Consider the following 113,904-nt stretch of genomic DNA (forward strand, 5'->3'; position numbering starts at 1 on the left):
CCAGCGCAGCGCGGTTTCAAAGTCTGAGATGGATATTCAGCGCGCTAACCGTGATGCTGCCGCGACTGCACTGAAGATCGCGCAGGAGGAGTTACAGTTCCTGACCCTGCGCGCGCCGTTCGATGGGGTTATTGCCCGCGTACAGGCGCGTAATCATCAGGTGGTCGCCGCCGGACAGCCGATTGCGCTGCTGACCCGGGCCGATCTGCTCGACGTCATCTTTACGTTGCCGGAAACCCTCTTCACCAGCCTCGACATCCAGAATATTCACTATCAGCCTGAGGTGCAGTTTAACGCCCTGCCCGGTCGCTTTTTTACCGCACAATACAAAGAGCATACCAGCCAGACCGACGCCGCCACGCTGACGTATCAGGTGGTGCTCACCATGCCACGTCCGGCGGATCTCCCTGGCGTTGCCGGTCTCAGCGGCTCGGTGCGCGTTAAGCTGCATAACCTGCCGAATGCCCCAGCCCAGCCGCGTCTGGTGGTCCCTGCGGCTGCAGTATTTAATCCCGATCGCAGCCCGACCAATCAACCGCATGTCTGGCTGGTTGAGCAGGATGGCGAGGCGCTGCGTGTTAAAGATCAGCCGGTTGAAGTGGGTCGTCTTACCGCTCAGGGCATTGAAATCATCAGCGGGCTGAAGCCGGGCGACCGCATTGTCGCTGCCGGTGTCGGTGAGTTGCGTGACGGTGAAGCGGTGCGCATCTGGCAGCGTGAGCGGGGGTTATAATGCGTATTCAGGAGCATTTTATTGATAAACCGATTCGCATCTGGATGGTCATTCTGCTGCTGGGCGTCGGCGGTATCTATGCCCTGCTGAACATCGGCCGCCTTGAAGATCCGCTGTTTACCATCAAGTCGGCGGTGATTGTCACTCAGTATCCTGGCGCGTCAGCCCAGCAGGTTGAAGAGGAGGTCACGCTGCCGCTGGAGAATGCGCTGCAACGCCTGCCGTCGCTGGACAACGTCACCTCCATTTCCGGCAATGGTCTGTCGCAGATTACCGTTAATATTCAAAGCCGCTATCTGGCCGATCAGCTGCCGCAAATCTGGGATGAGTTACGCCGCCGGGTCGGCGACGCGGCGCGGCAGTTTCCGCCTGGCGTGCAGGCGCCGCTGGTGAACGACGACTTCGGCGATGTGTATGGCTACTTCTTCGTTATCCACGGCAAAGACTACACGAACAGCGAACTGCGCAACTATGCCGATCAGCTGCGCCGCGATCTGGTGCTGGTGCCAGGCGTAGCGAAAGTGGCGGTCGCAGGTGTCGAGCAGGAGGAGATCCGCATCGCGCTTTCCTCCAGCAAAATGACCGCCTATGGCATGACGCCGCAGCGCGTCGCCGATCTGCTGAGCCGGAATAACAGCGTTGCCAGTGCCGGCACGCTGCGGGTCGACAGCGAATCGATCCGTTTTCATCCTACCGGCGAGCTACAGACGCTCGACGATCTGGCTAACCTGCCGATTCTGCCGGCGGGCAGCCCGCAGAATGTGCATCTTCGCGATATCGCTACCCTGACGCGTGGCGTCACCGATAATCCCGCCAATATCTACTTTGCAGACGGTGAAGCGGCGCTGGCTATCGGCATCTCGTTTGCGCCCGGCGTCAATGTCATCGATGTCGGCGACGCGCTCACCGCCCGCATGGCGCACTATCAGCAGGATACGCCCGCCGGCATCAGCATGAAGGTGTTTTATAACCAGGCGCATGAGGTGAAACAGTCGGTTGACGGCTTTATCCTCAACTTCCTGATGGCGCTGGCGATTGTGGTGGGAACGCTGCTGCTGTTTATGGGCCTGCGCAGCGGCATGGTGATTGCCGCTTCACTGGCGCTTAACGTGCTCGGCACACTGCTGATCATGTACCTGTTTAAACTTGAGCTGCAGCGGGTGTCGCTGGGTGCGCTGATTATTTCGCTCAGCATGCTGGTGGATAATGCCATCGTGGTGGTTGAAGGGGTGAAGATCGACCACCAGCGCGGGCATCCGTTACAGCAGGCGATTGCCCGCATGGTACGGCGCACCGCACTGCCGCTGCTGGGGGCGACGGTCATTGCGATCCTCGCCTTTGCACCGATTGGTCTGTCGCAGGATTCAACCGGCGAATATTGTAAATCGCTGTTCCAGGTGCTGCTGATTTCACTGATGCTGAGCTGGGTCACGGCGCTGACCTTAACCCCGGTGTTTATCAACTGGAGCGAGAAGCGCCGGGGCGCGGCTAGGCCTGATCAAACCGAACCACCCGCGCCTTATCAGGGCGTGGTCTTCCGGCTTTATCGTCAGGCTCTGGGCGGCCTGTTGCGTTTTCGCATCACCACGCTGACGGTGATGGTGGCGTTGCTGGCCCTGTCGCTGTATGGCTTTACCCTGGTGAAGCAGAACTTCTTCCCCTCCTCCAGCACGCCGGTCTTTTTCACCGATCTCTGGCTGCCCTACGGCACCGATATCCACTATACCGCCAATACGGCGGCGGAAATTGCCCGGTTCATTAATCAGGATCCGGACGTCGCGGCGACGGTCACTACGGTTGGCCAGGGCGCACTGCGCTTTACCCTGACCTATGACGCGGCGCGCCAGTACAGCAACTTCGCTCAGATCATGGTGCGGGTTAAGGATGCCCGACAGCTGGATGCGCTGTCGCTAAAGACCGAGGAGTACATTCAGCAGAACTTCCCGCAGGTGAATCAGCGCATCAAGCGTATTCAGTTTGGCAGCGCCAGCGACAGTGCCATTGCACTGCGGGTGATCGGCCCCGATCCTGAAGTGCTGCGCCATATCGGCAGCCAGCTGGATGCGATTTTCCTGGCGGATGGCTCAACCTTCCCGGTGCGTAACGACTGGCAGGAGCGCAGCAAAGTGATCCGCCCGGATTATTCGGCACTGCGCGGTCAGGAACTGGGCATCGACAAGCGCGATATCGATCAGGCGCTGAGAATGAACTTCAGCGGCGACGCAGTGGGCATCTTCCGTGACGGTACGAGGCTGATGCCGGTGATGCTCTACCCGACGGATGATGAGCGGCAGAGTGTCGATCACATTGAGAACATCCAGCTCTGGAGCGCTGCCCTGCAACACTTTGTGCCGCTGAGCAATGTGGTTTCTGACTTCCGTCTGGAGTGGGAAAATCCGCTGATTATGCGCCGCGACCGCACGCGCGTGCTGACGGTGCAGACCGACCCGGATCCCGCCTCAGGATTAACCTCCGCGCAGGTCATCGCCAGGGTGCAGCCGCAAATTGATCAGCTGAAACTTCCGTCTGGCTATCGGCTTGAATGGGGTGGCGAGCTGGAGAGTTCACGCGAAGCACAGAGCGGCCTGCTCAGTTCGCTGCCGGTGGGCTTCCTGGCAATGTTTATCATTACCGTGCTGATGTTTAATTCGCTGCGCGACGCTGTTGCTATCTGGATCACCGTGCCGCTGGCGCTGATTGGCGTTACCTGTGGCTTTTTAATTACCGGAATACCGTTTGGTTTTATGGCGCTGATTGGGCTGCTGAGCCTGTCGGGCATGTTGATCCGTAACGGAATCGTGCTGATTGAGGAAATCAGGCTGTTCCAGCAGGAGAAGTCGCTGCAGCTGGCGATTATTGATGCGGCGACCTCGCGTCTCCGCCCTATCCTGCTGACCGCTTTCACCACCGTGCTGGGCCTGTTGCCGCTGCTGCGCGACGTCTTTTTCCAGAGCATGGCCGTCGTGATTATTTTTGGTCTGGGATTTGCGACTGTACTTACCCTGCTGGTGCTGCCGGTGATCTATCGCTGCTTCCACGGCCGGGAGGCGCGCGGTGAATAAGACCGGGCTGGCAATGCTGAAGACGCTGGCCTGTATCACCGCCGTGTCGTTTTTTACGCTGTACCAGAGCTACGACAGCTACCATTACGACATCAATCTGACGCTGAACGTGCTGAGTTTTGTCTCGACGATCGCCACGCCGCTCTATTTTCTGCTGAGTGGCTATATCGATGCCGGTGAGCTGCATACATCCGCGTGGCAGCTCGGCAAAATTCGCCGCATTCTGCTGATTTTTATCTTCTGGTTCAGCTTTTTCTGGTTTGCCGGGATGCACCATAAAGGCTATCTGATTCAGCCATGGTTCGTGATTGCGCTGATTGTGATTTACGTCTCGCATCCACTAATCGACTGGCTGATTCAGCGGCCAGGACTGATGGCAACCGGGATTTTGCTGCTGCTGGTATCGGCGTTTGCCTATGACCTGCTCGCCAGCCTCTATCCGGGCCGGCGTGCCTTTTCGCTGCTGCCGCAATACCGGATCTGGACGTGGGTGCTCTACTACCTCACCGGCCGGCTGATGGCCGCGCCGCGGGTGATGCAGTTGCTGACCTCACCCAGAGTGATAAAGATCAGCCTGCTGTTGCTGCCCGCGGTGTATCTCTTCACCTGGCTGTATGAACGTCATTACTTTATCGCGCGCTTTCTGGCGACCCACAATGAGGTGGAGCTAACGGGCTCGCAGGTTTATCTGCTGGTGGTGTTGATCGTCATCGGCATTAACGCGGTCCGCCTGCCGGAAAAAGGTCAGTGGCTGACCTCGTTCCTGACCACGCTCGGGAAAACCATGACCGGCGTTTATATCCTGCACTATCTTGTCTTTGGCCTGCTGGCGGCCGCCATCCACATTCAGACGCTGGGCGATAAATTGCTGGTCATCGCCCTGACGCTGATCTCCTCGATGGCGCTGTCACTCCTGCTGCTGCGTATCCCCGGCGTCCGTAAGCTGATCAGCCTGTAGCCGCCGCGCGGCACGCTCGGTTGCCGCCCGGCGCGTAGCAAGGAACTCTGCCATTTTCGCCCGCGCCTGCTCCACTTCCTGTGGCGGCGCGGTCTGCGGCGAACCGCTGGTGAACGGCGGTTCGGGATCATATTCCATCTGCAATTGGACTGCTTTCGCGACCGCGTCTCCGGCGATTTCAGCCACCAGCGTCAGGGCAAAATCGATACCCGAAGTGACGCCCGCGCCGCTGATACGATTGCGGTCGCGCACCACACGCTGGTTGACCGGCTCCGCGCCCAGCAGGGACAGCTGATCGATAGAGCTCCAGTGCGAGGTCGCACGATATCCCTTCAGCAATCCGGCCGCTCCCAGCACCAGCGACCCGGTGCAGACCGAGGTTATCCACTGCGCCTGAGCGGCCTGCTGTCGAAGGAAATTCAGCGTGACATCGTCTGACATCAGGACAATCTGCCCCGGCCCGCCAGGCACACAGATCACATCCAGCGGCGGACAGGCATCAAACGTGGTGGCAGGCAATATCGACAGGCCGCGATCGGAACGCACCGGCAGAAGATCTTTCCAGATCAGATGACATTCGACGCCAGGCGTGCGCGCAAACACCTCCCACGGGCCGGTGAGATCGAGCTGAGTGACATCAGGGAACAGCAGAAGGCCAATCTGTAGCGGACGATTCATGGGGGAAACTCCGGGCGGGGGATGAACACTCATCATGCCGTGATGCCCGGTGAGATATCAATCCCTGACGCGTCAGGGCACAACAGCGTCAGGGCACAGCAGCGTCAGGGCACAGCAGCGTCAGGGCACGCCGAGGAAACGCAGCAGCGCCGTCATCGCCGCCGCCCCCAGAATAATCACAATCAGCGGTGCCCGACGCCAGGCCAGTAACAGGGCAAAGCCCACGCCTGCCACCCGAGCCACACCGGCAAAATGCTGGCCCTCAAACAGCGTCGTGGTCGCCGCGACCGCCAGCAGCAATATCGTGGCAGCGTCGGAGAGCATCTGCTGGGTGCGTTCGCTGATGGGCAGACGGTTTCCCAGCCTGACGCCGGCAAAGCGCATCAGATAGGTGCCAGCAGCCAGCATAGCGATCCCGGCGATGATCATTCCCTGATGCGTCATTTGCGCGATCTCCATGTCAGCAGGCCCAGCAGCGAGAAGAGCACCGGCATGCCCGCCGGAACCAGCGGCGTCGCCAGCAAGGAAAGCAGCGCGCCGACGGTCGCAGGAATGCGGGTGCGTCGCTGCCGCAGCGCCGGGAAGATCAGGGCGATCAGGATGGCCGGGAACACTGCATCCAGCCCAATAACCGAGACATCCGGAATAAACTGCCCGATCGCCGCTCCGGTCATGACACTCACCGGCCAGATTAAGCCGATACCGATGCCGCACAGCCAGTAGGCGCTGCGACGCTGAGCCAGCTGCGGCTGAGAGATACCAAACACCACACTTTCATCGTTCATGATGTGACAGCCAAACCAGCCGGACGGTCCCTTTCCCACCAGATCTTTAACCGCAATACCAAACGGCAGGTGACGCGCATTCACCAGCAGGCCCGCAGCGGCGGCGGTAAAGGGACTGCCCCCACCCGCCACAATGCCAATAAAAAGGAACTCCGATGCGCCCGCCAGCACCAGCGTTGACAACGCCAGCGGCACCCAGAGCGGAAACCCGTCGGCGGAAGCCAGCGAGCCATAGGATAAACCGACAATTCCATCAGCCAGGCAGACCAGGAAAATCGCTTTGATCACCCCTTTGTCCAGCAACTGCATTTGCGGAAAAAGCATCACTCTGTCTCATAATGAACGTATAATCCGATATAATGAACAGCGCGACGGCGCTTTACAAGTCGAACGTTGTGTTCGATATAAAAAACATTCAGGTTATCAGGAGTGCGTTTGAATACCCCTATCAGCATTATTGCCAATGCCTTAGTGCGTGAACGTCAGCGAGCGGGTCTGTCACTGGCTGAAGTGGCGCGCCGCGCCGGGATCGCCAAATCCACGCTGTCACAGCTGGAAGCGGGTAATGGTAATCCGGGCATTGAGACGTTGTGGTCGCTGTGCGTGACGCTGAATATTCCCTTTTCACGTCTGCTGGAGCCGGATGCGCGACGTCTGCAGGTGATTCGACGCGGAGAAGGTCTGTCGGTGACGGCGGATCTGGCCGACTATCAGGCCGTTTTGCTGGCATCCTGCCCGCCTGGCGTCCGGCGTGATATCTATCTGCTGGAGGTTCAGCCCGGCAGCGAACGTATTTCCCAGCCCCATATTCCCAATACCATCGAACATATTATTATGGCTAAAGGCCGTGCGCTGGTCGGCCCGGTCGACAGTGCGGTGGAGCTGGATGTGGGTGATTACATTACTTATCCGGGCGATGAGCTGCATATCTTTCGGGCGCTGGAACCCGATACGCTGGCGCTGCTGGTGATTGAACACAGCTGATCACTGTTCCATGAGCTTCTGTTGCGTTTCGGCGGGCGTGAGGTGAGTGATCAGCTGCACCTCACTGCTCAGCCTGATGTCCGGATAGTGCTCGCGCATCCCCTCCAGGAGCACCGCATCCGGCCATTCAGCCTCTTTCCCCAGCCGCGCGGCCACCTCATTTAAGCGCAGCATTTCGATCTTCGTCACCCAGATGATGATCTCGTCCGCGGCATCCTGCTCATTCACCAGTTTCAGCAGGCCGGTAACGATCTCGCCTTCCTGCCAGCGTATCGTTGAGGTTTTTGCGCCGCTTCTGACATCAGGCATAAGCCGCGGCACCAGTGTGAGTTGTTGCATCTGTTCTCCTTTTTTCTTCACCATCTTCATTGGCGGACACGTGAATAGAAAACCCGATTGAAAATAGCGTCATTAATGTTATGTTATAACATATATATTAATCACTGCTGACAGGTAACAGTATGCCACTCTCTCTTCGTACATCCGAGGATCCCCGTCTACCGGTTGCGGTTCTCTCCGGCTTTCTCGGTGCCGGTAAAACCACCCTGCTCAATCATATTCTCAACAACCGCGAGGGACGGCGGATCGCGGTCATCGTCAATGATATGTCTGAAATTAACATTGACGCTGCTCTGGTGCGCGATGGCGGCGCACAGCTGTCACGTACTGACGAAAAGCTGGTCGAAATGAGTAACGGCTGCATCTGCTGCACGCTGCGGGAAGACCTGCTGCTGGAGGTGAAACGTCTGGCGCAGGCCGGTCGCTTCGATCATCTGGTGATTGAGTCTACCGGCATCTCTGAACCGCTGCCGGTTGCTGAAACTTTTACGTTTGAAGATGAAGAAGGTGAAAGCCTGTCGGCTTATGCCCGTCTGGATAGCATGATTACCGTGGTTGATGGCTTCAATTTCCTGCGCGATTACCGTTCAGTCGATGATCTTCAGTCTCGCGGCGAGTCGCTGGGCGAGCAGGACGAGCGATCAGTGGTTGATTTGCTGGTGGATCAGATTGAGTTCTGTGATTTGCTGGTACTGAACAAAACGGATCTGCTCAGCCAGTCGCAATTGCATGAACTGCAGGGCATGCTGCGTGCGCTTAATCCAGATGCCCTTATTGTGAACAGTGAGTTTGGCCAGGTTCCGCTGGACTGCCTGCTGAATACCCGTCGGTTTGATTTCGATCGGGCAGCACAGGCTCCGGGCTGGTTGCAGACCCTGCGTGATGAGCATCTGCCGGAATCGGAGGAGTATGGCATTCGCAGTTTTGTCTATCGCGCCCGCCGTCCGTTCCATCCGCAGCGTTTCTGGGAGGTCGTTAATCACCAGCTTGACGGGGTTATCCGTTCTAAAGGCTACTTCTGGCTCGCCAGCCGGCCAGACTATGCCGCGATGTGGTCGCAGGCGGGCGCCGTGGCGCGTCAGGGTTATGCCGGGCGCTGGTGGGTCAGTGTGCCGCGAGTGGACTGGCCACAGGATGCGGATTCCCTCAATTTCATCGCTGAACAATGGCAGGAAGGCATCGGCGATGCGCGTCAGGAGCTGGTATTCATCGGCATTGAAATGGATGAAAAGCGTATTCATTCCGCGCTGGACCACGCACTGCTGACACCCCATGAGATGGCTGCAGGCCCTGAGCACTGGATCAATCTTGCCGATCCGGTGCCTGCCTGGTTTGATGAAACCACTGCCTGAAGCGGCGGTTGACGTCCTTCTCTGACTTCGCAATAGTGAACCGAACCGGCGGGTAGCAGTTTTCCACTCATCCCTGTTCAGGAGAGACCAGATATGCCACAACGTATTGCCGTAATTGGTGCAGGCGTGCTGGGTTTAGCCGTCGCGCAGTCATTGTCGCGACGGGGCGCACAGGTCACCGTTTTCGATAAAAACTATCCTGGCAGCGGAACCAGTGAGATCAGCTATGCCTGGGTCAATGCCAACGGCAAAGAACCCACCAGCTACCATGATCTTAATGCCCATGCGATCGACGAGCATAAGCGCTGGCAGGCCAGTCACCCTGCATCGCCCCGTTGGCTGCTGGAAACCGGCACGCTGGAGTGGGCAGCCGATGAATCCTCCCTGCGCCAGCTGGCGCAGCGTGCAGCAAAGCTCACAACACTCGATTATCCCGTTGAGAAACGTAGCCGCGCCGCGCTACTGGGTTCCCTGCCCGAGTTGCGGCTCGATCCCCGCATTCAGCACGCGTGGTTTTTCCCGTCGGAGTGCCTGCTTTATCCGAGCCTGTTTATCGCCTCTCTGCTGGCGGACCTGCGCGCCAGTGGCGGGCAGCTGGTCTGCAACAATGAAGTGACGACGCTGACGGAAACGGCTCAGGATGTGCATCTTACGCTGGCCAGTGGTGATGAATGGCGCGGCGATCAGCTGGTACTGGCGACCGGCCGCTGGGCACCGGAACTAGTGAGTCAGTGCGGGCTTGAACTGGCGATGACCAATGCGAACCGCGCCGATCCGGTTGCCTGCAGTTTTCTGGCGCAGACGCAGCCTCTGCCGATCTCACTTAAATGCAATCTGATTACCCCGGAACTGAATGTGCGGCCGGATGGCGGCGGCCGCCTGATGCTGCAGGCGCTGGATCTGGATCAGCATGCCGATCCGGCGCGGCCGGTCTCACCCGATGGACTGATTGGCAAAGAGATGCTGCGTCGATTGCGTCGGCTGTTTAAAAACACGGAAGGGGCGAGAATTGAGCGGATTGAAACCGGACAGCGATCGCGTCCGGCTGATGGCTTGCCGGCAGCAGGCTACATCAGCGCGTCAGCACGCGTTTATCTACTCGTCAGCCATAGCGGCATGACCCTTGCCCCATTGCTGGGCAGGCTGGTGGCTGAGGAGATGCTGAGCGGCACAGCGTCACCGATGCTGAGTGCGTTTGCACCGCATCGATTGCTGCGTCCGCTCAGTGCGGTTGCTAAAGCAGGGCCCGCTTATCTTCCGGCTGCGCAGTAAGAATTAACGGCGATTCTTCCATACGGTCTGCACGTTACAGAATTCGTGCACACCGAAGTGCGACAGCTCACGGCCATAGCCGCTTTTCTTCACGCCACCAATGGTAACGCGCGGATCGGACGCGCCGTTGCCATTGATAAACACAGCACCGACTTCAAGCTGCAGCGCCAGTCGATCGGCAAGCTCTTCGTTACCGCTCCAGACGGTGGCGCTGAGGCCGAATTCGCTGTCGTTGGCGATCTCCAGCGCATGCTGTGGATCCCGCGCAACGGCAATGGCGGCGACCGGGCCAAACAGCTCCTGTCTGAACGCCGTCATATTGCTGGTAACATCCGCGAGGATGGTCGGGGCATAGTAGTTACCCTGCCCTGTCACTTTCTCACCACCCAGCACCAGACGCGCACCTTCATTCAGCGTGGCTTTAACCTGTCCATCCAGTTCGTCACGCAGATCGGCGCGAGCCATCGGACCCAGGAAGGTGTTCTCATCCAGCGGATCGCCCATGGTGAGTGCCTGGACGGCTGCCGTGAAGCGCTTCTCAAACTCTTCCGCGATGGGTGCTTCGATAATAAAGCGTTTAGCAGCCATACAGACCTGACCGGTGTTCTGGAAACGTCCGATAACAGCGGATTTCACCGCTTCATCAAGATCGGCGTCCGCCAGTACGATAAAGGGATCGGATCCACCTAGTTCCAGCACGGTTTTCTTCAGTGCTGCACCCGCCTGTGCGGCGATGGCAGCGCCAGCCCGAACGCTGCCGGTCACAGCGACAGCGGCAATACGATCATCTTTGATAGCGACGGAGACACCGTCGTTGTCGACGTTGACCAGATTAAAGCCACCTGCCGGCAGATCGGTTGCGCTGAACAGCTCAGCCATCAGTGTGGCGCTTCCCATGACGTTAGGCGCGTGTTTCAGCAGATAGGTGTTACCTGCCAGCAACATGCTCACTGCGCCCCGCAGAACCTGCCACAGTGGGAAATTCCATGGCATGACAGCCAGGATCACACCAATGGGACGGAATCGCTGCCATGCATCAGCAATCTGAGTCGGCTGATCGGCCAGCATTGCAGGGCCATGTTCCGCATACCAGTCGCATAAGTTCGCGCATTTCAGAACCTCAGCACGGGCCTGAGCAATGGGTTTACCCATTTCCAGGGTGATCATGCGGGAGAGATCGGGTTCCCGTTGACGCAGTTGCTCACCGAGCTGACGCAATACGCGAACCCGATCGGTCATGCTGCTGTGTTGCCATGCCGCAAAAGCGGATGCGCTTGTTGCCAGCGTCTGCTCCAGCTCTGCAGGGTTCTGCAGTGGATAGCGAGCCAGAATTTCACCTGTTGCGGGGTTACGTGATAGGGCATGTTCAGTCATGGTGCCGTTTTCCTCATTCTGTCAGTGATGGAGAGACGATACGCGCTGTAGTTGATGATGAAAAATGAATAATAGTGAGGAAGTTGTTTATTAATTGAGAATCTAAGTTGTCGATACCTGATCGGGCTGACAAATAACCTGCAGATTGCCGGAGATTTTTTCTGACGGAGAATGCATCTGAAGATTAAGTTCTGAAGCAGTTTTCCACTTATACAGTGACCAGATCCTAAAAAACGATCCTTAATAGATCATAGAGAGATCCTAAGAGATCCCCGATCGTCGCAGGCCACGCCCCCCAAGGGCTGAAAGGGTGATCGTGTTCACTATAATCAGTAAAGTGTTCACTGTAATCAGTACTTTATTCACTGTACCAGGTAGAATGTTCACTGTAAACAGTGCTAATGTTCACTGTAGTCAGAAAACGATCCCTTTCATCCACAGAATGAAGATCTTAAGCCATGGCAGATAAAGACAACGAAAACAAAGCGTTACTAGAACCTTTTCTGTCAGTGACCAAAAATAGTGGTGAAGTTATTCAGCTTCATCCCAACAAGAATAATACTGTCCAGCCCGTCGCATTAATGCGTCTCGGACTCTTTGTGCCGACCCTGAAATCGACCGCCCGCGGTAAATCCGGTGCGATGGCCTCAACAGATGCCACAAAAGAGCTGAAGAACCTGACGCTGGTGAAAGCGGAAGGCTACGAAAAGATTACCATTACCGGTGCGCGACTGGATATGGATAACGATTTCAAAACCTGGGCGGGTATTATTCAGTCTTTTTCCCGTTATCCAACAAAAGGCGATACGGTCACCCTGCCGTTTATCGACTTTGTGAAGATGTGTGGCATTCCCTCTGCTAACTCTTCAGCCGCGCTGCGTAAGCGCCTGGATGCCTCTCTGCGCCGCATTGCGACTAACACGCTCTCTTTTGAAGGCAACGGCAAGGCGTATCATACCCACCTTGTTCAGTCTGCTTATTACGATCGCGAAAAAGATATTGTCCGCATTCAGGCCGACCCTAAGCTGTTCGAACTCTACAACTTCGATCACAAGGTGCTGCTTCAGCTCCGGGCAATCTCCCGCCTTAAGCGTAAAGAGTCTGCACAGGCGCTCTACACCTTCCTGGAGAGCCTGCCGACCAATCCCGCCCCTATCTCGCTGGCTCGCCTGCGTATGCGCCTTAATCTTGGCTCCAAGACCACTACACAGAACCATGTGGTACGGCGCGCAATGGAGCAGCTGAAAGAGATCGGTTATCTGGATTATTCAGAAGTGAAGCGTGGCCGTTCGGTCTTTTTCATCATCCACAGCCGGACGCCTAAGCTCGATGGTATCGGTAATCTGGAGAGCATCGATTCGCTGGATGAGATCGAGTTTGAAGATTAATCCCCCACGTTCACTGTAATCAGCAATCCTGCGTGGCAGTGTCACTTTCTCCATTAAGAGTGACATTGCAGTCTCTATGCCCATTCACTGTAATCAGTACTTCTCCAGCATTCACTGCAATCAGTAACGTTCACTGTATTCAGTAACTATGGTGCTGCGTAACTGACTAAGGCATTTCCCTTTTGACCTCCATTCCCTTTCTAGAAGGCTTTACAAGTAAGTGTGTACTTACATATTTATATGTCAGTACTTACTCATTTCCGGTTTGCTGATTACAGTGAATGTAGGGATTGCGCCTGGTGACGGTACCTTCTGCTGATTACAGTGAACGGTACTGACTACAGTGAACGTCAGCAATCTGCCCTCTTACGACGATCATAACTAACAGGCGCGCTATTCATACACTGCTACCTTTACCCGTCAGCAGTGAAATCCGCGTGACACTGTTACTGATTACAGTGAATGTTTGCTGAATGAGATTGCCATCCCCTCTTCGTCCATTCTGCCTAAGGGCCCGTTGCTAAACGGCCAGCCATGTCGATTACTGATTACAGTGAACGGTGCTATGTGAAGCTCCGTCTTAAGCAGGCTGCCAGACTGACGTGGCTTAGGGGTAATGCGTACTGATTACAGTGAACGCTCTGCTGACTACAGTGAATGTTCGCTACGATGTGATGCTACTTTCCGCGGTAGCTACTGATTATAGTGAACGTTACAGGGAAGCCGGTGAGTGGCGATCTGATGTGTATGAGCTAATGCTGATGTGCATATGTCTGGCTGCATGAGGCTCGTCAGATTCGGTTCAGTCAGGACTGATATTGTCGGATACCGACAACACGCTCCCCCTTTGGCGCAGAACAGAGCCCAATCCTTCTACTGACTACAGTGAATGTTTGTGGGGCAACTCATCCTTTACTGACTATAGTGAACGTTCGTGCCTGCTGCATTTACTGATTACAGTGAACGTTTAAGAATGCACTCGTCTGCATTGCCGACCAAAACCAGCAAAGAACTGCGCGTTGTCTATTCTCTCATCTAATCCCGATGCTTTAGTGAGCCGTTCAGGGTTCATCAGTAAATCACTACTGACTATAGTGAACGTTTACACAGCCCCCCTTCCTCATCATGACACCCAAAGAACATTTTTACTGATTACAGTGAACGTTAGCTTTTGCTGTGCTGTTCCTGGAAGCGCTACTGACTACAGTGAATGTTTGGTCATAAAGAGGTAAGACTCAGCCCTGCAACCTGTAGAGCTTGCCTATATACACGCCAATCCCACCCTCAGTAGCGCGGACTTCCTGTCCGGATAAATCATCGGATACCACTCTGACTCTGCTGATTACAGTGAACGTTTAGCCTCATCATCGCGGCATTCTGAGTCCTTCTCCCCTTCTCTCTGTCTGCATTTCATCGGCCTGATCATTTTTAAACCTGTTCGCTGATTACAGTGAATGATCTGCTTATTACAGTGAATGTTCTTCACAAATTAACCGTCTCATTTGTCCGCACACAGTGAATAGTGTGATGAAGCTCACCAGAACCCGTGTGGTTACATAGAAACGCAGATCATGTTGAGAGGATAAATTATTGCCTCACGTGCAGGATTTCTGTATAAAGTCATAAATCCTACATATTTGGAGCAACTATGGCTAACGATGACAAGCAGGTGATGAAGGTTGCACAGCGTTCAGAACGCATGCTTCTGAGCCTCACCGACCAGATTCAGGCGCAAAAGCAGGAGCTGCATGAAAACACCTACTATCAGGTCTATGCCAAAGCGGCGTTAGCTAAGTTGCCGAAACTGACCCGAGCCAGCGTGGATTACGCGGTCAATGAGATGGAAGAGAGCGGTTATCAGTTTGATAAACGTGCCGCCGGTTCATCGGTTAAATATGCCATGTCGATTCAGAATATTATCGATATTTATCATCATCGTGGCGTACCGAAATATCGCGATCGCCACAGCGATGCATACACCATTTTTGTCGGTAATCTTAAGGGCGGCGTCTCCAAAACGGTTTCTACCGTTTCGCTGGCTCATGCACTACGTGCCCATCCTCATCTGCTGTTCGAAGATTTACGTGTTCTGGTTATTGACCTCGATCCGCAGTCTTCTGCAACCATGTTTTTGAACCATGAGCGCTCAGTCGGGCTGGTGGAAGCAACGGCAGCACAAGCCATGCTGCAGAATGTCTCGCGTGATGAGCTGGTAAACGAATTCATCGTTCCGTCAATCATTCCGGGAGTGGATGTATTGCCCGCCTCAATAGATGACGCCTTTATCGCTTCAAGCTGGGATCAGCTTTGCGCTGAGCATCTGCCGCAACAGAACGTTCATGCTGTGCTGTACGACAACGTCATTGCCAAGCTGAAAAAAGATTATGACTTCATCTTTATCGACAGCGGCCCGCATCTGGATGCTTTTCTGAAGAATGCAATTGCCGCTTCAGACCTGCTGATGACGCCGGTGCCACCGGCTCAGGTCGATTTTCACTCGACCCTCAAGTACCTGACACGCCTGCCGGAACTGATTGCAATTATCGAAGACTCCGGCGCAACCTGTCGTCTGCAGGGCAACATCGGCTTCATGTCAAAGCTTTCTAATAAAGCTGACCATAAGCTCTGCCATAGCCTGGCCAAAGAGATTTTTGGTGGCGACATGCTGGATGCTGCCCTTCCCCGCCTTGATGGTTTTGAACGTTGCGGCGAATCCTTTGATACGGTTATCTCCGCTAATCCTTCGACCTACGTCGGCAGCAGCGAAGCGTTGAAGAATGCACGGTCCGCCGCAGAGGACTTTGCAAAAGCCGTCTTCGACCGTATCGAATTTATTCGCCTGAACTGAGGTTTGTATGAGCGCAAAAAGAATCACGATTGGCAGAACCTTCAGCCAGACTCCACTCGAAAATGATACGAATGACAGCCAGCACAACCAGACTTTCGTTCTGGCTACGGGCAAGCGCGCCCTGTTCCGTTTTGAACGTATTGTTGCCAGCGAGGTTGAAAGCAAAACATTTGTCACGATGGAAACCAATGGACGCGACCAGGCAGGACTAACACCTGATTCGCTGCGTGACATTATCCGCACCATCAAGTTGCAGCAGTTCTTCCCGGCCATTGGCGTGATGCGTGATGACCGCATCGAGATCCTCGACGGCTCACGTCGACGTGCCGCCGCGCTGTACTGCAAAACCGGTCTGGACGTGCTGATTACCGACGCCGCCATCACTCCTGATGAAGCCCGCAGACTGGCGCAGGATATTCAGACGGCGCGTGAACACAATCTGCGTGAAGTGGGCATGCGTCTGTTAACGCTGAAAGATGGCGGGTTGTCTCAGAAAGAGATCGCGGAGAACCAGGGGTTATCACAGGCAAAAGTGACGCGAGCCCTGCAGGCCGCCAGCGTTCCGGCAGATTTAATCTCACTCTTCCCTAATCACGCTGAGCTAACCTATCCCGACTACAAAGCGTTGTTGCAGGCTGCTGACAAGTTGAGTGAGTCAGGGCAGAGCGTTGAAGCGTTGATCAAATCCATTTCCCGGGAAATTGATGTGGTCTGCGCCCGCGAAGGTCTGGCAGAGGACGAGCTGAAGAATCATATTCTGCGACTGATCCGACAGGGCAGCCAGACGCTGATGAAGGAACCGGAGAAAGATAAAACGCAGGCGACTGCGCTCTGGTCTTTCGCGGATAAAGATCGTTTTGCCCGTAAAAAGGTGCGCGGTCGTATGTTCAGCTATGAATTCAACCGTCAGTCAAAAGAGCTGCAGGAAGAGCTGGATAAAGTCATTGCTGAGACCCTGAAGAAATATCTCAACCGTTAATCTCTCCGCATTTAATCAGCCAGCGTCTAACGCTGGCTTTTTTTTGTCTTTTTTCAGTCCGGAATAACATAAAGGGTAGCCGGAGGCGGAATTTCAGGCTGAAATCGCCAGCATTTTACCGGTGGGGCCATCATTAATATATTGATTTATAAAAATTAAAATTTTATTCATGCGTAAAAAAAACCATGAAATCGCCGCTACTTTATTCCCTTTCGCCAGATGCTGAAGCAACCCACTCATCGCTCACCTGCTGATGACAAAAAGACGTTCGTCTCACCTGATGTCATCACTCTCATTTCAGTTCGCTATCCGCCACCGCTTAGCAGTCGCAATAATGCAAGGAAAGATTTTTTGCCGCTGGTTCATTAGTGACCAGTCCACTTTCACTAAACTGCAGTTACTACATTCTAAATCTGGATACTCCACTGGCACTCCTGCTTATGAGTCCGGACAAAAATTATCCGCCAGATGATTATAGAATTAATGTATTGTTTATAATGGGAAAAATAGGAATATTTCAGCCTGAAATCGCCATCATTCTGCATGCGGAACCCCTTGCTCTCTGTTTATAACCGAATTGAGGCGATCATAAAAGAAGCGCTACTGGCTGACAAAAAAGTCATGAAAAGAGAGTGTGAAAAGATACCCAGAAAATATCCCTCACTTATCCACAGAAAAAGTGGATAACTTTTTTCTCAGGATAAAAATTATTTTCTAAGGATGGGCATGATAAGCCCTGCATCTGGAGTGAAAGCACTGAAAGCTGAAATGTGCGCTGCTCGTGACAATGTGGAGCCAGAACCTGAAGTGAGTCAGGTAACCAGATTCACTGTATTGAGCAAAGTCGATGACAACGTCTGTTTATACCCCAAATCGTTCAACAGACCCATCAGTCCCCAGATGAAAACTGGATTAATGCTGTTTACAGTGAATCAGGATGATCACGTTCGCCTGGCAATAAACCATTTACACAATGCCGGTTTATCAGTATCCAGATAGTCTGCGAGTATGTAGCGAGGGCTGACCACTGCAATCAGCAGACAGACTTTTCTGTCACATAATGCATTGCTTCTCATGCCCGTGGCAGGATGCTCATGATCTATGAGCATCATTACGGGTGAGTGCACCAGCGCAACTGCCTGTCAGCTATCGCTGACAGGCTAAAACAGCATCCTGTTAATCAGATCGCCGATTGTATTCACCATGAACAGATATTATCTGAGTCTCCCCATATTCAATGGCCGCTTTCTGCCCTTGAGCCAGGAGGAACTCAAAGCAAAATTCTGATGTTTGAATAACTTTCATAGCGTCACTGTTACGCTGGTTTATTTCTTCGATTAATTATCCCCGCCATAAAAATCGCATTGCTAAAGCTAACTTTTAAATACCGTCTACACTTCTCTTCCCAATCGGTAAATATGTTCCATTTCTATTCCGTATGAAATTTAATCAAACGGATGTTTAACTTATTAATGGCAGGAATATTATGAGTACGAATACACCAGACTCTGGTGAAGCGGGCGGTCACGCGCCTGCGGATACGGTACGCCAGCGCATCTTTTTAGTGGTGCTCGTCGCCACCATGGGCGCGCTGGCTTTTGGCTATGACACCGGGATTATCTCGGGTGCGTTACCTTATATGACCTCACCACCCGATCAGGGTGGACTTGGACTGAACTCCTTCACTGAAGGGCTGGTTGCCTCTTCGCTGGTGTTCGGGGCCGCTATTGGTTCCTTCCTGAGTGGTTTCTTCTCCGACCGTTTTGGCCGCCGTATTACACTGCGCACCCTGGCGGTCATTTTTGTGCTGGGTTCTCTGGGAACGGCACTGGCACCCTCCGTTAACGTCATGGTCGCCATGCGCTTCCTGCTGGGGATTGCTGTCGGTGGTGGCTCTTCCACTGTACCGGTGTTCATCGCCGAGATTGCCGGCCCGCGCCTGCGTGCGCCGCTGGTCAGCCGCAATGAGCTGATGATCGTCACCGGACAGCTTATCGCCTATGTCGCCAGTACGCTGCTGAGCTATCTGCTGCATGATCAGCATCTGTGGCGCTACATGCTGGCGATAGCCATGGTGCCGGGATTCCTGCTGTTCATTGGTACGTTCTTTGTTCCCGCCTCACCTCACTGGCTGGTGGCAGAAGGGCGTCTGAAAGAGGCGAAAAAAATCCTGAAGTATCTGCGCGAAACGCCGCGCGAGGTACGTCATGAGATGGCGCAGATGAAGAAGCAGGCGAGGGCCGCAGAGCGCGGGCCGGATGCGAAAACTTTAATCCGGGAGAAGTGGGTTATCCGCCTGATGGTCATCGGTGTCGGACTGGGCTTTGTTGCGCAGTTTACCGGCGTCAACGGCTTCATGTATTACACGCCAATCATCCTGAAGTCGACCGGTCTGGGCACCAGCGCCTCCATTGCTGCCACCATCGGTAACGGTGTGGTTTCAGTACTTGCGACCTTTGTCGGTATCTGGGCCATCAGCCGCTTCCCGCGTCGCACCATGCTGATCACCGGTCTTTGTCTGGTGATCACCGCACAGATCCTGCTGGGCAGCGTGCTGACCTTTATGAGCTCCAGCGTGATGCAGAGCTATCTGGCCCTGGCCTGTATTCTGCTGTTCCTGTTTTGCATGCAGATGTGTATCTCGCCGGTCTACTGGCTGATGATGTCGGAGCTGTTCCCGATGCAACTGCGTGGCGTATTAACCGGTGGCGCTGTCTCACTACAATGGATATTTAATGCTGTAGTAGCGTTCGGCTTCCCGCCGATCATGGAATATGCCGGCAGCACGACCTTCTTCATCTTCGCCGCGATTAACGTCGGCTCGCTGATCTTCGTGATGGCGATGGTGCCAGAAACACGGGGCAAGAGCCTGGAAGAGATTGAGTCATACATGAAAGAGAAGTTTGGCGAAAAGCCGAAAGAGGCTGAAGCCTTATAAGTCCTCACCGGATTCGGCCCAACGGTTGAATCCGGTTTTACTTCGTTGTCACCTCCCGCCTGTCCAGCTCTTCCCTATCCATTACATTTCTCAGTCAGAAAAGCATTCACTGTAATCAGCAAAATACCCTGTTTAATTTCTGTCCAGCTCTGGCGATTTCAGGCTGAAATCGCCAGAGTACCGCATCAAAATCTCGCCTTAATGCCTTATGAACCCCCCGGTTAAGCGAAGCATGACCGCTGACAAAGATTACTCCAGCCCCTGCGCTATACTCATTTTTCATCTGCTCCGCACGCTGATCGGGATGCACCATGAAAATATTAACTACAACGGCAGTTGTTGCTGCACTGCTGACCGCTGCGCCACTGCATGCTGAAACTACACCCGTCTCTTCGTGGTGGAATGGATTCACTGACAATGTGGCGTTGACATGGAACGATCCTCAACACACCGATCTCTATCTGCCGTTTATCAGCTGGCATGCTCGCTTCATGTACGACAAAGAAAAAACCGATCACTATAACGAGAATCCCTGGGGCGGCGGTCTGGGTATTTCCCGCTACAACGACAGTGGCGACTGGAGCGCGCTCTATGCAATGGCTTTTAAAGATTCGCACAACGAGTGGCAGCCGATTGTCGGTTATGGCTGGGAGAAGGGCTGGTATCCGGGTTCTGATCATGACTTTCGCCTGGGGGTGGGATTAACAGCGGGTATCACAGCACGCGAAGATTTTGGTAACTATATTCCGCTCCCTATTATTCTGCCGCTGTTCTCTGCCGGGTATAAAGCGGCGAATGTCCAGTTCACCTATATTCCGGGCACCTACAATAATGGCAATGTCCTGTTCGCGTGGTTTCGCTATGCATTTTAATTTTTCAGGAAAGGATGTATGACCCGGAAGTGGAAAATAGTTAAACGCAGACTCTGGCGGCTGGTGATAGTGATCGGAGTGCTGTTGCTACTGCTACTGATTATCCGAATCTATGAAGCAGAACGTGGGCCGGAATTACATCGCTGGCATACCTGGATCCCCCATGAGCTGACAGCGGAACAACTTGATAACGGGACTTACGCTGATTACCTCAATGCCGAAAATCAGCTGTTTGACGAGATGAAGCAGCAGGTCAGCGACAAACTTGAACCGGAAGATAAAACGCCACTCAACCGATACTACGTCGGCAGCATGATCTACCCTGGCCATTTCGCGCAGGACTGGAACCGTTCCTATATTCTGCGCCCGACAGGGACACCGCGCGGCGCGGTGGTGCTGTTGCATGGGCTGACTGACAGCCCTTACAGCCTCCGTCATGTGGCAGAGGCTTATCGTAAGCAGGGCTATGTGGCGGTAGCGATAAGGTTACCGGGTCACGGTACGGTGCCTGCCGGGCTGACCGATGTTGACTGGCAGGACTGGATGGCCGCTACCCGTCTGGCGGTGCGGGAAGCGACCCGTCTGGCAGGCTCGCAGACGCCGCTGCATCTGGTGGGTTTCTCTAACGGTGGGGCGCTGGCAGTAAAATATGCGCTCGACAGCCTGGGCGATGACTCGCTGCGTCGTCCACAGCAGCTGATTCTGTTATCCCCGATGATCGGTGTGACGAGATTTGCTCGCTTCGCCGGTATTGCCGGGCTGCCCTCTGTTTTTCCGGCCTTCTCAAAAACCGCCTGGCTGAATATCGTGCCGGAGTTTAATCCGTTTAAATATAACTCCTTTCCGGTTCACGCTGCCCGCCAGACCTATTTGCTGACGCAGGCGCTGCAGAAAGAGATCCAGCACTATGCGCGTAATCAGCAGCTGTCCGGCTTCCCGCCGGTACTGACTTTCCAGTCGGTGATGGATTCCACCGTAAGCACACCTTCAGTGATCCGCTCGTTATATAACTTCCTGCCAGAGAATGGCAGTGAGCTGGTATTGTTCGATATCAATCAGGCGGTCAGCGTCAGTCCGCTATTCCGTCACTCCTCTTACACGGCGATAAATCAGCTGTTGCCCGCAGCGCGTCGCAATTATGCCTCAACGGTCATCACTAATACTTCCGCCACCTCGCTGGAAATGGTGACGAAAAGCGTGCCTGCCGGAGAGATTCAGGAACGAATTCAGCCGCTGGCTATCGACTATCCGGCAGGTCTTTACTCGCTGTCACATGTTGCCATTCCGTTCCCGGCTGAGGATGGGTTATATGGCAGTGCGCCCGTGAAGAAGAATGAGTTTGGGATCAGTTTTGGGACGCTGTCACTGCGCGGCGAGAGTGCGGTGCTGATTGTCGGGCTGGACTCGATCATGCGCGCCACCTCCAACCCGTTTTACCCTTACATGATTAACCGAATCGATCACCACATCGGTTGCAGTGACAAGCCGCAGCTGGCGGCTTGCCTCAACAGCTTCTGAAACGCGAAAGACTCAGGCCCGCTTCATGCGGGCCTGATGTCAGATAGCTTTTAGCTTTTCCATCACCTCATCTGACAGGTGCAGATTGCCGCTGGCGAGGTTCTCTTTGAGGTGTTCCGGCGAAGAGGTGCCAGGGATCAACAGAATATTGGGCGAGCGTCGCAGTAACCACGCGAGCGCGACCTGCATCGGCGTAGCATTCAGCGACGCAGCCACTTCATTAAGCCGATCCGATTGCAGTGGAGAGAAACCGCCCAGCGGGAAAAACGGCACGTAAGCGATACCCTGCTGCGCAAGCTGATCCACCCGCTCATCATCCTGCCGATGCGCAAGGTTATACATATTCTGCACGCAAACGATCGGCGTCATCGCCTGCGCTTCTGCAATTTGCGTGGCAGTGACGTTGCTCAGGCCAATGTGCCGAATCAGCCCGCGCGCCTGGAGTTCCAGCAGCGCCTCAAGCTGTGGTGCCAGAGAGCCTTCTTTAGGTTTAGCCGGATGCAACATACTGCGGAGGTTCACCACCTCAATCACGTCCAGCTCCAGGTTGCGCAGGTTATCTTCTACCGCCTGCGTTAGCGACTCAGGTTCCATCGCCGCCTGCCAGCCGCCTTTGGCGTCGCGTCGGGCTCCCACTTTGGTGACAATACAGAGATCCTGCGGATAAGGATGGAGCGCCTTTTTAATTAACCGGTTAGTTACGTGCGGCCCATAAAAGTCGCTGGTGTCGATATGATTGACGCCTGCCGCAATGGCGTCGCGCAAAACCTGTATAGCCCGGGTTTCATCTTTGACCGGGCCGAACACGCCAGGCCCGGCCAGTTGCATAGCGCCATAGCCGAGACGGTTAACTTCACGATCGCCTAACGTAAAAGTCATGGTGGTATCTGACATGAAAACCTCCTGCGTGAATGTAGATTAATTGTAACGCTGATTTAGCTGTGCAACTGTCTGACGTTCTTCGGTCCGTGGCTCTGTTACAACGATCTACGTCTGATTCCGGCGCCGCTTCAGGCCTTTATCGATTCTGTACGCGAAAAAAAATGCGCGCGAAAAAAACTCAGCTGTACCAGCTGAACCCCTGCGGCACCCGTGAAAAACTGGCGTGTCGCAGCGCATTAAGCAAAGGTGACTGCGACACCGGTTCCCCATCCACCGTTTCCAGCGTAAAACTGGCCGACCTCTCCCGTTTCAGCGCTACGCCCAGCGTCGCAACTGCTGCTTCAAGCTTCGCGGGATCGTCGCTGAACGTCAGCAGTTCTTTGCCTGCCGGGGTCAGATAAAGCATCAGTTCGCCGCCTGCGATCACGACCCGCCCACCCTGACGACGGGTCGGGCGAATGCCGCTGGCATGCACCGGCCAGCTCAGCATTGCACCAAACGGATTGGCTGGATCGAGTGCGGCCAGTGCCACCGCCTCTGTCGTGGCTTCAGGGTTATCTGCCAGCATCCGGAGCCGCTCGATGGTCAGATGGTCGGCAAATTGCGCACCGCCCGCACCAGCGACAAACCGGCCGCGCAGCAGCCGACCGGCATCTTCCATGCCACGTAACACCGGTTGCAACGCCGGAAATCCACCGGGGATTTGTTCCGATATCGCACAGCCACGTGTAATCACCCCATAACGGTCGAGCAGGTTTTCTACCAGCGACAGGGCCAGCCGGGCAGGCGCAATCTCCGGTCGGATAACCCGTGACCAGCGGCCAGCCAGCGTATTGACTGCCGGACGACGGGCGGGAAGAGCGCCTGAAGTTAAGCGTTGACCAAAGCGGGTGCGCAGTGTACGCGCCGGACGTGGACGGTTTACGCCTGGTGTGGTCAGTAATCCCCGTACCGCAATCCAGCTGTCGGCGCTGACATAGCCCTGCCAGACCAGCTTCCATAAGGCGTCATAGATTTCAGTGGGCTGCGTCTCAGCGGCTTCCATCTGCGCCATGATCTCGTGAACAAACCACGAGCCACCGCGGCTCAATGCATCGATTGTCGCCTGCTGCACAGGCGTCAGAGGCTGGGTGTTATCAATGATCGGCAGCGTGTCCGCCGCAAATTCAGTGAGGTGCAGCGAGATCAGACCATCATTCTGGCCCAGCGCTTTATGTCCGCACCAGATCACCTCGCCACTGGCTAACAGTTCGTCAAGCATCGCAGGCTGATAGTCGGCTACCCTGGCGCGCAGGATTTGTGACTCCCACAGCGAGGCCGGTAACGGCACGCCTGCCAGTTGCTCGATCACCCGCAGCAGTCCGTTTGCACCCATTAGCTCTTCACGCTGCGGGCTAAGCAGACCGTGACGCTCCAGCAGCAGGCTGACCCAGGCGACAGGAGGCACCGGACGGGTTGCCTCGCATGCTGATTGCAGTGAACGTAAGCGCAGCCGTTTGAAGATTTCAGAGGAGACCCACGCTGTTTCCGATTCGCCCGTTGCCACGCCCATATTCAGCAGGCTGCCCTGCTGATGCAGGGAGAGCAGCACCTCATTCACCACCGCCACACCCAGCCCAAAATACGTGGAGATCTCTCGTGCGGTGAACAGCGTATGTGTACGGGCAAAGCGGTTAACCAGATCGCGCAGTGGATCGGCCTGCGGTTCCAGAAATGTCGCGGGCAGATCGTCTGGCAGCACGATGGCCAGCGCATCGCGCAGACGGGCCGCGTCTTCAATGACCGCCCAGCGATCTTCACCCGCGAGGGTGAGCGGAATGATTCGCCGCGTGGCAGAGAACTGCGCCACGGCTTCTGCGATCTGTGGGTCATTGCCGCTGAACCGTGCCGCAATACCGGCAATGGAGAGCGGGCCGAGGACACGCAGAAGATCGATAATGCCTTCGGCGTGCTGTGCCTGATAGCGAGCGTCGAGACGCTGCAGTTCCTTTCCAACCTGCTCAACGACGTCAGTTGCCAGTAAATCCCGCTTGCTGGTCTGGCCGAGCAGTTCACCCAGCAGATTACTGTCGAGCGCCAGCAGTGAGGCACGCCGTTCTGCCTGAGGTGCATCGCTGGCGTAGATAAACTCGGCGACGTAACCAAACAGTAGCGGCGCGGCGAAAGGGGAGGGCTGTTCGGTCGTCACCTCAACCATTTTTACGCTGCCCTGTGTCACCTGTTGCATCAGCTGGTGAAGCGCGGGCAAATCGTAGACATCCTGCAGGCATTCGCGTGCGGTTTCGATCAGGACAGGGAAATCGTCAAACTGACGGGCGACTTCCAGCAACTGACCAGCCCGCAGCCGCTGCTGCCAGAGTGGCGAACGTTTGCCCGGATTACGCCTCGGCAGCAGCAAGGCGCGTGAGGCACATTCCCGAAAGCGGGCGGCAAACAGCGCCGACTGGCCGACACATTCAGTGACTTCCTGGGTGAGCTGGTCCGCGTCAAACATGAACAGCTCAGCGCCGGGTAACAGCCCCTCGCTGGCAGGAAAGCGGGCCACGATACCGTCATCGCTGGCCGCCACAGAAGCATCGATACCCATGCGTTGCTGGATGCGGGCGGCAATCGCCAGCGCCCAGGGTGCATTGACCCGCTTGCCCCATGGCGAATGCAGAATTACCCGCCAGTCGCCAATTTCGTCACGGCAGCGTTCTATCAGTAACGTGCGATCGTCCGGAAGCACGCCAGTTGCGACGCGCTGTTCAGCCAGCAAAGCCAGCAGATTCGTGACCGCACGGCTGTCCAGTCCCAGCGCGCGCAACTGCTGTTGCGCATCGTCCGGTGAAGCCGCGTTGAGCTGATGCAGAAACAGTCCGAGGCTGGCACCCGAGTCCGCCGAGCGGCCAATGCCTTCTCCACGCCAGAACGGCAGGCGAGCCGGACGGCCCGGTGCAGGCACCACCAGCACCTGATCGTGGGTGATCTGCTGAATACGCCACGACGTTGCGCCCAGCGTAATGATGTCGTTGACCCGCGACTCATAAACCATCTCTTCGTCCAGTTCACCGACCCGACGTGATCCTGCCTGCTCTTCGCCTTCCGGCAGAATGACGCTGAACATCCCACGATCCGGAATGGTGCCGCCGCTGGTTACGGCCAGATGCTGCGCGCCAGGTCGCGCCGTCAGCAGTCCGCTCTCACGGTCCCATACCAGCTGCGGTTTCAACTGAGCAAAGGCGTCTGATGGAAACTTGCCCGCCAGCATATCGAGTGTGGCATTAAACAGACGACGCGACAGGCTGCGGAACGGATCGGCCCGACAGACCTGCGCGTACCACACATCGGCCTGCAGGGGATCCATTGCCACGGCGGCCAGCGTCTGCTGCGCCAGAATATCGAGCGGGTTACGCGGTGGCGCCAGCGCATCGAGCTGACCCGCGCGCATCGACTGTACTATCACGGCAGAATCCAGCAAATCGCGTCGGGTGCGGGGAAACAGGATGCCGGTAGAGATTCCGCCAACCTGATGTCCGGCGCGTCCCACCCGCTGCAATGCGCTGGCGACTGACAGCGGTGCGCCAACCTGGATCACCAAATCCACCGGACCCATATCAATGCCCAGTTCCAGGCTTGAGGTCGCCACTACACAGCGCAGCTTGCCCTGCTTCAGGGCGGCTTCAATCTCGCCGCGCTGTTCTTTCGAGACGGAACCGTGATGCGAGCGGGCAATAAGATCGTCACCGTCAGCGCGCTCTGCATCCTGATCCTCAGCGGTTGTCTGCTGGGCCAGAAAACGGGCATTGAGTCGCGCAGTCAGTTTCTCCGCCAGTCCACGCGAATTTACAAACACCAGCGTGGCGCGATGGGCCATAACCTGCTGCAGAATGCGGGCCTCAATATGCGGCCAGATCGATCCGCTGGTAGTCGTTGTTTCACCGGTCAGGTCATCGGCACTGACAATATCGGTCATATCCTCAACCGGCACCTCAATCGTCAGGTGCAGCGTGCGACTGGCGGCCGGATTAACCACCTGTACCGGCCGACAGCCGCCGAGGAAGGCCGCTATCCGCTCAACCGGCCGCACCGTGGCGGACAGACCGATGCGCTGGGCTGGTTGCGGCAGCAGTGCATCCAGCCGCTCCAGGCTTAGCGTCAGCTGAGAACCGCGCTTTGACCTCGCAACCGCATGCACCTCATCGACAATCACCGTGGTCACGCCCTGCAGTGTCGTGCGAGCTTTTGAAGTCAGCATCAGAAACAGCGATTCGGGGGTGGTGATCAGGATATCTGGCGGGCGACGCAACAATCTGGCGCGCTCCGCGCTGGGAGTATCGCCGGATCGCATCCCGATATTCAGGGTGATTTCTGGCTCATTCAGCGCCTGCCGCTCGGCGTAAACGCCTGCCAGCGGTAGATTCAGGTTGCGCTGCACGTCGGCGGCCAGCGCTTTAACCGGTGAAATATAGAGAATGCGGGTGGTGGTTTCACGCGTGGGAGCGGGCTGGTCGGTTCTGACCTGAAACAGCGTGTCGATGGCGGTGAGAAAAGCCGCCAGCGTTTTCCCGGAGCCGGTAGGGGCGATCACCAGCGCATGCTTTCCGCTGGCAATGGCGTTCCAGGCCGCCCTTTGCACCGGCGTCGGCATAGCAAAAGCGCCAGAAAACCAGCGTCGGGTAGCCGGTGAAAAACGGGCTAAAACCGCATCAGATTGGGATTTTGACATCATACTCACGGCAACGCGCAGCAACTGCGCCTGAAATTTATCCGTTGAGTGTATGTGAAAATCACCGTTTGTGGATGACGCGGCCCGATTCTAACCGCGCCCCGGATTCAGGAACTGGCCGCTCCGGCTAAAGCGCGACCCCGCACCGCCAGTAGCGACACCAGCGCCAGCACGATAATCGTCATACCATAGCACCAGGCCGTCTGGTTCAGACCGATATGGGGTGCGGCGATGCCAGCCGCGATGGCGGGCAGGGCAAAGGCGAGATAGCTTTTGATCAGAAACGCGGAGAACAGCCCTGCGCGCTCATGACTTTCGGCTAACTGCATAATGATCTTCAGCACACTGGAGAAAATCGATCCAAACCCCTGACCCGCAATGGCGGTGCCGAGGTAGAGCAAGGCCACGCTGTGCAGAGAAAGGCCCGCCAGGGTGACGCTGACGCCCGCCATCAGCATCAGCGTACCGATAACCAATGCCCTCGCGGGCGGTAAGGGACGAAAGAGGAATACTGCTGCCGTGGCGCTCAGCATCAGTGTTGCCACAATCGAACCGCCGATAAACGGCGAGGTGAGGCCGGTTGCGTTTGCCACCATCGTGGGCATCAGTGACAGATAAAATCCGCCCAGCATCCAGGTGGCGATGTTTACCGGCGTCACCTTCAACAGTGGCCCCAGCGCGCGTCGCGGGATGCAGACCTGAGGTCGCAGCGCGGCAAGAATACCCGGCTGAGGCGCAATAGTTTCTGGTATCAGCGGTAACAGCGCCATCGCTACCAGCATCAGGACCAGCAGCAACGCGTAGATCGTCACCGTGGGAAAGGGTGCAAAGCTGACCAGAATGCCGCCCGTCAGCGTGCCCAGCGTCATCCCCAGAAACGCGGTGAACGAGTTCAGCAGTGGCCCACGGGTTTTACTGGCATCAATCAGGCTGGCACCAAAGGTCGGCAAGGCAATACCGGTAGCAAAGCCCTGCACCAGCCGGGCGGCGATTAAGGTAGTAGAAGAACTGGCAGTCATAAAGATCACCAGCGCGATCGCATTGATCGCAAGCGCCAGCAGCATCAGCGGACGGCGGCCGGTAAAGTCTGACACTTTACCCACCGTCAGCAGCGCAGCCAGCAACGCGAAAGCATAGGCGCCAAAGATCAGCGTCAGCATGGTCGGCGTCAGGTGAAACAGGCTGCGATAAAGCGGGTAGAGTGGCGTCGGCGCACTGCTGGTGGCGGAGATCAGCGCCGCACCGGTGAAGCTGAAAAGCGTGGTGCGACTCGCGGCCTGTGGCGTCAGTGTGGGGTTCATGCAATGACCTTAATGCAAAGGATTAGCTTTTAATAAGGTATACGGCGGATAGCGCGTTAATGCAACTTATTTGCTTTAACGTTTATTGCGGTGGAGATTCAGGGTGTCTGCGAGCTGGTAACGGTGGTGAGGAGTTCAGGGCGCAACGTTTGCTCTGTGCCATAAAAACAACGCGTCATATCTCTGTTCTTCTGGCAGGATTTATGTGCGGGCAGAGTCTCGTAAACTTTGGCCCACCGTAACTTTAAAGGTAAGCTCGAGCCGTTATAAAATTAATATGAGGAAATGAGCGCATGTTACTGAATGAAAGCCTTAAACAGGAAGTTACTTTAGCGGTTAAAAAATCACTCACATTCGATATTATGTATCAGAGAATAAGACCCGACATATCACCCTTCGTGGTGGCAACGTCGACATTGCCATTAAAAAGTCTTAAGGAGTGGGAACGATTAATACGCAGGGAAATTGACCTTTTAGTTTATCGTTCGGATAATAAACAGGCAGGCATTAAAACTATTCAGATTGGTTCTCTCAGCTGGCTGGACTTATGTCATGCCGATGGTTTCCGCCGGGAGCGCGCATTACGGACATTAACCGTTGGGGCACCTAACAGTTTTTTATTTGCCATAGCTATCAGAAAACTGAATGACTGGGTTCCTCAGGTCAGAGAAGCCGCCCGTGAAGCACTTCCCTCAATTGCTTTAGCCTCTGACCCGGAAGTTATCGCGAATGTCTTGTTTATAACGCTGCCCTATTGGAACTCATGGGGAAGAGCGGGTGAGAAGGAACGTAGGGTCCTTACGGACATTATTTCAATCGAGAATGTCACAACATCTCTGAAAAAAAAACTGATCTGTGCTTCTTCGGGGCCTGCTGCGACTGTCTTTACCCAGGCAGGGCGCACATCAGTATTAGATAATTTTCTATCTGAGATTGCTGAATCCTGTGTTCAGCCTTCACTACGTGCAAGGGTATACCGCTGCCTGTTCGAGGGCAAAATTGTCTGGTCCGAGGGACTGGAATGGCAGTGGATTGATAAAGCCTTTGGCGTAAGACGCCGTTTACCTGTCTTAAAAGAAAGAACACTAACCGTATCTAGGCCATTTATTGAGACTTTAAGGCTGGCAATAGTCGACCGTTCCCCCATGGTCAGGCGTATAGCCGGAGAAATGCTGATTAAAGAACTTGAAAATATGAATGATGAAGCCTTTACCATGGCGACTCAACTGGCGGCCGATATATCAGAATCTGTAGCAGAACGAGGAAGATTTGCACTGGCCTGCCTGGAAAAGGCTCAGTGAGGATTTTATTCAACAGGCTCAGAAATTTAATTGTCGGAGGAGCCTTTAGGGTAATCATTTTGCCAAAAGAATTATGGTAAATGTTGTGATGTCATGTGCTCTGCGGGTTGTCTGTCAACACTGTTTCGGCCAGTATCTCTGTTATTAAGAGTCAGGGAGCCAGATGATGAAGATAGCTGAGATCGATCATATCCATCTCTACGTTGAAAATATTGAGCAGGCAGAAAAGTGGTATAACGAGGTCCTGGGCTTTTCCCGGGACAACGCGCTGTACTTATGGTTTGAACAGGGTGGACCGCTGGTCATCAGAAACAACCGGGCATCACTTTCTCTTTTTCTCAGAAAATCCCAGCCTCCAGGTCACACGGTAGCTTTCGGGGTAGCAGCATCATCTTTTAACGAACTTATTCCGATCCTCAGTAAGCATGAAATCACTTTCAGCGTCAGTGACCACGACGTGTCGATGTCTGTCTATTTCAACGACCTCAGTAACAATAAAATTGAAGTAACCTCTTACGACTACCTTCAGGCAAAGCAGATACTGGAGAGCATTGCGTAACGCCATAGCAGTTCCTGCAGGTGCATGATGATCCGCGACCTGCAGGTCACGAACGGCGATCAATAAAGCGAGTTCTTTAATCGCTCTGGCAGCGCCTTGTCGTAGGCTTCGCCATCAATTTCCGCAATCTGTTTAAGTATCGAGCCGGTGCTGGGCAGCGACTGCCGCGAAATCTGCGTTGTGGCATCCCATAATCCCGAACGGATAATCGCCCGGCTGCACTGAAAGAAAACGCTCTCCACGTGGATGCGCAGCACGGTTTTGGGTAACTGATTGTTGACCGCGAAGCGCTCAAGCAGCGCCGGGTCAGTGCTGATCGCCGCCGTGCCGTTGATGCGTAACGTCTCACCAATGCCGGGAATGAGAAAAAGCAGTGCGACCCGATTGTCATGCAGAATATTGCGCAGGCTGTCGATGCGGTTATTGCCGCGCCTGTCAGGTAACAGCAGGGTTTTGTCATCTTCGATTTCGATAAATCCGGCCGGGTCGCCGCGGGGTGAAACATCCAGTCCCTCCGGCCCTGACGTGGCCAGCGCCACAAACGGTGAGGCGGCGATAAAAGGACGATAGGCAGGATGAATATGGTCGGTCACCTTAGCGATAGAGGGCCGGGCAACCGTGCCGTAAAGACGTTCAAGTTCAGTCAGTTCAGTAATTATGCTGCTCTGTTCAGCCATATTTGCACTTTCCTTTCATTGAAGATCCCGGGACGCTGATACACCCCGCGTATTATCAAAACTCTACCATCATAAGCTGCAGGTTCAGAACCTGAACGCCACCCTTTGTGATTAAGACCTCGCGTTAATGGCCCAATGTACAGCCGAAACAGTTTCTTACCGGACGTGACTACATCTTTTCCCGTTTATGCCGATAGCAGGAGCACATTACAACCTGATGACAACCAATGAGACTCGCCAGTGAAAATTTCAACTCGACTGTATGCCGGCTTTGGCCTGCTCATTCTGCTGTTTATTCTTTGCAGCGGTATTGCATTTCACGCCCTGAATAGTGCCCGTGACGGCATGAACGATGTGGTTAATGTGAAAATGAAACGCTATCAGCTGGTGCTCGATATGCGTGGCAGCCTGCGTGATATGGCTATTGCCGTGCGCAATATGGCGCTGCTGACCGATACCAAAGCCATGGAGCCGGAGTGGAAACGGTTGCAGACCCAGAAGGCGCTTTTTATCACTACCCGTAAGAAGCTGGCCCGCATGATGGATGATGCCACACCCGCCGCACGTGAGGCATTCAACAAAGGTTTGTCGGTGGAAAAAGCCACGCTCGACTCACTGGAACAGGCTGGCCGTCTGGCTCTCGATCACCGCCCGCAGGAAGCCACGACCTATCTGCTGACCGTAACGCGACCGGCGCAGCGCAGTCTGCTGGAGGCGATTAATACCCTTGCAGATGTTCAGAGTGCGGAAAGCCAGAAAGCCGTGGCGATGAACAGTGAGTCATCGGCGCGTACCGGTTTCATGCTGATGACCCTGGTATGCATTTCGATACTTATGGCTCTGGCGACCTGCCTGTTTACCGTGCGCACGCTGATGCGTCAGCTGGGAGGCGAACCGGCGCAGGCGCAGGCACTGGCTGCGGCTATCGCCTCGGGGGACCTGACAACGGCAATCGCATTGCGACGTGGTGATAGCCACAGTTTGCTGGCCTCACTCGATGGAATGCAGGCTAACCTGCGTGTACTGGTATCTGGCATTAAAGAGGCGGCGGGTTCCGTGACGCTGGCGGCGGATGAAATTTCGCGTGGAAACACCGAATTGTCTTCGCGCACAGAAGAGCAGGCGTCCGCGCTACAGGAAACGGCAGCCAGTATGGAGCAGCTTACCGCCACCGTGAAGAGCAATACGCTGGGCGCGCAGCAGACGGCGGGTTCAGCCCGCGAAACCGCCTCGCTGGCGCGCAGCGGCGAAAATGATGTCCATCGCATGTCCGAGACCATGAATGGCATCTCACTCAGTGCCGCAAAAATCCGCGATATCACCAGCGTGATCGAGGGGATCGCCTTCCAGACCAATATTCTGGCGCTTAACGCGGCCGTTGAAGCGGCAAGAGCCGGGGAAGAGGGCCGTGGATTTGCCGTTGTCGCGGGTGAAGTCCGCTCGCTGGCGCAGCGAAGCGCAACCGCGGCTCGGGATATTAAATCGCTGATTGAGCAGACTGTCGGACAGGTAGAGCAGGGCGTCTCAGTGGCGGCCGGAACGGGTCAGAGCATCCTGAAGATTGTGGGTATGGTCAGTGAGCTGGCCGAAGCGATGGACAATATTTCTCTCTCTTCGTCCGAACAGATGCAGGGCATTTCGCAGGTCAGCATCGCCGTCAGTCAGATGGATGGTGTGACGCAAAACAACGCCGCGCTGGTAGAAGAGTCTTCATCGGCTTCTCAGTCGCTGTCTGAGCAGGCACATGCACTGCGTGGCATGGTTGATTCGTTTAAGGTGCAAAGCGCAGCTTAATCGGCAGGTGTAACAGACGTGAACGGACGCGGGCCACAGGCGCGTCCGTTTTTTTGCTGGCAAGTTAATCTCAGCGATTCAGGGGTTAGCCGAAGCGCCGGAGGAGTTGGAGTCAGAAGAGGCTGCTGCTATAAAGGAGTATTGGATAAGTGCCCTACAGGAGGACTGGATTATTTGGGAATCAGAGCGGTTGCTCTACAGATATACCGTTCGTGAGGATCTCGACGACCTCTTCAGAATCTACAGCGACCCCGAAACGCATAAATTCAACCCACGAGGCCCATGGCCGGACAGGGAACATGCTGTTCAGTCTATGGAGCGCACGCTGCATCTCTACAAAGATCAGGGCTTTGGCGACTGGACGATATTTGAGAAAGCCCATCCGGATAAAATCATCGGCTTTGGGGGCGTCTTCCGAAGCCAGTTCGATGGCCGTCAGACCAACAATCTCGGTTACCGTTTTGAGCCAGCGGCCTGGGGAAAAGGGTATGCGACCGAGCTTTCCCGCAGAGCTATTCGCTATGGATTTGAGGAGGCCGGACTCAGTGTTATCACAGGTGTGACGCGCGAAAACCACCTGGCTTCGCGCCGTGTCCTGGAGAAAGCGGGCTTAACCTTTTTGAAAAAGATCGATGATGCCGAAGGTGGACCTCCTCACCTGATGTTTACCCTTAGCCGGCGCGAATGGCTTGCGGCTGGCAACACGGTGAATACATCCCTCTGATCTTTTCATTGGTAATTCAGGCGTGGCTAAATCTGCGCCACTTTTTCGCGTTTAACCCCGTTAAAGCATCTCTTATCCCGCGATTAACTCCCGGCTGCCTGAATTACTTTAACCTTCTTATTCCGGGGGAGGATTTATGGATATTCGTACAATTTTTATTTCAGCGGTAATGGCAGTCAGTCTTTTATGGATCGGTGCATCAGATAACCGTTCGTCTCAACTCACCGCAGAACCGGTTAAGTCGGTCCTGAGTAAACTGCAGCCTTAATGTCATTTGCCCGATAGCACTCTTTAACGCCTGTTCAGCGAGAGATGCGGTACACTGCCGCAATCTGTTAAAGCAACAAAGTTGCATTAACTATGACGCGGATAAAAGCAGGAGTGAGAGATGGCAAAGGAGATGATTCGTCAGGGTGGGCGCAGCGCACGGATTCAGGCGGAAGTGCATAACACCGTTAACCGGTTGCTGGAGACGCTCGACCGTTCCGCCATTACCGTCCCGATGATCGCCGAACAGGCGGGTGTCACACCCTCCACGATCTATCGACGCTGGGGCGATCTGGCCCAGTTGCTGGCAGATGTGGCCGTGGCGCGGATGCGGCCGATTGCGGACCCGGAAGATACCGGATCGATGACGGGCGATCTGACGTTGTTTATCCAGCAGTACGCTGAAGAGATGTCGTCGAAAGTGGGCCGCGAAATGCTGGCCGATGTGATTGGCAGTCATGCTGAAGAAGCCAGCCAGAAATGCTGCAGGTTCACTTATCAGCATCTTGAGACTCTCAACAATCGGGCCATCGCACGCGGCGAACCGGGCTTTGACGTTGATCGCATTGTCGATGGGGTTGTGGCGCCCGTCATGTTCCATATTCTGTTCAGTGACCGCGACGTCTCAGCGGAATACTGTTCTTCGCTGATTCAGCGGGAATTTTAAATCAGCGCTGAACAAAGGGCAGGGCGGCTTCGGTGATCAGATGCTGCAACAGCGCACGTGCCGGATCGTCGCCGTGATCTGAGCGGGCCAGCGCGATACCCAGATAACCGGGTTGTGGCAGCCGTTGTGATTCAGCGACCAGTGTCTCCGGCAACCCCGCACGCGTGCGCAGGGTCATCCCTAGTCCAGCCTGTAAGGCTGCCCAGATCCCGCTAAGGCTGTGGCTGGTAAAGACAATACGCCACGGAATGCCTGCCTGATCCAGCGCCTCAGTGGCGCGCGATCGCATCACACAGGGCGTATCAAACGCCACCAGCGGCAGCGGTTCGCCGCGCTGTAAAATTCCCGCCAGATCAAACGCCGGATGCTGAATCCAGGCTAACGGACACTGACCAATCAATTGTATGCCCGACTGCTGTTCTGCCTGCCACAGCAGCGCCAAATCCAGTTCATGACGGGCCAGCGCCGTGAGCAGCGGCAGGTTTCTGTCGACGCGCGCGGTCAGCATCACATCCGGATGCTGGCGGTTAAACGTGCCGATAATGGCCGGCATCAACGCCTCGCCAAAATCCTCCTGCATCCCGATGCGTATTTCACCCTGCAACGCCTCGCCTTTCACTGCCCGCAACGTCTCATCATTCAGCGATAACAAACGTCTGGCGTAACTCATCAGCTGTTCACCGCTGCGGGTTAGTTGCAGATGCCGCCCTTTTTTCATCACCAGCGCCGTTCCACACTGCTGCTCAAGTTTTTTAAGCTGCGCACTGACGGCCGAGGTCGACCGGCACAGATGCTGTGCTGCCAGTGCAAAACTGCCCGCGTCAATACCCGCCACGAAACTGCGTAGCGCATCCATATCGAGTGACTCCGGTACCTTATTCATAATGGTCCTGTAAAGGCGGATGGTGCGTGCTGATTAATTTGATTTTCAGGATTGAAGCTCTGGGTGACACTCTCGCTGACTACTGAGGAGTGTGCAATGAAAAATTCACTGGATCGGGAAACACTGGCGCAACGTGCGCCAAAACTGGCCGAACTAACGCAGCAGGTGCTGTTTGGCGATATCTGGCAGCGCGATGGGCTGTCACCGCGCGAACGCAGCCTGCTGACGCTGGCAACCTTAACCGCGCTGGGGCGCGTCCAGCAGCTGCCGTGGCACATCGAATTCGCCCGTCAGAATGGGCTGACGCAGGATGAGCTGGTGGAGAGCTTCACCCATCTGGCGTTTTACGCAGGCTGGCCCGCCGCCGTCACCGCGCTGGGCTATCTGGAGGAGAACCACTGATGCCGTTCACCCGAATCACGTTGCGTCAGGGTTACAGCGAGGCGGCCCTGCATCAGATCTCGACACTGCTTCAGCAGGCGCTGGTGGCTGAGTTTGACGTGCCTGAGCACGATTGCTTTCAGGTAATTGAGATGCTGCCCGCCGGACAGCGGGTGTTTGATCGTCACTATCTCAGCGGCGGGCGCAGTGATAATTTTGTGCTGTTTCAGATGACGGCAGGCCGACCGCGATCCAGGCATCAGAAGCAACGGTTTTATCATTCACTCTGCGCGGCGCTTCAGACTGAAATGGCGATCGGTCCTGACGATGTGATGATCATTATTCAGTTCAACAGCACGGAAGAGTGGAGCTTTAGCGGCGGCCGGATGCTGGCACAGGAGGCGTTATGATTATCATGCACTACCGTTTTACTCTGCCCGCTGACTACGACATGGGCATCATTGAACAGCGCATCCGACTGAACGGCGCGCGGCTTGATGGCTTTCCGGGGCTGGTGGCTAAGGCCTATCTTTACGGCTGCCGTGAAGATGGCGGACCGAATGAAAACCGTTATGCGCCGCTCTATTTCTGGCGGGAGGCGAGTGGCATGCAGCGATTCCTGCAAAGTCCTGGTTTCGCGACGCTGGTCAGGGATTTTGGCTGGCCGATCATCGAAAGCTGGCTGGCGCTGGAAGGGCAGACCCACATTCCAAATCTGGCCGAAGCCCGCTTTATGACGCTGAACCGCTGGACGATTCCACCGCATTCGGACCTGGCGGCGCTGCCAGTAACTGCGGGTTTCAGCGCCTGGGATCTGACCCGCTGGCAGGGTGTAAACATTGGCGCCTCGCAGCAGCAATCCTCCGGGGAGCAGGAGCTTTATCGCATCGGTTATCTGGCGCGGGGTTCAGCTGCTGCAGATCTCCAGCTGTAGCTTTGGAGAGAACACGGTCTGCCAATCAAAGGGCAAAAATTGCCTCAATTTCAATGCGCAGGTCAGCGGAGAAAAGTCCGCTGACCTGAACCAGCGAGCTGGCGGGCAGATGTTCGCCATAATTGCGATAAAGTACTTCCCGCAGCGCGGTGATCTCTGTGAAAGAGGTAATAAATATCGTGACCTTAAGCAGCGCTGCGAGTGACGTATGTTCAGCTGCGGCAACAGACTTGAGTTGTTCAAAGATGGTTTCTGCCTGTTCAGCGATATCGCCCTGCTGAGCTGCTGTCCCGAAGGCCGTCAGCCCGGAGACATACAGCGTCGCGCCATGTTTAACGGCATGGACATACGGCGCTTTGACTTCGCCCAGTTGAGGATAATTTTTGCGTTCTGGCAGGGTCATATTTTCTCTTTTGATAGCCATACATCTCCTTAAATTCTCTAATTACCTGGTTTTAATGGCGATTCAAAGAGGCTACTATCTGGTAAAAATCACCAGACATAAAACGAATGGATTCATTTATGCGTAGCTACAGTGAGATTGCGAGGCGTATTGCAAAAATCATCATATCACCTGAATCGGCGATAGGTTTCGTTCATGGAATCCTTTCTGTGCCTAAAGACATAGGCTATTTAGCTTATGGCTTCCTTGATACAGACAACCGCTATCAACGCGAGACAGAGAAAATTAGGATGGTCCGGGCTGTCCGGTACGGCATTCTTGAAAATCATAATTTCATGAAGACTATTGAGACTGTGCTTAATATCTTTAATAAGAAGCTGCCCGAATCCAGACTGAACGCTATTTATAGCAAAACAATGGCTTCAGTTGCCGGACGTACGCTTACCAATTCACTGATAGCAGGAAGACTAGCAACTACGATTGCACAACGTAGCTCGTTCCTAGTAGCTGTCAGAGGTGGCTTGGTCGGTAATGCTTTGTTGATTGGTGGCATGGCAGAGAGATGTATCTACACATCTGAAAAATTGCTAAAGAACAATCCTGAAGTCTATAACACCTTACGACCACAAAACTATGACTTACTTTATTTTTTAGTAGAGCCAGCGCTAAATCCGTTTGTTGAAGCTTTAAATGTGAGGCGCACGCAGGGTCAACCCGCGTTTGATAAAATTTTAGAACTGGTAGAAAAAGAGATAAATACTAATGCGAGATAATAAGCATCACAGGTTGAGCATAGGGAAACGCATCATCTATAACCTCATAGAAGCTTCAGGAGCAATTATAGGCGGTCTATTGCTTTTACTGTGCTGCTACTGGTTCTTTCACTATGAAACGTGGCATGAGCGTTTTATAGCTATTGGACTGTCCGTGTTGGTTGTCTATTTAATTGGCAGGATATTACCTGAACGGCCAAATTAATAATCCCCTTGCGGGGATTTTAGACTTCCAGGACTTATTTCGTACCTTCACACCCTGATTGGCCTGAAAGGTTACGGTGGTGTACTGGCCACAATTGGTTTTTTATCTTCAACAAGCCGGACAATTATACCTCGATTTTTCACGTCCATCAGTGCGGCCGCAACTGGCTTACTGGTGAAACTGTATGCCGTCATAATGAGACTGCTTTCAGCACCATCAATAGCTTCTGACACTATTTTTAATGCATCTCTTTCAGCCGTAAACGGTAAACCCACGCTGATTTCAGGTGCTGAGGAATAAGGCAAGACGAGCGCAGCAATAATGATGGCCAGCGCGAAATCATTCGCAGGAGCAGGTCAGGATGCCCGGTTCCCCTCAGCGCTTCAGCAATTGCTGGCAGGCATGGTCATCCTGCGCGGCGCGCTGCTGCTCATCAGTCGTCAGTTGCTGCCAGCGGCTAATCACGCTGCGGCCCAGTCCCGGTTTATAAGCTATTTTCTGCAGCGCATAGTCAGAATTGCCGCCTTCAATAACGTTTTGCATCTGCTGGTCGAGCGGCTGCGAACTGTTTTGGTCAATCGCGCAGAATACCGCGACGTAATACGCTTTATCTTCATCACTGTCGCTTGGGATCCACCACCAGCCAGCCAGGGCAAGGATGAGCAGCAGCAGAGGGAGGAGGTATTTGACTTTAGCCATGGGATTCACCGGTTGTGTGTGGTTAAGTCAGCCGGGGATGGCCGGACGCAGGGCGCGTATCCTGCCACAGATTACGTTCACCGTTAACCCCGTCCAGCCGCTGTTGAGGCAATGTTCAGACTGCGGGCGCTTCAATCAGCGTCGCAGTGATCTGCGCATCCGGCATCATCTGCTGTAATCCAGAGACCAGATCGTCGCTGGCCTGTTGCAGCGCGGTGAGCGGCATCGCCGGCAGGCTTTCCAGAATGAACCACATCTGACGCGCACTGGCATCCAGGCGGGTTCGCACGCCCTGACGCCAGTTCCAGCGGCGGCAGGTCACGCCCTCATCATCACGCCAGATCACTTCGCCCGGTTCAGGTGACTCGTAAACCACCTCGCCCTCTTTGACGGTATCGAAATGTTCACTGCCGTCAGCAATCACCAGACGCGGCGTGCCAGCGTAAGCCGCGATATTCTCACCACCGACCGGCAGGGCGTAACGAATGCTGATGGCGTTATAGAGATCGACAACCGGATCGATAGCAGGCAATGCGCCATCCCGTAGCACGCGCTTGCGCAATGCTTCTGCAGAACAGGGCGTGCGTTTCGCTTTGGCACCAAAGGCTTTGAACACCTCAGCCCAGCCGGCAAGATGCGCATCTGCCCAGGCCGCATCATCATTTACCACCTGCTGGCAGGCGCTTTTCAGCGCTTCGCTGGCGATCTCTGGTCGGGTAATCGGTGTCGCCTCCACCACAATGCTCATGGCACGAAAGCCGGGGGCAAGCGCGAAAACGGCAGGATCGATTGACGGATGAACAGATAACATCAGATACTCTCTCAGTGACTAATTTATTTCATAGTAATGACCGATGACCAATAAAGTCAATATAACGACCGATGCAGGTGCCGATGTCGCCAGCGTCAATCAGGCTGTTTCAGACAGCATCAAAAGCTGGCGTAAAAGTCAGAAACTCTCGCTGGACGAGTTATCCCGCCGCGCAGGTGTCAGTAAAGGGATGCTGGTCGAGATCGAAAAGGGCGCGGCCAATCCCAGCATTGCCATTCTCTGTAAAGTGGCTGCGGCACTGGGTGTTTCGGTGGCGGATATTGTTAATGTTTCACATGCGCCAGACGCCTGGCTGATTAAGACAAGTGAAATGCCGGTGTTGTGGCAGGGCGAACAGGGCGGAAGTGCGCAGCTGCTGGCGGGTACACGCGGGCCGGATATGATCGAGCTATGGCGCTGGCAGATGTTTGCGGGCGAAGTGTTCGGTTCAACCGGGCATTCTTCGGGCACGCTGGAACTGCTGCACGTCGAACAGGGCACGCTGGCATTAACCGTGGGTGAGCAGACCCTGGTGGTACAGCAGGGCTGTGCGGCGGTGGCGCGCACCGATATGCCGCATGCGTATGCCAGTGCCGATGATCAGCCGGTAATCTTCACCATGACGGTGGCCGAACTTCAGCGCTGACGGTGCTGGTCTGCTGCTGCCGCTTCACCAGGAAACGCCAGCAGCAGGGTTTTCAGCAGTCTCTCAAGTTCGGTACGCTCTGACGCGGCCAGCGGGGCCAGTGCCGCCTCCTGCGTTGCGGTATGAACACGAAGTGCATCCTCAATCTGCTGCTGCCCGTGCGGCGTCAGCCCCACCAGCATGCTGCGCTTATCATCCGGCGCGGCAACACGCTCAATCAGATGCTGCTGCTCCAGCCGGTTCAGGCGATTTGTCATCGCGCCGGAAGTCACCAGCAGCGCCTGATAGAGCTGAGTGGGCGACAGGCGATAGGGCGCTCCCGCCCGTCGCAGTGTCGCCAGCACATCAAATTCCCCCTCCTGAAAACCAAACGGTTCCAGGGCCTGACTGCGTGCTTTCGCCAGGTGTTTCATCAGACGCAGCACTCTGCCGAAGATACGCATGGATGAGGCATCAAGATCGGGCATCGCGTTATCCCACTGGCTGACAACGAAATCAATATGGTCATGCATAAATCACCTGTAAATGCTGGGGTTATGTTGTCGGGTTGTGCTCAGCCTCTTAACAGCGGACGAAATTTATCTTAACGTTAAGATAAATAGTGACAGCCCGGTGCTGTCATCGTCAATCCTCTGTCAGGGCGTCGATGATGAAAGATAAAGTTTTATTCCCCATTCTGTTTGCCGCAATCGTTTTTCTTATCGGGCTGAATCTGCGCCCGATGCTGGCTATTATCGGGCCGCTGTTTCCGGTGTTGCAACAGCAGGCCGGGCTGTCCGCCACCTCATTCAGCCTGCTGACCACGCTGCCGGTAGCGATGATGGGCCTGGCGGCGCTCTCCGGCCCATGGCTCATCACCCGCATCGGGCCGGTAACGGGCATCGCCGCCGGGTTGCTCTGTCTGACGGCTGCCTGCCTGTGGCGCGGTGTTAACCTGACCTCCACTCAGCTGATGCTCACCGCGCTGGCGGGAGGCGCGGGCATTGGTGTGATACAGGCGCTGATGCCCGCCCTGATCCGGCAACGTTTCGCTGAAGCCGCGGCGACGCTGATGGCGCTGTTCAGCACCGGCATTATGGCGGGCGCGGCACTGACCGCTGCCAGTGCCGAACCGCTGTTCTCATGGCTGGGGCTGCAACCCGCGCTGGCGATCTCCGGCGCACTAGCGCTGGTGACGCTGCTGATCTGGCTGACCTCAGTCAGGCGATCAACGCAGGTGAGTCTGGCTTCGGATGTGGCGACGCTGCCTGTACAGCGGACTTTGCTGCTGACACTCTTTTTCGGCATTGGCACCGGGGCCTACACGCTGGTGCTGGCCTGGCTGCCGCCATTCTATATTCAGCTGGGCTGGAGTGCGCGCCACAGCGGCTATCTGCTGGCTGCGCTGACCTTAACCGAAGTGGCGTCGGGATTCATCGTCTCGGCGACATTACATCGCTTTCCCGATCGCCGTCCGCTGCTGCTCGGCGTGCTGGTCCTGCTGCTGACGGGGCTGCTGAGTCTGGTGTTTTATCCGGACACGATGCCAGTTCTCTCTGCGCTGTTACTGGGTACCGGTATCGGCGCACTCTTTCCGCTGTCGCTGATCGTCACGCTGGATCATGCACGCAGCGCCAGAGAGGCGGGGATTCTGCTGTCCAGAGTGCAGGGTGGCGGATACCTGATTGCCGCGCTGATGCCGCTGGTGGCGGGCTGGGTGCGTGACAGCGGTGCGTCTCTGAATCAGGCCTGGCTGATCATGAGCGCTGGCGTGGTGCTGCTGATTGTGATGGCCTGGCGCTTCAGACCGCAGAACAGGGCAGCCTGAATAAAGCCGTTGCCGAACAATGGCGATCTGGCATGCTGAAGTGAAACCCCTGAAATCGGAGTGCAGTGTGAAAGTCATTGGTCTGTTAGGCGGCATGTCATGGGAGTCTACCGCGCTCTATTACCGCATTCTCAATCAGCAGGTTAAACAGCGACTGGGTGGCCTGCACTCGGCGGAACTGGTGCTTTATAGTGTCGATTTTCAGCGCATCGAACAACTTCAGGCAGCGGGTGAGTGGCAGCAGGCGGGCGAGATGCTGGCTGACGCGGCACGTAATCTGGAGCGGGCGGGCGCGCAGTTCATCGTGCTCTGTACCAACACCATGCATAAAGTGGCCGCGCAAATCAGCGCCGCCACAGAGATCCCGCTGCTGCATATCGCCGACGCCACCGGACGCCGTATTCAGCAGGCTGGCGTGCAAAAGGTCGGGTTACTGGCGACGCGATTCACAATGGAACAGGATTTTTACCGCGGGCGACTTCAGCAGCAGTTTGGTCTTGAGGTGATCACGCCCGATGAAGCGGACCGTCTGTTTGTGCATGAGGTGATTTACCACGAGCTTTGCCTGGGCGAAATCAATCCTGCGTCGCGTCGTCGTTACAGGGAGATCATGCAGACGCTGGTGGCGCAGGGGGCCGAGGCCATTATTCTGGGCTGCACCGAAATCACCCTGTTGGTTGATGCCACCGATGCCAGCGTGCCTCTGTTTGATACCACACTGATCCACGCAGAAGAGGCGGTGATCCAGGCCCTGTCTTAACGCTCATCCTCAATAAGGGAATCGCATGAAAATAGATAATCTGCCGTTTGGCCTGACGCAGTGGGATCAGGTCGAAGAGACGATTCATCCCGGCGACCAGGGGCAGGCGACGTGGCGAACCGTGAAGTTTAACGATATCCGGGTTCGGATGGTTGACTATTCACCGGGCTATGTCGCCGATCACTGGTGCACCAAGGGCCATATTTTACTTTGCATGGCGGGCGAACTGCATACGGAACTGGCCGATGGCCGCCGTTTCGTACTCACACCCGGCGTCAGCTATCAGGTGGCGGACGATGCGGAACCGCATCGATCGTTTACCACCACCGGCGCGCAGCTCTTTATCGTTGACTGAGTTTGCTCTCCGCCTCTTTTGTGGTCATCCGCTGGTGAATCATCGCGTCGTTGACACTTTTAAAAGTAAACTGAATCTGCTTTATAAAAATCAGCAAAATTAATGGTTTATTTCATCAGAGTTATCTGGTTCTGACAGGAATAATTTCCATCAGGTTGTATGCTTGAAGCCTTATAAGACCGTTTTGCATTCACCTGATGTGGGGAAGCCTGTGCTGATAAAAAAGAAGAAAGTTCGTTCGCATACTGAAGATCGACTGCTGGCGCTGGTGCTGGCCACCACTGCCGGCATCCTTAATGCCATGGCGCTGGGCGCGTTTGGATTTTTCCCGTCACATATGACGGGTAACACCTCGCAGATATCCCAGGAAGTCACCACCAGCGACCTTCACACCATGCTGTTTTTAATGGCACTGATTATTGCCTTTGTGCTGGGCTGTACCGTTGCCCGACTGGCGGTAGTGGTGGGGATCAGACATAAGTTGCGCACCATTTTCTGTCTGATCATTCTGGCGGAAGGGGCGGCGCTCACGGCGGCATCGATCTTTGAGATCGTCTTCTACCGGCCTAGCTTTAATGGGGAAGTGCTGGTGATGCTGGGCTTTTTAATGGGTATTCACAATGCGACCTCAACGCAGCTTTCTAATGGCCGCGTCAGATCAACCCACATTACCGGCACGCTGACCGATGCGGGCATTGCGCTGGGTTCCTGGATTTTTGCCCACACGTCACATGCCGTGCATATGGAAACCGATGACCGCCGCTTCTTCCAGAAGGTGCTGCACACCCATCTGACCACGGTGTTCTCTTTCCTGAGCGGCTGTATTGCCGGTCTGCTGCTGTTTAAAGCCTATGGCTTTAACGCGATGGTTGGCCTGGGTGTGTTTCTGATGCTTGTGGCACTGACGGCTATCGCTGTCACCGTCCAGCGCACCCGTCGAAGCCTCTATTGACCGTGCGGCCCGATGCATCGCGCATCGGGCCGTTTACTTACTGCTGCGTGCGGGTTGGCCGCACCACGATTTCATTCACATCCACCTCTTCAGGCTGCTCAATGGCATAGCGTACGGCGCGACCGATGGCGTCCGGCTGCAGGGCAATCGCGCGATAGTGCTGCATTGCCTCGGCGGCGGCTGGATCTGTGATGGTGGATGCCAGCTCGCTCTCGACCACTCCGGGATGAACACAGGTCACCCTCAGCTGAGTGTTCTCCTGCCGTAGTCCATCGGAAATCGCCCGCACCGCAAACTTAGTGGCGCAGTAAACTGCCGCCGTGGGCGACACCGCCAGCGCCCCGATGGAAGCGATGTTGATGATGTGACCGCGCTGGTGGGCCAGCATGGCCGGCAGCACCGCCGCGATGCCATACAGCACCCCTTTGATGTTCACATCGATCATCTGATCCCACTCTTCCACCCGCAGCGACGCCATCGGTGACAGAGGCATAATGCCTGCGTTGTTGATCATCACATCAACCCGGCCCCATTTCTCCAGAGCATAATCCACAAACTGTATCACATCGTCGCGGCGCGTGACGTCCAGCGCTTTGATTGCCACCTCCGCGCCATTGAACCGCAGCTCTTCAGCCAGCGCGGCCAGACGGTTTTCGCGCCGAGCGCCCAGCAGCAGAATGGCATCCGTTTTTGCCAGTTCACGTGCGATGCCGGCACCAATGCCGCTTGATGCGCCGGTAAGTAAAATTACTTTCTGAGTCATTTCGTATCTCCAGTCAGGTTGTCACTGGCGATCATACGGCGGCTGGATTATAAAGATAATCCACCAAACGCTTCACAGACTGGTAACTGAATCTGACCAATGAATGCCGATAAAAATGCTCTCGAAGTTTTTGTGGTTGTGGCGCAGACGCGAAATTTCCGGCTGGCAGCAGAACAACTGGGCGTCACGCGTCCGGCGATCAGTCAGAGTCTGCGGCGGCTGGAGGATCGGCTGAACATCACGCTGATGCAGCGCACCACGCGCTCAGTGCAGCTGACCGAAGCCGGACAGCGGCTCTATGCCGAGGTAGCGCCGGCGATCAATCAGCTTAACCGCGCCGTCACCGATATCGCCGAACTGGCGGCTGAGCCGCGCGGCCAGCTGCGGCTGGCGATCTCCTCAATCGCGGAGCGGATGCTGGGGGGAGAACTGCTGGCGAGCTTTATCACCGCTTACCCGCAGGTAGAGCTGGATATCACCGTCACCGATGAGGAGTTTGATATTGTCGGGGAGGGTTATGACGCCGGTGTGCGGCTGGGGGAGGTGATTGCGCAGGATATGATCGCGGTGCCGGTCTCCACAGCGCAGCGTCAGGTCGCTGTGGCATCGCCCGCTTATCTGGCGCGCGCAGGCACGCCGCAACATCCCGAAGAGCTGGTGAATCATCGCTGCATCGGCTGGCGTAAAGGTCCGGGCCTGGCGCCTTATCGCTGGGAGTTTGCTGAGCAGGGTCGGGAGTTTGATGTCGCCGTCAATCCTCAGCTCACTACTAATGACATGGGGGTGATGATTCGCACCGCCTGCGCGGGAGGCGGCATCAGCTTTGGTATGGAAGAGACCTTCCAGCCTTACCTCGCGCGTGGCGAACTGGTGACCTTACTCGATGAATGGCTGCCCGCCTTCGCCGGGTTTTATCTCTATTTCCCCAGCCGCAAAAACCTGGCCCCCAAGCTGAGGGCACTCATCGATCACGTCAGGCTCTGAAGAGGGCAGAATGACCTCTTAATCAGCGTTGATACTGCTGATCGCTAACCGGCTCCAGCCAGTCAACTGGCGAGCCATTCAGTGACTCCGCGATAGCAATGTGCGTCATGGCGTTATCCGGCGTGGCGCCGTGCCAGTGCTTCACATTCTCAGGGATCCAGACGATGTCTCCGGTGTTCATCACCTGAATCGCTTCCCCCTCACACTGGATCCAGCCCTGTCCCTGGGTGATGCTCAGGGTCTGCCCCAGAGGATGGGTATGCCAGGCGGTTCGGGCACCCGGTTCAAAGGTCACCGTCGCACCGCCTACGCGGGCAGGTTCGGTTGCCTGAAAAGGCGCATCAATCCGGACCGTGCCGGTAAAATAGTCTGCTGGCCCTTTGCGTGAAGGCTGTGATCCACTGGCGATAATTTTCATAACTGACTCCTGCTGTTAAGGATGAGTTGAAGTGTAACCTGCGGGCCGCAGAGTGATTAGCCCGCGCTGCGCGCATAGGGCTATAAGCAGGGCTTATTAATAAGCGCGCGTTTCAGGCTGTCATGTTGTATCGGGTGATGATATTGATTTTAGAGTAGGGGGCGGGCGGTTCTGACGCTGGCAGAAATCCATGAAACTCCAGCAGCGTTCTGAAGGCGTGCAGCGCATCGAGCTGTAAATTATGCTCAATCAGTGCATCAATTTTTCCAGCCTGCAGCAGGGCACAATTCTCCTGATCGAGATCGTGACCGATACAGGCATTCACCTGGCGCTTTTGTCCGGCAAACGCGCGCAGTATGCCGGGATTACCGCCGCCGACCGTGTAAACCGCGTCAGCGTCCGGATGGTTCTGTAAGAACTGCGTCACCGACTGATGCATCCGGTCATCAATGCCATACCCGCCTGCGACCACGCTCACCTGATGCTGGGGCGCAAACTGCTGCATCGCTCGCTGAAAACCCTGAATCCTCTCCTGTTCGCCGATGAAATCGCGGCTGCCAGTCACCGCCACGATATGCGACCGGCTCACCCGCAGCCATTTTGACATCAGAAAAGCTGCCACCTTACCGGCATCAAAATTATCCATGCCGATGTAGCGCAGGCGCGCGCTGCCGGGTAAGTCGCTCATCATGGTGACCACCGGAACGCGTTGCTTCAGCAGTGATTCAATCGTGGGGTTAAGCTCATCGGAACAGGCTGCTTTCAGAATGACGCCGTGACTGTGAAATGCCTTTTTGTTCAATAGCGCGTTAATCGCTTCCGCTGTGAGATTGGCACCGAAGTGGAAACGCAGCTGGAGTCTGAAGGCAGCAAAGCTGGCGATCTGACTGCTGAGCGCCTCACGTATCAGTGGCTGAAAGCGGTCAGGAGTATGCATGATGACGTCGAAGTAAAGCGTTCTTCCCCGGGCCAGCCCCGCCTTCTGCATCAGTTCCAGGTCCGCTATCGCCTGCTGGATGCGATGCTGAGTGCGGGTATGCACGTTGCCGCGCTGATGCAGGGCACGATCGATAGTGGCCAGGCTGAGGCCCGACTGGGCAGCGATCTGTTTCAGGGTGAATTTAGCCATGCGCGACTCACGACATCAGAAGATAACCACAGTTTTATCATACTGCTGGTGGTGCTGTCTGGCGTGGGGGGGATTAAAGCAAAAGGGATAAAACGATTTTTAAAAACCCGCTATTCAGGGTTCTTTCAGTACCGTATAAAACAGGCCGATTTATTTTCCTCAACGTCAAAAAAAGGCCTGCGGTGATCACACACTTTTTGTTATTTCACAGTCTGTGAAAATGCGGTCTGAAATAAATCCGGATAATGCCCTCCCTTGATGTGATTAATATTTACTCTGCCGCTTCGCTTGTATTTTTCCTGCGACCGATTTTTTGTTTTTTAGCGCCGGATAATGATAGACTGTATATTCATACACCATCAGGAGGTCGTGTGAAGAACGATAATGATAATGAGATCCGTGCGCTGGTTGGTGCGGTAGTCAGTGATTTGATTAAGGCAGGAGAGCCGGTTCATTTTCACGACATTACGGACGCCCTGTTTCGCCTGTGCGAAGAGACGCGTGACAGCCGACTGAAAGCATTGTGCCAGGAAGCGATAGGCTTTTTCACCCGCAAAATGCATTAAAGTTGATGGCGCCGATGGCGGGCGTCATCCTGAACTTCAACCCCGAACTATCTCCCACATCCCTCACTCTGTGTATGAATAAGACACATTGAATAACGCTGAGCCTGATTAAAACCCTGCTTATTTTCAGTATGATTAATTTTATTTCCGGGGCAGGGGATGATGTGCCAGTCAGGCTGGTCGGATTAATTATTTATAACAGAAATTTAAGCCGGGTAATTAATTTTAGGCTCTCGCCTTATTGCATTCACACTATTATTAACGCCTGCAATATCAGTCGCCTGTGGCAGAGTTTTCTAAAGAGCCATTCACCTGGCTAAATATCGCGGGAATTTAAGAAGCCTGAAAAGCGAGGGTGTATCCTGCGCTATCAATGATAACGCAGGATGGGGAATCAGATGCCGGTATCGTCTGGCGTCCGACCAACGACGATTTCCAGTGTCCTGCGCAACAGGTCCAGTCTGACCTCATCAGAAGTGCATTCCAGTTCCGCGATCAGATAGAGGATGATCGCTTTATTGGTTACACGTCCTTGATCAGCCACAATGTCGCGAATCACTGCGCCCAGCAGTTCGGTTTCCGGAGCAAGCTGATCGCCTGCGCTGCGAAAATAGTCAATGATTGAAGAATCTGATGAAGAATGTTGCATGATTTTTCTTTCTCTGAGGAAAATGGGTCAGACGCAATGGTTAATGGTTGAAGTCAAAAACGAGTGTAGACGCTGTTTTCGTTTTGCCCAGCCAGCCTAAAAATTCTGTTCAGGTTTGCCGCTTCGCTTAAAGTCAGCCGCGTTTATCATGCACGCAGTATGCTCAATCAGTGCTTCCTGGAACCCTCTGGCGGTCCATCGCTGTTCATTCGATGAGTTGTCTTATCACGTTCAGCACCGTCACCCTGCACGCGTTTACGCGCGGCGACCATGCCGTTACGGACTTCGGTGATCGCTTTGCGCATGACTGAGACTTTACTGTCGTCATCAGCCTCCGCGGCCATCCGTTCGAGCTGGGTGATTAAGGCATCACTGGATACCGGTTTGTCTGACTTGAGCAATGTCAGTACGGCTTCGCCGATCATGACATCTGTCAGTTTCTCATCTTCACTTCTGTACATACTGGCTTCTCTGATTGCGAATCAATGGCCATGCTGCGGGTCCGTATACGTCAGCGGGTGCGACTTCGCGCACCGGATACGGGAAAGCAGTACTGGGCTTTTGTTACGGTAGAGCCTGGGTGGAAATTTAGGTGGATCTTCCTGGGTGAAAGCGTAAAGCCGACGTCCTGAAAACACTCACGGCCGTGAGGGGGTATCACTCTTCGCGACGGAATAACATCGCGATTAAATCCTGCAGGTGGCTCTCTTCTTCTGGCGTGGCAGCCAGTTCGAGGCGGCGCAACAGCTTGCTGCAAATCGTTTTACGACTGAGGCTGTGACCTGCGCGCAGAATTTCAACCACAACCGAACCGAGCGTTTCCTGTTGTAAAGGGGAGCTGGCCTGATTGAAGTAACGGGCAATATCGCTGATCGTTTCCGGGGCTTGTCCGTTCTGACGCATGTTGTTGTCCTCAGGTGGTGAAAATGTATAGCACTCTGGAAACGCAAGTTATACATCTTTTCAAAACTTGTACAGAATTTTGGATTTTTGGGATAATTTTTTTTGTGCAAAAAATGCTATGGCTTTTAAAACAGGGTGTTACGAGGGGTTTGATGCGAGGGGAAAATTGTACCAGATTTTGTAAACTTTAACAGCGTCCCCGAACGCTCCGACCTGAATATTCAGGCCGGCAAGGGATTAAACGCTATTGTTAGTGTTTAAAAAAGATGTCATCAGCGGAGACGGGAGCAATTGACTCTTTACCCAGAGTACTGGAAAGCCAGTTTGCCGGAGCGGTTGTGCGCGAACTGATAGTTTTGAATCCCATCAGCCATTGAAGTGCATGCTGCATCTGCTCAAGGCGATGCTCATTCACTTCAGACTCTGCCATAACCTGTAGCTCTTTAATCAGCAATTCAACATTAACTTCCTGACCAGCATTAAACAGGTTCATTGCGGCTTCGCCAATGATGACATTCGCTTTTTCGTCGCTGGAAAAATACAAATTATCCTCCTGGGTGATTGCGGTAAGTAACATTAACTGTAGCAAAAAAATTCACGAAGCTTAATCAATTCAGCCTATCAATAAGATTATTTTAATTGTCGAACTTTTCTGCACCTGACACGTGTGTAGCCCGGTGACACATTCCACTCCGAAAACCGGAGGTCTTGGTGAATCGGGTTTTAATCCTGTTCCTCCTTCACCCGCTTAGCTGGGATGGGACAGGAGGGCTCAGTAAAACTGCCTATCGTTGCGTGGCGCCTTTGCAACAAGATCTTCGCCGATAAATTTAAACCATTACACTTCAATAAGTAAGAACTCTGCTTTACAAAACTTCACACCCGGCTTTTAACGCTGAAGAAACTTCACAACCCTGCGCTGTCCCAAAGGTATAGCCTGTGCTATAAAAAATAGCCTATGCTATTTATGTTCTCTTTTTAATCACCTCTGGAGATCGCCTGATGGTCCCGATAACAAAAATAACCACTCTGTTATTCATTGCGCTGCTGACAATGCTGATGACGACCAGCAGTTATGCAGCAGAGAAATTTAAGGTAGTGACGACCTTTACCGTGATTGCTGACATGGCAAAAAACGTGGCGGGCGATGCTGCAGAGGTCACCTCCATCACCAAACCGGGGGCCGAAATACACGAATATCAGCCGACACCCGGCGATATCAAACGGGCACAGGGCGCGCAGTTGATCATGGCGAACGGACTCAATCTCGAACTCTGGTTTCAGCGCTTTTATCAGCACCTGGAAGGGGTACCGGAAGTGGTGGTCTCTGCCGGGATAAAACCGATGGGCATTGGTGAGGGGCCATACAACGGTAAACCGAACCCGCACGCCTGGATGTCACCAGACAATGCGCTGATCTATGTCGATAACATTCGCGATGCGCTGATGAAATATGACCCGGCTCATGCGGACACCTATCGTCAGAACGCCGCCGCCTATAAGCAAAAAATTACTGCCGCGCTGGATCCCTTACGTCAGCAGATTGCAGACATCCCGGAGGATAAACGCTGGATGGTGACCAGCGAAGGCGCCTTCTCTTATCTGGCACGTGACCTGGGCATGAAAGAGCTTTATCTGTGGCCGATCAATGCGGATCAGCAGGGTACACCGCAGCAGGTGAGAAAGGTGATCGATCAGGTGAAGAAAAATGCCATTCCGGCAGTGTTCAGTGAAAGCACGGTATCGGACAAGCCCGCCCGTCAGGTCGCACGGGAAACCGGGGCGCATTATGGTGGCGTGCTCTACGTCGATTCCTTAAGCAATGCACAGGGACCGGTGCCGACCTATCTTGATCTGCTCAGAGTGACCACAGAGACGCTGGTGCAGGGCATCAAAGCCGGAGAGAAAGCGCAATGACAGACACTATCGTGGTTTCCGATGTCACCGTGACCTATCGCAATGGTCACACCGCGCTGCATGACGCCAGCTTCAGCGTGCCGGGCGGATCGATTGCGGCGCTGGTAGGCGTCAATGGCTCAGGCAAATCCACGCTGTTCAAAGCGCTGATGGGATTTGTCCGGCTCGCCAGCGGCAGCATCTTGGTGCTGGGTATGCCGACGCGGCAGGCGCTGCGCCAGAGTCTGGTCGCTTATGTGCCGCAGTCGGAAGAGGTGGACTGGTCGTTTCCGGTGCTGGTGGAAGATGTAGTGATGATGGGGCGCTATGGTCATATGGGCTTGCTGCGCCGGCCTAAACCGCACGACCAGCAGATTGTCAGTGAGGCACTGGCGCGGGTTGATATGCTCGATTATCGGCATCGTCAGATCGGCGAACTCTCTGGCGGGCAGAAAAAAAGGGTTTTTCTGGCGCGCGCCATCGCCCAGCAGGGCAGCGTGATCCTGCTGGACGAGCCGTTTACCGGCGTGGATGTCCAGACCGAGGCCAGAATCATCAGCCTGCTGGGAGAACTGCGAGATGAGGGCAAGACCATGCTGGTCTCAACTCATAATCTGGGATCGGTCACGGAGTTCTGTGATTACACGGTGATGGTAAAAGGCACCGTTCTGGCCAGCGGACCGACCCGGACCACCTTTACCGCCGCCAATCTTGAGCGTGCGTTCAGCGGCGTGTTACGCCATGTGATGGTTAAAGGGCTGGACGATCAGATCATCACGGATGATGAACGACCCTTTATTGCGCCGCGTGCCGCACGGGAAGAGGGCCGTTAACCATGGAACTGCTACTGGAACCTTTTGGTTATCACTACATGCTCAACGCGATGTGGGTCTCAGCCATGGTGGGTGGACTCTGCGCGTTTCTCTCCTGTTACCTGATGCTCAAAGGCTGGTCGCTGATTGGTGATGCGCTTTCACACTCCATCGTGCCGGGTGTGGCGGGCGCTTACATGCTGGGTCTGCCGTTTGCGCTGGGCGCGTTTCTCTCTGGAGGATTAGCGGCGGGCAGTATGCTGTTGCTCAATCAGCGCACGCGCTTAAAAGAGGATGCGATCATCGGCCTGATCTTCTCCTCTTTCTTTGGTCTGGGGCTGTTTATGGTCTCGCTCAATCCGACTGCAGTGAACATTCAGACCATTGTTCTCGGCAATATTCTGGCGATTGCACCCGCCGATATCCTCCAGCTGGCGCTGATTGGCGGGCTGTCGATCATCATTCTGCTGTTTAAGTGGAAAGATCTGATGGTCACTTTCTTTGACGAGAACCACGCGCGTGCCATCGGTCTGCGGCCTGAACGCCTGAAGATTCTGTTCTTTACGCTGCTGGCGGTTTCAACCGTGGCGGCGCTGCAAACCGTCGGCGCGTTCCTGGTGATCTGTCTGGTAGTGACGCCCGGCGCGACCGCCTGGCTGCTCACGGATCGCTTTCCGCGTCTGCTGATGATTGCGGTCGCCATTGGCAGCATCACCAGTTTTCTCGGTGCCTGGGCCAGTTACTATCTGGATGGCGCAACGGGCGGCATCATCGTCGTGGCGCAGACGTTGCTGTTCCTGCTGGCGTTTGTCTTTGCACCGAAACATGGCCTGCTGGCTAACCGGCGTCGTGGCCGTCTGCAACCCCAAAAGGAGCCTGGCTGATGTGGATCCTTGAACCTTTCCAGTTCGCGTTTATGAATAGCGCCTTGCTTATCGCGCTGGTGGTGGCGATACCCTGTGCGCTGCTGTCGGTTTTTCTGGTGCTGAAAGGCTGGGCGCTGATGGGCGATGCCATGAGCCATGCGGTGTTCCCCGGCATTGTGCTCGCCTGGATGGTGGGACTCCCGCTGGCGGTGGGTGCGTTTGTCGCGGGGCTGTTCTGCGCGGTCGCCAGTGGCTTTTTGCAGGACAACAGCCGTATTAAACAGGACACCGTGCTGGGCATCGTCTTCTCAGGCATGTTCGCGGTGGGGTTGATCCTCTACATCGCTGTGAAACCGGAAGTGCACCTCGATCACATTCTGTTTGGCGATATGCTGGGTATTACCGGCACGGATATTATTCAGACGTCGATAATCGCCGCCGTGATCGTCCTGGTGATTGCAGTGAAGTGGCGTGATTTTATGCTGTTCAGTTTTGATCCGCAGCAAGCGCAGGTCTCCGGCTTACCGGCTCGTTTGCTGCACTACGGGCTGCTCTGTATGGTCTCGCTGACCATTGTGGCAACGCTGAAAGCCGTAGGGATCATTCTGTCCATTTCCCTGCTGATCGCGCCTGGCGCTATCGCGGTTCTGCTCACCCGCCGTTTTTCACATGCGCTGCTGGTGGCGGTCGTGGTGTCGGTGCTGGTGTCGCTGAGTGGGGTTTATCTTTCGTTCTTTATCGACAGCGCGCCTGCGCCGACTATCGTTGTTCTGTTTGCGCTGGTGTTTATTGTGGCGATGGTGATCGCGGGACGCAAAACCCGTCGGCTGGAGCGGCTTAAACTTCGCGAAGGCGGCAGGGCTGGGTGAGGGGATGATCAGTTTGAATGCGGTGAGCCAGGGCGATGATGAAAGCAGGCCTCAGAGCAGGTGGGCTTAGTCCGGACTTTTTTTCTCTGAGGTTCGTTGATTTGACGGTGAGATGTCTGCGACGCCGGATAAAGTGCTGATGCCCGCTTTGCACCAGAAGCGGGCAGTTGAGAAAATAGGATGCGTTAATTAATTAAGAGTCGTTTACTGCCAAATCGCTTTTAGCGGGTCGTTGTCGCATAGCCCCCGGGGGATATCCATTGATGCGCTTAAAAGCTCTGCTAAAGGCTGCCTGCGAGGCATAGCCAAGACGTAAAGCTACCGTGTCGATCGAGATTTTATCATGAACGATCCAGTGCCCAGCGAGGCGCATTCGCACTTCCCTTGCATAGCGCAGGGGCGGTATTCCAATGATTGAGGTAAAGCGTTCAGCAAAAACAGAACGTGACACATGAGACTGGGCAGCAAGCTCAGCAACAGACCACTCCCGACTCGTATCGCGATGAATGGCCAGAATCGCACGAGCAAGCCGTGGATCACGTAGCGCAGCGATAAGGCCAGCGGCATTCTCGCTGCCGTTTTCAATCCATCCACGCACGATCATGGCTGCAGCCACTTCTGCCAAACGTGCCAGAATGCCTGCGAAGCCAGCGCGTCCGGAACAGATTTCAAATTTCATCGCGCCCAGAATGGGAACCAGCCCCGGATATATCTGTTCATTAGCCTCAACTACTATGGCTTGCGGCATCAGTTTACCCAGGCCCTGCATTCCACCCAGATCGAACGCCATACAGCCATAAAACAGAACTGTGCTGGGAGTCGGATGCGTACCAGGGCAGGTATTAATTCCGCTGACGGCCTCGCCCAAAGGCGCAGAGCCCAGCGTGTCGATGTGTTGAAAAGCACAGCCGACTTCCGATAGAAGCTGATGCTCCTCACCCTGGGGCATAAATACCATGCTTCCAGCTTTCAACTCGTGAATTGCACCGTCGTTTGTGCGCAGCAGTGCTTTCCCCACCGCAATGTAATGAAAATAGGCATGTCCCGGTCTGTTACTAAAACCGACGCCAAACTCAGAGCCAGTCTGTAAACGGCGGTACTGAACACCCCGCAGGCGCATTTCAAGCAGCAGTTCACTGACGAGCTCGGAGGACAGAGCAAAATGTTTTTTCATGTGCACGTCCGGAGTTTCGGGTAAAAAATCAGGATGTGGCATCATAGATCGTCCAGCTTCTCAGCTCTAGACTTGGAACTGAAATTTTTCCCGGAAAGAGTGTGTTATGAGAAATGAAGCGACTGAAGCGGTATCCGTTAGTTTGAAGAGTTCAGAACCTGCAGAATCCGCATGGATGGCTGTTATTTCACTGACTATGGGCGTTTTTGGATTGCTGACAGCAGAATATCTTCCTGCCAGCCTGTTGACACCCATGGCCGCCGATCTTGGTGTCACCGAAGCCCTTGCTGGACAGGCTGTGACGGTAACCGCAGTAGTAGCCCTGTTTGCGGGTCTGATGGTTCCCCGCCTGACGCGTAATTATGATCGCCGAAATGTCTTGCTTGGTTTTACTTTACTTATGATTGCCTCCAACCTGCTTGTCGCACTGTCATCAAGCCTGGCAATTCTGTTAGTGATGCGCATTCTGCTGGGCATCGCGCTGGGAGGCTTCTGGAGTATGGCTGCCGCCGTAGCTATGCGACTGGTTCCTGCAAAAAGCGTCCCGCGAGCTCTCTCCATTATTTTTAGTGGTATTGCCGTTGGCACCGTCGTTTCGATTCCGCTGGGGAGCTATTTAGGTGGGCTATATGGCTGGCGCAGTGCATTTATTGCCGCAACCGCAGTAGGCGTGCTGACACTCATTTTCCAGCTGTTTACGCTTCCTGGAATGGCTCCGAACAACGTGAGGGTAACAGCGTCTGTCATGAGTGTACTTCGCCGTCCAGGCATTGCGATTGGAATGACTGGATGCGTTATTGCGCATACGGGTCAGTATGCGCTGTTTACCTACATTCGTCCGGCTCTTGAAAACATTACTCAACTTAATGCAGGCCATCTATCTTTAATACTGCTTGGATTCGGTGTGGCTAATTTTATCGGTACGCTACTGGCCGGATGGCTGATGGAAAGAAGCCTGCGTTTTACCCTGATAATTATGCCGGCACTGGTAGGTTTAGCCGCATTAAGCATGATTTCATTTCCACTGGAAGAAAAAGGATTGATATTGCTTGTGGCGTTGTGGGGGATGGCCTTTGGTGGCGTCCCGGTAGCGTGGTCAAACTGGGTAGCGCGTTCTGTTCCGGATCAGGCTGAAACTGCGGGCGGAATGGTAGTCGCAGCAGTACAGTCTTCAATCGCTGCTGGTGCTGCGTTAGGTGGCTTACTATTTACTATCAGCGGTGTAACCGGTGTTTTCATTACTGCGGGTTGCATAATGTTTCTTGCCACGCTCGTTATTGGACTAAAAGTGAAGGTCGCGGTGATCTGATCATTTGGAATATGACCCCGTTTTAAATAAAGGCCAGCTGAATCCGATGGCTGGCCTGAACAGAAACCTAAAGATTTCCTGCTTCGTTTCGCTCAAATGGGTGTCCGCTTTTCCTCATAGCAGACCTTGATCGACATTTTGTGAGCGGCGTAGTGCGAGAAGAGGGCATTGTTAGCCTGGTTATCTTTATCGCTTTTGTCATTACCGCCCCATCATCTGAATCGAGGCGGATCGAGTGTCTATTTATTGACCGTGCAATCGAACTACGTTCAGAAGCTATATGTCACATTCAGGCTTCCAGTGGGGGATGCTTTTTGTTTCACAATCGGGCTGTTACGCGCATCTCCAGCCAACTGCGTAAAACCTGTGGCGGCAACTACGCTCCAGTCCTGGTTGAATTTGTGACTCCATTCCATATTAATTGAATAGGCATAAATCCCCGAACCAGCATCATATTGAGTAAACCCCGATCCCGCTGACTGTGATGAATTTACCCCGTAGTAAGTTTGCATATAGTTGCCCGTTCCCCAACTGCTGATCAGCGCCATCGTTACGGTATTGCCCGATGAGCTATAAAGCGGGCTGGTAATGCCGAAATGCAGGGCCGCGCCATTGTTCCGCTGAGTAAATGGCACCTCAGCCTGCAATTGCAAATGAAGCCAGTCGGTCACCTTATACCCCAGCCCCAATACCCCGATAGCCGAGCCTTTTACATCGCCCATACCCCGCAAATCGTCACTGCCATCGCTCAGTGAGTCACTGTCCACGTCATGATCCTTACGGCCTGCGCGATAGCTCAGCGCAGTACTGTAATCCAGCTTGCCGGAGCTGTTGCCATAACCGATACCCCGCGTGGTACTTACGAAGAACCCATTTTGCATCGAGTAGTCAAGCACCAGGGCTGTCGTGACACGATTTTCATCCGAACCAGAATAGCGTGGCGTAACATCCACGCCTCCTCCCAACGTTAAGGCGTTACCCTCCTGTGGTTCTGCCGCAAGTGTTGAGGTGGTGAGTAACGCCAGCAGCGCGCCCGGCAGTATTTTTTTCAGGGTGCGCCCTGAGAGTGAATAGGGGAACTTATGACGCAGTTCAAAGTTGCTCATTAAAGAAGTCCTTATGGATTCAAATGATTACGATACAAGCGGGTTTTAAACGCCAGAACGCTCAGTTTGAATCCGCACCCTAAAGTTCTCATGAGCCAAAAATGAAGAAACACTTAAGCACCTGCCAGTGACGCAAACCTGATAGATTTTCTGATACCGTTTTTTTCTTCAGACGTTCTTCATTTACTGTTGATAACGTAACTATTGTGAAAATTCTCCTCATCGAAGACGACCTGGATCTCGGCAACGGCGTACGTATTGCCCTTGAAGATCAAGGATTAAATGTCATATGGGTCCGCCGCAAAGTTGATGCGCTGCATCAACTCGTTACCTGCGTGCCAGAACTTGTGTTGCTTGACCTCGGACTGCCCGACGGCGATGGCATGAGCCTGATGGCGTACTTGCGCCAGCAGCTCAAGGGGATCCCCGTCATCATTCTGACCGCGCGAGGCACTCTGCAGGATCGACTAAGCGGGCTGGATGCCGGTGCTGACGACTATCTCGTCAAACCTTTTATTCTTGCCGAGTTACTGGCCAGGGTGAGAGCCCTTGCGCGACGCAGTTACGGTTTTGAGAATGAGGTAATAGAAATTCGTGGGTTATCTCTTCACGTGCCGACTCGCCGCGTGACTGTTAGCACGCGGAATGTTGAGTTGACGTCAAGTGAATATGCGCTGCTTGAAACTTTAATGATGCGCACCGATCGCGTGCTTACACGAAGGTTTCTGGAAGAAAGGATATTCGGTGCAAAAGAAAATATGAGCAATGCACTCGATGTGCATATGGGTAATTTACGTCGCAAAATCGGCGACGGTTATGTCCGAACGGTGAGGGGCGTAGGGTATGTCATTGATACATTACCGCTTCAGAAAGGGGCTGGTTGATGCGAAATTTTTGGCGCCACCTGAGAAATCCAACGCTAGCACGGCGAATTGTGATCGCCCAGATGCTACTGCTTACACTGCTTTGGTGTTTTTTTCTGACCTACATTTTGTGGGAGAACTTGCGTAGCCCCCCTATGCTAACGGGCAGCAATACCTACGAAACCATTCTTACACTGGTTGATCGTATGGATGATCGTCCGCAGGATCTCACCGCCGTGCTGGAAAAGTTCAGCACAGCGTTGCGGGAAGGTTATGGCGGAGGTGAAGATTCGAACCTGTCAATCAGCCTCATCGTTCGGAAGAATAAAGAGATAATTTATTCTTCCGATGGCGCTCCGAGAGAGGTGACAAACACCCGGTACGGTAAAATTCAGAGCGTCCAGAGCGGAGGTCGCACCTGGACTAGCCGTACTCTCAAGTCCGGGAGGTCCGATGCGGAGGTAACACTTGTCACCCCTGCCGCTGGCTGGAACTTTTTTATCTACCTGAACTCGCGTGGATACTACATATTGCCGCTGCTGGTATGCATTCCATTTCTTTTGTTCCCCGCCTGGCTGTCAATCCGAATTGCAATGCGACCCTGGAATAAAGTGGTTAATGAAATTGCCTTACGAACTTCAGAAGATCTTTCTCCCTTAAAAGAAGTGCCAAAGCACATGGAGCTTCGCCAAATGGTGGACGCTACAAATCTATTTCTTGCCAGGGTGCGAGAGAGTTCTGCCAGGGAACGGGTTTTCATTGCAGATGCCGCTCACGAACTGCGTACCCCATTGGCTGCGATGCGGATCAATGTGGAGGCTTTGCAGTCCTATGTAAGCAGCGATAATCAACAGGAGTTGCTTGCAGGGATTATTCGCAGCAACAGCCGTGCTGCGCGGCTTGTTAATCAGTTGCTATTGATGATGCAAAGCGAAGTGCGTATTGACACTGTTATGGAGCCTGTACCGCTGACAACGCTTATACAAGAGCGAATGGCTGCACTGGCACCGCTAGCGGCTGAGCGCAGGATTGAGCTTGAATTCTACTCTGATGATGAAACATGGATCACAGGCGTCAGGGAACGCCTGATGTCGCTGATTGATAATTTAATTGAAAATGCCGTGAAGTACAGTCCCGAGGGCGGACGGGTCGAGGTGGATGTACGGTCACTTAATCAATCTACTCAGTTACGTGTCTCAGATGCAGGACCCGGCATCCCATTTGAACTGAGGGAGCGCGTATTCGATAGATTTTTTCGCGATCCCAATCAGATACAAAACGGGAGTGGATTGGGGCTTGCCATAGTCAAAGCGGTTGCGCAGCAACACAACAGCAGCATATGGCTGAGTACGTCTATTGAAGGTGGACTCATGGTTACTGTTGACTTTCCAGACAACAATTCCGTCTGAAATAAAATACGATTTTTACCCGCTCAGCGGAGGGCCTCTGTCAGAACAATGGAGTTGGAATTGAAATATTTGACCCTGTTTACACTATTATTTTCTTTCTTAATCAGTGGGTGCGCCATAACCATCAGCGAATTAAAAAGCAGTCAATCATCTTATGACGGCAGCTTCACGATTAAGACGGCGCCATCCGATACCTATCGAACCTTAAGATACATGGCCAGGCAGTGCCTGGAATATGAGGCATATTCAGGAAATCCGGTCATCGTATTAAGCGAGTTTGACGGTGAGCGCAATGAAGGTGAGATCAATCAAAAGCTCCTTTCGGAGGGACTGTTGGTTAACAACACGCTAATTGAAATAGAAAAACATGATGGGAACAAAGCACAGGTCAGCCTATACACAACTAAGAACATCCTGAGTGTGGGCATTCGGTCGCCAAATATTAGTGATATCAAGCGCTGGGCTAATGGCGATAAAACTTGCCAGAACGACTGACTCGTTAATAACGTGAAGCATCTCAGGCTATATAACTTATCACCCCGTTGATTTACACATCGCGATTTAAGTAATGTGTTCATCAGTAATGAGAAAATTGCGAACGTTAGCTTCCTGCTCAAAGCGCACCTCATGATCTGGCTTTCTGTCCGCTTCGCGATGAAGCGGTCATTAATGAGAGTTAAATAGGTTTAGTCATATTGAGCCGCTTATTTCCTGCAGGATGATTCGGACATATTTGAAATCGTATTGCCCGCAACATCCCAGCTGTTCTGACACAACCCGGCAAAACCGCCTGCCCGATCTGGGGCAGGCTGAATACGTTTTAAAACCAGACTCACCAGGGCGCGCGCTTGCCATCGAAATAGAAGCCTGCGGTGATTATCTGAGATGCTTCCGCCGCAAGCCAGACGATACCCCTGGCCGCCTCGGAGACCGTTCTGTAACCGGTGTGACCGTTAAAATCGGTGGCCGTATAACCCGGATCAACGGCGTTTACGCTGATGCCATGGTCAGACAACGCATTGGCAAAGGCCACCGTAACGCCATTTAACGCCGTTTTCGAACTGGTGTAGCCCAGAGCCGCAACCTGAGAGTAGGGATGCGATTTGTCAGAAACCCACTCCAGGGATCCCAGTCCGCTGCTGACCATGATGATCCGGGGTTCTTCGCCCAATTTGAGCAGCGGCAGAAAAGCCTGCGTGACTCTGATAACGCCGAAAACGTTGGTGTTATAAACCGTCATGATATCGCTGATGCTTTGCGACTCTGGCGCGATGGGCCAGGCTCCGGGTATACCCGCATTGTTGATCAGCACATCCAGTTTTCCCTCTTCTGACTTTATCTGTCCGACGGCCGCATCAATACTTTCCTGATCTGTCACGTTAATGATAGCCAGCCTCGCTTCAATACCTTCCGATAGCAACAGGCTGACAGCATCCTGACCGCGCGCCACGTCACGACAACCCAGCCAGATCTTATATCCCCGATTCCCCATCTCCCTGGCCGTTTCAAAGCCAATACTTTTGTTGGCACCGGTAATTAAAACCGTTCTCTTCTTCATGTTGTAGCCTCAGTGATTTATGCAGGTGTCTCTGGGTTATAAATCTGTTACAGCTGTTTGATAAGAGGTCGCAATACGAATACGCTGTTCGGAAAATCGAACAATAGCGGAGTTGAGATGGATGATGTCGCGATATTTCTTGCTGTGTTCAGAGGCCAGGGGTTCCGGGCAGCGGCTAAAACGCTAGGCCTGGCCCCCTCAACGGTCAGTGAGAGGGTCACCGCGCTGGAAGAGAGCCTTGGCGTTCCGCTGTTTATCCGCACAACCCGAAGCGTGACGCCCACCGAAGCAGGCCGGATGCTGGCCGAACGAATGGCACCTCTGCTGAGCGAAATGAGGTCGGTGATGAATGACGTGGCAAGTTCGCAACGGGAGGTGCGCGGGCAGCTCAGACTGAACGTGACCGGCGCGGTGATGGTCGATATTCTGCCGCCCCTGCTGGAGCAATTTCTCGAACGACATCCGTTGCTGCGCGTAGAAATTATGGTGGACGATCGACTGATTGATGCCACGGCAGAAGGCTGCGATGCAGGCATACGCTATGGTGAGCATCTGGCCCAGGACAGTGTAGCCGTTCCTGTCGGCCCGCGCCGCCAGCGTCTGGCGCTGGCTGCAGCTCCTGCATACCTTACTTCCCACGGTATTCCCGTTCATCCGACCGCCCTGGCCGAACATCACTGCATCCGCCTTAAGTATTCCAGCGGTGCGCTGATACCCTGGGAGTTTGAGCGCAACGGGGAAATCGTCAGCGTTAATCCTGCTGGCCGTCTGACTATCGGCGTTAATGGTGCTTCAGGGGCAATTGAGCTGGCAAAAAAAGGGCAGGGCATTATCGCCGTCTTTGAAAACTGGCTGCAGCCCTGCTTTACGACGGGTGAGTTGCAGCCGGTGCTTACGGAGTGGTGGCCCGAATTTGAAGGTCCCTGGCTGTACTTCCCCAGCCGCTTTATGTCAGCGCCTTTGCGCGCTTTTGTGGATTTTCTGAAAGAGGTGCAGGAACCGCCTGAGCCGCTTGATTGACCAGGCAACTATAAAAAAGCCAGATCCCCTATGGGAGTCTGGCTGACAGCGGCAAAGTGGCATTTAACGCATCTGAACCTGCCCCGGCTTGCTGTACTGATCGACAATGCGCTGAAGTTCTCAGGTAGCGCGGAAGTGGTGGTACGACAGGAGGCGGTCAGGTCAATGTAGCGGTGCTGGATCGCGGTCCCGGTATCCCGCCGGAAGAGATGTATGCGGTGATGCAGCCTTTTTACCGGGTTGAAAACTCGCGCAATCGGGCCGCAAGGTAAGACCCTTATCGGTCGCGTTTCTGACAGCAGTGGTTCGACTACGCTTTCTGAGTTAAAGGCTAATCTGGCAGCTAAAGCACAGGCGGCGGGGGCCAGCAGTTACCGTATCGTGGCGGCGGGTGGCAATAACGTCCTGTTTGGCACCGCAGATATCTACAAATAAGCGTGTTAATGTGCGGTAACGCAATGCGGACGGTATCGACTCCGCGTTGCGTTTACTGCTCGTGCCACTCGCCTGTAAACCGCTTTTTGCCAGCCTGCTCTATTTTTTTTGAATCCTGTCCAGACTTTACGTCAACTTAAATCAAAGGAATAAACATGGAAGTCACGATAGAACAGTGCCCACCAGAAGAATGGGAATCCATGGTGTTAATTTTCACCGAAATGGAAGAACATTATTATGGCAAGGGCATTATTCAGGAACCGCTGTTAAAGGATTATCTCCGCCTTCAACTTTTTAGCCAGCGCTCTGGTACATGGATAATCAGGGCGCGCTGCGACACCCATATTATTGGGCTGGCCTGCTGCAGTATTTTATACCCTTCCCCACGTTACAGCGGTCAGCTTCACATCAAAGAGCTTTATGTCTCAGACAGTGAGCGGGGGAAGGGTATAGGAAAATCCTTAATGCGCTTTATGGCGAAACTCGCTCTTGAACAGGCATGCCGCAGCCTGAGCTGGAACGCTGAGAAATCAAACCATCGGGCTAACCATTTTTATCGCTCTCTGGGTGGAAGGGTAGATGACAGCATTGTGAATTATGCCCTTCAGGGTGAACGCCTGAGCAAACTGGCTTTCGACGGTTTAGTCGGATCCCAGGCAGCTGACTAACTGAGAAACGACAAAAAAATTTATGTTTTTCTAAAAACAGCCGATGAAGGAATTTGCCTTAACGGTTCAAATCTGCGAGCGAAAAGGTGTATGAAATCACTGGCTTCATATGAGTTGTAGCGAAGGGTTTCGTCAATGTTCCGGAACTTGTGCCTTACAGGTGAGTATAGAAACGCAGTTGCCGTGCTACAAAAATGACGGGACTGCTGTACAAGGATTACCTTCATGGATATCGAATTAAAATGAAAAAAAGCACCGTTGCAGTGATGATGATGGCGACTCTGTCAGGTGGAGCCTGTGCAGATTCAGATCGGTTTTTATCGAATTTTTCTCCGGAAAGCTTTACCGTGTCGACGTCAGCCGGGATGCTGAGTGGCAAATCTCATGAGATGGTTTACGACACAGAAACAGGCCGCAAAGTCAGTCAGCTGGACTGGAAAATAAAGAATGTGGCTATTCTGAAAGGCGAACTCTCCTGGGATGCATACTCATTTCTGACTCTGAATGCGCGAGGCTGGACTTCCCTGGCTTCTGGTTCAGGTCATATGGATGACTATGACTGGCTTGATGACAACCAGTCTGACTGGACAGATCATTCCTCCCATCCCCGTACGGATGTTAATTACGCCAATGAATATGATCTCAATGTAAAGGGCTGGGCGTTACAGGGTGATAACTATAAGGCCGGTCTGACTGCTGGTTATCAGGAAACCCGTTTAAGCTGGACGGCCTTTGGCGGTTCATACAATTACGATAACGGCGCTTCAACCGGTGATTTCCCGAGAGGCGAACGTGGTATTGGCTACAGCCAGCGTTTTTCCATGCCGTACATTGGCCTCGCAGGCCAGTATCGTATTAACGACTTTGAATTTAACGCCTTATTTAAATTCAGCGACTGGGTTCGGGCACACGATAACGATGAGCACTACATGCGTGATCTCACCTTCCGTGAGAAAACGACTAATTCGCGATACTACGGAACTTCTGTAGATGCGGGATATTATTTAACGCCTAACGCCAAAGTTTTTGCCGAGTTCAACTACAGCAAATATGAAGAAGGCAAAGGCAGCACTCAGATCATTGACAGATTCTCCGGTGATTCGGGTTCTATTAATGGAGATGCGGCTGGCATTTCAAATAAAAACTATACCATTACAGCCGGTCTGCAATACCGGTTCTGATTCGGCTTTGCACGTCATAGGATGATGAGAAATAAAGCCCTCTGGGGCTTTATTTTTATTGCAAAAAAATATCAGATATAAAGTGACTGAAAAGCTCTGACTCAACAAGCTAGCCTGCAGCATGAAACTTACAGCCTCCCGATTCTTAGGAAGAGAAAATAAATGCATATTATCCCGGAAGTTAAGAAAATTACTGCGCTGTGTTCTGTTATTTTCCTGGCTGGCTGCTCTATTCTTTTACCCCTTAATTACACAGATTACGAAGGTAAGGATGCCGCCACGGTTGTGGCCATCAATCCAGAGGGATTTGTGGGTACATTTTATCTTTCAGTCTATGAGAAAAAAGGCACCTGTTATGACAGGGTTGAGCGTTATCAACTGGAGTCAAATCTTATCCCCTCGGCAGGGCGAGTTATGACCGGAAAGGTAAAACCCGGCAGACTCATGGCTTTTCAGCAACTCAATACAATAAAGAGCGATTATGACCAAAACGGAAAAAAAACGAGATTCCTGGAAACTTATTTACTCTCACAATGGGTTCCATTCATGCCAGAGCCTGGCAAACGATACTTTCTTAATACTCAGTATGGTGCCCGGGAAATTTCGTCTGATTATGCAATCACTGTTAATTCAGACCCGAAAAAAATTGCTTCTGATTTTAAAATACTTCCCCAGAATAATTGGGACGCCAGAAATCGTTGTCAGCATCTTATAGGTGGAAGCTAATCACCATTGAAGCATCTCTGTAACTACGCCATTTTAAGAGATCGTGAGAAAACGTACATTATCGTTCACATCGGAAAGGGGTGAGCATTCACACAACTTCCGACGAGGCAATGGATAGCCTTTGAAATAATCATTTTCACGTCTCGTCATTCAAACTGGCAATGACATATTTTGCCTCAAGAAAAATACGTTAAGCTTACTGAGGCCTGAAGTTAAACCCGATGAGTGTGAAAGAAATTCAGGCATCGCGATGCTTCTCTAACCGGATAAAATCGCCATCTAACTTTGTCTTATTCCCCCAGCCGAGTTGCATATAGAATTTCGCCGCGCGGCTATTTCCATCCGTTTCCAGCCAGGCTATGTCGTGATGTCTGAACAACTCCTGTTCCGCAATCAGAGCCAGTCTGCGACCGATGCCTCTGCCTTCATAGGCTGGAAGAACAAAAAGACAGCCTTTCTCCGTTAAAACCATCGACAAACCGACCACTTCATCATCATTTGTGGCAACCCATGTGCAATGACTCTTTTCGATCATATCCCCCACGCTACTTTCGGTGATGCCCATCTCCCGCATCTCTTCACGGCTCAGGTGATTCTCGTTAACAGATGTTCTGACAGTGAAAATACTCTCAACATCAGATAATTGAGCGGGTCTGATATTTATGTTCATTAGCCTTACTTCCTGTATGACAAAGCTAAATTTCGATGATAATGCAGAGATATCCGTAAAGAGCCAAATAACTCTAAGTGAAATGACAGCTGAAAATGATGTCCGCTACTCGCTCATAGCGAACATTGCCCACGAACAGGGACACTTATCCACAGATCGTTGCATATTTAAAGGCGCTTCAGTGCCTGCCGGGTTAGCGAACCTGAAAATGCACTTCAGGGCTGCGCTTTTCACGGCAAAGTTGATGAAACAGCTGCATGAGCTTCGTAAGCTTTCCAGACGAGAGATGAATCCCATAAAAGAAGTAAAATCAGTGAGATAAAAACGTTATATCATTAGTTTTATAGCGATTTATTTTCCTTTCCGCCTCAGATAACGCTGACTTTTCCCGACTCCCCCACCAGATCCCCAAAAAGCTGCTAAACCTAAAGGCAGAGATACGCGCGTAAAGATTAGGGTTATCACGATTTTCCCCGATTTAACTCCCGTCAGAAAAATACCAATAAAAAATCATCTTTTAGCCCACAACAATGGGAAGCAGACAATGTCGGAAAAAATATCGCTAACAATGCAGGTCAATGGCCAGTCGCAACAGATGCAGGTCGATCCGCGTGTCACGCTGCTCGACGCACTGCGCGAGCACCTGAACCTGACCGGCACCAAAAAAGGGTGCGACCAGGGGCAGTGTGGTGCCTGTACGGTGCTGATCAATGGTCAGCGGGTGCTGAGTTGCCTGACGCTGGCGGCGCAGGCAGACGGCGCTGAAGTCACCAGCATTGAAGGGCTGGCTTCCAACGAGGGTGAACTGCACCCGGTGCAGCGCTGCTTTATGGAAAATGACGCCTTCCAGTGTGGCTACTGCACGCCGGGACAGATTATGTCCGCCGTCGCCTGCATTAAAGAGGGCCACGCCGGTTCGGACGATGAGATCCGTGAATACATGAGCGGTAACCTCTGCCGTTGCGGGGCTTATCCGCATATCGTCGATGCGATTAAACAGGCCGCTGCAGAGATGGCGAAGGAGTCCGCATGAATGAATTCAGCTGGAAAGTCGCGCAGTCTCCACAGGAAGCCGCATCCCTGAAACAGCAGTCAGGCAGCCAGTTGCTGGCAGGCGGCACCACGCAGCTCGATCTGATGAAGTGTGGGGTCTTAACGCCACCGCAGTTAATTGGCATCAGCGGATTAACCGAGCTGAAAAATCTGCAGTTTGACGACGATAAAATAACCGCCGGCGCGCTGGTCACCATGAGCCAGCTGGCGGATCATCCCGCCTGCCAGCAAAGTGCGCCAGCCATTTATGGCAGTCTGTGGCAGGCCGCCTCTCCGCAGATTCGTAACATGGCGTCGCTGGGCGGTAATTTACGTCAGCGCACCCGTTGTGCCTATTATCGCGATCCGGCGACCTTTACCGCCTGCAACAAACGCAATCCGGGTTCCGGCTGCGCCGCACTCGATGGCGTTAACAGCAGCCATGCGATTCTGGGTGCCAGCGACAGCTGCATCGCAGTCTATCCCGGCGATCTGGCGGTCGCGCTGGTGGCGTTTGACGCCATCGTGGTCCTGCAGAATCAGCAGGGCGAAACACGCCGCATCGCAGTTGATGATTTCTTCCTGCTGCCGGGTAATACGCCTGATCGTGAACACGACCTGCGCGACGATGAAATCATTATGGCTATTGAAGTGCCGCAAACCGGGTCACTCCGTCACTCCCACTACCTCAAAGTCCGCGACCGCAGCTCCTATGAGTTTGCTGCAGCCAGTGCGGCCGCAGGCTTCACGCTGGAGAACGGTGTGATGCGTCAGGTGCATATCGCGCTGGGCGGTGTGGCGACCAAACCCTGGCGGGTCAGGTCAGTGGAGCAGGCGCTGGAAGGCCAGCCGTTCGATGAAGAAACGGTGTTCCAGGCAGCAGAACTGATTACTCAGGAAACGCAGGCGCTGACTCACAACGCCTATAAAGTCAAACTGGCGCCACGTGTGATTGCACGCGCGCTGATGGCAGCAGGAGAAACCGCATGAGTGACGTAAACGACAAAGCGCGTCCGGATGTTCAGACGGTGAACTCAGCGGCAGACACCCCGATTGAAGGACTGGGTGCCTCACGTTCGCGGGGCGACGGCAAAGTAAAAGTCACCGGCGAGGCGCGTTATGCGGTTGAACATCAGCCGGAGAATCCGCTCTATGGCGTAGTGATCCAGTCTACCGTCGCCAGCGGGCGTATTAGCCGCATGTCGACAGAAAAGGCGCAGCAGGCCTCGGGTGTGCTGGCGGTCTATACCCACCTGAACACGCTGAAGATCAACAAACCCACCGCGATTGCCGACGGCGGCGCAGCGCAGACAACGTACACCCCGATTCAGGACGATGTGATTATTCACAACGGTCAGAACATCGGTCTGGTGGTAGCAGAGACGTTTGAGCAGGCGACCTATGCCGCCTCTCTGGTGGAAATTGACTATGAAACCTCACCCGCGCTGATTTTTGCTACCGATGAGGGCGTCGAGCCGAAACCGCTCCCGAAGCAGGATATCGATATGGGCGATGCGCAGGCAGCGATGCAGCAGGCTGAGGTGCGCCTGAGTCAGCGCTACACCACGCCGCGCGAATACAACATGCCGATGGAACCGCACGCCTGTGTGGCGCAGTGGCAGGATGGACGCATCACCGTCTGGGAGCCGAGCCAGTGGGTAGCGGGCGCGCAGGTGGAAATCGCCGAGTGGATGGGCATTGACGTTAAAGACGTGCGCATCATCTCGCCTTATGTCGGCGGCGGATTTGGCTCCAAGCCGGTGCCTTATACCCACGTCGCGCTGGCGAGTGTGGCGTCGCGGGCGCTTAACCGCCCGATTAAGGTGTCGCTGACCCGTCCGCAGACCTTTACCGGCCTCGGCGGACGTGCCGCCACCTCGCAACAGCTGGAGCTGGGCGCATCCCGTGATGGCAAAATCCAGGCGATTATCCAGCGCAGCTTCAGTGAAACGTCACTCATCGACGTATTTGCCGAGAACTGCAGCAAAGTTACAGCCCGTATGTATGCGGTAGAGAACGTCTCCGCTCAGCATCAGATCAGGCCGATCAACACCGTTACGCCAGGCTGGATGCGCGCGCCAGGTGAAAACCCCAGCGCCTTTGGACTGGAAGTCGCGATGGATGAGATGGCCTATGCCCTGAACATCGATCCGCTGGAGCTACGCCTGCGCAACTGGGCAGATAAAGATTATCAGCTCGATCTGCCGTGGAGTTCGCGCCGTCTGAAAGAAGCCTATCAGAAAGGGGCCGAAGCTTTTGGCTGGGACCAGCGGATCATGACGCCGCGATCAATGCGCGAAGGGCGTGAACTGATTGGCTGGGGCATGGCTTCCGGCACCTATCCGGTCAACAAATTGCCCGCCGAGGCGAAGATCATCCTGACGCCGCAGGGAACCTTTGTGGTGCAGTGTGGCGGTGCAGATATCGGCACCGGCACCTATACCATTCTGGCGCAGACCGCTGCCGACATTCTGGGCGTCGCCTCTACCACCATTGAGGTTCAGCTGGGTGATACCGAGCTGCCGCGCGCGGGTGTCGCGGGCGGATCGCAGCTGGCGGGTAACGTAACCGCCGCAGTGGACGACACCGCTAAACGCATGCGCGACCAGCTTCTGAAGCTGGCAAGCGAACTGCCACAGTCGCCGCTGCAGGGAACGCCCGTGTCTCAGCTCACGCTGAAAGGCGACGGGGTGCAGCATAAGCAGGGCAGCGACCAGGCCGTGTCATTTGCGGAACTGGCGAGCCTGGCACCGGCGGAGAGCCTCGCGGTGAAAGGCGGGACCTTCCCGGACGATATGTCAGAAAGCGAGCGCGATAAGATGGTGCGCAACCTCAATGACGGCACCCGTCCTGAAAAATTCTCTGCCCACAGCTGGAGTGCGCATTTTGTTGAAGTGCGCGTTGATGAAGATTTCGGCACGATTCGGGTAAAACGGATGGTGGCGGCACTCGACAGTGGTCGTCTCTACAATCCTAAACTGGCCCGCAGCCAGTGGATTGGCGGCATGATCATGGGTGTCGGTCAGGCGCTGATGGAAGAGGGCATTGTCGATCCGCGTAACGGTCGGGTGATTAACAACAACCTGGCGGATTATCTGGTGCCGGTGAATGGCGATATTCCTGACATCACCACCATCAACGTGGGCGAGCCTGATTTTGAGGCGACCACGATGGGCGGTAAACCGGTAGGTGAGCTGGGTATCGTTGGCGTTGCGGCAGCGATCAGTAATGCGGTGTTCCATGCCACCGGCAAGCGGGTACGCGACCTGCCGATTACGCTCGACAAGATTATCTGAGCCGGTTCCTGACCTGCTGCCAGCAGGTCTGATTGTCGTTTTACGGGCGTGGGCTGAAGCCTGCGCCCGTTTTGCACGCTGAGCGGAGAAAGAGAGTGAAGATAGCGCTGGTTGTTCTGGCCGCCGGGCTGAGCCGCCGTTTTCGTGAGCAGGCAGGCGAGCATAAGCTACTGGCCGATCTGGAGGGCAAGCCCGTGCTGCAACATTCACTGGAGCAGGCCGCTGCCAGCGGGCTTGACCTGTTCGTGGTGACACGACCCGACGCATCGGCAATCCATCAGCTCTGCACGCAGGCGACTTTGGTGCTCTGTGACAGCGGCGGGCTGGGCGAATCGATCGCCGCCGGCGTTAACGCCAGCCGCGATTACGACGGCTGGCTGATTGCGCTGGGCGATATGCCGTTTGTAACGTCTGAAAGTTACCGCGCTGTGAGTGCCGCGCTGGCAGATGCGGTGATTGTCAGACCGTGGATTGACGGCAGGCCCGGCCATCCGGTGGGCTTTCAGCAGCAATGCTATCAGATGCTGAGCACGTTACAGGGCGATGCCGGGCCGCAGGCAATAGTGAAATCGCAGGCCGTCCGGCTAACGCTTCACGATCGCGGTTGCCTGTGTGATATCGATTTCCCTGCCGATCTACAGCTGATTAAGGAATTTTCATGATAACGCTGGATCAACGCGTAATTAATGCGGCACTGAGCAGCTGCCAGTCGGGCCAGCAGGTCTGGCTCTGCACCGTGCTGCGCACCTATGGCTCTTCGCCGCGCGCGCCAGGCACCCTGATGACGGTTAACGAAACCGGGGCATACTGCGGATCGCTGTCGGGCGGCTGCATTGAAGAGGATTTTCTGGCGCAGCTGGCGGCCGGGTCTTATCGCGCCAGCAGTCAGCGGGTGCGTTATGGTGAGGGCGGTATCCGTCCTGATGTTAATTTGCCGTGCGGCGGCAGTCTGGAAATCGTGATCGAATATTTGCCGCCCGATGAGGCCACGCTGGCGCTGCTGACAGCGATGCAGCGCGCGCTGAGCGGACAACAGCCGATGGTGAAAATGATACGGCCCGGCGAACGTGCGCAGTGGGAAGTGATGGCCGCCGATCGCGTATTGCCCGCGCTGGATGCCAGCGAGGAGCAGATGTTACTGCCGGTCGGCGCGATACCGGAACTGCTGATCGCGGGCTACTCCAGCGTGGCCTATGAGTGCATCCGGCTCGGGCAGATCCTCGGCTTTCACGTGCGGGTCTGTGAGCACCGCCCGGAGATGCTGACGGAACTGGAAAGCCACTTCAGCGGCGTAGACAACGTGACGCTGGTGTCACAGCATCCGGCGCGCTGGCTGGAGCTGAACGGCGCGCACGCTGCGGTGGCGATTGTGGCGCTGACCCACGACCCGCGTATTGATGACCTGACGATGATGGAGGCGATTGCCACACCCGCGTTCTATATCGGCATCATGGGATCGGTGAAAAACAGCGAGAAGCGGCGGGCGCGACTGCAACAGATCGCCGGTATGGATCGGGCCGAACTGGATCGCATCCATGCGCCCATCGGCCTGCCCATCGGCAGCAAAACCCCGGCGGAGATTGCGCTGTCGGTGATGGCCGATATCGTCCGGGTTAAAAATCGCCGGCAGTCAGCCGCCTGATGCCGGCTTTGCCTCGGGTGCCAGCCGATAGAGGTAGCTGCCCGAATAGGGGATCGGCAGGAAATCATGGAACATTTGCCGCAATGTCTGTTCAGGATCGACGTCGCGGAACAGCTGCGGATAGAGCGTGGTAGCAAAGAATTCGGTCGCTACGACGTGCCACGGACTGAGGTAAAAGTTGTGCCAGATAGCTCCCGCATGACCGTCGCGCAGCGCGGTGAGTTGCTTCAGTGCATTCTGCTGACCGGTCAGCGCCAGCAGGCTCTGCCGGGTCTGCGCCGTGGTGACGGCGGGGCCGAGTTTCAGCGCACCCGCTTCATCGGCGCTGCCGGTGCCGGTGGCAAAGTAGTAATCCGGCTGGGCCGCAATCACGCTCTCCTCACTCAGCCGCCCGAACACGCCTTTAATCTGCTGGCTGGCAATGTTATTGCCACCAGCAAACGTCAGCAGCTCACCCAGATTGCCATTCACTGAGGTGACGCAGCATTCACTGCGTCGTCCCAGATGCAGCTGCAGCAGCACGGAGGGTTTCGGGCCGTGGTAACCCGCCAGACGACTCGCAATGCGCTGCATATGGCTGCGGTAAAAGCGATTAAAGTCAGCAGCCCGCCGGGGCTGATTCAGGACCTCGCCCAGCAGTGTGATGCTGCGTTCGGTATTTTTCAGCAGCTCAACCCGCAGATCGATCTTCACCACCGGGATATTCGCCGCAGCGAGCATCTTCTCCAGAATGGCCCCATTGTCACTGCCGCGCGCCAGCTGCGGCAGGATCACCACGTCAGGCCTGAGCGCGATCACCTGTTCGGGATTCATGTCATTGACGCCATCCATCCCCACTACCGGAATATCCTCCATCTGCGGAAACTGACGGGCAAAAAGCTGCCAGGTCTGCGGATCATACTTTTTCAGATCCTGCGGCCAGCCAGCAATATGCTGCAGCGGATTGCCTGGCGTCAGCAGCGCGACGCTGTAGAGCATCCGGCTTTCACCCAGCACAATGCGCTGCGGATGGTCGGGAATGGTGACCTCACGACCGGTGATGTCAGTCAGCGTGCGGGCCTGTGCGCCCGCGCTGACCAGCATCACGCTAAGCATCACCAGCGCAGATCGAAGCGATTTAAAATTCAACACGGGCCTGTACCATCAGGTTGCGGGTTTCGCCTTCACGGACGCGCAGATTGCCGCCGCTTGACGTGTAGTAGTGCTGGTTAAACAGGTTATTAATGTTCAGACGCAGCTCGGTTTGTTCGCCGAACAGGCGATTTTTCCACGCCACGAAGCTGTCTGCCACCACGTAATCGGGCAGGGTGAAACTGTTATCGGGATCGCCTGCACGGCTGCCGACGTAACGCGCACCGCCGCCGAGTCGCAGCGATCCGGGCAGGCCACTGACCTGCAGCTCATGGCTCAGATAGAGTGCACCAGCATGACGCGGGGCATTCTGCAGACGATTGCCGTTGTTATCCGGATTTACCCGGTCGCTGACGATTTCTGCCTGATCATAGCTGTAGTTCGCACTCAAATCCCAGCCTGGCGCAATCTCACCGTTCAGTTCAAATTCAGCGCCAGTCGATCGGGCTTTATCAATGGCCCGCGTGCTGCCATTGATACTCAGCGACATCGCCCGTTCATCTATCCGATACAGCGCCACGGTAGCCAGCAGTTTTGGCGAAAGCTGCCATTTACTGCCGACTTCCCAGCTGGTGCCCTGTTCCGGTTTGCCGACGTTGCCGTCATCATCCACATCAGTAGAAGGTGTGAATGACTTGCTGACGCTGGTGTAGAAAGAGAGATCGGGCGTGAGTTTGTAGATCACCCCTGCCTGCGGCAGAAACTTATTACCCTCATCGTTCAGGGTTTCCACCTGCGGGTTGAAGCCACGAGAGGCACGCTGTTCATAATGCTGATAACGCCCGCCCAGCACTACAATCCAGTCCTGTGTGAGCGAAATGCTGTCTTTGGCGTAAAGCGACCGGCTATGAATTCGGTTCAGGTTATTCGCCCCGGCGGTGTTTTCGGTGCTGGCGTCTGTGACCGGTGACAGCACGTCATATTCGGGACTGAAGTAACTGAACTGGCGGTTAACCTTGCCCTGATACTGATGGGCGCGATAAGTCTGGTTCATCTCATAGTCGGTGCCCACCACCAGCGCGTGCTGCATCCCCAGGAGTTCCGGGTTGCCCAGCAGATCCCAGCTCACATATTTGGTTTTGTGGTTAAACCCGCGATTGGCATCGGCGCGACGTGTGACCACGCCGCTGCTGGCATTCACCGCGGTCACGCGCACTTCATCGTTGTCATAGCGTCGCTGGTTCCAGCCCAGTGTTAACCGGGTGCGCCACTCATCATTAAACTGCCAGTCATAGTGGGCATTCAGGGTTTTGTTGTGGCCCCAGGCATGGTTAGCTTTGTCATCCAGACGATCTTTGTAACCGATATCGATCGGCTTGCCGTCGATAAAGGCCGTGCCGCGATCGTAGGGAATGTCATAGCGATAGTCGGCATAGCTGATTAAAAAGCTGGCTTGCTCGCCGAACCATTGAAGCGACGGTGCCAGCAGAGTGTGCTCTTCACTGCCAAAGTTGCGCCAGTAATCCTGATTCTGTTTCTCGGCGATCAGCCGGAAGGCGAAGCCGTTGCCCAGCGGGCCGGTAACGTCCACCGTGCCTGCGCCGCCGCCTTCGCTGGCGTAACGTCCGGTGACGCTGGAGTGCCAGTTGTACTGCGGCTTTTTGCTGACCACATTGATAATGCCGCCTGGATTCTGGATGCCATACAGCAGCGAGGAGGAGCCTTTCAGCACCTCAACCCGTTCGGTCGTAGCATCGAAATTGAGTCCCTGACTGCTGCGGATGCCATCCCGGTAGACGGAACCATCGGCATTGCTGCCAAAACCGCGTCGTACAAAGCCATCTTCGGTGCCAGCCAGCGTGTTCGCCTCGGAGACGCCGCTGACAAAGCGCATCGCATCCGCCAGTGAGCTGACCTGGAAATCCTCCAGTTGTTGCTGTGTCACCACGCTGACCGATTGCGCCTCATCGAGTCGCGCGGTCGGCATTTTGCTGGCAACGCTGCTCTCGCTGGCGCTGTAATTTCCCTCTGAACTGGCATCCGCGGTCACGGTCATATCCGGTGCGCTGTCGGCTGCTGCACTGACCTGTGGCAGTATCATGCTGCCGCAAATCGCCACGACCAGAGCGGGGTACCGGGCCGGATATCGTGAGTCTTTGTTTTTCATTTTTCTTTTCGTGTCTGTTACTGGCAGTTTCTGAAGCAAATACGCCCTGATGGCTGACTGCTATGCAGGGCTTCCCTGGAGGTGGTCTGCAATATGCAGCGCTTTAAGCAGAGGAGAAGCGCATCAGGGTTTTGAGGTCTTTACGCCGCCCGGACGACAATACTTCTCATCTGTAATTGAGAATCATTCAAACATCCGGTAGTGTAGTAGTAAACATAATTTGGACTGGATTTACTACATTTTTGCCGTGTCGCTTCTCACTGGCTGCCAGTCTGGGTGATCATTTCATTTTACTGAAATTAATGAGTATTATTTCATGTTGAGATAATGCGGCACGCCTAAAGCCCTATCATTTGCAGGTGAAATCCGGAACGGCATGACGCTTTCACTACATTTTCTGACTGTGAAATCTTCTCCTTTAACCCGATCGGTAATCAGCCTTGCAGACCTTAACGCCACCAGCAGGAACAGCATGAAACAGAACAGGCCGGTAAAAAACAGAGTAGATGTGGTGGCAGAGCGTCTTCGTGCCCGCGAAAAGCAGCTCTCACCCCGTCTGCTGGACGTGGCACGTTATATCGACCAACAGCGCGAAATGGTGCTCGAAAGTACCGCGATGGAGATCGCCGTAGCGAATCACACCTCTGACGCGACCGTGATCCGCGCTATTCAGGCCCTGGGCTTTAGCGGGCTGCGCGACCTTAAACAGACGCTGAAAGCCTGGTTTGGCCCGTCACTGACCTCTGAAGATAAGATGATCACCACCGTCAGTGAGGTGACCAGCGACGTGAACAGCGCCATCGACTTTGTGCTGGATGGCCACCGGCACGCCTGTGAGGTGCTATCGCAGCCGCAGAATCGGGTGGCGGTGGCAGATGCCGTGGCACTGCTGGGCGAAGCGCGGGAAGTGGCTATTTTTGGTATTAATGCCTCGGGTATTCTGGCGGACTACAGCGTGCGGCTGCTGAACCGTATCGGTCTGCCTGCCTTTTCCCTGAATCGCGCCGGTATTGCGCTGGCAGAACAGATGCTGGCGCTGCAGCGTGGCGATGTGCTGGTGATGATGGCGCAGCAGTCGGCGCACCGGGAAGGGACTACCGTGGTACGAGAAGCGAAACGGCTGGATATTCCGATCATTCTGCTGACCAACGCCACGGATTCGTTTTTCGCGCGGGAGGCGGATGTGGTAATTAATGTGCCTCGCGGTGGCGAGAAGGGGCGCATTCCGTTACACGGCACGATTATGGTTTGTCTGGAGATGCTGATCCTGTCGGTGGCCTCGACGCTGCCGCAGCGCACGGTGAAAACTATGAAACGGTTGCAGGATCTCTATCGCGGGCTGAAACCCGCCAGCAAAAAGTAGCCTGTATTACTGAGCTGTGACCGGGATTTACCGAAAATCTGGATGTCATGGCTCTTCTTTAAGTCAAATTTCTCCGGTTTGCGACGGCGATCGTGTCTTTTCTTCTGCCACTTTTCTCAGACGTCTACGCTTACAGCTTGCCGCGCCACCGGGTGCGTCTCTTTTTTCATTTTGATTTGTGCGGAGCTGCTGATGAAACCCCTTCACGCGCAATACCTTTTTTGCTGTGCGACCCTGAGCCTGTTGTCCCCTTTGCCTGCACTGGCATGGAGCGATCTCACCGTGTTTGGCGATAGCCTGAGTGACGGCGGCAACGTAGGACGCTTTACCTATGATGGTGCAACCCACCCACTTTATGACGAGATCCTGGCGCAGTCGCTGGGCGATACCCTGCGTCCCTCATCCCAGGGCGGGAGCAACTATGCCGAAGGTGGTGCCGTTGCGGTGCCGGCCATTAATCCCCTGTTTAATACGCAGGATCAGCTTGATAGCTACCTTGCGGCGCGTGGCGGACGGGCCGACCCGAACGGTCTCTATATCCACTGGATTGGCGGCAATGATTTAGCGGCAGCAGCCCTTGCGCCGCTCGCTGCGCAGCAGATCGTGGATAACAGTGCCAGTGCGGCGGCCTCACAGGTCAGCCGGTTGCTGAATGCCGGGGCCGGAACGGTGATTGTGCCGACGGTGCCGAATGTGGGGGCGACGCCTGCTTTATTGCAGGCGATATTGCAGGTGCTGGGCCCGGCCGCGCAACCCGCAACGGCGGCGCTGTTTCAGTCGCTGAGCACCACCACCACGCCTGACCGGGCCGCAAGAGAGCAGGCGATTGAAACCGCGCTTAATGAGGCAGCTGGCCAGGTCTCTTCCATTCCACTTATCCGCGATGCCCTGGCGCAACAGCTGATTGCTGCCTGGCAGTTACTGAGTCAGGAGGCGGCCACACTCACCGACCGTTACAACCAGGCTGAAGAGCAGGGGCTGGTGGCGGCACGCGGGAACATCGCCCGGGTGGATATCAATGGCCTGTTCAATGAGGTGATCGATAATCCGCGCCTGTATGGACTCAGCAACACGGCTGGCATGGCCTGCCCGCCTGGCGTCTCATCAATGGACTGCACCTCCTCAACGCCAGGATTTTCGCAGTCGCAGCAATATCTGTTCGCCGACCGGCTGCATCCCAGCCCGGCAGTGCATGCGCTGATCGCCGATTATATTGAGTCGGTGCTGAATGCTCCGCTGCAGGTGGCCGCGTTAAGTCAGGCACCGTCGATGCTGGTGGGCGATGCGCATAATACGCTCGATGGACATCTGCAGCAGCAGCGCCAGCAGCCTGCCAGCGCCGGAGAATTTACCGTTTTCGGCGGTTACGCCGGGCAGCAGCGTGATTTCCGCGGCGACAGCCTGCTTGATGGCGATGCTACCAGCGCCACCGGCACCGTAGGTGTGGGCTATCAGCTGACCGATCACTGGCAGGCCGGCGCCTTGCTTTCCACCACCTCGCAACGGCAGGATCCCTCGTCGCGTTTTGATTACCGTCTGCGCGGCAATCTCGTCGCGCTCTGGAGTCAGTTCCATTATCTGGAAGGTGGATGGATCAATGCGGACGCCCATTATGCCGATCTCAACTTTGATGATATCGAGCGTCAGATCCGGCTGGGACCGGCGACCCGCACGGAGAAAGGCAGTAGCGACGGTAAAGTGCTGGGAATGCGGGTGCAGACAGGCTGGGATTTACCGCTGGGCCGCTATGTTTCCACCGGCCCGATGGCCAGCTATGCGCTCGACTACACCCAGGTCGAAGGCTATCAGGAAGAGGGCAACAGCAGCACATCTATGCGATTTGGTGACCAGACACTGCACTCACAAATCGGCTCGGTCGGCTGGCGCATCGACAGCAAAGATCTGCTGATCAATCCCTGGGCGCAGGTCAGCTACAACCACCAGTTTGGTGACAGCGACTCTGCGGTCACCGCCGGACTGAAGTCGACCCGCACCGCCTTTACCCGTAGCAGCGGCTCGCGCGATGATAACTGGATCGATATGGCGGTCGGCGCAAGCGTGCCGATTGGCGCATCGGTCAATGCGTTCGCTGGCGTCTCGGCAGTGGCAGGCAACAGCGACACGCATCAGGTGACATGGAACGTCGGACTTAACGCCCGTTTTTAAGCGTTCAGCTTTGCTCTTCGTCGCCGGTCGCTATCTCAACAGGATAGCGGCGGGCGACGTTGCAGCAGCATTGCGTGTTCATTATTTCCCCGCTGCTTTTAGTTTTTCTCTCTGCTTAAACTCGTCATTTTTATGCTTCGACCAGCGCCGCCTGCGCCTCCAGCTCGCGGACCCGCGGTATCACTTCACGCCCAAAGAACTCCACTTCTTCATGGAAGTGCAGAAACGCCAGTAGCAGCAGATCGACACCGGCCTTCTTCAGTTCGATAATCCGTTCAGCAATCTGCTGGGGCGTGCCGATGAGGTTGGTTTTGAAACCATCGTTGTACTGCACGAGATCCTCAAACGACGATTTCGCCCAGTTTCCCTCGCCTTCGGGTGAAGCACTGCCTGCATTTTTGACTTCATGCTGAAAGCCTTTCACCGCATCCGGGTTGGCTTTGCTGATGATCTCCTGAAGCACGGCCTGCGCCTGCTGCTCGCTCTCACGTGCAATTACAAACCCGTTCAGTCCGATTCTGACCTGATGCTGGTTGCGGCCCGCTTTTTCGCGGATATCCCCGACCTGCAGACGAACACCTTCCGGCGTATTACCGTTGGTGAAATACCAGTCTGACACCCTGGCGGCCATGTCGCGCGCCGCACGGGAGCTGCCGCCCTGAAAAATTTCCGGTAGCGGTGACAGCGGTTTCGGTTTCATGGCGTAGTCGCGGAAGCGATAAAAATCACCGGCAAAGGTAAAGCTCTCTTCGGCCCAGATGCCGCGCAGGCAGCGAATAAACTCTTCAGAACGCAGATAGCGCTCTTCGTGATCGAGCCAGGGTTCGCCGATCGCTTTGAACTCCCCACGGAACCAGCCGCTGACGATGTTAACGGCGATGCGTGGCCCGTAAAGATGGCTGATGGTGGCAATCTGCTTTGCCGCTAATACCGGGTTCCACGGGCCGGGTAGCAGGGCAGCAATCACTTTTAGCTTCGAGGTGTGGCTGAGTAAATCCTGCGAGAAGGTGACCGATTCATGCTGGTTATCTGCACCATATCCGGCGGTAAACCGAATCTGCGTCAGCGCATAATCGAAACCCGCCTGCTCGGCAATCTGCGCCAGTTTACGGTTGTAGTCAGCATCCCAGCGGGTTCGCTGCTCAATCTGGCTGATGACCAGTCCGCCCGAGACATTCGGCACCCAGTAAGCGAACTGTAAGGGTTGGTTCAGTGACATGGTTTTCTCCTGATATATAGCTGAATCAATGGGAACGTAAAGACTTCCAAACTTTCAGGTATAAAAGAAAATTAAAGCAGTAACCGTGCCAGACTATAATTATCTGATATTTATGCATTAAAAATTCTACTGCTGGAATTCACTGCTGCAAATGCAGCAACCAACAGACAGGGAGGTTGCCAATGCAGCAGCATTTGAACATCCCGTGCATTCCGGGAAGGGCCAATGTCGTGCGAACCTGGCACGGTTCGCAGATACCCGCGCTGCAGTGTGATAACGTAACGGCTCTGTTCAGGAGCCGGAGTGCATCATGATTGTCAGGCAGGCATCGCCCGAAGAGGCGCACACGTTATGGAACATCCGCAATCTGGCCATCCGTCATGGCTGCCAGCACGCCTATCCACCCGATGTGCTCGCCGCCTGGACGCCGGACCGCATGCCCGCCAGCTTTCCCGCGATGATCCGCGTGAATCCTTTCTTCGTGATTGATGCCCCGGACGGCGTGCCGGTGGCGATGGGATCTTTGGATCTTGCGGCCGCCAGCGTTGAAGCCATTTTTACGCTGCCCGGCTTCGCTGGGCAGGGAATGGCGGGCCGGATCATCAATACCATCAAAGCGGAGGCGCTACAGCGTGGCTATCGCCGGTTGACGCTGGAGTCGACACCAAACGCCGTGAGCTTTTATCAGCAGCATGGCTTCCGGCCGCTGGGAGAAAGTCTCTATCCGTCAAAGCTGGCGGGCTGCGCGCTGCGCTGTATGGCGATGGAAATTGACCTGTAATTGCGGACAACCGTCGGGCTGGCAAAAAGCGGCACAAGTTTCCCGTCCAAAGACTTCGCAAGCCTCCGCCGGTAGGGTATAGTCCGCGTTTTTTGGAGGAATCATGCTGACTGGATCATCAACACGTCTTAATAAATACATCAGCGAGAGCGGCATCTGCTCCCGTCGTGACGCCGATCGTTACATCGAGCAGGGCAACGTTTTCATTAACGGCAAACGCGCCGCTGTGGGCGCGCAGGTATTTGCAGGCGATGTGGTGAAGGTGAATGGTCAGCTGATTGAACCTCGCGACGAAGACGATCTGGTGCTGATTGCGCTGAATAAGCCGGTGGGAATCATCACCACCATGGAAGAGGGCGAGCGCGATAACATCAGCGACTTCGTTAATCACAGCAAGCGCGTCTTCCCGATTGGCCGCCTCGATAAAGATTCTCAGGGCCTGATTTTCCTCACCAACCACGGCGATCTGGTCAACAAGATCCTGCGGGCCGGTAACAACCACGAAAAAGAGTATGTCGTTACCGTCGACAAGCCGATCACCGATGAGTTTATTGCCGGGATGAGCGCGGGGGTGCCGATGCTGGGCACGGTGACCAAAAAGTGCAAAGTGAAAAAGGAAGCGCCGTTTGTCTTCCGTATCACGCTGGTCCAGGGACTGAATCGCCAGATTCGCCGCATGTGTAAGCATTTTGGCTTTGAGGTCACGAAGCTTGAGCGGACGCGCATCATGAACGTCAATCTCAAGGGATTGCCGCTGGGCGAATGGCGTGATCTCACCGACGACGAACTCGTTGAGCTGTTTAAACTGCTGGAGAACTCTTCTTCAGAAGATAAACCCGCGAAGAAGGCGAAGGCTCCGGCAAAAGCCGCTGCCGCTAAAAAACCGCAGAAGAGTGCCGCGAAACCCGCTGAAAAAGCGGATCCTAACGGTGCCTCACGCAAACGCTTTGTCCAGCCGGGACGTAAGAAGAAAGGGCGCTAAGACGACTGGATGCAGAGAGCGACATCCTCGCTCTCTGCGTTTTCACTGACAGATCACGGAATAACCCGCGCCACACGAAAGCGGGTAAACAGATCGCAGAACATCTCATCCGTTGCACGATGACCGTGAAAGCCTGCCCGCCTTAATTTGCTGCCGTCGCCAAACATGTCGTAGTTCCAGCCAAAAACAAAATCAGCGAAAGCACCGTCACTGAGCCTCAGAATATCGGCTTCGATAAGTGCGTTCTCAGTGGCAATTTCCCGCCACAGCGCACGGTAGTCCTGGAACATCTGCCGGAACGACAGCGAAACCGGCGGCGCGATGTCCAGGTCAAACCACGCTGCAATCACCGGCCACAGCTCACTCCAGCGCCAGAGATCGCCATTATTGATGTTAAATGCCTGATTTTGCGCCTCAGGGCTGCACGCGGCCCAGATCGTGGCGTCGGCAAGCAGTGTGGCATCGGTAAAATCGACCATGCTGTGCCAGGTTTCCGGCGAACCGGGAAAGCGAAAAGGCAGCCGTGCCGCGCGACAGATCGACGCATAGATCGCCAGACTCAGCGCCAGATTCATGCTGTTCCCAGGCCGATCGCTGCCGACAACGCCGGGCCGTGGTGCGCTCCAGTGCCAGGTTTTATCCTGCTGCTGTGCGCTCAGCCAGTTCAGCTGGGCGGCGTTGAACTCGGCACCGGGCACGCCGGGATCGCTTTCCCGCGCCGGAGTCTTAAACCGGCCGAGATGGGCGCCGTACACTTTGTATCCCTGCATCAGACTGACGTGCTCAAGCGGGGCGATATCTTCCATTGTCCGCACCAGATTTTGCAGCATGGCCAGATTTGGCCCTACCATCGACGCCCAATCCGCGGCGTTCAGCCAGGCGCTGTAAAAGATATGGGTGACGTCAGTGAGGGAGGCCAGGCGTTCATGGCTCTGCTGTACGTCGCGCAGATCTACCGCGATAACCCCGGTTCCGCTAACCGCTAAGTCTGACCGATGAGTCAGCGCAGTCACCTGCCACTGGTCTGCGACCAGCGCCTGACTGAGCTGCTGGCCGACGATCCCGCTGGCTCCCGCCACCAGCGCCACCTTTTTACCCAGCGTCGTTTTCATGATCATTACCTTGTTAAGAGAGAAGTCGCATTCTCACCTGTGCGTTATTCTGATTAAATCCCCTTAACCGGATATCACTTATCAGGAAAACCAATAAATGCAGAACAAACTGACGGCGATACAGACCTTCGTCCGGGTAGCGGATGCGGGATCTTTTTCGGCGGCGGCACGGCAAAACGGCATGAAGCAGTCTGCGGTGAGCCAGCAGATCGCCTCGCTGGAAGAGGCGCTGGGTGTGGTGCTGCTGCACCGTACCACAAGAAAAATGGCGCTGACGGAGCAGGGGCAGCTTTATCTGCAGCAGGTCAGGCAACTGCTCAGTGCGATGGATGAACTTGAGCAGCAATTGCGGCCCGGTTCGCAGCCGCTTCACGGCAAACTGCATATTCAGCTGCCGAGCGGCGTAGGGCAGCGATTGATGCCGCATCTGATCGCCTTCCAGCAGGCGCATCCCGCACTGCGTCTGAATATTGCGCTGGAGGATCGCCTGTCGGATCTCATCGCCGAGGGCGTCGATGTGGCGATCCGCCTTAGCGAGTCACCGCCCGCCACGCTGGCTGCCCGTTCACTGACCACGGTTGAAACCGTGCTGGTCGCTTCCCCGGAGTGGATAGCGCGAAACGGCACGCCGCAGACACCCGATGATCTGCGGCGGCATCCACACATACGTTTCAGCGGTGTATCGCCTGATGCGCCCCTGCAGCTGGTTTCGGCGACTGCAAATGTGACTGTGCCGGTTGAGAGCGCGTTTCGCTCTAACAATAGTGATGCCTTAATCCAGGCCCTTGAAGCGGGGCTGGGGATCGGCGGTTTACAGACGTTGATTGGCGCAGACGTGCTGGCCTCCGGCCGACTGGTGCGGGTGTTGCCGGACTGGCGACTTCCCGACCGCTATCTTTATGCGGTGTTCCCGGATGCCCGTTTTATTCCTGAAAAAGTGCGGAAGCTGGTGGCGGGGGTGAGTGAGGTGCTGGGGGGAACAGATCAGAGGTTCAATTAACAAGACAGAGAAAAGAGAATGCAGTCAGGTTGAACTGTCCCCAACTTAAGGATATTCTATCCCCTGGTTGGGGATGGGATAAGACATGGACGCATTATTCATCGAGCTTTCCAGCTTTCAGAAATACCGAGCTGACTATCTGAGTGATGATCAGTTTCGGCTATTTCAGAACATGTTGCTGGCGGACCCTGAGAAGGGCGATTTGATATCTGATACAGGCGGACTGCGGAAAGTTCGTTTCAGGGATGAGCGCCGACACAAGGGTGCAAGAGGCGGAATCAGGGTTATCTATTACTGGACGAATGCACAATGCCAATTCATCCTGTTTACTATCTATGATAAAGATCAACGCGACGATCTGACTAAGCAACAGCGTGACGCCCTGGCGACCGCGCTGAATGTGATCAAAAAAGGGTTAAGACATGACTGAACGCGATATTTTCAGTGAACTGATGATGGGTATGCAGGAGCTTAAGGATCATCAGGAAGGGAAAATCACACTCAAGAGTCATAAGGTTACTAAGCGTGCCCCCGTTACCATCGCGCCGCAGGAGTTGCGCGACTTACGTGAAAAACTGAACCTCTCTCAGGCTGTTTTTGCCCACTATCTTCACACCGGCGAGACAACATATCAGAACTGGGAACAGGGTAGAGCCAGGCCTAATGCCCAGGCGGTATTATTAATTCGCATGGTGCTGCAAAACCCCGAAACGCTGAAAACTCTCGCGAAGCTCTGACAAACCTGCCCGGTTGGCTGGCATCGCATTTATTCAGGTACGCTCCCGGCCTCCAATGCCTGGCGGGTTATAACTGCATCCTCTTTCCCCAAATCAAACAGTGAGTATCTCCCCTCCCGCCAGACTTTAATGGGGTCACATTCAGAACAACGACACTTTTCACCCTGATCAGGGCGTGGCAGGATAAGCGCAATCTATCAAGGAGTGTGCCTGATGTTACTGAAAGGTATGAACGATCCGCTGCTGAAAGCGTATCAGCATCCCAAATCACGGATGATGATCAGCCGTTTCAGGGGGCTGGCGGGGGATCGAAGACTCAGTGACTGGCAGGCGTTCTGTATTCTGGTCATCGGCTTTACCAACTACTGGTATGTGCAGGCCGGTCACTATTCCATTAATGTCACCCTGACCAAAACCCGCCAGTTCGACTTCCTGCAGGACTTTCTGCATTTCACGGTCACACTCGATGGATTGATTGGGGATGAACATTTTCGCAGTCCGGACTTTGTGCTGCCGCATTACGATGTCCCCTATGAATTCTGCCGCTGGCGCAACAAGCGTGGTTATGACGCCTTAACGACCTATGTCAGCAAACAGGGTGTGAAATCCCATAAAGGAATGTTTATCGCCTCGGAAGGTGCTTCGCCGGAAGAGCAGGTGATGAAATGGGAAGGAGTCGTTAACGTTTACGACAAAACCTTTTTCAGCGTCGCTAACTTCAATACCACCCAGGAATTCCTGATCAAAGACATCAGTAAAGCGATCCAGGAAGGATTACTGAAGCACCTGAGTTTTTACCGGGATCTGTTTCACTATATCTTCCCGTCACCGGCCGAGGCACGCATACAGGCGCGGGATGACAGGCGCTATCTGGCTAAAAAATAGCGCCTGGGCATCTTTTTTCAGGTCAGGGATGTAACCCGCGCACCACTCAGATAGCTGGCCTCACCGCGGACATTACCACTTCATCTCGCCGGTGTTGACTTTGGCGCTCAGTTCCAGCGAAGCTGGCTCAGCCAGTTTCGGCCAGGCGGCTTTCATGGTGGCAATTACCTTTGCTGAGGTTTTGTCTTGTGACAGTGCCGCTTCAAATATCTTCAGGTAATTCAGAGTAAAATCAACAGCTTGTGAACCGGCGGGACGTGCGCCGAGGTAGTGGCCCGGAATCACAGTCTTCGCCTTGAGCGTCTGCATTTCAGTCAGGATATGACGCCACGCCGCACGGCTCTGAACGGTCTGGGTGTCAGCCGTCCAGACGTGAATGCCAGAGGAAAGAGCCGTGCCACCCAGGATGGTGCGCTGAGAAGGGATCCAGATGTAAGCGGCATATTGCTCAGGATGACGCAGTTCCAGCTGTTCGCCGTCGACGCTAAAACGGGTCTGATGCGTCACTTCAGGCACGAACACCTTATCCGGCGCACCCTGTTTCATCTGTGGACCCCAGTATTTCAGTTTGGCGTCATGCGTCTGCTGGATATGTTTCACAACAGCAGGCGCGGCAACCACTTTTACATCCGGCCAGGCTTTAACAATCGGCTCCAGACCAAAGTAGAAATCGGGATCGCCAGAGGTGATCACAATTTCCTTCAGCTTTTTGCCACTCTTTTTAATCATCTCAACCAGTTTTTCACCGTCGAGCGTGCTGAACTGCGCATCAAACAGAATCGCTTCGGTTGGCCCGGAAACCAGCGTTGAGGAGACAGGGAAGATGCCCTTCTCCTGCGGGTTGTAGGTTTCCAGGTGCAGGGTGGCCGCACTGGCGGAGGCCGAAGCCAGAATCAGCATCACAGGTAATAGCGTGGTTTTCATTGATAATCCTCAGAGATAAATGCCCGCTTCAGGCAGGTGTATTGGGCTCTGTTAAATGTCAGTGGCGCTATTCTACCCATCTGGCTATCTGTTAGAATTCCCGCAATCAGAGATGCTGGGTTTCATAATCCGAACAGGTGGGTGTGATGGACAGAGTGACGGCGGCAGCCGTTTTTAACCGGATCTGCGAGCTGGGCAGTCTGAGTGCTGCCTCGCGTGCGCTGGGGATTTCTCGCCCGATGGTTAGCCGCTATCTGGAAGAGATGGAGAAGTGGGCGGGAACGCGTCTGCTACATCGCTCTTCACGGCGACTCACCCTGACGCCTGCCGGTGAGGCGATTCTGCAAAAGACCCGTCAGCTGGCCCTGCTTTCAGAGGCAATCCAGCAGGAGACCACCCAGGGCATTCCGGCCGGAACGTTACGCATCGCCTGCGCCCACTTTACGGCGCTTCATCTTGTCGGTCCGGTGATCCCCGATTTTCTGGCGCGTTACCCCGCCCTGCGCATCGAACTGGAAATCAATAATCAGCCGGTGAGCCTGATTGGAGAGCGCATTGATCTCGCTATTCGCATCACCGATGCGCCAGAGCCGGGAGCTATCGCACGTCGCCTTGGAGAATGTCGCTCGGTACTCTGCGCCTCACCTGCGTATCTGCAGCAGCGGGGTATCCCTGAAACGCCGGACGATCTGACACAGCACAACTGCCTCTACTACAGTCGCTTTGCCGGACAGAGCTGGCATTTCACAGCGGCGGATGGCGAGAAAATCGCGGTTGCCGTTAAGGGGAACTTCAGTGCTGGCATCTCTTCACTGTTGTGTGACACGGCAATTGCGGATTGCGGAATAGCGATGGTGCCTGAGCAGGAGGCTCGCCACGCACTGCAAACGGGTAAGCTGGTGACGTTACTACCCGATTATGAACCGCAGCGCATTGGTATCTGGGGGCTTTACCCGTCGCGTCAGCATCAGTCTGCTGCACTGCGGCTGATGCTGGATGAACTGCAAAGCAGCATGCTGAGCAAAGATCGTTACTGACAAAAATGGACGCCTTTATGGAAGATAATCAACACCACTACTGGAGCCGCATGGTGCCAGAACTGACCGTTACTGACTTTGCCACTTCGCTGCATTTTTACACGGTGGTGCTGGGCTTTGAGGTGAGGATCCAGCGACAGCAGCCTGACTTCGCTTACCTCTGCTTCGGTGAGGCCCAACTGATGTTTGAGCAGTTCCATCCGCAGGGCTGGAACACCGCCGATCTGAGCTGGCCGCTGGGGCGGGGCATCAATTTTCAGATCGAAGTGGATGACATTGAGGCTGTGCTGGCGCATTTACAGCAGCACGACGTTCCGCTCTATCGGCCGCTTCGGGATAACCACTATGACACCGGGGAGACTACCGCCTGCCAGCGGGAGTTTCTGGTACAGGATCCGGATGGTTACCTGCTGCGCTTCAGTCAGTATCTGGAATAAGCTGAAATGTTGTCTGGAAATATTTAAATTCACCCGGCTGGAGTTAGTTAATTAACTAATCATGTGACTGTTTTTTATTTGTTCAGTCCGGACAAAATTAACACTGCGAAAATAGTCAGCGTGATGTCTTTATAAAAAAGACTTTCTCATTCTGCTGCGTTAGTGGTTACCGTAACGCCTGGCGGGTCACCAGGATGAATCTTAAACGGTCAGAAAGTGAGGATTTTCAAGCCGATTGCTATGCGGATTTTTAAGCTTTTTGTCAATATGATCTGATGAATATAAAAATTAAGTGAAACGTCTTAATTACACTATACTCACTTTTACTGGCAGGATTAGGACAATTCTTAACAACACCCTCTTAATGGATTTCATTGGGCCAGATGTCTGAAAATTTACATTTATTCTTTCATTCAGTACTTAATCTTTGAGTCTGTTAGCCGATAACAGGTAACACATACTCTGGAGGACGAAAAAATGAAATCACTTATAACTACCTGCTTTACCGCGCTGCTGATTACCCTGGCTGGTCCCGCGAGTGCAGTTTCAAATTCAGGCACTATCACCTTCAGGGGAGCCATCACTAATGGCTCATGTAATATGAATATCGGCCAGAATCCTGTGGTGTTTGACTGTTACGATCCCGCCAGTGGCAAGGCTGTCGTGACGACGGCTAACCTGATGAACACTAAATCTCTGTCCGGCCTGCCGGTAGAAGTAAAGATGCACTGGTTTAATCCTGAGAAAACCAAAGGAATTATTGAAGTCAGCTATCTGTAATTTCTCAACGGATTTTACTGTTAACCTGATAACCCCAGCGTAATCCGCGGAGGGTAATGACGATGCTGAAAGTTAATAATTAAAACCATAACTCAATAAGGGTTATTAACTCCTGTGCCGGTAGGCGGACAGATAAACCGAAAAGCCCACCTTTATTGCTAAGGGTGGGCTTTTTAAATTTATGGAAGCATCAGAGAATCACGAAGGATCAGAAGAGCGCTGAGTAAAGTACTTCGTACTCTGACGCTTCTCCTTTTTACGCCGCAGAACCAGACTGGTGGTAATGATCAGCAGTGTTAAACCCCCGGTTGCCAGTAATTCAGCCTGATGCTTCGCATCAAACAACATGATCACCAGCACCGTCACGATAAACAGGATAGTGACCCACGTCAGGCCCGGGAATAACCACATCCGATAGCTCAGGACTTCACCCGCTTTCTCGCGTTTTTTACGCAGTACCAGGTGTGATGCGGCAATCACAAGATAGACCAGCAGTGCAATCGCCCCGGACGTTGCCAGTAAAAATTCAAACACCACGCTTGGCGCCAGATAATTGGCGATCACCGCCAGAAACGCAGCTGCCGTCGAAAACAGTACCGCAACCCACGGCGTGCCGCTGCGATTAGTGCGTGAGGCGGCAGCCGGTGCATCTTTACGGCGTGACAACGAGTAGAGCATGCGCGATGACGTATAGAGCGCAGAGTTAAGACAGCTGCACACCGCCATCAGCACCACCAGGTCAACGATAAGACGAGCATGCGGGATGTTCATCGCCGTTAACGCAGTCTGCCATGAACCCTGTTCAACCAGTCCTGGTGTATTCCATGGCACCAGCGCGACCACAAAGAAAATCGACAGCAGATAGAACAGCGCAATACGCCAGATAACCGAGTTAGTTGCCTGAGTAATCTGCTTGCCAGGGTTCTTCGACTCTGCAGCGGCAATCGTGACGATTTCTGTGCCCATAAACGAGAACATGGTGGTCAGGATAGCTGCCACGACTGCGCCCATGCCATTCGGCATAAAGCCGTGTGTGTCATAAAGATGCGACAGGCCACTGGTATTGCTGTAAGGCAGCAGACCAAACACTGCCGCACCCGCCACACCCAGGAACAGGATGATGGCAACGACCTTAATCAGAGCAAACCAGAACTCAAACTCACCATAATTTTTCACGCTAAGCAGGTTGGTGATGGTCAGCAGTAAGGTGATGGCGAAGGTGAACTGCCAGATAGCGACCTCGGGGAACCAGGCATGCAGAATGGTGCCTGCCGCATTCGCTTCCAGCGGGATCACCAGCACCCAGAACCACCAGTAGAGCCAGCCGATGGTAAAGCCAGCCCAGCGTCCCAGGGCTTTATCCGCATAGGTTGAGAACGAACCGGAATCGGGTGAGGCGACGGCCATCTCGGCCAGCATCCGCATAATCAGGACCACCAGCACACCGGCCGCGGCATAAGAGATCAGCACCGCAGGACCCGCTTCAGAAATAGCGTGACCGGAGCCAACAAACAGTCCTGCGCCAATTACGCCAGCAATTGAGAGCATACGCACGTGGCGCGGTTTCAGGTTTTGAGCCAGCGAATCTTGATTCGCACTCTGAGTCATCGTCATGTATACGTCTCCAGGCGGCGTCCGGCCTGTATGGCCGGACGAACGGGGATAAACTTGCGTTAACGCGCCAGCGAAATCAGGCTGGGACGACGGGATTTCCGGCAGATGCGACACAGTGATCGATCACTGTTGAGAGAATGGTCAGCGCCTGGCTGAACTGGGCATCAGGAATGGTGAGGGGATAGAGGAAGCGGATCACGTTGCCTTTGGCGCCGCAGGTCAGTAGCAGCAGGCCCTGTTCCATCGCCATCTTCTGAACTGCCTGCGCGGTGCTGGCCTGATAGAACTCCATCGCCACCATCGAACCCAGCGCACGCACTTCGGCAATGTCCGGATGTTTGCGCTGATGCTCCTGCAGTTCCGCTTCAAGCCGGGCACCGAGATCAATCGCGCGCTGGCAGAGTTGCTCCTCTTCAATCACATCCAGCACTGCATGTGCTGAGGCGATAGCCAGCGGGTTACCGGCATAGGTTCCGCCCAGACCACCAGGAGCCGGGGCATCCATCACCTCAGCACGACCGGCCACCGCAGAGAGCGGCATCCCGCCTGCCAGGCTTTTCGCCATGGTGATGATGTCGGCTTTGACCGGAAAGTGTTCCATAGCGAACAGCTTGCCGGTACGGGCAAATCCACTCTGGACTTCATCCGCAATCAACAGAATGCCGTGACGGTCAGCCAGCTCACGCAGCTGCACCATAAATTCTGCGGGTGCCGCGTGGAATCCGCCTTCGCCCTGCACCGGCTCCAGCACGATTGCGGCGACGTCAGGCGGTGCAATGTCCTGAGTGAAAATTTCGTCGAGGCTGGTCAGTGCGGCCTCAATGCTGATCCCCTGAACCGCGCTGGGATAACGAGCATGGAACACCGACGGCGGCATCGGGCCGAAATCCCGTTTGTAGGGAGCCACTTTGCCGGTCATCGCCATCGTCATAAAGGTACGGCCATGGAATGCGTTACCAAAGGTGATGATGCCGTGACGGCGGGTATAGGCGCGCGCCACTTTCACTGCATTTTCAACCGCTTCCGCGCCAGTCGTGAAGAAGGCCGTTTTTGCTGCACCCGCGATCGGCACCCGCTGATTAATGCGCTCAGCCAGGGCGATGTAGCTTTCGTAAGGGGTGATCTGGAAGGCTGTATGGGTAAACTTTGTTAACTGATCGGCAATGGCCTGTTCAATGCGTGGATGGCGGTGGCCGGTGTTCAGCACCGCGATGCCGCCTGCGAAGTCGATCCAGCTGTTACCGTCCTGATCCCATAAGGTGGCGTTCTCTGCCCGGGCAACGTACCAGTCGCACAGCGTACCGATACCTTTAGGGAGAGCCTGTGCTTTGCGCTGCTGCATCAGGTTATTTTTTTCGCTCATTTAATCCACCTCGTTAATATGCGTGTTTACATTTCCCGACAAACACGTTTATTTATGCCTGAGGCGTGGTGAGTTGCCAGAGCCAATTGTGAGAGGAAAGGTGGAGCCAATTGCGACTGTTGTACGCAGATCATCTATTAGCGCGGTTACAGTTTTTAAGAACTGGCTCATTACATCAGCGCCTGCTGAACTGCATGCAGGCCGCGATCGCTGAAGAGGTGTTTCCGCGCGGAAGCCGTTTGCCGCCAACCCGCGATCTGGCGCGCGAACTGGGCGTGTCGCGAAACACCGTTATGCATGTCTATGAGAGCCTGATGGCGCAGGGGTATGTCACCGCGCGGACCGGTAGTGGCACGTGGATTGCCGAGACGCTGCCGGAAAACTGTCTGCAGAGTGATGCAATTGCCGATCTTCAGGCGGTGAGGGCGCAGCGACCGGCAACACTGTCTAAGCGTGGCGCCAGTCTGCTGGGACATGCCACCGCATCACCTTATCAGTGGGGCGCGTTTGTCCCTGGCGCGCCCGATGTCACCGAATTTCCCCACAAGCTGTTTAGCCAGATTCAGGCGCGGCTGAACCGTGAACCTGATGTTCACCGCCTGGTTTATAGCAGCGGCGGGGGCTGCCCCGATTTGCGCCATGCGCTGGTGGATTATCTGCGGGTGGCGCGTTCAGTGCGGGCCGATGCTGACCAGATCCTGATTACCGAAGGGGTTCATCAGGCGGTGGATCTGGTGACGCGGGTGTTGTGTGATCCAGGCGATCGGGTCTGGATGGAGGAGCCAGGTTACTGGGGCACGCGCAATCTTCTGCGCATGAATGGCCTGAAGATTCGCGCCATGCCGGTGGATGAGCAGGGTCTGGTGCCGGACAGCGGCCCGCCACCAAAGATGGTGTTTGTGACGCCGTCGCACCAGTATCCTCTCGGTGTGCATCTGAGCCTGGCTCGCCGTCAGGCATTGCTATCTCTGGCGCGTCGTCATCAGAGCTGGATAGTGGAAGATGACTACGACAGCGAATTTCGTTTTTCCGGGCAGCCTCATCCTTCACTGCAGGGACTGGAAGCCGATGCACCCGTGATTTACATGGGGACGTTCAGCAAAACGCTCTATCCCGCGCTACGCATTGGCTACATGGTCGTGCCGAAACCGCTGGCACAGCCCTTGCGCATCGCGGCGGCGGAACTTTATCGCGGTGGACATCTGCTGATTCAGCGGGCGCTGGCGGAGTTTATCCGGCTGGGCCATTACATGGAGCATATCCGCCGGATGCGGCTGCTTTATCGTCAGCGGCGACAGTTTCTTTGCAGGCTGATTGAGCGCTATCTGGGACCGGCCTTTTTACCGGCATTCAACCATGAAGCGGGACTGCATCTGGTAATGCCGCTGCCTGCGGGCGCTGACGACGTGGCGATCGCCGCAGACGCGTTGAAGCGCGGAGTCAAAGTGCGGCCGCTTTCGCAATATTACATGCACCCGCAGGAGGAGCGCGGATTGCTGCTGGGTTACGCCTGCGTCAATGAGCGGCAGTGTCAGGATGCCTTTGGCACCCTCAAAGCCTGTCTGGCCTCTGCGGGTATTGAATTCACACCGCCGCGCTAGCGGGTTCTGGGCCTGATTTTCATGGCGGCGATTTTATGGTCGCCGCTGTGCTAACGCATTGACATTTAATCAGAGTCACCGAGAATACACTTCTTCGCGCCCCGACCAGACAATACTGGAGTTCATCATCGTCTTTAATCTCTTTTCTGCACCGGCCAGAACCGCAATTAAGCGAGGCGCCGCGCTGGCTACGGCATTGTTGCTGGTCAGTTGCGCATCTGAGCCGCCGAAATCGCTGGTGACGCCTTTTCCGCCCGTGACAAAACAGCCGCTACCGACGCCAGGTAAGCCAGCGCAACCTCTGGCTCATGAACCGGTGCGGGGCGTCTGGTTAGCCACGGTGTCGCGTCTCGACTGGCCGCCGGTGGCGTCGGTGAATGGCACCAGTCCGGCGCAGCGTATCCGCCTGCAGCAGCAATCGCTGACCGACAAACTGGATAAACTGAAAAGCCTGGGGATAAACACGGTGTACTTCCAGGTTAAGCCCGATGCTACTGCGCTCTGGCCCTCAAAAATCCTGCCATGGTCCGATATGCTGACCGGCAAAATCGGCGAGGATCCGGGCTATGATCCGCTGCAGTTTATGCTGGATGAGGCGCACAAGCGCGGTATCAAAGTCCATGCCTGGTTCAACCCTTACCGGGTCTCGGTGAATACGAAACCGTCTACCGTCAGCGAACTGAACCGCACGTTGTCACTGCATCCGGCCAGCGTTTTTGTGCTGCATCGCGACTGGATCCGCACCTCAGGCGATCGCTATGTGCTCGATCCCGGTATCCCCGAAGCGCGTGACTGGATCACCAGCATTGTGGCTGAGGTCGTCGCGCGCTATCCCATCGACGGTGTGCAGTTCGATGACTACTTCTATTCCGAATCTGCCGGTTCGCTGCTCAACGATAATCAGACCTTCAGCCGTTATGGTCAGGGTTTTGCCAATAAAGCGGACTGGCGGCGTCACAATACTCAGCAGCTGATTGAGCAGGTATCTCGCACCATTAAGCAGCTGAAGCCGGAGGTTGAGTTTGGTGTCAGCCCGGCGGGCGTCTGGCGTAATCTGTCGCACGATCCTGCCGGTTCCGATACGCGCGGCGCGGCGGCCTATGACGAAGCCTTTGCAGATACCCGCCGCTGGGTGCAGCAGGGCCTGCTGGATTACATCGCGCCCCAGCTCTACTGGCCATTTTCCCGTCAGGCTGCCCGTTATGACGTGCTGGCAAACTGGTGGGCAGAAGTCGTGAAACCGACCAAAACCCGGCTCTATATCGGTCTTGCGCTCTATAAAGTGGGCGAGCCATCAAAAATTGAGCCTGACTGGACGCTTCAGGGCGGCGTGCCTGAATTGAAAAAGCAGCTCGACCTCAACGAATCGAACCCCAATATCAGTGGCACTATTCTGTTCAGAGAGAACTATCTGAATCAGCCACAGACGCAGCAGGCGGTGAGCTATCTTAAAAGCCGCTGGGGTGGCTGAAAATGCCACGACGGCATGACCAGTGCGTTAAGTTTTTTCCTGTGACTTACTGCTATTCTTGCGTTTTATAACAGGTTATTTTCCCTATGTTTTCTTTCGGTTCCCAGCTATTCCGGGTGTTCCCGCGAAAGCTGGCGAATCGCCAGAAAAACCAGTAACGTCTGGGCGCTTCGGGTGCCCTAAAAGTTGCAGAAAGGACATATTCCCGGTTTACAGGCTATTTTAAATTCTCTTTCTGATAAGACGGGATTGTTACCAAACGGTCACCAACGATTATCGCACTTGTCTGCCATATACTTTCTGAACAGTAAGCCTGATAAACCTTATTCCCGTTCATCATGTCGCATTCTGCGAGTTGATATGGCGCACATTAGTATCCCTATAGCGGAGCGGGCTGGTATGCCAGAATGGCCTGTTCTACCCATTCAACTTGTGGCTTATCTCCTGACACAGCAATTAAATAGTCCTGTCCGGACTTTGAATGGAATGTTGATACCCGGAAACTGTGTTTAAACGCCAGAGGTTCCGGTGCCGCAAGCTCAAGCTGACTCTGGGTGTATTCTATTTTTGACATATAGCTTATGTAATCATCAGGCTCGGCAACACGGATTGATCTTTTCTCACCTTTCCAGCCTTCGCCGAAAAGCATTAAATCTGGCATGAATACCTCTGCGATAAAATGGCGTGGTTTAACCTTATGCACAGATTACCGATTGCACAATCTGTCTGGCATCTCTTATAAGGCTGATAAACCATCGCCAGGATGCCGTTGATAACACCCTCTCAGGCCATCTGAGAAATGCCGAAAACCTCCCTGCCTGATGTCAGATATTCCCCTGCCGGTTTGCTGAATACACGGTTATACGTCTGAACTTCGCATATCACACTATCCTTAACTTAGGAGGTGTCTATGTGTGGACGGTTTGCGCAGTACAGCAGCAGAGACGAGTATTTTGACGCGCTGGGGCTTAAATCTGATGAGATTATTTATGACCCGGAACCTATCGCTCGGTTTAATGTTGCGCCGGGAACAAAGGTTCTCCTGCTAAACGAACGAGAGGATGAATTTCACTTTGACCCGGTTTACTGGGGCTATGGCCCGGAGTGGTGGGACAAACAGCCGTTGATTAATGCCCGCGGTGAAACAGCTGCAACAGGCCGCATGTTCAGGTCGTTATGGAAGCAAGGTCGTGCCATTGTGCCTGCCAACGGGTGGTATGAGTGGAAGCGGGAGGGTGACAAAAAACAGCCTTACTTCATCTATCACAAAAAGAATGCGCCGCTGTTCTTCGCCGCGATTGGCAGGGCGCCTTACGGCCAGGATCACGGGCATGAGGGATTTGTGATCGTTACGTCAGCAAGCAATAAGGGCATGGTGGATATCCATGACCGCCGCCCGCTGGTTCTGACTGCAGATGCTGTACGCGAATGGCTGAGCGCTGAAACCACGCCGGAACGCGCGCAGGAAATCGCTCACGATGCCGCTTTGCCCGGGAAGGATTTCTCCTGGCATCCCGTTACAACAAAAGTGGGCAACATCCATAGTCAGGGGGAGTCTCTGATTGAGAAAATCCAGCTTGATTGAGCAGTACAAGGTTTTGATATTTTCGCAGAAAAGGCGGCGGTAATGCCGTCTGAAAAACCCGCCGTAGCGGGGTATCACTGTATATCTTTATCACATTTAACCTATCGCGTTCCTCTCTGCTGCGTGCTGCTGCATTCCCACTAATTATGCTTAACCCCATAGTCATAGAGAAGCTGCATCAGAACCATGCGGCATCGAGTTACCAGAATGAAATTTGATGAAAGCTGCTTAATCACCTCGTCGGGATGCGGGGCTTCAACAAACAAATATGAAGAGGCCTTAGAGTGGGCTGATTGAAATTAACAGCAGAGTAATAGTTGAATTATTTTTAATGATGGAAGTATAAATAGCGGCCTGAACACCTGTGTTATTCCTTTGAAAGCTGCGCTTAATGAAGGCTCATTGTCATTTACCACCGGTGACCGATTTGCCATGTAGCTGTGGAAGGATCTTTATTAAAACCGTCATCAGGCAATAAGTTTTGCGGCACCGCTTGCGGTTACCTTATTCATAAATTATGTTTCAGTATAAAGGTGACGCGGAAACAAATGATTTGAACAGAAACCCCGGCAATTTTGAGCCATCAGGAATGCAGAGTTCACTGGGCCGTACCATGGCTTTCTTTCTTTCGATCACCATATTGGCTGTTGTGATGATCAATATATGGACGCTCTGGGGGTCATGGCAGCACAATCAGAAAGTACGTGAAGAGGATGCCCGCAACCTGTCCGTTTCACTCGCTAAACAGGCTGAAGATGCGTTCCTGCAGGTGGATATTACACTGGCGGATGCTGTCAGGCAGCTCACTATCAATGGGCTGGATTATGCTGCAACGACCGCCTTCGCCAGTCAGCTTAAAGAGCAGCAGGGGAAGCTACGTCAGCTCCATGGCCTGTTTATTTATGATGCTCAGGGTAAATGGATTGCCACGTCGGGTAACTACGTTCCTGCAAAAGGCAGCAATGCCGATCGGGACTATTTTATCTGGCACCGTACGCATGATGATGCCCGTGTCCGGATTGGTCATGTTATCCGAAGCCGGTCTACAGGTGATCTTGTTATCCCGGTCTCGCAGCGACTGAATGATTCAAAAGGTAACTTTGCCGGCGTTGCGCTGGCGACGGTCAAAGTCGACTATTTCCGGCAATTCTACAACTACTATACGCTGGGTGACCGCGATGTTCTGGGGCTGATTCTGTCCGATACGACTGTGCTCTATATACGGCCTTTTCCGGATACGGCCATTAACCACAGTCTGTCCACGAGCCCGTTATTCACAACTATCCTGAAAACATCTTCAAGTGGCAGTGCAACATGGCGCTCTGCACTGGATGGGGTTGAGCGGGTGTATGGTTACGCACGTCTTGAGCAGTATCCGCTTATCGTCACTGCAGGATATGACCTGGATAAGATTCGTGAGGACTGGTTCTCTGCCAATATCATCGACGTCCTGCTGAACCTGATCCTGCTCGCAATGATTTCAGGAATGGGAATGTTTGTTCTCAGGCAGGTAAGAAAGAACGTCAGAAACCAGGTGGAATTAACACAAATCAGGGATGAGCTAACCACAATTAATCACACACTGCAGTCACTGGCACTGATTGACGGGCTTACCGGACTGGCAAATCGCCGCCAGTTTGACGCGATGCTTGACCAGATCCTGAAGCGCTCTCAAAAATCCGGTGAACCGGTTTCTCTCATCATGTTTGATATCGACTATTTCAAGCGTTACAACGACACCTATGGACATGTAGCCGGTGATGTCTGTCTGCAGCGCGTAAGCACCATCCTGAAAGATACTACGCAGTGGAAGGATGCGGTGGTCGCGCGCTATGGCGGGGAAGAGTTCGCCATTATCCTGCCATTAAGCGGCGAGAGTGACGCGAAAATGATAGCAGAACGCGCAGTGAACGCCGTCCTGGCGGCCAGAATACCCCACGAAACTTCCGGACTTTCCGAACATGTCGTGACACTCAGCGCGGGATACAGCAGCCTGATTTCAGACGGATATTCAGACGAAGCCAAAAGACTCAAGCAACAGGCTGATAAGGCACTCTACGAAGCAAAAAATAATGGCCGTAACCGTGTCCTTGGCCTCACATAATGGTGAACGAGGAGGCCATAATTTTATCCATTCGTGAAGGTTTTATCAGGTTGACTGAGCTGACTAATTAACATCACTAAGGTCGCGCCATCCCTTAACGCCGGGTTTTAACCGACACCAAAGCTGGCTTATACCTGAAGCAGGCATGACAGTAATATTGTCCGCAGGGAGAGAAATCCGCCTTTGAACAGCAGCAAGCTCGTTCAACGCTTTACACCTTAAGACGGCATCTGACCACGTTATTATTTACCTCCGGATACGACTCAAAAATGTTTGCTTACGCTATTCATCTTATTGTCACTGGAGGATTTTGGCCTCATGCGTCATTAATACCAGGCATATAGGGCGGTGTCGCTGGATACTCAGATAAAAACAAAAGCGATACGGGTACTGAAAAATAATTGAGAGGCCTATAAAATGCCTGAACGTTTTACCGCATTTAACGCATTTTTATTTCTTTCAGCTCTTTCAGTCAGTTTAAGTTTTGCGTCACATGCAGGAACACAGTCACACGAACCTGAATACCAGCAGATCGACGGGCTTATAAGAGAGCCAATGGCATTGTCGGTCACTCTAAGTAATGGTGAGCCTGCGGTCCTGGATGCTTCGGTTACACGTCCGCTCAGTAATAAGCCGTTACCCGTGGTATTGATTACCAATGGAACGACCGGCAAGGCGGAGTTCGACCGCTGGATTCTCAATCCTGACCGGTATGCTTCAACAGCGATGACTTTTGCACGCCATGGTTACGCTGCAGTGGTCGTTCTACGGCAGGGCTACGGACAGTCAAGTGGGGCTGCAGAATATGCAGGACACTCATGCAGCCAGCCTGCCCACATGCAGGCCGGTGAGCAGGACGTACTGAACATCAGCGCGGCACTTGAGGCCATTCGAAGAAAACCCTGGGCAGATGTGGATAACGTCACGCTGGCTGGCATGTCGGCTGGAGGATTTGCTGTTATCGCGACCGGTGCCAGAAATCTACCGGGCGTGAAGGCCATAATCAATTTCGATGGCGGCAGAGGGGCTATTGACGGGAAATCTCTCTGTGACAAAACGGGTCTGATGCAGGCCTATGCACAATACGGAAAAACGACGAACACGCCGTCGCTGTGGCTCTACGCAGAAAATGATAAATCGTTTTCGCCTGAAATCGGGCGTGAGATGTTTAACGCCTATCGGCAGAGGGAAAACGGAGCACAGTTCATTGTAATGCCGCCATATGGTAAGGATGGGCATACTTTCATGGATTCAGCGCCGGAAAGTTTCTGGTGGACCAGGGTAGCTGACTTCCTCAGGCAGCAGCATCAGCCATACCAGGAAGTCATCAGCCTGCCAGTCACCAGACTGGCTGAGCCGCCAGCGCTGAACGCTGTAGGGAAAAAAGCATTTTCCGAATATGAATCAACACAGCGATATGAAAAGGCCTTTGCCACTGATTCTGATGGTGACTGGGCAGCATCATACTGGGCCAGAACCTCTCAGGAAGCGGCTAAAACAGCAGTGAGTATCTGCGTTAATGAACAGAAAAAGGGTGCGTCCAGATGCACGCTTTACGCGATCAATAATCATTATGCTGACAGTAAGTTACGGGACTAAATCTCATTGAGCCACTGCCGGTATGATTAAAATCGTCACCAAACCCCTTTTAGTACTTAAGTGACCAGCCATGTTAAGGCAGAGGGGTATACCCGGATCGACATATTAAAAGTGGCAAGGTAATTGCCTACCGTCATTAAAAGTTTCGGGCCAATCCATGCAGGCAAACAGCCAGTAAAGGCAATATGGTGAGCAGGGGCTGTAATTCAATGACAGGCCCGCCTGAGAGAATGCACATGCGGATCTTTTGCGTGGCTAATTTCCCCTTTTCGCTCATAGCGGACCTGGCTATGGCTAACTTTGCCGCTGCGCGCCCAAGGCGAGACACAATGTCGTCCTCTTAACCGCTCATGATTGCGTGACTATCGCCTGATTAATGCAGCCCTGGCCGATTAAAGTGGTGAGTACAGCCTCAATGAGTGGGGTATGAGGTTCATGGCCTAAAAAATCGATCAGTTTTGTATTGTCCATCTGTATCGCCTTTTGCCATAAATAGCGCATTTCCAGCATTTCATACATCGTGGTGTTAAAAGGCGCCATCGCCGTGATAAGCCACCAGGGAAATGATGTCACCTTCGCGTGAATGCCCGCCAGTTGCGCGACACGCTGTATGGCTCCGGCCATCGTCATACCATCGGCATCCCAGTGTCCACGCATCTGAAAACAGGCAAAGGGGTCAAGTTGCTCCCGACGTGCTAAAAGCGCAACTAGCGTTTCGGCAACATCCGGCAGATAGGCCCACTGGTGGCCTGTCCCCGCCTTGCCCGGATTCCTGATTATCCGGGGAGTCTGCCCCGGTTTGATCAGCCCCTGCGAAAACCAGTTATTACCAGCCTGAGGGCCAAAGAAGTCACCGGCCCGCAGAATCAGCACTCTGCCGCCACGCTGCGTCCAGGCGAACAGCGCCCTCTCCATTTGCACCCGTATTGCCCCTTTTCGGGTAACAGGATTTTGAGGGGATTTTTCCCGCAAGAGTGGAAAGGCATCCGGCCCGTAGTTGTAAACAGTGCCAGGCAAAATGATCAGCGCGCCATTCCGCTCTGCGGCCTGGATAGTGTTCTGTAGCATTGGCAGAACCTGTTGTTCCCAGTTTCTATAACCCGGTGGATTAACAGCATGAACAATCACACTGCACCCTGACGCGGCGGCCATGACCTGCTCACCATTCAGCGCATCACCCGGTATCCATCTGATATCACTATCCTGTTGATTCTTCGGTCCATTGCGGCGCAATGCACAGACGTCCCATTTTTCGCGGATGAGTTTACGGGCGATTTCACCGCCGATTCCACCCGTTGCGCCCAGTATGAGTACCTTATTATTACTTTTCATTTTATTGCCTTTGCTGGATGTCTGCTTGACATCCTAAAGACAGGCCGGGCTAAATGTAATTGCATGAAAGCAGATAGCAGGTATGCATTTTTGTATGAAGCAAAATATTCCATGGGAATGGTATCGAACCTTCCTGGCGGTGATGAAAGAGGGTTCCTTGTCGGGGGCAGCCCGTTTGCTGGCGATTACTCAGCCCACAGCGGGGCGCCATGTGGCTGCACTCGAATCTGCCCTGGGTCTGGTTTTATTTACAAGGTCTCAGACTGGCCTGCAGGCTACGGATGCGGCAGTCGCGATCCAGGGCCATGCGCAAGCGATGGAAAACACGGCCAAAATGATAGAGCGTTCCGCGGCCAGTTTTAGTATCCCCACAGCGGATTTGCATGGTGTGGTTCGCGTTTCTGCCAGCGAAATTATTGGAACAGAAGTGTTGCCTCTGCTGATTGCAGGCATTAAAAAAGATTATCCGCGACTGATCATTGAACTGGTGCTATCTAACCGAATGCAGGATTTATTGAGCCGGGAAGCGGATATTGCGGTACGCATGGCCATGCCAGTGCAGGAACAACTGATTGCGCGGCGGTTAGGCAGTATTGAAATTGGTCTGCATGCCTCTTCGTCCTATCTGGCACGCCATGCCGCACCGGAAAATATTGACGCGTTATTCAACCATACCCTGGTGGGCTTTGATAACACGACCCCCTTTATTTTACAGGCCCTGAAACACTTCCCACAGTTAAGTCGGGAACGCTTTACCGTGCGAACTGACAGTGATGTGGCGCAACTGAACCTTATCCGCGCAGGTGCCGGTATTGGGATGTGTCAGGTTCAACTGGCCACTTTCCCTGTTCCGCTAGAGAGATTGATGCCTGATTTCTTTGCCTTTCATCTCGAGACGTGGCTGGTAATGCATGAGGACTTGCGCCATAGCAAAGCGTGTAAAACGGTATTCGATATTCTTGCAACCGGCTTACAGGATTATATCAATAATGTGGGGAACAGGAAGACAGCCACATCAGCGCCAGCAGATGACGGAATAGCTGATCATACGTAAATATACCCGACCTCCATTTGGTCCGGGATAACGTGTGAATCTGTTTTAGCAGGCAGAATGTCAGCTTCTTACTCTTAACGGACCTGAGCAGCATTAAAAGCAGTCCCGGTCATCCTGAATGGCATGATGCCAAACCCGACCAACATGAATGCATCGACACGCCGTATAGTTTCGCACTGGCAGGCCGTTCACTTACGCCAGTGCCTGGCGACACCCTATGGTGCTGTGTAACGTCACTGCAACCATTCTGGCGGTACACGAACCGTTGCGGTCTATATTACAAATCCGGTGGCTTCGCCATAGATTTCAAAAGCGTACATAGACGTGTCCATAATTAAAAACAGTTACAAAATCCCGCTACAAACCCCTTCATTTACCAAGCGTACGTACACAGTACTGTTATAGTTGCGCTTTAAATGGGAGGAACCATGAGCGAACTGATTGATATTTTTACAAGTCATAAAAGTGAACGCAGTTTCACAGAGCAACCTATCGATGAAGCTGTGCTGGATCGTATTCTCAGCACTGCTTATCGCGCACCAACATCAGTAAACTCGCAGCAGGTTTCTGTCGTGATTACGCGTGATGCCGGACGTCGCGCAGAGATCGCCGCCATCGCTGGCGGTCAGCCGTGGATCGCCAAAGCACCGGTGTTTATCACCTTTGTTCTGGATATGCACAAATCAGCGGTGGGAATGGCTGCTGTCGATGAGCAGCAGATTGCCCATCAAAGCATCGAGAGCATCGTGTCAGGTTCTACCGATATCGGTATTGCGCTGGGGTCGGTGATGGCCGCTGCACGTGCAGAAGGTCTGGGCATTGTGCCGATTGGCGGTATCCGTCGTGATCCAGAGGCGATGATTTCACTGCTCGAACTGCCACCAATGACCTTCCCGATTGCGGGCGTGGTGATCGGTCACGTTGACGAGCCGGCTCATCAGAAACCGCGTCTGCCTCTGGCAACGTTCCGTCATGATGAGACTTATCAGACCCAGGGTCTGGAGCAGCAGATTGCGGCTTACAATGAAGAAATGGTTCAGCACTGGAAAAACATCGGTCGTAACGACGGTGAGAGCTGGAGCGAGAGCGTCAGCGGTTACTACAAAAACATCTACTTCCCGGCTGTACTGCCAGCACTGCTGAAGCAGGGCTTCGGCACGGATAAATAATCCGCACTCTTAACTGACTGAAAAGCAAAGGCCATCCGGACATCGCGTCGGGTGGCCTTTTTCATTTTGTTACTATAACGGAATGTGACTTTCCAGTTTGTAACACATAATTTCCCTGTTAACCGAAGCGCAACTGCCTTTAACACTTACTTCCAGGGAAATAACATGTCTCAGCGATCACTCTTTGCGCTCTGTTTAATGAGCTTTTTTCTGGCCGATGTCCGCGACGGTCTGGGGCCTTTTCTGGGCATCTTTCTGACCGAGCGCCACTGGCGACCCGATGAAATTGGTCTGGTGATGACTTGTGGCGGAATCGCCGGATTACTTGCCACGCTGCCTGCCGGGATTGCCGCCGATGCGACACGCCATAAAAAAATGATTGTGCTGCTGGGTTGTCTGGTCATTACTGTTGCCACGCTGCTGCTGTGGTACAGCAATCAGACCTGGACGGCGATGGTCTCACAAATTGTTGCGGGAGTTGCAGCGGCGTTTATCGGCCCGACCGTGGCGGGGATCACGCTGGGGCTGACGGGCCAGCGCGGATTTAACCACCAGATGGGACGCAATGAAGCTTTTAACCATGGCGGTAATACGATTGCTGCCTTGCTGGCCGGTTTCTCAGCCTGGTACTGGGGGATGGGTGCCGTTTTCATTCTTATGACAGTGATGGCGATTTTCGCGGCCTTCGCGACGCTGGCCATTCGCGGTGATGAGATCGATAACGACGTGGCACGCGGGTATGAAAAGAGTGAAGAGCGTCAGCCAGCGCTGAACTTATCGATGCTGATGCGCAAACCGGCGCTGATGATTGCGGGTGTGACGTTGCTGCTGTTTCATCTTGCCAATGCCGCGCTATTGCCGATGCTGAGCATGCGCGTCGCCTCTGCAGGCGGGCAGGCGGTGGTCAGTCCTGGTCTGTATGCTGCGGCAACGGTGGTCATTTCCCAGCTGGTGATGATACCGGTCGCGCTGTGGGTCTCTAAGCGGGTCGAAACACAGGGCTATCGCCTGTTTATCATGGTCGCCCTGATGATTTTACCGCTGCGCGCGGTCATCGCGGCCGGTTTTGCCGAGCCGATTTTTGTTATTCCGGTGCAGGTGCTGGATGGCATTGCGGCCGGGATTCTGGGTGTGGCGGTGCCAGGCTACATCGTTTCCCTGATGCGCGGCACCGGCCATGTCAACGCCGGACAAAGCGTCATTATGCTGATGCAGGGCGTAGGGGCTGCGCTAAGTCCGGCCATGACCGGCATGATCGCCGCACGTTATTCCTACAGCACCGCATTTGCGGTTCTCGGCGCGATAGCCCTGGCGGCGCTGATTTTATGGTGGCGCACCAGCAGTTCCCCAGCCACTCGTCTTGCCTGATCGGACACAAAAAAGGCTGCCCAATGGGCAGCCTCTTCTGGCAATTCCTTTTGCGACCATCCGTTATTTATACAGTTCTGCGGTCATGTGAACACGATTGTTGGTGTTCGCTTCCGTGATTTTGTACTGCGCGCCCTGTTCCTGAGCCTGAGCAGCGATTTTTGATTCAGCGCCATCCAGGGTAGAGGAGGTAACAGAAACGGTCTCGGCAAAGCTGCCAAATGAGATCATTGAAAGAGCAGCAATTGCGGCGATTGAGAGTGCTTTTACGTTTTTCATGGTCATATTCCTGAGTTATGAATGAGGAGGTTGTTGGCCTCCGATGGGAATAATAGTAACTCAGGTTACCATGTCGATATTAACTATTAGTGCGGCAATGGTGATCCTGCTAACTGTTTATCTGAGGATCAGCCAAGGCCTGTGCTGTTTCAGTCACTAAATTCCTGAACCAGCGATGGGCAGGATCGTCGCGATAGCGTGCATGCCAGCCCATCTCAACCGGGAACGTACCCAGGTCAACGGGTGCGGGAACGATCCTGAGCCGCTCATCGCGTGAAAGATGCTGACAGATCAGACGCGGCAGTGTCGCGCAGTAGTCCGTGACCGCAATCATTTCCGGCACGGCCAGAAAGTGGGTGACGGAGACGGCAACCTGGCGACGCAGGCCGCGCTGCTCAAGCGCCTGATACAGACCGGCGCGCATACGGCCAGGCGGCAGGACGTTGACGTGTTTTAACTGCTCATACTGTTCTGCGCTGAGGTTATCGCCTGCCAGCGGATGATCCGCGCGTAATACGCAGGCCAGTCCTTCATTCATCAGATGCTGCACCACCAGATTATCGGGAGGATCAACGATACGACCCAGCACCATATCGGTGTTGCCTGAAATCACACCAGTTTCTGTGACGTCGTTGCCGAAAGGGGTGAGACGAAGTCTGATGCCGGGCGCGCAGGTTCGCAGGCGAGCCACGATGGCAGGCATCATGATGAATTCGACATAACTATTTGGGGCGAGGGTAAAGAGGCGGGTGGCATGCAGCGGGTCAAAGTCCTGCTGACCCAGGATCACCTTATCAATGGATGACAGCGCAGCACCGACCACCTGAGCCAGCTGTTCCGCTTTCGGGGTCGGGCGCATCCCGTAACGCTCACGGATAAACAGCGGATCGTTGAGCGTTTCACGCAACCGGTTTAAAGCATTAGAAAGCGCCGGCTGGGTAATACCCAGCCGTTCCGCTGCGCGGGTGACGTTGCGCTCTTCCATCATAACCAGCAAAACCGGCAGTAAATTCAGATCGTATTTCATCCAGCTATAATGCTATGTGAATATCTGAAATTAAAGAAATAAATTTCATAAATATTCTAAAGCCAGCCATGATTACCAGGTCAACGCAGAAGACGGCCGTTAACATGCTGCTTCTGCCAACCTTACACCTGAGACCGACTGACTGTTATATGGAGCGTAAATGAAAATTTTAATGGTTTTGACCTCGCATGATGAGTTAGGCACCACTGGCAAGAAGACCGGTTTCTGGCTGGAAGAGCTTGCGGCACCTTACTATGCATTCCTGGATGCGGGCGCTGACATTACTCTGGCTTCACCGAAGGGCGGACAGCCTCCGCTCGATCCAAAAAGTGATGAGCCAGATTCACAGACTGATGAGACCCGCCGCTTCCATGCCGACTCAACTGCTCAGGCCGCGCTGGCCACCACCATCAAACTTGATTCAGTAAATCAGGAAGCGTTTGATGCCGTGTTCTACCCTGGCGGCCATGGTCCATTATGGGATCTGGCAAACGACAAACACTCTATCTCGCTGATTGAGCAAACTCTTCAGGCTGGCAAACCGGTTGCGCTGGTCTGTCATGCTCCGGGTGTCCTGCGTGATGTGAAAAATGCGGATGGCACACCGCTGGTGAAAGGTAAGAAAGTCACTGGCTTTACAAACAGCGAAGAAGAGGGCGTTGGCCTGACCGACGTGGTGCCGTTCCTGGTAGAAGATGTGCTGAAACAGAACGGTGGCCTTTACTCACGCGGTGATGACTGGCAGTCCTACACGGTTCAGGATGGCTTGCTGATTACCGGGCAGAACCCAGGTTCCTCAGCCGAAACCGCGAAGGTTTTACTGGCAAGCCTGGCGAAATAAAGATCTTTACAGCATGCTGAGTTCTGAGGGCGCCTGCGGGCGCCTTTTCTAATGCGGGTGTTGAGTGAGAAAGTTGATAGTGACATGGTGAATTATTCATCTTGCATAGATTAGAGTTCTATTTTTTCTTAACATTGATAATAAAAGTGCGGAGTATTTTCAGAGCTAAATTATTCTTCTTTAATTTCCACTGAAAATATAAACATGTTTTTAAAACCAGTGTTGACATCGTTTTTTATATCCGTAAAGTAGGACTCATCAGCGGCGTGCAGTTGCCCTGATAGACTGAAAACCAAAGGTGTTATGAGTTAAAGGTGCCGACAAGTGTTTGAGTTGAAGTTGTCGGTGGTTCTGTTAAACATTGTTCTTTGAAACTGTTCGTTAGTTAATGATAACCCTGTTAAATGGAGTCGAAGTAAGTCTTTAAGAAGTTTGTAGTTGGAAGTGAATAGTAAGAAGTATGCAGTAAAGAAGTTGTAGTATCGCGTCGCGATGATGTAAGGCCTCGTAGTTCTGAACGTTACGTTACGACAGGATACGATTGCGGTTTAAACGTCGTAATGAAAGTAAGGCAACGCATCAAAATTATATATCGCGATGGGGGTGTGCAGATTTATACGGGCCTGACCTGTCTTTGTCTCCTGAAAGACTATCAGGTGGTTGAAACCGCTAATGATAATGACATTTAAGTACCGTGTTCATTATTATCCGCAGGATCTGTCCATAAATAGCAGTACCAAAGCAGTACCTATCAATTAAGTTAGTTAATGGTAAACGTTAAATCAGTAGTACCTTAAAAGCCCTGACTCTCACAGTCAGGGCTTTTATCATTTCAGGATACCTGGTTTCTAAACCGCTGTGCGCTAATAAAAGTTACCGTCTGCGCATAGCTGGTAAGTGCCTATTTACAGTCGCTGGATAGAATGCGATATAACGTCCAGTTTTTTAATCTGTCGGTTACCAAAGTAGTGAAAAAGTTAACGACATTCTGGCATCCCATCAACAAACCGCCTCTTCTGCCACCGTCACGAGTAGTTCACGCAACCACTGATGCCCTTTATGGTGATAGGTTCTGTCATGCCAGACCATGATTTTGCTGAAACCGGGAATCACCAGCGGTGGCGGTAATCTGACCAGACCGGAAACGCCTGTCGCCAATCTTCCGGGTACTACGCTTATTAAATCACTCGTACGCAAAATTTCCGGAAGTACCAGAAAGCTGTTAACTGAAAGCGTAACTCGCCGGGTTCGGCCCATTGCTGCTAAGGCCTGGTCAGTCACGCCGTGAAAATTTGCGCCGGGCCATGAAATCAGCGCATGATCCAGCGCGCAGAAATCATCCAGCGATAACGCCGAACAGCCTGCCAGTGGATGATTTTCACTCAACAGACAAACATACTCTTCGTCAAACAATTGCCGCGTATGCAATGTTGGCGGCGTGGTCTCAGGCGTTAGCAACGCTACATCAACACTCCCATCCTCAAATTGTCGTGGCAATTTCTCGCTGTTCACGGGTACCACCGCAACTCGTATACCTGGCGCTTTACGTCGTAAATGTGCGATGAAAGGCACAATCACTGTACGAAGCGCATAGTCCGTTGCTGCAAGATGTAATGTCATCTGCGACAGAGCGGGATCAAACTGTTGTGGCTGGAGCAATTCTCCCACTTCCGCCAGAATGGATTTTACTGGCCCAGCCAGTTCCAGCGCCCGCAGGGTAGGTACAATACCGCGTTGAGCACGGATAAAAAGGGGATCATCAAAACTCTCACGCAATCGCGTTAGCATTCCACTTACAGCGGGTTGCGTCAGGCAAAGACGTTCAGCCGCTCGCGTCACGCTACGTTCATCCAGCAAAGCATCCAGCGTTTTTAACAAATTCAGGTCAATGTTAAGCAGAGGATTGTTCATTTTTCTCCTGCGGCATGCCACTATGTTGTGATATTAATTATTATGATATCACGGATTAATTTTTACGATTGGTGTTATATCAGGATGAAAGAGATACTGCATTTTTCAGCTGCACTATTACCGGTGCAGCCCTTAATTCAGAGAAAAATACAGAATGAAAATGAACGCGATTTACTGGCCAGAAGAATTTATCCCCGGACTGACTGACAATTTCTGTTCAAACGAAGTCATCGTCACAGACCTTACGGCAGAAGAAGTCTGGCCGTTTCTGGCTATGCCTGCACGCTGGCCTGAATATTATGCTAATTCTGCCAATGCCCGGTTTTATGACAACGCAGGGCCATCATTGGGACAAGGGGTTCGTTTCAGCTTCGAAACTTTTGGATTCCACGTTGAAGCTCAGGTGACTGAATGTGTGCCGCCAGTAAAGGGTGAAGCGACGCGTCTGGCCTGGCACGGCTGGTCAGGGGAGGAGGGCACAGCCGAACGACTGGATGTTCTTCATGCCTGGTTAATCGAAATGTTGCCGGGAAATCGACTGCGTATCCTGACGCAGGAGACGCAAAACGGTAATCCCGCTAAAGAGCTGGCTGTCGCAAAACCTAATCCGATGATTAACGGGCATCAGGAGTGGCTTACTGGCCTGATCACAGCGGCAAAATCGGCTAAAAGATGATGGGTAAATAGCGCGTAAACTCCCGCCTGGCTGACCTGTAGTCGCTCCTGCAGGGATTTAGTCGCGGTAACATGACTTGTCCTGAATCAATAAGTTGTCGCTGACTCATCCTCGTCATAATAAAGGGATAAGTCAGCAGCAATTAAAAACAGTAAAATATTCCGCTGTATTTTTTTGTTACATTATTAGCTTCGCATAATGCCTGAAGTTGATGCATTCAAAAAATCTGATTTGCTTCCTTTCTTTGAATCACTCCAGGCTCAATAATTAATCATGTTGTTTATAATATGGACTCTAACCATTACGGGTTGTCGCGTCCATTCTCAAATGACGCTTTGTATCTCTTCCTGCTTAATGCGAAGAGTCTTCAGTTGAACAGGGTAAAAAGATATTCTGGAACTCTGAGAATTAGCAGGCTATGAATCAGCATAATTGACGTCAAAAATCTCGACAAAGCTTACAGAAATAAATCCATCCCCACTTGAGCCTGGCGAAAATATTATCTGGTGTGATTCATTCGACAGCAAAAAGTATTACATACCGCAGATGGCAAAAATACCCATCTGGGCCATAGTCAATATTCACTGATTTATTGCGCTACAGCCCGATTCAGATTATTCACCCGCGCCTGATTTATGCGCTATTTAACCAGAGGTTAAGGATGTCTACAGAATCTCCAAATGATATCTCCAGCGATCTGTCTCAGTTCGTCGGCACGCATTTTGTCTATACCTATGATAATGGCTGGAAATATGAGTGGTACGCTCGCAACGAAACCACCTGCGACTACCGTATTCATCAGGGGTTGGTGGGTGGTCGTTGGGTGACCAACCAGAAAATGCATGCAGTGCAATTTGCACCGGGTATCTTCAAGGTTGACTGGCACGAACCAACCGGGACCTGCGTCAGCCTGCTGTTTGATCTGAATCGCACAATCGTACACGGCACGATTTTCTTCCCACAGTGGATTGCCGGAGAAGGCCAGCATCCGGAGAAAACTATCTGCTATCAGAATGACTTCATTGAAGATATGCATCGCTTCCGTGATGAAGGTCCGGCCTATCCTTACGTGATTATTCCTGAGTTTGCGAAAGTGACTTACATGAAAAATGAAGGACCTGATAACGATGAAGTGATCAATCAGGCACCTGGACAGATGCCTGCTGACTATTTTGATGGTAAGTAACTGACCTGGCTATCCGCTCATTGTGAGCGGGTAGCTTCAGCCTGACGCGCCAGCGTGCGGGCCAGAATAGATGAGTAGAGTGGTTTGCCCCCCAGAAACTGCGCCAGCAGCGTCGCGCCCAGACAGGTAATGATCATCGGCAGTATCAGCTGATAATTATCGGTCATCTCCAGCACCAGCACGATCCCGGTCAGCGGTGCTCTTACCGACGCCGCAAACAGTGCGCCCATCCCCGCAATCGCAAAGGTTCCTGCCTCCAGATGATACAAGGGGGACAGGTCCGTCATTGCCACCCCAAAAGCTGTCCCGAGCAGCGTTCCCAGTGCCAGCATCGGCGCAAAAATACCGCCCGGCGCCCCTGAGCCAAAACAGAGTAGCGTCGTAACCAGCCTGACCAGGAAGATAACCAGCAGCAGGGCAAACGGGAAGACACCATGAACTGCCTGTGGAATCAGTGCTGAACCGCCGCCGGCACCAGGTGCAAACAGCAGCGCCAGAATACCGCAGCCGCCGCCCAGCAAAGCCCCCGCCAGCACCACGCGCGCCGTTTTACCGGCATAGAGGCGGGCAAAAAGATCCTGCGTCATAAATATCAGGCGGTTAAACAGCACGCCGACCATGCCGATGATCATGCCGAGCACCAGATAGAGCCACAGCGTCTGTACCGGCGCATCAGCCAGCTTGCCAACCGAGATCACCGCCTGTTCGCCGTTGAAACAGCGAAACACGATGCTCGCCATAATCACGCCGGTAAATACGGCTTTGATTGAAATCAGGTTATAGCGGAACTGCGGACGCATCTCTTCGATGATAAACAGGATGCCCGCCAGCGGCGCATTAAATGCCGCTGCCAGACCGGCCGCCGCACCGGTTGCCAGCAGCGTATGACGTGCTTCATTGCTGCGCATCCCCAGAATATCGATGACCATGCGGCCAATGTTCCCGCCCAGCTGCACCGTCGGGCCTTCCCGGCCCAGCACCATTCCGGCACCCAGCGTGCCCAGACCACCAAAGAATTTCACCGGAATGACCCGCCACCAGCGCACCGGTCGCAGCTCTTCCAGCGCCCCTTCAATTTCAGGGATACCGGATCCGCCAGCTTCGGGCGCAAAGCGTCTGACCAGAAAATAGCCGACCATCGCCAGCAGAGCCGAGATGACAAAGGCTTCGGCGTAGAGCATCCAGCCCTGGATGTGCGTAGGGGTGAGCGTGTCGGCGCGCCACTGCTGTATGGCTTCAACGGACCGGGCAAACGCCACACCCGCCAGACCCACCAGCGTACCGACCAGTGCGGCACAAAACAGCATCGCCAGCGGCGTTTTATCCCGATAGAGCAGGGCGCGAAACATCCGGCTGCGCGCCGCGATAGAGCGAGGAACATAAACCGGCTGCGGTGATTCTTCATTCATTGAGAGACATTCTTGTTCATCCAGACCAGCGTGCCAGTTTACTGAGTGATAAGGTGAAAACAAACGTCAGGATCAATTCCTGCAAAGGAAAATTGTTAATCGGTTTGTGGTGGACAAACCACTTGCGCCATGCGTTCGCGGTAGGCTGGATTATCCTGGTTTTTCAGCGCCTGAACCGCTGCGTTCAGCGTTGTCTGGTTCTGTTTCAGGTTCTGCTTATCGTTGAGAAACGTCTGCCGCAATTGTTCATCAGAGGTGGAGGGCGGTAACTGACACTTCTGGCGCAAATCATTGGTAATCTGCTGCTGGCGCAGCGCAAACTTCAGCGTGTCGTAGGGCGCGGCTGCCACGAAAAGTGGGCTTAGCAGCGGCAGAATAAACAGCGTGTTGCGGATCACGTTCATGATGGTCTCCTGACTGCGGAAGAGAGGATTGAGTCTTCGGCAGTTTTCAGTTGGAATTAATCGCATTGAGTGATTAGCCTGAGCACAGCACCATCGACCGACTGCGGCAACATCGCCACGGTTGACGCATTAATCATAGCAATACTGGCGCGACAGGGAGCTGACATGCAGCCACATTCCACTGAAATTATTACCGCAGACTGTTGTATCGTCGGCGGTGGCCCCGCTGGATTGATGCTGGGCTATCTGTTTGCCCGCGCGGGCCTGCGCGTTGTCGTCATCGAAAAGCACGCCGATTTTCTCCACGATTTTCGCGGAGACACCATCCATCCCTCGACGCTGGAAATTATGCATCAGCTCGGACTGCTGGAAACCTTCCTGACGCTGCCGCATCAGCGTGCCGAAAAGCTGGAGGCGGAAATCGCAGGACAGAGTATTACGATGGCCGATTTCTCACGCCTGCCAGTTAAGTGCCGTTTTATCGCCTTTATGCCGCAGTGGGATTTCCTGAACTACATGGCTGAACAGAGCGCCCGTTATCCGGGCTTCACTCTGTTGCAATCAACGTCGTTTGAGTCGCTGACTAATGAAAATGGTACGGTCAGCGGCGTGACGGCCTCACGTGGCAATCAGCAGCTGCATATCCGTTGCAAACTGGTGGTCGGCGCAGATGGTCGCCATTCACGCGTGCGCGAAGCGGCCGGGATGACCGGTCAGGAATTTGGCGCTGCGCGCGA

110 protein-coding genes and 2 pseudogenes (2 of these 112 cut by a window edge) are annotated in these 113,904 nt (G+C 54.1%); 71 read left to right on the forward strand and 41 right to left on the reverse strand.

Features of this window, described 5'->3' with window-relative positions; genetic code table 11:
- The 3 genes in view from ACN1CO_RS16310 to ACN1CO_RS16320 are tightly spaced (each overlapping or abutting the next) and all read left to right on the forward strand, a layout consistent with a single transcriptional unit that may run on beyond the window.
- On the forward strand, window positions 1-733 hold the 3' portion of the coding sequence (locus ACN1CO_RS16310; RefSeq protein WP_419139847.1) for an efflux RND transporter periplasmic adaptor subunit. 356 nt of this gene lie to the left of the window's left edge; 733 of the gene's 1,089 nt are visible here — the last part of the coding sequence; its start codon lies off the left edge, out of view; its stop codon occupies window positions 731-733.
- Complete coding sequence (locus tag ACN1CO_RS16315; RefSeq protein ID WP_419139848.1) at window positions 733-3,795, forward strand: efflux RND transporter permease subunit; 3,063 nt, start codon at window positions 733-735, stop codon at window positions 3,793-3,795. The genes ACN1CO_RS16310 and ACN1CO_RS16315 overlap by 1 nt, the downstream gene beginning before the upstream one ends.
- Entirely contained in the window at window positions 3,788-4,753 is a 966-nt protein-coding gene (locus ACN1CO_RS16320; RefSeq protein ID WP_419139849.1) for an acyltransferase family protein, read from the forward strand. Before ACN1CO_RS16315 ends, ACN1CO_RS16320 begins: the two co-directional genes overlap by 8 nt.
- On the opposite strand, the gene ACN1CO_RS16325 is transcribed toward ACN1CO_RS16320, so the two are convergent.
- The 3 genes from ACN1CO_RS16325 to ACN1CO_RS16335 all read right to left on the reverse strand — a co-directional run bounded on the left by ACN1CO_RS16325 (window position 4,703) and on the right by ACN1CO_RS16335 (window position 6,540).
- A complete protein-coding gene (locus ACN1CO_RS16325) occupies window positions 4,703-5,431 on the reverse strand; it encodes a DJ-1/PfpI family protein (RefSeq protein ID WP_419139850.1) in 729 nt (242 codons plus the stop codon). The genes ACN1CO_RS16320 and ACN1CO_RS16325 overlap by 51 nt on opposite strands.
- Before the next feature lie 120 nt (window positions 5,432-5,551).
- Window positions 5,552-5,875, reverse strand: a complete 324-nt coding sequence (locus tag ACN1CO_RS16330; RefSeq protein WP_419139992.1) for an AzlD domain-containing protein — start codon at window positions 5,873-5,875, stop codon at window positions 5,552-5,554.
- Entirely contained in the window at window positions 5,872-6,540 is a 669-nt protein-coding gene (locus tag ACN1CO_RS16335) for an AzlC family ABC transporter permease (protein ID WP_419139851.1), read from the reverse strand. The genes ACN1CO_RS16330 and ACN1CO_RS16335 overlap by 4 nt, the downstream gene beginning before the upstream one ends.
- A 111-nt stretch (window positions 6,541-6,651) precedes the next feature.
- Between ACN1CO_RS16335 and ACN1CO_RS16340 the strand changes: the two genes are divergently transcribed.
- Window positions 6,652-7,200, forward strand: a complete 549-nt coding sequence (locus ACN1CO_RS16340; protein ID WP_419139852.1) for a helix-turn-helix domain-containing protein — start codon at window positions 6,652-6,654, stop codon at window positions 7,198-7,200.
- On the opposite strand, the gene ACN1CO_RS16345 is transcribed toward ACN1CO_RS16340, so the two are convergent.
- Window positions 7,201-7,539, reverse strand: a complete 339-nt coding sequence (locus tag ACN1CO_RS16345) for an ASCH domain-containing protein (RefSeq protein WP_419139853.1) — start codon at window positions 7,537-7,539, stop codon at window positions 7,201-7,203.
- A gap of 122 nt (window positions 7,540-7,661) precedes the next feature.
- On the opposite strand from ACN1CO_RS16345, the gene zigA reads away from it, so the two are divergent.
- Entirely contained in the window at window positions 7,662-8,891 is a 1,230-nt protein-coding gene (gene zigA, locus ACN1CO_RS16350) for a zinc metallochaperone GTPase ZigA (protein WP_419139854.1), read from the forward strand.
- Between the two features lie 93 nt (window positions 8,892-8,984).
- Window positions 8,985-10,163 (forward strand): NAD(P)/FAD-dependent oxidoreductase, encoded by a 1,179-nt coding sequence (locus ACN1CO_RS16355; RefSeq protein ID WP_419139855.1) that lies wholly within the window; start codon window positions 8,985-8,987, stop codon window positions 10,161-10,163.
- Between the two features lie 3 nt (window positions 10,164-10,166).
- Here ACN1CO_RS16355 and ACN1CO_RS16360 read toward each other — a convergent pair whose 3' ends face one another.
- A complete protein-coding gene (locus tag ACN1CO_RS16360) occupies window positions 10,167-11,537 on the reverse strand; it encodes an aldehyde dehydrogenase family protein (protein WP_419139856.1) in 1,371 nt (456 codons plus the stop codon).
- Between the two features lie 458 nt (window positions 11,538-11,995).
- Here ACN1CO_RS16360 and ACN1CO_RS16365 point away from each other — a divergent pair, with 458 nt between their 5' ends.
- The 3 genes from ACN1CO_RS16365 (at window position 11,996) to ACN1CO_RS16375 (ending at window position 16,752) form a co-directional block, all read left to right on the forward strand.
- Entirely contained in the window at window positions 11,996-12,925 is a 930-nt protein-coding gene (locus ACN1CO_RS16365; RefSeq protein WP_003855845.1) for a RepB family plasmid replication initiator protein, read from the forward strand.
- 1,648 nt (window positions 12,926-14,573) lie between these two features.
- A complete protein-coding gene (locus ACN1CO_RS16370; protein WP_090965539.1) occupies window positions 14,574-15,773 on the forward strand; it encodes an AAA family ATPase in 1,200 nt (399 codons plus the stop codon).
- 7 nt (window positions 15,774-15,780) lie between these two features.
- Window positions 15,781-16,752: a ParB family protein gene (locus tag ACN1CO_RS16375; RefSeq protein WP_419139857.1), complete on the forward strand. Its 972-nt coding sequence runs from the start codon at window positions 15,781-15,783 to the stop codon at window positions 16,750-16,752.
- Window positions 16,753-16,845: 93 nt separating this feature from the next.
- On the opposite strand, the gene ACN1CO_RS16380 is transcribed toward ACN1CO_RS16375, so the two are convergent.
- Entirely contained in the window at window positions 16,846-16,992 is a 147-nt protein-coding gene (locus tag ACN1CO_RS16380) for a hypothetical protein (RefSeq protein ID WP_419139858.1), read from the reverse strand.
- Window positions 16,993-18,238: 1,246 nt separating this feature from the next.
- Between ACN1CO_RS16380 and ACN1CO_RS16385 the strand changes: the two genes are divergently transcribed.
- From ACN1CO_RS16385 to ACN1CO_RS16395, 3 genes are all read left to right on the forward strand, one after another.
- The gene (locus ACN1CO_RS16385; RefSeq protein ID WP_419139859.1) at window positions 18,239-19,690 is read left to right on the forward strand and encodes a sugar porter family MFS transporter; all 1,452 of its coding nucleotides are present in this window, start codon (window positions 18,239-18,241) and stop codon (window positions 19,688-19,690) included.
- Between the two features lie 311 nt (window positions 19,691-20,001).
- Entirely contained in the window at window positions 20,002-20,562 is a 561-nt protein-coding gene (pagP, locus tag ACN1CO_RS16390) for a lipid IV(A) palmitoyltransferase PagP (protein WP_419139860.1), read from the forward strand.
- An 18-nt stretch (window positions 20,563-20,580) separates the two neighbouring features.
- Window positions 20,581-22,080 (forward strand): alpha/beta hydrolase, encoded by a 1,500-nt coding sequence (locus tag ACN1CO_RS16395; protein WP_419139861.1) that lies wholly within the window; start codon window positions 20,581-20,583, stop codon window positions 22,078-22,080.
- A 39-nt stretch (window positions 22,081-22,119) separates the two neighbouring features.
- Here the strand turns inward: ACN1CO_RS16395 and ACN1CO_RS16400 are convergent, their stop codons facing one another.
- On the reverse strand, window positions 22,120-22,974 hold the full coding sequence (locus tag ACN1CO_RS16400; protein ID WP_419139862.1) for an aldo/keto reductase family oxidoreductase: 855 nt from the start codon (window positions 22,972-22,974) through the stop codon (window positions 22,120-22,122).
- Between the two features lie 57 nt (window positions 22,975-23,031).
- Between ACN1CO_RS16400 and ACN1CO_RS16405 the strand changes: the two are divergent.
- Window positions 23,032-23,157: pseudogene (locus ACN1CO_RS16405) on the forward strand (LysR family transcriptional regulator); the annotation flags it as partial.
- Here the strand turns inward: ACN1CO_RS16405 and ACN1CO_RS16410 are convergent.
- Window positions 23,141-27,673, reverse strand: a complete 4,533-nt coding sequence (locus ACN1CO_RS16410) for an ATP-dependent helicase (RefSeq protein ID WP_419139863.1) — start codon at window positions 27,671-27,673, stop codon at window positions 23,141-23,143. The pseudogene ACN1CO_RS16405 and the gene ACN1CO_RS16410 sit on opposite strands and share 17 nt — an antisense overlap.
- Window positions 27,674-27,777: 104 nt before the next feature.
- Entirely contained in the window at window positions 27,778-28,971 is a 1,194-nt protein-coding gene (locus tag ACN1CO_RS16415) for an MFS transporter (protein ID WP_419139864.1), read from the reverse strand.
- A gap of 293 nt (window positions 28,972-29,264) precedes the next feature.
- On the opposite strand from ACN1CO_RS16415, the gene ACN1CO_RS16420 reads away from it, so the two are divergent.
- Window positions 29,265-30,272: a hypothetical protein gene (locus tag ACN1CO_RS16420; RefSeq protein ID WP_419139865.1), complete on the forward strand. Its 1,008-nt coding sequence runs from the start codon at window positions 29,265-29,267 to the stop codon at window positions 30,270-30,272.
- Window positions 30,273-30,438: 166 nt separating this feature from the next.
- On the forward strand, window positions 30,439-30,831 hold the full coding sequence (locus ACN1CO_RS16425) for a VOC family protein (RefSeq protein ID WP_419139993.1): 393 nt from the start codon (window positions 30,439-30,441) through the stop codon (window positions 30,829-30,831).
- 59 nt (window positions 30,832-30,890) lie between these two features.
- Here the strand turns inward: ACN1CO_RS16425 and ACN1CO_RS16430 are convergent, their stop codons facing one another.
- Window positions 30,891-31,508, reverse strand: a complete 618-nt coding sequence (locus ACN1CO_RS16430; protein WP_419139866.1) for a pyridoxamine 5'-phosphate oxidase family protein — start codon at window positions 31,506-31,508, stop codon at window positions 30,891-30,893.
- 240 nt (window positions 31,509-31,748) lie between these two features.
- Here ACN1CO_RS16430 and ACN1CO_RS16435 point away from each other — a divergent pair, with 240 nt between their 5' ends.
- The 3 genes from ACN1CO_RS16435 to ACN1CO_RS16445 all read left to right on the forward strand — a co-directional run bounded on the left by ACN1CO_RS16435 (window position 31,749) and on the right by ACN1CO_RS16445 (window position 34,960).
- A complete protein-coding gene (locus tag ACN1CO_RS16435) occupies window positions 31,749-33,302 on the forward strand; it encodes a methyl-accepting chemotaxis protein (protein ID WP_419139867.1) in 1,554 nt (517 codons plus the stop codon).
- Between the two features lie 169 nt (window positions 33,303-33,471).
- Window positions 33,472-34,026: a GNAT family N-acetyltransferase gene (locus ACN1CO_RS16440; RefSeq protein ID WP_419139994.1), complete on the forward strand. Its 555-nt coding sequence runs from the start codon at window positions 33,472-33,474 to the stop codon at window positions 34,024-34,026.
- Window positions 34,027-34,414: 388 nt separating this feature from the next.
- Window positions 34,415-34,960, forward strand: a complete 546-nt coding sequence (locus ACN1CO_RS16445) for a TetR/AcrR family transcriptional regulator C-terminal ligand-binding domain-containing protein (RefSeq protein WP_419139868.1) — start codon at window positions 34,415-34,417, stop codon at window positions 34,958-34,960.
- 1 nt (window position 34,961) lies between these two features.
- Here ACN1CO_RS16445 and ACN1CO_RS16450 read toward each other — a convergent pair whose 3' ends face one another.
- Window positions 34,962-35,843 (reverse strand): LysR substrate-binding domain-containing protein, encoded by an 882-nt coding sequence (locus ACN1CO_RS16450; protein WP_419139869.1) that lies wholly within the window; start codon window positions 35,841-35,843, stop codon window positions 34,962-34,964.
- Window positions 35,844-35,939: 96 nt separating this feature from the next.
- On the opposite strand from ACN1CO_RS16450, the gene ACN1CO_RS16455 reads away from it, so the two are divergent.
- The 3 genes from ACN1CO_RS16455 to ACN1CO_RS16465 are packed head-to-tail and all read left to right on the forward strand — an operon-like array spanning window position 35,940 to window position 37,158.
- Entirely contained in the window at window positions 35,940-36,245 is a 306-nt protein-coding gene (locus ACN1CO_RS16455) for a carboxymuconolactone decarboxylase family protein (RefSeq protein ID WP_419139870.1), read from the forward strand.
- Window positions 36,245-36,634: a tautomerase family protein gene (locus tag ACN1CO_RS16460; RefSeq protein WP_419139871.1), complete on the forward strand. Its 390-nt coding sequence runs from the start codon at window positions 36,245-36,247 to the stop codon at window positions 36,632-36,634. Before ACN1CO_RS16455 ends, ACN1CO_RS16460 begins: the two co-directional genes overlap by 1 nt.
- Complete coding sequence (locus tag ACN1CO_RS16465; RefSeq protein ID WP_419139872.1) at window positions 36,631-37,158, forward strand: DUF4865 family protein; 528 nt, start codon at window positions 36,631-36,633, stop codon at window positions 37,156-37,158. Before ACN1CO_RS16460 ends, ACN1CO_RS16465 begins: the two co-directional genes overlap by 4 nt.
- 25 nt (window positions 37,159-37,183) lie before the next feature.
- Here ACN1CO_RS16465 and ACN1CO_RS16470 read toward each other — a convergent pair whose 3' ends face one another.
- Window positions 37,184-37,561: a RidA family protein gene (locus ACN1CO_RS16470; RefSeq protein ID WP_419139995.1), complete on the reverse strand. Its 378-nt coding sequence runs from the start codon at window positions 37,559-37,561 to the stop codon at window positions 37,184-37,186.
- 119 nt (window positions 37,562-37,680) lie between these two features.
- Between ACN1CO_RS16470 and ACN1CO_RS16475 the strand changes: the two genes are divergently transcribed.
- Complete coding sequence (locus tag ACN1CO_RS16475) at window positions 37,681-38,334, forward strand: hypothetical protein (RefSeq protein ID WP_419139873.1); 654 nt, start codon at window positions 37,681-37,683, stop codon at window positions 38,332-38,334.
- A gap of 276 nt (window positions 38,335-38,610) precedes the next feature.
- On the opposite strand, the gene ACN1CO_RS16480 is transcribed toward ACN1CO_RS16475, so the two are convergent.
- From ACN1CO_RS16480 to ACN1CO_RS16490, 3 genes are all read right to left on the reverse strand, one after another.
- On the reverse strand, window positions 38,611-38,814 hold the full coding sequence (locus ACN1CO_RS16480) for a hypothetical protein (protein ID WP_419139874.1): 204 nt from the start codon (window positions 38,812-38,814) through the stop codon (window positions 38,611-38,613).
- A gap of 100 nt (window positions 38,815-38,914) precedes the next feature.
- A complete protein-coding gene (locus tag ACN1CO_RS16485) occupies window positions 38,915-39,238 on the reverse strand; it encodes a hypothetical protein (RefSeq protein WP_419139875.1) in 324 nt (107 codons plus the stop codon).
- A 115-nt stretch (window positions 39,239-39,353) separates the two neighbouring features.
- On the reverse strand, window positions 39,354-40,049 hold the full coding sequence (locus ACN1CO_RS16490) for a B3/4 domain-containing protein (protein WP_419139876.1): 696 nt from the start codon (window positions 40,047-40,049) through the stop codon (window positions 39,354-39,356).
- A gap of 43 nt (window positions 40,050-40,092) precedes the next feature.
- On the opposite strand from ACN1CO_RS16490, the gene ACN1CO_RS16495 reads away from it, so the two are divergent.
- Window positions 40,093-40,695 (forward strand): XRE family transcriptional regulator, encoded by a 603-nt coding sequence (locus ACN1CO_RS16495; protein WP_419139877.1) that lies wholly within the window; start codon window positions 40,093-40,095, stop codon window positions 40,693-40,695.
- On the opposite strand, the gene ACN1CO_RS16500 is transcribed toward ACN1CO_RS16495, so the two are convergent.
- The gene (locus ACN1CO_RS16500; RefSeq protein WP_419139878.1) at window positions 40,686-41,207 is read right to left on the reverse strand and encodes a MarR family winged helix-turn-helix transcriptional regulator; all 522 of its coding nucleotides are present in this window, start codon (window positions 41,205-41,207) and stop codon (window positions 40,686-40,688) included. The genes ACN1CO_RS16495 and ACN1CO_RS16500 overlap by 10 nt on opposite strands.
- Before the next feature lie 137 nt (window positions 41,208-41,344).
- On the opposite strand from ACN1CO_RS16500, the gene ACN1CO_RS16505 reads away from it, so the two are divergent.
- The 4 genes from ACN1CO_RS16505 (at window position 41,345) to ACN1CO_RS16520 (ending at window position 44,569) form a co-directional block, all read left to right on the forward strand.
- A complete protein-coding gene (locus ACN1CO_RS16505; RefSeq protein ID WP_419139996.1) occupies window positions 41,345-42,502 on the forward strand; it encodes an MFS transporter in 1,158 nt (385 codons plus the stop codon).
- Window positions 42,503-42,569: 67 nt separating this feature from the next.
- Window positions 42,570-43,262 (forward strand): aspartate/glutamate racemase family protein, encoded by a 693-nt coding sequence (locus ACN1CO_RS16510; protein WP_419139879.1) that lies wholly within the window; start codon window positions 42,570-42,572, stop codon window positions 43,260-43,262.
- 25 nt (window positions 43,263-43,287) lie between these two features.
- Complete coding sequence (locus tag ACN1CO_RS16515; protein ID WP_419139880.1) at window positions 43,288-43,617, forward strand: DHCW motif cupin fold protein; 330 nt, start codon at window positions 43,288-43,290, stop codon at window positions 43,615-43,617.
- Window positions 43,618-43,828: 211 nt separating this feature from the next.
- Complete coding sequence (locus tag ACN1CO_RS16520) at window positions 43,829-44,569, forward strand: YoaK family protein (RefSeq protein ID WP_419139881.1); 741 nt, start codon at window positions 43,829-43,831, stop codon at window positions 44,567-44,569.
- Between the two features lie 37 nt (window positions 44,570-44,606).
- Here the strand turns inward: ACN1CO_RS16520 and ACN1CO_RS16525 are convergent, their stop codons facing one another.
- Complete coding sequence (locus ACN1CO_RS16525; protein ID WP_419139882.1) at window positions 44,607-45,332, reverse strand: SDR family oxidoreductase; 726 nt, start codon at window positions 45,330-45,332, stop codon at window positions 44,607-44,609.
- 99 nt (window positions 45,333-45,431) lie between these two features.
- Between ACN1CO_RS16525 and ACN1CO_RS16530 the strand changes: the two genes are divergently transcribed.
- Window positions 45,432-46,316: a LysR family transcriptional regulator gene (locus ACN1CO_RS16530; protein WP_419139883.1), complete on the forward strand. Its 885-nt coding sequence runs from the start codon at window positions 45,432-45,434 to the stop codon at window positions 46,314-46,316.
- 22 nt (window positions 46,317-46,338) lie between these two features.
- Here the strand turns inward: ACN1CO_RS16530 and ACN1CO_RS16535 are convergent, their stop codons facing one another.
- Complete coding sequence (locus ACN1CO_RS16535; protein ID WP_419139884.1) at window positions 46,339-46,734, reverse strand: cupin domain-containing protein; 396 nt, start codon at window positions 46,732-46,734, stop codon at window positions 46,339-46,341.
- A 112-nt stretch (window positions 46,735-46,846) separates the two neighbouring features.
- Complete coding sequence (locus ACN1CO_RS16540; protein WP_419139885.1) at window positions 46,847-47,863, reverse strand: substrate-binding domain-containing protein; 1,017 nt, start codon at window positions 47,861-47,863, stop codon at window positions 46,847-46,849.
- Between the two features lie 371 nt (window positions 47,864-48,234).
- Between ACN1CO_RS16540 and ACN1CO_RS16545 the strand changes: the two genes are divergently transcribed.
- The gene (locus ACN1CO_RS16545; protein WP_419139886.1) at window positions 48,235-48,429 is read left to right on the forward strand and encodes a hypothetical protein; all 195 of its coding nucleotides are present in this window, start codon (window positions 48,235-48,237) and stop codon (window positions 48,427-48,429) included.
- Between the two features lie 394 nt (window positions 48,430-48,823).
- On the opposite strand, the gene ACN1CO_RS16550 is transcribed toward ACN1CO_RS16545, so the two are convergent.
- The 4 genes from ACN1CO_RS16550 to ACN1CO_RS16565 form a co-directional block, all read right to left on the reverse strand.
- Window positions 48,824-49,078 carry a biofilm/acid-resistance regulator YmgB/AriR gene (locus tag ACN1CO_RS16550; RefSeq protein WP_283545090.1) on the reverse strand — a complete coding sequence of 85 codons (255 nt, stop codon included), beginning with the start codon at window positions 49,076-49,078 and terminating at the stop codon, window positions 48,824-48,826.
- 167 nt (window positions 49,079-49,245) lie between these two features.
- Entirely contained in the window at window positions 49,246-49,539 is a 294-nt protein-coding gene (locus ACN1CO_RS16555) for a hypothetical protein (RefSeq protein WP_419139887.1), read from the reverse strand.
- 196 nt (window positions 49,540-49,735) lie between these two features.
- Window positions 49,736-49,981 (reverse strand): regulatory protein YcgZ, encoded by a 246-nt coding sequence (gene ycgZ / locus ACN1CO_RS16560; protein ID WP_419139888.1) that lies wholly within the window; start codon window positions 49,979-49,981, stop codon window positions 49,736-49,738.
- Window positions 49,982-50,231: 250 nt separating this feature from the next.
- Window positions 50,232-50,570: a hypothetical protein gene (locus ACN1CO_RS16565; protein WP_419139889.1), complete on the reverse strand. Its 339-nt coding sequence runs from the start codon at window positions 50,568-50,570 to the stop codon at window positions 50,232-50,234.
- Between the two features lie 413 nt (window positions 50,571-50,983).
- Between ACN1CO_RS16565 and ACN1CO_RS16570 the strand changes: the two genes are divergently transcribed.
- Genes ACN1CO_RS16570 through ACN1CO_RS16585 form a run of 4 tightly spaced genes read left to right on the forward strand, consistent with a single transcriptional unit; the run spans window position 50,984 to window position 54,424 of the window.
- Window positions 50,984-51,898 carry a metal ABC transporter substrate-binding protein gene (locus tag ACN1CO_RS16570; protein ID WP_419139890.1) on the forward strand — a complete coding sequence of 305 codons (915 nt, stop codon included), beginning with the start codon at window positions 50,984-50,986 and terminating at the stop codon, window positions 51,896-51,898.
- On the forward strand, window positions 51,895-52,710 hold the full coding sequence (locus ACN1CO_RS16575) for a manganese/iron ABC transporter ATP-binding protein (RefSeq protein ID WP_419139891.1): 816 nt from the start codon (window positions 51,895-51,897) through the stop codon (window positions 52,708-52,710). Before ACN1CO_RS16570 ends, ACN1CO_RS16575 begins: the two co-directional genes overlap by 4 nt.
- 2 nt (window positions 52,711-52,712) lie before the next feature.
- Complete coding sequence (gene sitC, locus ACN1CO_RS16580) at window positions 52,713-53,573, forward strand: iron/manganese ABC transporter permease subunit SitC (RefSeq protein ID WP_419139892.1); 861 nt, start codon at window positions 52,713-52,715, stop codon at window positions 53,571-53,573.
- Window positions 53,573-54,424: a metal ABC transporter permease gene (locus ACN1CO_RS16585; RefSeq protein ID WP_419139893.1), complete on the forward strand. Its 852-nt coding sequence runs from the start codon at window positions 53,573-53,575 to the stop codon at window positions 54,422-54,424. Before sitC ends, ACN1CO_RS16585 begins: the two co-directional genes overlap by 1 nt.
- A 193-nt stretch (window positions 54,425-54,617) precedes the next feature.
- Here the strand turns inward: ACN1CO_RS16585 and ACN1CO_RS16590 are convergent, their stop codons facing one another.
- Window positions 54,618-55,643, reverse strand: a complete 1,026-nt coding sequence (locus ACN1CO_RS16590; protein WP_419139894.1) for an AraC family transcriptional regulator — start codon at window positions 55,641-55,643, stop codon at window positions 54,618-54,620.
- A 61-nt stretch (window positions 55,644-55,704) separates the two neighbouring features.
- Between ACN1CO_RS16590 and ACN1CO_RS16595 the strand changes: the two genes are divergently transcribed.
- Window positions 55,705-56,907: an MFS transporter gene (locus ACN1CO_RS16595; RefSeq protein WP_419139895.1), complete on the forward strand. Its 1,203-nt coding sequence runs from the start codon at window positions 55,705-55,707 to the stop codon at window positions 56,905-56,907.
- Window positions 56,908-57,176: 269 nt separating this feature from the next.
- Here ACN1CO_RS16595 and ACN1CO_RS16600 read toward each other — a convergent pair whose 3' ends face one another.
- Entirely contained in the window at window positions 57,177-58,013 is an 837-nt protein-coding gene (locus ACN1CO_RS16600) for a MipA/OmpV family protein (RefSeq protein WP_419139896.1), read from the reverse strand.
- 206 nt (window positions 58,014-58,219) lie between these two features.
- Between ACN1CO_RS16600 and ACN1CO_RS16605 the strand changes: the two genes are divergently transcribed.
- The 3 genes from ACN1CO_RS16605 to ACN1CO_RS16615 are packed head-to-tail and all read left to right on the forward strand — an operon-like array spanning window position 58,220 to window position 60,780.
- Window positions 58,220-58,897: a response regulator gene (locus ACN1CO_RS16605; protein WP_419139897.1), complete on the forward strand. Its 678-nt coding sequence runs from the start codon at window positions 58,220-58,222 to the stop codon at window positions 58,895-58,897.
- A complete protein-coding gene (locus ACN1CO_RS16610) occupies window positions 58,897-60,285 on the forward strand; it encodes a sensor histidine kinase (RefSeq protein ID WP_419139898.1) in 1,389 nt (462 codons plus the stop codon). Before ACN1CO_RS16605 ends, ACN1CO_RS16610 begins: the two co-directional genes overlap by 1 nt.
- 48 nt (window positions 60,286-60,333) lie before the next feature.
- A complete protein-coding gene (locus ACN1CO_RS16615; RefSeq protein ID WP_419139899.1) occupies window positions 60,334-60,780 on the forward strand; it encodes a hypothetical protein in 447 nt (148 codons plus the stop codon).
- Window positions 60,781-61,117: 337 nt separating this feature from the next.
- Here ACN1CO_RS16615 and ACN1CO_RS16620 read toward each other — a convergent pair whose 3' ends face one another.
- Window positions 61,118-61,843, reverse strand: a complete 726-nt coding sequence (locus ACN1CO_RS16620; RefSeq protein WP_419139900.1) for an SDR family oxidoreductase — start codon at window positions 61,841-61,843, stop codon at window positions 61,118-61,120.
- Between the two features lie 117 nt (window positions 61,844-61,960).
- Between ACN1CO_RS16620 and ACN1CO_RS16625 the strand changes: the two genes are divergently transcribed.
- The 6 genes and pseudogenes from ACN1CO_RS16625 to ACN1CO_RS16650 all read left to right on the forward strand — a co-directional run bounded on the left by ACN1CO_RS16625 (window position 61,961) and on the right by ACN1CO_RS16650 (window position 65,873).
- Entirely contained in the window at window positions 61,961-62,863 is a 903-nt protein-coding gene (locus ACN1CO_RS16625) for a LysR family transcriptional regulator (protein WP_419139901.1), read from the forward strand.
- A gap of 30 nt (window positions 62,864-62,893) precedes the next feature.
- Entirely contained in the window at window positions 62,894-63,034 is a 141-nt protein-coding gene (locus ACN1CO_RS16630; protein WP_419139902.1) for a hypothetical protein, read from the forward strand.
- A 90-nt stretch (window positions 63,035-63,124) separates the two neighbouring features.
- Window positions 63,125-63,298: pseudogene (locus ACN1CO_RS16635) on the forward strand (YdgH/BhsA/McbA-like domain containing protein); the annotation flags it as partial.
- A 155-nt stretch (window positions 63,299-63,453) separates the two neighbouring features.
- A complete protein-coding gene (locus ACN1CO_RS16640) occupies window positions 63,454-63,966 on the forward strand; it encodes a GNAT family N-acetyltransferase (RefSeq protein WP_419139903.1) in 513 nt (170 codons plus the stop codon).
- Window positions 63,967-64,208: 242 nt separating this feature from the next.
- Window positions 64,209-65,147 carry an omptin family outer membrane protease gene (locus ACN1CO_RS16645; RefSeq protein ID WP_419139904.1) on the forward strand — a complete coding sequence of 313 codons (939 nt, stop codon included), beginning with the start codon at window positions 64,209-64,211 and terminating at the stop codon, window positions 65,145-65,147.
- 162 nt (window positions 65,148-65,309) lie between these two features.
- Window positions 65,310-65,873 carry a hypothetical protein gene (locus ACN1CO_RS16650; RefSeq protein WP_419139905.1) on the forward strand — a complete coding sequence of 188 codons (564 nt, stop codon included), beginning with the start codon at window positions 65,310-65,312 and terminating at the stop codon, window positions 65,871-65,873.
- A 238-nt stretch (window positions 65,874-66,111) separates the two neighbouring features.
- Here the strand turns inward: ACN1CO_RS16650 and ACN1CO_RS16655 are convergent, their stop codons facing one another.
- A complete protein-coding gene (locus ACN1CO_RS16655; RefSeq protein WP_419139906.1) occupies window positions 66,112-66,543 on the reverse strand; it encodes a GNAT family N-acetyltransferase in 432 nt (143 codons plus the stop codon).
- Window positions 66,544-67,111: 568 nt separating this feature from the next.
- Here ACN1CO_RS16655 and ACN1CO_RS16660 point away from each other — a divergent pair.
- From ACN1CO_RS16660 to ACN1CO_RS16680, 5 genes are all read left to right on the forward strand, one after another.
- Window positions 67,112-67,576 (forward strand): (2Fe-2S)-binding protein, encoded by a 465-nt coding sequence (locus ACN1CO_RS16660; RefSeq protein ID WP_419139997.1) that lies wholly within the window; start codon window positions 67,112-67,114, stop codon window positions 67,574-67,576.
- Entirely contained in the window at window positions 67,573-68,565 is a 993-nt protein-coding gene (locus tag ACN1CO_RS16665) for an FAD binding domain-containing protein (protein ID WP_419139907.1), read from the forward strand. The genes ACN1CO_RS16660 and ACN1CO_RS16665 overlap by 4 nt, the downstream gene beginning before the upstream one ends.
- A complete protein-coding gene (locus tag ACN1CO_RS16670) occupies window positions 68,562-70,871 on the forward strand; it encodes a xanthine dehydrogenase family protein molybdopterin-binding subunit (protein ID WP_419139908.1) in 2,310 nt (769 codons plus the stop codon). The genes ACN1CO_RS16665 and ACN1CO_RS16670 overlap by 4 nt, the downstream gene beginning before the upstream one ends.
- A 95-nt stretch (window positions 70,872-70,966) precedes the next feature.
- On the forward strand, window positions 70,967-71,533 hold the full coding sequence (locus tag ACN1CO_RS16675) for a nucleotidyltransferase family protein (RefSeq protein WP_419139909.1): 567 nt from the start codon (window positions 70,967-70,969) through the stop codon (window positions 71,531-71,533).
- The gene (locus ACN1CO_RS16680; RefSeq protein WP_419139910.1) at window positions 71,530-72,513 is read left to right on the forward strand and encodes an XdhC family protein; all 984 of its coding nucleotides are present in this window, start codon (window positions 71,530-71,532) and stop codon (window positions 72,511-72,513) included. The genes ACN1CO_RS16675 and ACN1CO_RS16680 overlap by 4 nt, the downstream gene beginning before the upstream one ends.
- Here the strand turns inward: ACN1CO_RS16680 and ACN1CO_RS16685 are convergent.
- Together ACN1CO_RS16685 and ACN1CO_RS16690 are read right to left on the reverse strand one after the other, a co-directional pair.
- The gene (locus ACN1CO_RS16685) at window positions 72,502-73,596 is read right to left on the reverse strand and encodes an ABC transporter substrate-binding protein (protein ID WP_419139998.1); all 1,095 of its coding nucleotides are present in this window, start codon (window positions 73,594-73,596) and stop codon (window positions 72,502-72,504) included. The two genes, ACN1CO_RS16680 and ACN1CO_RS16685, sit on opposite strands and share 12 nt — an antisense overlap.
- A gap of 34 nt (window positions 73,597-73,630) precedes the next feature.
- Window positions 73,631-75,751 (reverse strand): TonB-dependent siderophore receptor, encoded by a 2,121-nt coding sequence (locus tag ACN1CO_RS16690; RefSeq protein WP_419139911.1) that lies wholly within the window; start codon window positions 75,749-75,751, stop codon window positions 73,631-73,633.
- A 472-nt stretch (window positions 75,752-76,223) separates the two neighbouring features.
- Between ACN1CO_RS16690 and ACN1CO_RS16695 the strand changes: the two genes are divergently transcribed.
- A complete protein-coding gene (locus ACN1CO_RS16695; RefSeq protein ID WP_419139912.1) occupies window positions 76,224-77,114 on the forward strand; it encodes a MurR/RpiR family transcriptional regulator in 891 nt (296 codons plus the stop codon).
- Between the two features lie 192 nt (window positions 77,115-77,306).
- Complete coding sequence (locus ACN1CO_RS16700) at window positions 77,307-79,280, forward strand: autotransporter outer membrane beta-barrel domain-containing protein (protein WP_419139913.1); 1,974 nt, start codon at window positions 77,307-77,309, stop codon at window positions 79,278-79,280.
- 130 nt (window positions 79,281-79,410) lie between these two features.
- On the opposite strand, the gene sfnG is transcribed toward ACN1CO_RS16700, so the two are convergent.
- A complete protein-coding gene (gene sfnG, locus ACN1CO_RS16705) occupies window positions 79,411-80,499 on the reverse strand; it encodes a dimethylsulfone monooxygenase SfnG (protein WP_419139914.1) in 1,089 nt (362 codons plus the stop codon).
- 310 nt (window positions 80,500-80,809) lie between these two features.
- On the opposite strand from sfnG, the gene ACN1CO_RS16710 reads away from it, so the two are divergent.
- A complete protein-coding gene (locus ACN1CO_RS16710; protein ID WP_419139915.1) occupies window positions 80,810-81,280 on the forward strand; it encodes a GNAT family N-acetyltransferase in 471 nt (156 codons plus the stop codon).
- Window positions 81,281-81,383: 103 nt separating this feature from the next.
- Entirely contained in the window at window positions 81,384-82,262 is an 879-nt protein-coding gene (gene rluF / locus ACN1CO_RS16715; protein ID WP_419139916.1) for a 23S rRNA pseudouridine(2604) synthase RluF, read from the forward strand.
- Between the two features lie 53 nt (window positions 82,263-82,315).
- On the opposite strand, the gene ACN1CO_RS16720 is transcribed toward rluF, so the two are convergent.
- A complete protein-coding gene (locus tag ACN1CO_RS16720; protein ID WP_419139917.1) occupies window positions 82,316-83,374 on the reverse strand; it encodes an SDR family oxidoreductase in 1,059 nt (352 codons plus the stop codon).
- 97 nt (window positions 83,375-83,471) lie between these two features.
- Between ACN1CO_RS16720 and ACN1CO_RS16725 the strand changes: the two genes are divergently transcribed.
- The 4 genes from ACN1CO_RS16725 (at window position 83,472) to ACN1CO_RS16740 (ending at window position 85,996) form a co-directional block, all read left to right on the forward strand.
- The gene (locus tag ACN1CO_RS16725) at window positions 83,472-84,374 is read left to right on the forward strand and encodes a LysR family transcriptional regulator (protein WP_419139918.1); all 903 of its coding nucleotides are present in this window, start codon (window positions 83,472-83,474) and stop codon (window positions 84,372-84,374) included.
- 85 nt (window positions 84,375-84,459) lie between these two features.
- Complete coding sequence (locus tag ACN1CO_RS16730; protein ID WP_419139919.1) at window positions 84,460-84,804, forward strand: toxin; 345 nt, start codon at window positions 84,460-84,462, stop codon at window positions 84,802-84,804.
- Window positions 84,797-85,111: a helix-turn-helix domain-containing protein gene (locus tag ACN1CO_RS16735; protein WP_419139920.1), complete on the forward strand. Its 315-nt coding sequence runs from the start codon at window positions 84,797-84,799 to the stop codon at window positions 85,109-85,111. Before ACN1CO_RS16730 ends, ACN1CO_RS16735 begins: the two co-directional genes overlap by 8 nt.
- 213 nt (window positions 85,112-85,324) lie before the next feature.
- Window positions 85,325-85,996, forward strand: a complete 672-nt coding sequence (locus ACN1CO_RS16740) for a hypothetical protein (protein ID WP_419139921.1) — start codon at window positions 85,325-85,327, stop codon at window positions 85,994-85,996.
- Between the two features lie 72 nt (window positions 85,997-86,068).
- Here ACN1CO_RS16740 and ACN1CO_RS16745 read toward each other — a convergent pair whose 3' ends face one another.
- Entirely contained in the window at window positions 86,069-86,920 is an 852-nt protein-coding gene (locus ACN1CO_RS16745) for a Vmh family MBL fold metallo-hydrolase (protein ID WP_419139922.1), read from the reverse strand.
- Between the two features lie 146 nt (window positions 86,921-87,066).
- On the opposite strand from ACN1CO_RS16745, the gene ACN1CO_RS16750 reads away from it, so the two are divergent.
- From ACN1CO_RS16750 to ACN1CO_RS16760, 3 genes are all read left to right on the forward strand, one after another.
- Window positions 87,067-87,957, forward strand: coding sequence for a LysR family transcriptional regulator (locus ACN1CO_RS16750; RefSeq protein ID WP_419139923.1), 891 nt, complete (start codon window positions 87,067-87,069; stop codon window positions 87,955-87,957).
- 17 nt (window positions 87,958-87,974) lie between these two features.
- Window positions 87,975-88,394: a bleomycin resistance protein gene (locus tag ACN1CO_RS16755; RefSeq protein WP_419139924.1), complete on the forward strand. Its 420-nt coding sequence runs from the start codon at window positions 87,975-87,977 to the stop codon at window positions 88,392-88,394.
- 477 nt (window positions 88,395-88,871) lie between these two features.
- Window positions 88,872-89,174 (forward strand): type 1 fimbrial protein, encoded by a 303-nt coding sequence (locus ACN1CO_RS16760; protein WP_419139925.1) that lies wholly within the window; start codon window positions 88,872-88,874, stop codon window positions 89,172-89,174.
- Window positions 89,175-89,372: 198 nt separating this feature from the next.
- On the opposite strand, the gene gabP is transcribed toward ACN1CO_RS16760, so the two are convergent.
- Both gabP and gabT read right to left on the reverse strand, forming a co-directional pair.
- Entirely contained in the window at window positions 89,373-90,788 is a 1,416-nt protein-coding gene (gabP, locus tag ACN1CO_RS16765; protein WP_419139926.1) for a GABA permease, read from the reverse strand.
- Between the two features lie 76 nt (window positions 90,789-90,864).
- On the reverse strand, window positions 90,865-92,151 hold the full coding sequence (gene gabT / locus ACN1CO_RS16770) for a 4-aminobutyrate--2-oxoglutarate transaminase (protein WP_419139927.1): 1,287 nt from the start codon (window positions 92,149-92,151) through the stop codon (window positions 90,865-90,867).
- 110 nt (window positions 92,152-92,261) lie between these two features.
- Between gabT and ACN1CO_RS16775 the strand changes: the two genes are divergently transcribed.
- Window positions 92,262-93,752 (forward strand): PLP-dependent aminotransferase family protein, encoded by a 1,491-nt coding sequence (locus tag ACN1CO_RS16775; protein WP_419139928.1) that lies wholly within the window; start codon window positions 92,262-92,264, stop codon window positions 93,750-93,752.
- Window positions 93,753-93,879: 127 nt separating this feature from the next.
- A complete protein-coding gene (locus ACN1CO_RS16780) occupies window positions 93,880-95,223 on the forward strand; it encodes a glycoside hydrolase family 10 protein (RefSeq protein ID WP_419139999.1) in 1,344 nt (447 codons plus the stop codon).
- A 379-nt stretch (window positions 95,224-95,602) separates the two neighbouring features.
- Here the strand turns inward: ACN1CO_RS16780 and ACN1CO_RS16785 are convergent, their stop codons facing one another.
- Window positions 95,603-95,884 carry a hypothetical protein gene (locus tag ACN1CO_RS16785; protein WP_419139929.1) on the reverse strand — a complete coding sequence of 94 codons (282 nt, stop codon included), beginning with the start codon at window positions 95,882-95,884 and terminating at the stop codon, window positions 95,603-95,605.
- A gap of 249 nt (window positions 95,885-96,133) precedes the next feature.
- Between ACN1CO_RS16785 and ACN1CO_RS16790 the strand changes: the two genes are divergently transcribed.
- The 3 genes from ACN1CO_RS16790 (at window position 96,134) to ACN1CO_RS16800 (ending at window position 100,511) form a co-directional block, all read left to right on the forward strand.
- Window positions 96,134-96,808 (forward strand): SOS response-associated peptidase family protein, encoded by a 675-nt coding sequence (locus ACN1CO_RS16790; protein ID WP_419139930.1) that lies wholly within the window; start codon window positions 96,134-96,136, stop codon window positions 96,806-96,808.
- A gap of 589 nt (window positions 96,809-97,397) precedes the next feature.
- Entirely contained in the window at window positions 97,398-98,912 is a 1,515-nt protein-coding gene (locus tag ACN1CO_RS16795; protein ID WP_419140000.1) for a diguanylate cyclase domain-containing protein, read from the forward strand.
- A gap of 417 nt (window positions 98,913-99,329) precedes the next feature.
- A complete protein-coding gene (locus ACN1CO_RS16800; protein ID WP_419139931.1) occupies window positions 99,330-100,511 on the forward strand; it encodes a dienelactone hydrolase family protein in 1,182 nt (393 codons plus the stop codon).
- Window positions 100,512-100,859: 348 nt separating this feature from the next.
- Here the strand turns inward: ACN1CO_RS16800 and ACN1CO_RS16805 are convergent, their stop codons facing one another.
- Window positions 100,860-101,843, reverse strand: coding sequence for an NAD-dependent epimerase/dehydratase family protein (locus tag ACN1CO_RS16805; RefSeq protein WP_419139932.1), 984 nt, complete (start codon window positions 101,841-101,843; stop codon window positions 100,860-100,862).
- Between the two features lie 94 nt (window positions 101,844-101,937).
- Between ACN1CO_RS16805 and ACN1CO_RS16810 the strand changes: the two genes are divergently transcribed.
- From ACN1CO_RS16810 to ACN1CO_RS16820, 3 genes are all read left to right on the forward strand, one after another.
- Window positions 101,938-102,897: a LysR family transcriptional regulator gene (locus ACN1CO_RS16810; RefSeq protein ID WP_419139933.1), complete on the forward strand. Its 960-nt coding sequence runs from the start codon at window positions 101,938-101,940 to the stop codon at window positions 102,895-102,897.
- Window positions 102,898-103,325: 428 nt separating this feature from the next.
- Window positions 103,326-104,066 (forward strand): nitroreductase family protein, encoded by a 741-nt coding sequence (locus tag ACN1CO_RS16815; protein WP_419139934.1) that lies wholly within the window; start codon window positions 103,326-103,328, stop codon window positions 104,064-104,066.
- Window positions 104,067-104,231: 165 nt separating this feature from the next.
- The gene (locus tag ACN1CO_RS16820) at window positions 104,232-105,434 is read left to right on the forward strand and encodes an MFS transporter (RefSeq protein WP_419139935.1); all 1,203 of its coding nucleotides are present in this window, start codon (window positions 104,232-104,234) and stop codon (window positions 105,432-105,434) included.
- A 63-nt stretch (window positions 105,435-105,497) separates the two neighbouring features.
- Here ACN1CO_RS16820 and ACN1CO_RS16825 read toward each other — a convergent pair whose 3' ends face one another.
- Both ACN1CO_RS16825 and ACN1CO_RS16830 read right to left on the reverse strand, forming a co-directional pair.
- Window positions 105,498-105,713 (reverse strand): YdgH/BhsA/McbA-like domain containing protein, encoded by a 216-nt coding sequence (locus ACN1CO_RS16825; protein ID WP_003848189.1) that lies wholly within the window; start codon window positions 105,711-105,713, stop codon window positions 105,498-105,500.
- Window positions 105,714-105,822: 109 nt separating this feature from the next.
- A complete protein-coding gene (locus ACN1CO_RS16830; protein WP_419139936.1) occupies window positions 105,823-106,740 on the reverse strand; it encodes a LysR substrate-binding domain-containing protein in 918 nt (305 codons plus the stop codon).
- A gap of 160 nt (window positions 106,741-106,900) precedes the next feature.
- On the opposite strand from ACN1CO_RS16830, the gene ACN1CO_RS16835 reads away from it, so the two are divergent.
- Window positions 106,901-107,581: a type 1 glutamine amidotransferase domain-containing protein gene (locus tag ACN1CO_RS16835; protein WP_419139937.1), complete on the forward strand. Its 681-nt coding sequence runs from the start codon at window positions 106,901-106,903 to the stop codon at window positions 107,579-107,581.
- A gap of 999 nt (window positions 107,582-108,580) precedes the next feature.
- On the opposite strand, the gene ACN1CO_RS16840 is transcribed toward ACN1CO_RS16835, so the two are convergent.
- Complete coding sequence (locus tag ACN1CO_RS16840) at window positions 108,581-109,492, reverse strand: LysR family transcriptional regulator (protein ID WP_419139938.1); 912 nt, start codon at window positions 109,490-109,492, stop codon at window positions 108,581-108,583.
- A gap of 160 nt (window positions 109,493-109,652) precedes the next feature.
- On the opposite strand from ACN1CO_RS16840, the gene ACN1CO_RS16845 reads away from it, so the two are divergent.
- Window positions 109,653-110,168, forward strand: a complete 516-nt coding sequence (locus tag ACN1CO_RS16845) for an SRPBCC domain-containing protein (RefSeq protein ID WP_419140001.1) — start codon at window positions 109,653-109,655, stop codon at window positions 110,166-110,168.
- Between the two features lie 661 nt (window positions 110,169-110,829).
- Window positions 110,830-111,354, forward strand: coding sequence for a phenolic acid decarboxylase (locus ACN1CO_RS16850; RefSeq protein WP_419139939.1), 525 nt, complete (start codon window positions 110,830-110,832; stop codon window positions 111,352-111,354).
- 17 nt (window positions 111,355-111,371) lie between these two features.
- Here ACN1CO_RS16850 and clcA read toward each other — a convergent pair whose 3' ends face one another.
- Both clcA and ACN1CO_RS16860 read right to left on the reverse strand, forming a co-directional pair.
- On the reverse strand, window positions 111,372-112,763 hold the full coding sequence (clcA, locus tag ACN1CO_RS16855) for a H(+)/Cl(-) exchange transporter ClcA (RefSeq protein ID WP_419139940.1): 1,392 nt from the start codon (window positions 112,761-112,763) through the stop codon (window positions 111,372-111,374).
- Window positions 112,764-112,858: 95 nt separating this feature from the next.
- Window positions 112,859-113,167 carry a YicS family protein gene (locus tag ACN1CO_RS16860; protein ID WP_419139941.1) on the reverse strand — a complete coding sequence of 103 codons (309 nt, stop codon included), beginning with the start codon at window positions 113,165-113,167 and terminating at the stop codon, window positions 112,859-112,861.
- Between the two features lie 165 nt (window positions 113,168-113,332).
- On the opposite strand from ACN1CO_RS16860, the gene ACN1CO_RS16865 reads away from it, so the two are divergent.
- Window positions 113,333-113,904 carry the start of an FAD-dependent oxidoreductase gene (locus ACN1CO_RS16865; protein ID WP_419139942.1) on the forward strand. The gene runs 655 nt beyond the window's last position, so only the first 572 of its 1,227 coding nucleotides appear in the window; it begins with the start codon at window positions 113,333-113,335; the stop codon falls past the right edge of the window.

This window comes from Pantoea sp. R13S299 (assembly GCF_048515925.1).
Lineage (GTDB): Bacteria > Pseudomonadota > Gammaproteobacteria > Enterobacterales > Enterobacteriaceae > Pantoea.

Coding starts and splice junctions, on each gene's coding strand:
- ACN1CO_RS16315 (WP_419139848.1), top strand. CDS start 733: ATGCGTATTCAGGAGCATTTTATTGATAAACCGATTCGCATCTGGATG.
- ACN1CO_RS16325 (WP_419139850.1), bottom strand. CDS start 5,431: ATGAATCGTCCGCTACAGATTGGCCTTCTGCTGTTCCCTGATGTCACT.
- ACN1CO_RS16330 (WP_419139992.1), bottom strand. CDS start 5,875: ATGACGCATCAGGGAATGATCATCGCCGGGATCGCTATGCTGGCTGCT.
- ACN1CO_RS16335 (WP_419139851.1), bottom strand. CDS start 6,540: ATGCTTTTTCCGCAAATGCAGTTGCTGGACAAAGGGGTGATCAAAGCG.
- ACN1CO_RS16345 (WP_419139853.1), bottom strand. CDS start 7,539: ATGCAACAACTCACACTGGTGCCGCGGCTTATGCCTGATGTCAGAAGC.
- zigA (WP_419139854.1), top strand. CDS start 7,662: ATGCCACTCTCTCTTCGTACATCCGAGGATCCCCGTCTACCGGTTGCG.
- ACN1CO_RS16355 (WP_419139855.1), top strand. CDS start 8,985: ATGCCACAACGTATTGCCGTAATTGGTGCAGGCGTGCTGGGTTTAGCC.
- ACN1CO_RS16360 (WP_419139856.1), bottom strand. CDS start 11,537: ATGACTGAACATGCCCTATCACGTAACCCCGCAACAGGTGAAATTCTG.
- ACN1CO_RS16365 (WP_003855845.1), top strand. CDS start 11,996: ATGGCAGATAAAGACAACGAAAACAAAGCGTTACTAGAACCTTTTCTG.
- ACN1CO_RS16370 (WP_090965539.1), top strand. CDS start 14,574: ATGGCTAACGATGACAAGCAGGTGATGAAGGTTGCACAGCGTTCAGAA.
- ACN1CO_RS16375 (WP_419139857.1), top strand. CDS start 15,781: ATGAGCGCAAAAAGAATCACGATTGGCAGAACCTTCAGCCAGACTCCA.
- ACN1CO_RS16380 (WP_419139858.1), bottom strand. CDS start 16,992: ATGAGTGGGTTGCTTCAGCATCTGGCGAAAGGGAATAAAGTAGCGGCG.
- ACN1CO_RS16385 (WP_419139859.1), top strand. CDS start 18,239: ATGAGTACGAATACACCAGACTCTGGTGAAGCGGGCGGTCACGCGCCT.
- pagP (WP_419139860.1), top strand. CDS start 20,002: ATGAAAATATTAACTACAACGGCAGTTGTTGCTGCACTGCTGACCGCT.
- ACN1CO_RS16395 (WP_419139861.1), top strand. CDS start 20,581: ATGACCCGGAAGTGGAAAATAGTTAAACGCAGACTCTGGCGGCTGGTG.
- ACN1CO_RS16400 (WP_419139862.1), bottom strand. CDS start 22,974: ATGTCAGATACCACCATGACTTTTACGTTAGGCGATCGTGAAGTTAAC.
- ACN1CO_RS16410 (WP_419139863.1), bottom strand. CDS start 27,673: ATGATGTCAAAATCCCAATCTGATGCGGTTTTAGCCCGTTTTTCACCG.
- ACN1CO_RS16415 (WP_419139864.1), bottom strand. CDS start 28,971: ATGAACCCCACACTGACGCCACAGGCCGCGAGTCGCACCACGCTTTTC.
- ACN1CO_RS16420 (WP_419139865.1), top strand. CDS start 29,265: ATGTTACTGAATGAAAGCCTTAAACAGGAAGTTACTTTAGCGGTTAAA.
- ACN1CO_RS16425 (WP_419139993.1), top strand. CDS start 30,439: ATGAAGATAGCTGAGATCGATCATATCCATCTCTACGTTGAAAATATT.
- ACN1CO_RS16430 (WP_419139866.1), bottom strand. CDS start 31,508: ATGGCTGAACAGAGCAGCATAATTACTGAACTGACTGAACTTGAACGT.
- ACN1CO_RS16445 (WP_419139868.1), top strand. CDS start 34,415: ATGGCAAAGGAGATGATTCGTCAGGGTGGGCGCAGCGCACGGATTCAG.
- ACN1CO_RS16450 (WP_419139869.1), bottom strand. CDS start 35,843: ATGAATAAGGTACCGGAGTCACTCGATATGGATGCGCTACGCAGTTTC.
- ACN1CO_RS16455 (WP_419139870.1), top strand. CDS start 35,940: ATGAAAAATTCACTGGATCGGGAAACACTGGCGCAACGTGCGCCAAAA.
- ACN1CO_RS16460 (WP_419139871.1), top strand. CDS start 36,245: ATGCCGTTCACCCGAATCACGTTGCGTCAGGGTTACAGCGAGGCGGCC.
- ACN1CO_RS16465 (WP_419139872.1), top strand. CDS start 36,631: ATGATTATCATGCACTACCGTTTTACTCTGCCCGCTGACTACGACATG.
- ACN1CO_RS16470 (WP_419139995.1), bottom strand. CDS start 37,561: ATGACCCTGCCAGAACGCAAAAATTATCCTCAACTGGGCGAAGTCAAA.
- ACN1CO_RS16475 (WP_419139873.1), top strand. CDS start 37,681: ATGCGTAGCTACAGTGAGATTGCGAGGCGTATTGCAAAAATCATCATA.
- ACN1CO_RS16485 (WP_419139875.1), bottom strand. CDS start 39,238: ATGGCTAAAGTCAAATACCTCCTCCCTCTGCTGCTGCTCATCCTTGCC.
- ACN1CO_RS16490 (WP_419139876.1), bottom strand. CDS start 40,049: ATGTTATCTGTTCATCCGTCAATCGATCCTGCCGTTTTCGCGCTTGCC.
- ACN1CO_RS16495 (WP_419139877.1), top strand. CDS start 40,093: ATGACCAATAAAGTCAATATAACGACCGATGCAGGTGCCGATGTCGCC.
- ACN1CO_RS16500 (WP_419139878.1), bottom strand. CDS start 41,207: ATGCATGACCATATTGATTTCGTTGTCAGCCAGTGGGATAACGCGATG.
- ACN1CO_RS16505 (WP_419139996.1), top strand. CDS start 41,345: ATGAAAGATAAAGTTTTATTCCCCATTCTGTTTGCCGCAATCGTTTTT.
- ACN1CO_RS16515 (WP_419139880.1), top strand. CDS start 43,288: ATGAAAATAGATAATCTGCCGTTTGGCCTGACGCAGTGGGATCAGGTC.
- ACN1CO_RS16525 (WP_419139882.1), bottom strand. CDS start 45,332: ATGACTCAGAAAGTAATTTTACTTACCGGCGCATCAAGCGGCATTGGT.
- ACN1CO_RS16530 (WP_419139883.1), top strand. CDS start 45,432: ATGAATGCCGATAAAAATGCTCTCGAAGTTTTTGTGGTTGTGGCGCAG.
- ACN1CO_RS16535 (WP_419139884.1), bottom strand. CDS start 46,734: ATGAAAATTATCGCCAGTGGATCACAGCCTTCACGCAAAGGGCCAGCA.
- ACN1CO_RS16540 (WP_419139885.1), bottom strand. CDS start 47,863: ATGGCTAAATTCACCCTGAAACAGATCGCTGCCCAGTCGGGCCTCAGC.
- ACN1CO_RS16550 (WP_283545090.1), bottom strand. CDS start 49,078: ATGCAACATTCTTCATCAGATTCTTCAATCATTGACTATTTTCGCAGC.
- ACN1CO_RS16555 (WP_419139887.1), bottom strand. CDS start 49,539: ATGTACAGAAGTGAAGATGAGAAACTGACAGATGTCATGATCGGCGAA.
- ycgZ (WP_419139888.1), bottom strand. CDS start 49,981: ATGCGTCAGAACGGACAAGCCCCGGAAACGATCAGCGATATTGCCCGT.
- ACN1CO_RS16570 (WP_419139890.1), top strand. CDS start 50,984: ATGGTCCCGATAACAAAAATAACCACTCTGTTATTCATTGCGCTGCTG.
- ACN1CO_RS16575 (WP_419139891.1), top strand. CDS start 51,895: ATGACAGACACTATCGTGGTTTCCGATGTCACCGTGACCTATCGCAAT.
- sitC (WP_419139892.1), top strand. CDS start 52,713: ATGGAACTGCTACTGGAACCTTTTGGTTATCACTACATGCTCAACGCG.
- ACN1CO_RS16585 (WP_419139893.1), top strand. CDS start 53,573: ATGTGGATCCTTGAACCTTTCCAGTTCGCGTTTATGAATAGCGCCTTG.
- ACN1CO_RS16590 (WP_419139894.1), bottom strand. CDS start 55,643: ATGATGCCACATCCTGATTTTTTACCCGAAACTCCGGACGTGCACATG.
- ACN1CO_RS16595 (WP_419139895.1), top strand. CDS start 55,705: ATGAGAAATGAAGCGACTGAAGCGGTATCCGTTAGTTTGAAGAGTTCA.
- ACN1CO_RS16600 (WP_419139896.1), bottom strand. CDS start 58,013: ATGAGCAACTTTGAACTGCGTCATAAGTTCCCCTATTCACTCTCAGGG.
- ACN1CO_RS16610 (WP_419139898.1), top strand. CDS start 58,897: ATGCGAAATTTTTGGCGCCACCTGAGAAATCCAACGCTAGCACGGCGA.
- ACN1CO_RS16615 (WP_419139899.1), top strand. CDS start 60,334: ATGGAGTTGGAATTGAAATATTTGACCCTGTTTACACTATTATTTTCT.
- ACN1CO_RS16620 (WP_419139900.1), bottom strand. CDS start 61,843: ATGAAGAAGAGAACGGTTTTAATTACCGGTGCCAACAAAAGTATTGGC.
- ACN1CO_RS16625 (WP_419139901.1), top strand. CDS start 61,961: ATGGATGATGTCGCGATATTTCTTGCTGTGTTCAGAGGCCAGGGGTTC.
- ACN1CO_RS16630 (WP_419139902.1), top strand. CDS start 62,894: ATGGGAGTCTGGCTGACAGCGGCAAAGTGGCATTTAACGCATCTGAAC.
- ACN1CO_RS16640 (WP_419139903.1), top strand. CDS start 63,454: ATGGAAGTCACGATAGAACAGTGCCCACCAGAAGAATGGGAATCCATG.
- ACN1CO_RS16645 (WP_419139904.1), top strand. CDS start 64,209: ATGAAAAAAAGCACCGTTGCAGTGATGATGATGGCGACTCTGTCAGGT.
- ACN1CO_RS16650 (WP_419139905.1), top strand. CDS start 65,310: ATGCATATTATCCCGGAAGTTAAGAAAATTACTGCGCTGTGTTCTGTT.
- ACN1CO_RS16655 (WP_419139906.1), bottom strand. CDS start 66,543: ATGAACATAAATATCAGACCCGCTCAATTATCTGATGTTGAGAGTATT.
- ACN1CO_RS16660 (WP_419139997.1), top strand. CDS start 67,112: ATGCAGGTCAATGGCCAGTCGCAACAGATGCAGGTCGATCCGCGTGTC.
- ACN1CO_RS16665 (WP_419139907.1), top strand. CDS start 67,573: ATGAATGAATTCAGCTGGAAAGTCGCGCAGTCTCCACAGGAAGCCGCA.
- ACN1CO_RS16670 (WP_419139908.1), top strand. CDS start 68,562: ATGAGTGACGTAAACGACAAAGCGCGTCCGGATGTTCAGACGGTGAAC.
- ACN1CO_RS16680 (WP_419139910.1), top strand. CDS start 71,530: ATGATAACGCTGGATCAACGCGTAATTAATGCGGCACTGAGCAGCTGC.
- ACN1CO_RS16685 (WP_419139998.1), bottom strand. CDS start 73,596: ATGCTGGTCAGCGCGGGCGCACAGGCCCGCACGCTGACTGACATCACC.
- ACN1CO_RS16690 (WP_419139911.1), bottom strand. CDS start 75,751: ATGAAAAACAAAGACTCACGATATCCGGCCCGGTACCCCGCTCTGGTC.
- ACN1CO_RS16695 (WP_419139912.1), top strand. CDS start 76,224: ATGAAACAGAACAGGCCGGTAAAAAACAGAGTAGATGTGGTGGCAGAG.
- ACN1CO_RS16700 (WP_419139913.1), top strand. CDS start 77,307: ATGAAACCCCTTCACGCGCAATACCTTTTTTGCTGTGCGACCCTGAGC.
- sfnG (WP_419139914.1), bottom strand. CDS start 80,499: ATGTCACTGAACCAACCCTTACAGTTCGCTTACTGGGTGCCGAATGTC.
- ACN1CO_RS16710 (WP_419139915.1), top strand. CDS start 80,810: ATGATTGTCAGGCAGGCATCGCCCGAAGAGGCGCACACGTTATGGAAC.
- rluF (WP_419139916.1), top strand. CDS start 81,384: ATGCTGACTGGATCATCAACACGTCTTAATAAATACATCAGCGAGAGC.
- ACN1CO_RS16720 (WP_419139917.1), bottom strand. CDS start 83,374: ATGAAAACGACGCTGGGTAAAAAGGTGGCGCTGGTGGCGGGAGCCAGC.
- ACN1CO_RS16725 (WP_419139918.1), top strand. CDS start 83,472: ATGCAGAACAAACTGACGGCGATACAGACCTTCGTCCGGGTAGCGGAT.
- ACN1CO_RS16730 (WP_419139919.1), top strand. CDS start 84,460: ATGGACGCATTATTCATCGAGCTTTCCAGCTTTCAGAAATACCGAGCT.
- ACN1CO_RS16735 (WP_419139920.1), top strand. CDS start 84,797: ATGACTGAACGCGATATTTTCAGTGAACTGATGATGGGTATGCAGGAG.
- ACN1CO_RS16740 (WP_419139921.1), top strand. CDS start 85,325: ATGTTACTGAAAGGTATGAACGATCCGCTGCTGAAAGCGTATCAGCAT.
- ACN1CO_RS16745 (WP_419139922.1), bottom strand. CDS start 86,920: ATGAAAACCACGCTATTACCTGTGATGCTGATTCTGGCTTCGGCCTCC.
- ACN1CO_RS16750 (WP_419139923.1), top strand. CDS start 87,067: ATGGACAGAGTGACGGCGGCAGCCGTTTTTAACCGGATCTGCGAGCTG.
- ACN1CO_RS16755 (WP_419139924.1), top strand. CDS start 87,975: ATGGAAGATAATCAACACCACTACTGGAGCCGCATGGTGCCAGAACTG.
- ACN1CO_RS16760 (WP_419139925.1), top strand. CDS start 88,872: ATGAAATCACTTATAACTACCTGCTTTACCGCGCTGCTGATTACCCTG.
- gabP (WP_419139926.1), bottom strand. CDS start 90,788: ATGACGATGACTCAGAGTGCGAATCAAGATTCGCTGGCTCAAAACCTG.
- gabT (WP_419139927.1), bottom strand. CDS start 92,151: ATGAGCGAAAAAAATAACCTGATGCAGCAGCGCAAAGCACAGGCTCTC.
- ACN1CO_RS16785 (WP_419139929.1), bottom strand. CDS start 95,884: ATGCCAGATTTAATGCTTTTCGGCGAAGGCTGGAAAGGTGAGAAAAGA.
- ACN1CO_RS16790 (WP_419139930.1), top strand. CDS start 96,134: ATGTGTGGACGGTTTGCGCAGTACAGCAGCAGAGACGAGTATTTTGAC.
- ACN1CO_RS16795 (WP_419140000.1), top strand. CDS start 97,398: ATGCAGAGTTCACTGGGCCGTACCATGGCTTTCTTTCTTTCGATCACC.
- ACN1CO_RS16800 (WP_419139931.1), top strand. CDS start 99,330: ATGCCTGAACGTTTTACCGCATTTAACGCATTTTTATTTCTTTCAGCT.
- ACN1CO_RS16805 (WP_419139932.1), bottom strand. CDS start 101,843: ATGAAAAGTAATAATAAGGTACTCATACTGGGCGCAACGGGTGGAATC.
- ACN1CO_RS16810 (WP_419139933.1), top strand. CDS start 101,938: ATGAAGCAAAATATTCCATGGGAATGGTATCGAACCTTCCTGGCGGTG.
- ACN1CO_RS16815 (WP_419139934.1), top strand. CDS start 103,326: ATGAGCGAACTGATTGATATTTTTACAAGTCATAAAAGTGAACGCAGT.
- ACN1CO_RS16820 (WP_419139935.1), top strand. CDS start 104,232: ATGTCTCAGCGATCACTCTTTGCGCTCTGTTTAATGAGCTTTTTTCTG.
- ACN1CO_RS16825 (WP_003848189.1), bottom strand. CDS start 105,713: ATGAAAAACGTAAAAGCACTCTCAATCGCCGCAATTGCTGCTCTTTCA.
- ACN1CO_RS16830 (WP_419139936.1), bottom strand. CDS start 106,740: ATGAAATACGATCTGAATTTACTGCCGGTTTTGCTGGTTATGATGGAA.
- ACN1CO_RS16835 (WP_419139937.1), top strand. CDS start 106,901: ATGAAAATTTTAATGGTTTTGACCTCGCATGATGAGTTAGGCACCACT.
- ACN1CO_RS16840 (WP_419139938.1), bottom strand. CDS start 109,492: ATGAACAATCCTCTGCTTAACATTGACCTGAATTTGTTAAAAACGCTG.
- ACN1CO_RS16845 (WP_419140001.1), top strand. CDS start 109,653: ATGAACGCGATTTACTGGCCAGAAGAATTTATCCCCGGACTGACTGAC.
- ACN1CO_RS16850 (WP_419139939.1), top strand. CDS start 110,830: ATGTCTACAGAATCTCCAAATGATATCTCCAGCGATCTGTCTCAGTTC.
- clcA (WP_419139940.1), bottom strand. CDS start 112,763: ATGAATGAAGAATCACCGCAGCCGGTTTATGTTCCTCGCTCTATCGCG.
- ACN1CO_RS16860 (WP_419139941.1), bottom strand. CDS start 113,167: ATGAACGTGATCCGCAACACGCTGTTTATTCTGCCGCTGCTAAGCCCA.